Source organism: Streptococcus sp. LMAG:39 (genome assembly GCF_008680485.1).
GTDB classification, from domain to species: Bacteria; Bacillota; Bacilli; order Lactobacillales; family Streptococcaceae; genus Streptococcus; species Streptococcus pasteurianus.
This window is the reverse complement of record NZ_NALE01000001.1, coordinates 57,672-173,014: the sequence shown is the minus strand read 5'-3', so window position 1 is coordinate 173,014 and position 115,343 is coordinate 57,672. Positions and strand designations below refer to the sequence as shown.

The following is a 115,343-nucleotide window of genomic DNA, read 5'->3' as shown; positions in this document are numbered from 1 at the left end:
ATACAACAGGTTTCCCCTCTACTTTAGCTAAGAGATTTGATATAAATCAATTTAAATATAGGCTAGTAGATGATACTAACAGATATAAAGACAAATGGCAACCGGTCTTTAAAGAAGCAAATTTATATAAGATTCACGGTTCGATAAATTGGATTAGTGGAGAAGATGGATTTTTATATCAGTCAAATTCTACAGTAACAGATGATGATGTCGTGGTTATTTATCCTACCATGTTGAAACACAAAGAGACAGCTCAGGCTCCCTATTCTGAATTATTTAGAGAATTTTCGAACTGTTTGCAAAAGAAAAATACAACTTTGATTGTTATGGGATATGGTTTTCCAGATGAGCACATTAATACAATTATTTCACAAAATTTAAAGAATCAAGATTTCAATCTAATAATTTTTGGAAATAAAAATGAAAGTAAGTTAAACGATTTTTATGAAGAATTTAAAAATAGAGATTTACATCTAATTGGTGGACAATTTGATAATAAAAGTGCTCACCACTTCAATGTGATATCGGAAGAATTCTTGAATTATCAGAAACAAGTTTTGAGTGATGTAGAAGAGGATAATAATGAATAGTATTGGAAAGGTCGTTAGTGTCTCTTATGATAGATTGATTTTTGAAGTGAGTGACTTTGAAAAATTAAATTATAATTTCAAAGGGCAAATTTATCTTGCTAAAGGTGTTATTGATTATGTAACAATAAAAAATCGTTTTGACGAAAGATTTATTTATCAGGTTGTAAAAGTTTCCGATAAAGAACTCCCATTATCGACTGATGAATCCGCAAAGTTTAGTTATTCAGGAAACTTTGAATGTGTTCCGATTGGTATGATAAAGAATAATTTTGTTGAGTTTAATTTAAAGAAGTATCCATTTTTGCAAGATAAAGTTTATTTAACAACTCTTGAAGAATTTAATATAATTTTCAATGAGGATAAACTCAAAAATAGTATTTCACTTGGCTTGATTGAAGAAAGATATATTGCTAAAATTGATCCTAATAAACTGTTGACACATCATGGTGCTATATTAGGTAACACAGGTTCAGGAAAGTCTACTACTGTACGTAAAATTATTTCAGAAATAAATAAGATGAACTCGGATAATTTAAGATTACATATTTTTGATGTTCATGACGAATATGGTCGACTACCAGATGTTGAAGTTATTAATGTCTTGGAAGACTATGGTATAAATATATTGAGTTTGGAACATCAAGATTGGTTGAACTTGGTTAAACCTTCAGAATTAGTTCAACTACCTGTTATTGAGATGGCTTTAAAAATTGCTAATTGTTTGTTGACAGAAACTATAGATGAATCTTGGTTGAAATGTTTCATAGCTTATAATCTTTATACTAATCAGCAAACTGATGCAGTGACGAAAAGGACTAAAATTATCGGTATTTTAAATGGTACAGGTATAGACACTTCAAAGTATAGTTCTCAGTTTGGGAACTTTTCTCCAGTAGATGAAAAAAAGTTTCTAGTTGATTTGCTAGAAGCTACAAACGGAGAAGTTGAGTATAGCTATTTAAGTCCCAAATTAGAAAAAGCAAACTATAAAGTTGATAGCTTTGAAAATTTACTTATGGCTTTAAATTATGTATTTCTTCTCGAAGAAAGTAAAGGCAATAGCCAAGCACGTGCATATTCAGGCACTCTTGAAACTCGAATAAAAAATATACAGACACGATATTCTAAACTTTTTGAAAACGAGGAAAAGTCTTTTGATTCAAATACAGTCGTATATTCGGTAGCTGAAATGGACGATGATTTACTTTTATTCTTTACAACCTACGTCTTAAAGAAAGAATTTTCTATGAATAAAAGTATAGCTCTAAGGCAAAGAGCGGTAAATGTATTTATTTTGGAGGAAGCACACCGTTATATATCGAAAATAAAAGAGAATAGCCAATTTCATGAAGTAGAAGTATTTAAGAAGATTGCACGAGAAGGGAGAAAGTTTGGGTGTTTCTTATTGCTATCTAGTCAGAGGCCTAGTGAACTTTCATCAACAGTTTTATCACAGTGTAACAACTATATTATTCATCGAATTAAAAATAATGTTGATTTAGAATATCTTCTACAAACAATCCCATACATAAATAAAAACCAATTATCTAGATTTTCTTATTTACCAACTGGAACAGCTTTTCTTGTGGGAGAGTTGTTCCCGATACCAGTTGAAGTAGAAGTTTTTGAAGAATCCTATTCAAATGCGACTACTACTCCACAAGTAATTTTTAGATGAGAAAATGTGATTTTACGAGAGAGCTTCGGCTCTCTTTTTTTACTAACCCTCATTTTTCATGTTGTGATACCTTTTCCAAATCACCTCTATTATCATAATATCATTCCTAAGAAAATCAATCCTTGATTTTTCACTGGGGGTTTGGGGGCGGAGCTACCAAGTTATCTTATCGTTAGCTGTCAAAACTGGAAAGTTCTGGTCAGCTGGCGATATGATTTTTGGGATATTGTGGACACAATATCTGAGCTCGCAAAGACCTGAAAGGAAGATAGTATGCAGGGCTGTGTCTAATACGAGGGCGGGGATATACCGATATTAAAGAATGAGGAGGATACAGGATGGGAAATCTAGTTAGAGAGATACGTAAGGAAGTCAATTTCTCAATAGAAGAGTATCAACAGATACAAAATTTTATGGAACAGGAGGGATATGAACAATTTTCCCCTTTTGCTAGAGGTAAATTATTGAAAATAGACCACCAATCATCTCAGCAGCTTGAAGAATGGATAAAATATTTACAGCACCAAAAAGTAGAACAGATTTACCGAGATGTATTTGAAATACTTGTTCTGGCAAAGTTGTCTCAATCCGTTACAATGGAACATCTTGAAATTATTTTGACTTGTGTCAAAGACTTGATGAAGGAGATTGAGATAACTATTCCATTAAGCCATTCATTCAAAGACAAGTACATGAGGTAAGCAATTATGGAAAATCGTTATCGAACCAATTTGAAAAAGGTGTATTTGAGTGATCAAGAATTAACTATCCTCAACAAAAATCTTGCTCAGAGTCAGTGTCCAAGCTTTTCTCATTATGCCAGAAAAACCTTACTCGATCCTGGTATGAATTTTATCACAATCGATACAAGAGGATTTCAAGACCTGATTTTTGAAATTCGTAGGATTGGAAATAATATAAACCAGATTGCACGTGCGGTAAATCAAAGCCATCTTTTAAGTCTTCAACAAGTAAAAGAATTGCAGCTCAGCATAGCTGAGTTAGAAAAACAGTTGCAACAAGATTTTGACATCAAGTGTCAACGATTGAGAGAATTCTATGGTTATCACTAAGCATTATGCTGTTCATGGGAAAAAATACCGACGTCAATTAATTAAGTATATTCTTGAACCTAAGAAAACCAGAAATTTATCGTTGATTTCAGATTTTGGAATGAGTAATTATCTTGATTTTCCAGACTATATGGAATTGGTAAAGATGTATCAAAACAATTTTCTTTCAAATGACCAACTCTACGATTCACGGTTTGATAGACAAGAGAAAAAGCAACAGAAAATACATGCTCATCATATTATTCAGTCTTTCTCACCTGAAGATAAATTAAGCCCAGAGGAAATCAATCGTATTGGCTATGAAACGATAAAAGAGTTGACAGGTGGTCGCTATAAATTCATTGTTGCCACTCATGTTGATCAGGACCATTGTCATAATCACATTATTATCAACTCAATCGACTGCCAATCTCAAAAAAAGTTGAAGTGGGACTACGCTCTTGAAAGAAATTTACAAATGATTTCGGATAGAATTTCTAAAGTAGCTGGTGCAAAAATTATTCCCCCTAAACGCTATTCTCATAGGGATTACGAGGTCTATCGTCGTTCTAATCACAAATACGAATTGAAACAGCGGTTATTTTTTCTAATGGAACATTCAATTGACTTCAATGATTTTATGCAAAAAGCAGAATACTTGAATGTCAAAATAGATTTCTCAAGGAAACATAGTCGATTTTTCATGACAGATAGAGATATGAAGCAAGTTATCCGAGGAGATAAGCTGAATAAGAGAGAACCCTATTCAAAAGAATTTTTCCAACATTACTTTGCTAAGAGAAATATTGAACAGAGTTTAGAATTTTTGTTGCCAAGATCCAACTCATTTGATGATTTAGTTGAGAAAGCTCGGTTACTGGGAATAGAATTGAAGAGCAAGATAAAAACGATAGATTTTGTTCTTACTGATGGAAAAAGCTGCATTTCCATTCCAAATAAGTCATTAAGTAAGAAAAATCTTTATGACACTACGTATTTTGAGACCTACTTCAAGGAACATGATTTGGTTGAAGTGCTTCAAAATAGTGAAGTAAAAACGGAATTTGAAAAATTTGAGATGCAACAGTATTCAGACGTATTGACTGTAGAAGAAATAACCGAAGCTTATGAAACGTATAAGACTAAGAGAGACGCTGTACATGAGTTTGAAGTTGAGATTGCTGAAGAGCAAGTTGAAAAGATGGTTTCAGAAGGGCTTTTCATTAAAGTTTGGATGGGGATTGGACAAGAAGGACTAATCTTCATTCCAAATCATCAACTAAATATCTTAGAACAAAAAAATAATAAACAGTATCAGGTGTTTATTCGAGAAACATCTTCTTATTTTATTTATCATAAAGATGACTCAGAAAAGAATCGATTTATGAAAGGAAGGGACTTGATTCGCCAACTAACGTTTGACAATAAGTCTTTACCTTATAAGAGACGAATAAGTCTGGTCAGCCTTCAACAAAAAATTGAAGAAATCAATTTATTGATGACACTGAACACTCAAAACAAATCCTTTCTAGAATTAAAAGATGAATTGGTTGGAGAAATCGCACAGTTAGATATTGAATTGACAAATCTTCAAGAAAAAACCGCCACCTTAAACAAGATGGCAGAAGTAGTTGTTAACCTACAAAGTGAGAATCAAGATACCAAGCAATTAGCTAAGTATGAATGTTCCAAGATGAATTTATCGCAGGATGTAACGATTGGACTTATTGAATTCGAAATTGCTCTTTTTCAAAATCAGATGGACAGCAAAATTGAAAAATATGAAAACCTAGTAATCAATTTGGAAACACTAATAAAGATGATATCTGGGCGACATAATTGCATTGACAAGAAAGAAAATACGAAATCTATTTGAATTGAGTTCATAGCTACAAAAATAAAAATCTATGTGGGGAAAAGCTGAGGAAATAAAATATAAAACAACTCATAAACTTATTTTAAGTTTTTGAGTTGTTTTTAGCTTTTTGTATCATAAACACCCCTTGCCCAATTAAGATAGTGAGCACACTTAGTCCAAGAGCGTAGGTCAAAAATAGTTTACTTTCATGGCTATCTGCTTGTCCAAACTGTTTTAACATCATAGTTTGGAGAAAGAATAGTGCAAATAATGAATTAGTGAAACTTATCTGTTTACTAGATTTTTCTCGAGGAGATGGATTTTTTCTATAACGAAACAGACTAGAAAAAGAATTAATAAAATTGATGAATGTGATTAGTGCAGTAAGATAAACTAACAAAGGAAAAGCTGAATTAACCTTGTCCATCCCTTTTGTAACAAAATAGAATATTGATAAAAATACTCCTGATGAAAAGAGGATGAAAACTCCCACTCTGCCATAGTTATTCCAATCTTCTTCCTCGACTTCTTTACAGAAGCGTTTTCCAATTAAAAATTTGACACAGGCAAAAGTTAAATGATAAAAAGCAAATATCAAATACCAAACTGAATGATGAAGGTACCCCGAAATCAGGGATAATAATACATAGACAGCATTATAGAATGTCCCAATTAAAAGTGAGACACGGCTGGTCAAATATGTATTTTGAATAAGAGATACACTATTAACTAGTCTTCGAACAACTTGTACTAGTAGAAGTACGTCAATAACAGCAACTATGCCTGATAAAACACTAGCAAGAATGTTAAATAGACTTCTATCTGGAAGGATTTTAGTGATAACTAAAGCGCCAGAGATGAGCATACAAACATTGGCTAGTAAAAAGTACTGCCAATAATCTTTAACGAACTGTAACTGTTTATCAATTTTTTCCAAAATGATGCTCCTAAAATACAATTTCATGAATGATGCGAATAATGTCATCGACATCGTCTAAACAATCACTTAGCACCCAATCATTTATTATTGCTCGTAGACCGACTACGTAAAAGCGCGCAGTTAATTCTATTTGCCTAGAATCTTTTATGCCTTTGAATTTAAGTTTTTTTGAAAATGTCTTTTCCATGTGGTATGAAAACGTTTCTTCTTTTTTAAAATCCCGAGACCTTCCTAGATAGATACGATATAACTTTCTATGTTTTTTGATAAAGAGGAGATATGGCTTTAAATAATAAGTATCCAAAATACTATCTATATCTGAAGTTTGTTGTAGTTTCGTTTGCTCTAACTCATATTCCTCATCGAAAAGTCTAGAAATTCCTTGTAAAGCATCCTCTAAAAGTTCATATTGATGATTATAGTAGGAATAAAATGTTGAACGATGAACGCTAGCTTCTTTACAAATCTTGCTTACTGAAATTTGATCAAGTTCTTGTTGGTCTAATAATTTAATTAGGGCTTGTTGCAATCTTAATGGTGCTTTATTTTCCATAGTTCACTCCAAATTTTGATTAATTATAACAAAATCCAACACTTTTTTCAAAACTTGTCGTGTTGCCAGGTGTTACACTAGCGTATAATAGCTACCATAATCGAAAGGAGCTCACAATGACAAAATCACAAAACTTTTATCTAAAAGATACCATACAGAGCAAAAATATTTTTGTTGGAAAATATACCTACTTTGCTAAGGAGAATATTCATGAGGACTTTGAACGTGACTATGTTCTATATAACAAAGAAGGGCGATCAAATTTAATCATTGGAAATTTTACTAGTATTGCAAACGGAGTAGAATTTATTATGCCTTCAGCAAATCACTCTATGACATCCTTTTCAACCTATCCATTTATGTTAGTTAAAAACGAATGGGCTGATAAAACCAGTATGACTGTGAAGGATTTACCAGAAAAAGGAGATACTATAGTGGGCCATGATGTTTGGATTGGTCGAAATGCAACGATTTTACCTGGAGTGACTATCGGAAATGGTGCAGTTATTGGTAGTAATGCTGTTGTTTCGAAAGATGTTCCAGACTATGCGATTGTGGCAGGAAATCCTGTGCATATGATTCGCTATCGATTTCCTTCCGACACGATTACATTTCTAAACGAGCTAGAATGGTGGCACTTTTCTGATGCTCAATTAGATCAGGCAGTTCCATACCTAACTAATCTAAACCTAGAAAAATCAAAACAAGCCTTACTAAATATTAAAAACAATCAATAATTTCCTTTAATAAATACTATATCCGACACTTTTGCATCATCTTGTCGTTCTAATCTATTATTTAAAGAATTATACTATACATATCAAATAAAGAAAGCGAGTTTATCTCATGTTATCTATTGTTTTATCTGGTCTTTTCGGTCTTATCATGTCATCTGCTATTACCTTTGCTGCTTCAAAACTCAGCGATAAGGTAACCTTGGCACACTGGATTGTTAATCCTCTCCTAGGTGTTTTAGGAGCTATTGCTGCTAACTATCTTCTAGGTGGACAGTACGGACCCGTTATTTGGGGGCAAACCATCCTACCAATGCTTGCCGGTTCAATTGTCCTTCCAGGTGTTGGAAGTTGTACGATTAATTTCATTAATAAAAAACTCTAAGCAGGTTTCACCTGCTAACTCATGACAGAAAAAGATGTTCGGCTTATAATAAAGGTGAACAATACAAATCCGTGGTTTATAATAGGGCTTTGCCTAGCCTGTATAAAAAACTGGATGAATAAGAGTCATGAGTTAACTCGAATATGCCTTGAGCGTGAAAATAAAATTACAAGAAGCCTCTTATTCCATTGTTCAAAATGAGAATAGGAGGTTTTTCGTATGGAAGTCATGATTGAAACTTGTTGTGGCATCGATGTTCACCAAAAATCCATCGTTTGTTGTATCTTAGATGGTCCACTAGATAGCAATAAACCTAAGAAAATTCAGAAGAAATTTGGTACAACGACTGTAGCCCTTCAAAATGCTTTAACATGGTTAGAGGAAAACCATGTGACCCATGTTTTCTTTGAATCCACTGGTCAGTACTGGGTGCCACTCTTTAATATTCTCTCTGACTCTGATTTAACCTTGGTTCTAGCTAACCCTCAACACATCAAGAATGTGCCGGGTCGAAAAACAGACATGAAAGACGCTGAATGGATTGCTCAATTAGGGCGTTGTGGGCTCATTGCCCCCTCTTATATTCCAAGTCCAGAGGTTATGCAGTTACGTTTACTCACTCGTCGCCTACGTTCTTATAAGCAACGTCAAACACAAGTCAAAAACGAAATTCATAATCTCTTTCAACGGGCTAATATTAAACTTACCAGTTATCTTTCTGATATCTTCTCTAAGACAGGACAAGCCCTTTTAACGCTCTTTATTAACGGGGAAGTCATTGACTGTGATAGCGTTACTTCTTGTATTCATAGGCGTACCAAAGCAAGTCCTCAAGAATTAGTTGAGGCCATGAATGGGAAGTTATCACTGGAAGACCGCTTTCTCTTGAATCAGAGCTTAGAAGAGTATCGAATGTATCAAGAACTTATGGATAGATTGACTAGCGAAATTCAGACTTATATCTCAAAGGAGTTTCCCTGAAGAAAACAGATTACTTCAAACGATTCCTGGTGTGAGTGAAATCTGTGCAGCTACTGTTTTAGCTGAGATTGGACCAACTGTCGAAGCTTTGGAAACAGATGGGCACTTAGCTTCTTGGGCGGGAATTTGCCCTGGTTCGTATGAAAGTGCTGGGATTAAAAAATCCTCGCATATCAGGCAAGGAAATCACTATATCAAACAGGCACTGACCATGTCTGAGTTGATTGCGGCACACTCTAAAGACCCAGCTTTTTCATCCCTTTACAACCGAATTTCCCAAAGAGGAAGCAAGATGAAGGCTGTTATTGCTTGTGCTCATAAAATTCTCAGAATCATTTACAAATTACTCGCTACTCACCAGCCCTACCAAAAAGAAAAGGCGTTAGGACTGAGGCAACAATTCTAACACCAAAACTGAAAAATTTCAATTACAGTATAGCACAGGAAGTGATTTTTTGCGCTTTTTTACTGTATTTTTTTCAAATAAAATAAATATCAAAACTAAATAACATCAAAATATACTTGTGTTCAATTTTGAACCAAACAGTACTATCTTTTAAGTATTAGTTTGTTTTTTTTTGTGAGCACGAGTTTAATATGTTTAAGCATAATAGTTGCAAATTCAATATTATCTGATAAACTTGTTCTTGTATTTGATACATGAACAGAGAGGAGAATCTTATGATGGATACAAAATTTTCTGTTGCCCTTCACATTCTTACTATGATTAGTGAGAGCAAGGAAGTCCTCAGCTCACAAGCCTTAGCAGATAGTGTCGGCACCAATGCCAGCTACATTCGTAAGGTGATTGCACTCTTAAAAAATGCAGGGCTCATCACTTCGCAGCAGGGGCGATCAGGATACCAGTTAAGCAAGTCGCCAAAAGAGATGACTCTTTTGGAAATCTTTTTTGCGACACAGGAAGTAGAACATATCAATCTCTTTCAAATTCACCAAAATGCCAATCAGGCCTGTCCAGTTGGTCAGCACATTGAAAATGCCATGTCCCCTATTTTTTCCAAAGTTGAAGAACAACTTGAAAAAGAACTAGGGCAAGAAACCTTGGATAATGTCATTATCAATCTCTACCAATCAGCTAATCAAAAATGCATCTGACCAAGTGTCAGATTTTCTAAGAATAAACATTGACTTGTATCAGATACAAGTCTTCAAATAAAAGGAGTAAACCATGAAAGCAGCACAACACACATCTTATAACAAAAACAATATCGTACTTAACCTAACTGACATTGCTAAACCTCAAATCAAACCCAATCAAGTCCTTGTCAAAGTGACCGCGGCAGGTGTCAATCCTCTAGACAACATGATTTCTCGTGGAGATGTTAAGATGATTGTCCCTTACAAATTGCCACAAACAGCGGGCAATGAGGTCGTTGGCTTGGTTGAGGAGGTCGGCTCAAGTGTGACTAATTTTGCAGTTGGTGACCGTGTCTTTGGTCGTCTTCCCCTCGACAATATCGGTGCCTTTGCCGAGTATGTAGCAGTTGAGGCTACAGCCCTTGCCAAAGTTCCTGCCTATCTGACAGATGTGGAAGCAGCGGCCGTTCCCCTGACGGCCCTGACCATTATGCAGGCTCTTAACCTCATGGGTGCAGAAGCTGGCAAGACCATCTTCATCTCAGGCGGGACAGGCGGTGTCGGCGGTATGGCTATTCCCCTTGCTAAAGCCAAGGGCTTGACAGTCATTACCAATGGTGATGGAGCAAATGCAGAGCGGGTATTGGCGCTAGGGGCTGACCAGTTTATCGACTATAAGACAGAAGATTATACTAAAACCCTCTCCCAAATCGACTATGTCTTGGACACGCTTGGCGGTGTAGAAACTGAAAAACAAATGTCGATTATGAAAAAAGGCGGTCAGCTGGTTTCCCTCCGTGCCATGCCAAATGGCGACTTTGCTAAACGCATGAATCTGCCAAAATGGAAGCAAATCCTGCTTGGTTTGGTTGGTCGTAAGTTTGATAAAATGGCGGAAAGCTACGGCGTACACTATCATTTCATCTTCGTAGAAAGCAATGGGCAACAGCTACAAGAGGTGGCAGATATTTTCAGCAAGCTCGAAATCAAACCGTCAATCGACACCGTTTACCCATTTGAAGAAGTCAATGCAGCCTTGGACAAGGTCGCCAATGGTCGCTCACGTGGAAAAACTGTTCTCAGTTTTTAAAAATAGGAGTAGTTATGTCTTATATCACAAGCAAAAATCAATACATCACTGTCGCTGGCAACCAGATTGCCTATCGTGAACTAGGCAAGGGCAAGTCAAAATTTCCATTGGTCATGCTGGTTCACCTAGCCGCGACCTTGGACAACTGGGATCCAAAATTGCTGGATTTGCTGGCTGAAAAGCACCATGTGATTGTCCTAGACCTTCCTGGCGTAGGAGCTAGTCAGGGCAAGGTGGCTCCGACTATTCCAGGAATGGCTGAGCAGGCTGTTTCTATTATCAAAGCTTTGGGTCATGAGAAAATCAATTTGCTGGGTCTATCTATGGGTGGCTTTATTGCTCAAGAAATCGTTCGTCTGGATAGTCAGCTGGTTAACCGTTTGATTTTAGCAGGTACAGGTCCTCGTGGTGGTTTTGAAGTCGATAAGGTAACTGGAAAAACCTTCCGCTATATGCTGAAGGCTGGTTTGGAGCGTGTGGATCCAAAACGCTACATCTTCTACAATCATGATGAGGCAGGTCGTTTGGAGGCAGAAAAAGTCTTGGGTCGTATGGGGCAAAGAAGTTCTGCACATGCAGACAAGGACATGAATGTCCCAGGATTTTTGACACAGCTCAAAGCTATCAAACGCTGGGGAAGAGAGCCTCAAGATGATATGACCTTTATCACCCAACCAACTTTGATCGTCAATGGTGATAAGGATATGCAGGTTCCAACAGAAAATTCTTACACCATGCATGAGAAAATCAAAAATAGCCAACTGATCATCTATCCAAATGCAGGTCACGGCTCTATCTTCCAAAATGCAGAGGATTTTTCGAAAGCCTTACTAGCCTTTTTGGAGGAAAGCAATGCCTAAAACTATTTTAGTCACAGGATCGACAGACGGAATCGGCAAACACCTAGCCATGAAACTAGCTAGTGAAGGTCATGAAGTGATCTTGCACGGGCGAAATAGCGAAAAGCTCCGTGTAGCCCTCAGTGATATTCAACTAAAAACAGGAAATAAAAAGATTCACGCCTATCTGGCAGACTTTTCCAAGTTAGCAGATGTCTATCGTTTCAGCCAAGAAATTAAACAAGATTTTGAGCAGATTGATGTCTTGTTAAACAATGCGGGTGCTTACTTTGGAGATGCTCGCGTGGCAACGTCAGAAAATATCGAGATGACCTTTATGCTGTCTGTCCAAGTTCCTTATATCTTGACGACGGAGTTGCTGCCCTTGCTGGAAAAAGCACCATCAGGCAGGGTCATTCATACCTCTTCCTTCATGCACCATTTTGCACAAACCAGCGACTTGGATTTTGGTTTAGAGCAGAGCTATTCTGCAGCCAAGGCTTACAATAATGCCAAGCTATACACCATTTGGCTGGCCATTGCTCAGGCAGAGGCCTTAGAAAAGCAAGGTTCATCTGTGACCGTCAATGCCTACCATCCTGGCTTGATTGCGACAAATTTGGGCAATGATGGGGTCAAACGCAACCTGAGAAGTCGAATTCTTACCAGTCTGATGAAACCATTTTCCAAGGATTTGGACCAGGGGATTGAAACGGGTTACTACTTAAGCTTGTTACCAGAGGTGGCTGGAGTATCAGGTCGTTATTTTGCGGAGAAAAGGTTGGCTAAGGTCAGCTTAAAAGGATTTGATTTGGCAAAGAGCCAAGCCTTACTAGCCTATCTTGATAAGAAAATTCAAATATTCAAGGAGAGCTACGGTGACTAAGATTTTGTTAGAAAACCTCCAACTGCCCAATGGTCAGGTCTTAGACAATCGCTTTTTCAAATCCGCCATGAGCGAAACCATGGCAGATAGTCAGGGAGCTCCTTCAGGTGACCTGATTGCCTTATATGATTTTTGGGCCAAACAGGGAATGGGAGTCCTAGTGACAGGTAATGTCATGGTGGACGGCCGCTACCTTGGTGAGCCGGGCAATGTGGTCCTTGATGCAGACGAGCATCTGGCTCGATTTCGGAAATGGGCAGCCGTTGGGAAAAAGAACGGTGTGCCTATCTGGCTCCAGCTCAATCACCCTGGCAAACAGATGTATCGGTCGATCAATCAAACTCCGATTTCACCCAGTGCCATTCCGATTTCTGGAGGCTCAGCTTCGGCCTTTCGTCCACCGAGAGAAATGACTGTGTTTGACATCAAAGAAACCAGAGATAAATTTATTGCAGCAGGCCTTCGGGCAAAAGCAGCAGGATTTACAGGTGTACAGTTACACGCTGCACGTGGTTACTTGATCAATCAATTCCTCTCACCAGCAGATAATCAGCGGACGGACCGCTATGGTGGCAGTCTGGACAATCGTATGCGATTCTTGGTGGAAGTCTATCAAGGTCTGCGTGAAAAAGTGGGACCGGATTTTACCATCGCCTTGAAATTGAATGCTTCTGATTTTAAGGAAGAGGGCTTTGGTTTTGAAGATTGCAAGTATGTGGTGAAAACCATGTCGGACTTGGGTATCGACCTGATTGAAATTTCAGGTGGCAATTATGAGACACCTGTCTTTGGCAGTGAATATGAGAATGGTGCTGGATTTGTCACCTATGCCATTGCTCTAGCAGATTTGACTTCTGTTCCTATTGTTTCAACAGGCGGTTTCCGAAAAGTCACTCAGATGGAGGAGGCTATCAAGGATGGTGTGTCCATGATTGGCCTTGCCAGAGCCTTTGTCCTTCGTCCAAGTCTTGTCAATGATTACCGTCAAGTCGGTGATTTGCAACTGAGAACGCCTCGCCTGACAACAGGTCTTCCAAAACTGGATAAGGCTCTTGGTCCCATTATCGGTGTCAGTTATTACGAGGCCCAGATGAAGCGGTTAGCCAAGGAAAGAAGTGCTAAAATCAGTCACAATGCCTGGCCTTATCTTCTTCAGACCGTCAGAGCCCATGGCCTGTCTGCACTTAAACCGAGAAGAAAATAGCATAGACTATATAAGATGTGAGAGTCAATCTCAGATCTTTTTCTGTGCATTAGGATACGAAAAAACCAAGTCAGTTTTTGACTCGGTTGAATAGATAATGGTTAGGATTAAAGAACATTTTTTCCAACAATCAGTAATAATACAAACTATTCCACTCGGGATAATTCTAAGGTATAGGACTGAAAATCACTAGCTGCAAATGGAATATGAAGCCCAGAATGAACTAACTCAGCTCCTGAAAACTCTCTTCCAAATTGGTCAACATAGTTTGCATCTTGGTCGAGATAAGGAATCTTGAAAATAGCATGATGTTGGGAAACCTTGAAGACATTGTTGAAGGCAATGAATTGGTAATGAGATTTATCTTGGCTTTCAAAAAGCCAAGCTGTTTGATTGCTGGTAAAAGGGGATTTTAGGTGGTAGAAATTGCCGTATTTGACAAGGTGACGGGATTGCTTGTATTCGCTGATATGCTTTATTACTCGTTTCTCTTCTTCCTCAGAAAACTCAAGAAGATTTAGTTCATAACCCATATTGGTTGCGGACGCTAAATCCTGGCGAGTTTGAAGTGGAGTATGCCGCTGGGTTTGATGATTGGGAGTAACAGATACATGTCCTGTAATTTGATAAGGATGGAAGAGATAACTTGCTCCGTCTTGAATTGCTTGGCGGTCCAATCCATCTGTGTTATCGCTTGCCCAAGTCTGTGGGAAATAGTAGAGCATTCCGTAATCAAGTCGACCACCACCACTAGAACAATTTTCAATCAACAAGTCAGGAAAGCGTTTGGTAATACTGTCAATAATGCGATAGAGTCCTAGCATATAGCGATGGGCAAATTCCTTTGCACTGCCTAAAATAGTTATTTGACTTTCGTGTTCTACTAGATGTCTATTCATATCCCACTTGATATAATCAACTTGATAGGTTGAGATAAATTGCGATAGGCTGTCAATCAGCCAGTCCTGAACTTCTTTTTGGCTCACATCTAAACAATACTGATGACGACTATAGAGAGGAGCATGATTTTTTGAGCGGACAATCCAGTGAGGTTTTTCCTGAGCTAGGATACTTTGTTGAGAAATCATTTCTGGTTCAAACCAGATACCGAATTGCAAGCCTTGTTTATGACAAGCTTGAATGAGAGGGTGCAGGTCATCTGGAAATTTTTCCTTGTCAACCGTCCAATCACCGAGAGAAGAACGACTATTCTCTCTTCCAAGGAACCAACCATCGTCCAAAACGACAGCCTCGAATCCAAGTTGAGCAGCTTTGGAGATGAGTGATGACATCTTTTCATGATTGACATCGAAGTAAGTCATTTCCCAACTATTGACTAGGATTGGAGCATAGCGATTGGCGAATTGAGGTGGGACAAGATGGGCTCTCGTAAAGTGATGAAATACTTGCGACATTCCATTGAAACCAGAACGGCTATAAGCGAGGACGGCTTGAGGTGTTTGAAAACTATCATTTGGTTCGAGTTTCCAAGAGAAACTATCTGGATTTAGGCCAATTTGCAGGCGAACAAAGTCATACTGATTTCGCTCCACAGATTCAGCGTGTTCGCCACTATATATCAAGGTCATAGCTTTTACTTCCCCTGAGAAGTCATCTGTGTTGGCGTTTGAAATAGCAAGAAAAGGTGGGTACTGTGGACCACTAGCCCCTCTGCGTGTAGACAGAATGCTTCGTCCCGGCTGAATTACTTTCCTTTGCAATTGAAATTCAGCCTGATGTGAACCAGAAAAACTTGTTAGCACTTGATTATCGAAGGGAATATCAAAGGAAGCACTCATAAACTTATTGATTGTAACAGGATTTTTTCCTAGGTTAATTAGTTTGTAGGAACGGAGGATAATATCGTGCTGTTGAAAAACAGTGTAATAGTGTTCCAATATCAATTGGGCTTGTTCATCTACAAAAGTCACTTTCAAAGTTTGAGCAGGACTGTCCTGATTATTTCTAACGTGTGGCAATCCATCTAGCTCAGGTGTTCCCTCTATAATCTGATAGGATTGGAAATGAAAATGGACAATTTGAGAAAGATTAGCTAAAGTAACCTCAAGACTAGGTTCCATATAATCTCCCTGATACGGTAATGAAAACTCATGAGGATAGTATTCTAGTGATTCAGTTGGATTGTCAAAATCACTAAAGGCAGCAAATGTCTTTTTTTGATTCGGTGTCTGATTCCAAGCTTTAAAGTTGGAAATATGTGGACCCCAATAACGATGAAGTAAATGACTGTTCTGAAAGAGTTCGACAATATAAGTCATTCGGCTGTTTTGAATGTAGAAATAATTTGTTTTTGAATCAAATTGAATGTTTGTCATGCTGAAATTCCTTTCGATAATGGAGTGGGGAAAGTCCCGTTTCTTTTTTGAAAAATTTTGAGAAGGCTAGGCTATCTGAAAATCCGACCGATTGTGAAATATAGGAAACAGAGTCACGAGTTTCAAGAAGCAGTTCCTTAGCTTTTCGAATTCGTAAACTAGTCAGATAATTTTTGGGTGTCGTATTGGTTTCTTTTTTAAAAATAGTGGCGAGATAGTTGGGATGGACACCGACAAACTCTGCAACATCAGTCATTTGGATAGGGTCATGGTAGTGTAAATCCATAAAATGCCTAGCCAGTGTGGAAAGTTGCTGATTAGTGGACTGGTTCAAAATCCCGATTTCCTCTGTTAAGTCACCTAATAGGCTATACATCAGTCCGTTAATTTTTAGGAATGAACTAAAGGTATCACCTGAACTCTCAAGAATGGTTGCAATAATCTGTTCATATTGTTTGGCATTCCGACAATCATATACAAATCGGTGTCTTTCTGCGGCCTGATAAATAAAGTTTGACTTTATTCCTAAAAAACCAATCCAAGAATACCTCCAAGGTTCATCAGCATCGGCTGTGTACTTAAACCAATAACCTGCTGGAATAATAAATAGTTGATTAGCCTTTATGTCGTAGACTTTGTCTTCAATCTCAAAGGTTCCTTTTCCTTGACTGACAAAGGTAATAAGATGATAGTCACGACTTTTTAAACTATAGGAATAGTTTGGCAGACATTGCTCAATCCCGCCACTGTAGAGAATTAAGTCTGAGATATGTTTATTGCTAAAATCTGTAAATCGATCGGTGTATTGTTTGAGATAGTGTTCCATATTTACAGTATAGCGAAACAAGAAATAAAAAACCAGACGATATTAGATTTTTCCATAAATTGATTTAGGTTTTCTATATGAATGCTAAAACTAATTCGCTACAATATAGACAACAACTAGTTGAAAACGTTTTATATATTTAGGAGGTAATATTTGGAAAATCTATATAAAAACCATTATCACCTTGAACCTCCCAGAGGTTTGTTAAATGATCCAAATGGATTAACCTATTTTCAAGGAAACTATTTTGTATTCCACCAATGGAATCGATTTGACCTCAATCATAACTATAAGGAATGGGGGTTATTTACATCAAAGGATTTATTAAGATGGAAACATCAAGGGAGTGCCTTGCTTCCAGATTCTGATAAAGACTTGTCAGGAGTTTATTCAGGATCGGCTATCGTAATTGAAGATAAAATGCATCTATTTTACACTGGTAATAGTAAAATAGATGGGAGACGGCGTTCTCTTCAATGTCAAGCAATTAGTGAAGATGGTAAAACTTTTCAAAAAAGTAATTCCTTTATCATTACACCAGAAGAGTTTACTGAACACCATCGTGATCCGAAGATATGGTCTGACCAAAATGGTTACCATATGATTGTTGGCAGTCAGACTAAAAATGGACATGGTGCGATAGCCTATTATCAATCTATTGACTGTAAAGAGTGGGACTATCAAGGCATCTTCTATACTTCCGAGGACCTAGAACAAATGGCGGAATGTCCAGATTATTTTGAGCTTGATGGAGAGTCTCTGCTTCTGGTCTGTCCGCAAAAACGTAATTTGGAAAGTGATACAGATATTTCAAGTTATTCAGCCTATTATATGGGAAGTATTAGAGATAATGAGTTTTATCCTAAAACGGAAATTCAACCAATGGATGATGGATTTGATTTCTATGCCCCTCAAACATTTTTAGATCCCAAAGGGAGACGGCTGATGTGGGCTTGGATGAGTCGTATGAACTCTAAAGAGGAAGTTGCTTGCCCTACAAAAGACTTTGGTTATCTCCATTGTTTGACAATGCCTAGAGAATTAAGGGTGATAGATGGCAAGCTTTACCAACTGCCTCTCCAAGAAATTCTTGAAAGAAGAATAGTGATAGAATCGCTTGAAACCGTTCAATATGAATCAGAGGAGTTAGCTACTCAGTCTGTCATTGATATGACATGGAGCAATAGCCCTTCGAGCTTTGAACTTGCATTCTTTGACCAAAATGTGACTCTTGAATACAAAAATCAAGAATTGATCCTTTCAAGAATATCTTGGTCAGACAAACAGGTGCATACAAAAACAGTCCCACTAAAGGAACTGATGGCACTTCAAATTTTTATTGACAGCTCTGCTATGGAACTTTTCATAAACAAGGGGGAAACAGTTATGTCCTTACGCTATTTCTTTGAGCAAGAAAAACGTTCATGTGACATTCGTTCCTCGCATCAAATGAAGCTTTCCTATTCAAAATTAGAAAGTTGAGAAGAAAATGGATAATAAAACTACAGCAAAAGAAATATTAAAATATGTCGGTGGTGCAGAAAATGTAAAATCTGCTCAACATTGTGCAACTCGGTTACGCATCATTACTAAAAACCAAGATTTAGTAGATGTAAAAGCCATTGAAAATATGGATAAGGTAAAAGGTAGTTTTTATAATTCAGGGCAATATCAAATTATCCTTGGGACAGGACTTGTTGATAAAGTCTATGAAGAATTTATGCCTCTAATTGGACAAGCAATGACTGCTAAAGTTGACGATGAGTTAGCTGAACCAGAAAAACTGACCTTTAGACGAGCAATTCGTATATTTGGTGATGTCTTTGTGCCAATTATTCCTGTTCTGGTTGCCACAGGTTTATTTATGGGATTACGTGGGCTCTTGACACAGGAAGCAGTTCTTGGTGTTTTTGGATTGACACCAGCTGATGTACCAGTTCAATTAATTCAATTTACTCAAATTTTGACAGATACAGCTTTTGCATTTTTACCTGCACTTGTAGCTTGGTCTACATTCAATATCTTTGGTGGAACACCTATCCTTGGGATGGTATTGGGCTTGATGTTGGTTAACTCTATCTTGCCGAATGCTTATGCGGTGGGGGCAGGGGAAGCTGAGCCAATGATTTTCTTTGGATTTATTAAGGTTGTTGGTTATCAAGCATCTGTATTGCCTGCCTTTATGACTGCAGTCGTTACAACTAAGATTGAAAAATGGCTCAAGGAGACGATTCCAGATTCTCTTGATTTAATCTTACGTCCATTCTTGACACTTTTAAGTGGTTTGGTCTTAGGTTTGTTTATCATCGGACCCGTTTTCCATGAGATTGAAGTTTACGTTCTTGCAGCTGTAGAATTCTTGTTAACTTTACCATTTGGTCTTGGAGGCTTGATTTATGGTTCCTTTGGACAACTACTTGGTATTTTGGGAATCCATCATATTCTAAGCCTTCTTGAAATCAATATGCTTGCTAAAGAAGGATGGAACTTACTAAATCCTGTTGGGACATGTGGTAACGTTGCTCAAGCAGGAGCCGTTCTAGCAATTGCAATTAAGACAGTTTCAAACAAAATGAAACAGGTAGCATATCCATCTGCATTGTCGGCAGCTCTTGGGATTACTGAACCTGCTGTCTTTGGTGTTACATTACGCCTTGGAAAACCATTCATTATGTCAATGATTGGTGGTGGTATCGGAGGATTCTTCGCATCAATTTTCCAACTTAAAGCAACAGGATTGGGATTGACAGGTATTCCTGGAACTCTTCTGTACTTAAATGAACAATTACCACTTTATATCCTGACAAACTTGATTACATTTGCATCTGCATTTGCCCTAACTTGGATGTTTGGTTATAAAAAAGATGAAGTTCTGTAGAATATCGAGTAGCAAGTAAAGATACTATCAAACTGCTATAAAATTAATTTGAGTGCACTTCTCGATTTACTATTTTCGAGAAGTGCTTTGCATTCAGAAATGAATTGTCCAATTAGGACAATTTTTCAATATTTCCCGAGTCAACCTCTATACTTTTCCTTAGGAGAAAGATTGATGTACCGACGTTTAAGGGATTTGAGAGAAGATAATGATTTCACTCAAAAATACGTTGCCGAAAAACTTTCGTTTACTCACTCTGCTTATGCAAAAATTGAGAGAGGAGAACGTATTTTATCGGCAGATGTAATAATAAAACTTTCAAATCTATATAACGTCAGTACAGATTATTTGTTGGGGCAAACTGACTTTCCCCACCGAATAAAGAATAATTTAAAATAGTCCCTCCTGATTTGTTCATTGACAATTGAATAATTCTAGGTGGGACTTTATTTATTTGTTGAGCAATAGAATGTAATGCGCCAGGAAATGAGCGAAAATCATTTATTCAAAAATAGGATGGTGACCTATCTGCCATGACACAAATAATGATAATGATACTTCTGAGCGTTCAGGCTGCCATCGTAAAAGGACAGCGGGTGAAATTCCCATGATTGAACTAACCATTCAAATCCCATCTAGCGTGTAAAAAAACTTAGTGATTTGAAGGAGGAAAGTGTATGAGAACTGCTACATATAAAGATTTAATGAACTTAGGATTTCCTGAACATACCTCTAGAGACATTATTCGTGAAGCTAAAAGAATTGCTGTAAAAAAGTTTGAAGAAGCTCGCAAAGTTGACCATAATGCGGTACAATTAAGTAAATCGCCCTTTGACAATCGAAGACTAGGTATCGCACCAGCAGAAATTGTGGAACAATTAATAGGGATTCCACTATCTAAATAACATTTAGAAAGTGAGAATCCAAATGGCAACAAAAAGTAGTAAAAAATACAAAGGTGTTTATTGTGATAATAAGGGAAAGATATTTTATCAGATTGATCTTGGAATCGACCCAGTAACTGGCAAAAGGGTACAAAAGAAAGCTAGAAAAAATCAATATGGTAAAACCTTTGAAACAATGAAAGAAGCATATGACGAATTAGTTCGTATAAAATATGAATTTGCCAACAAAGTCAGTTTAGAAAATTACAATATGACTTTTGAAAACTATATGAACACAATTTATTTAAGAGCATATAAGCAAAAAGTTCAGTCTGTGACATATAAGACGGCTCTTCCTCATCATAAACTTTTTATTCAATATTTTGGTTCAAAGCTATTAAAAGCAATAACTCCTAGAGATTGCGAAGCTTTTAGATTGCATATCATAGAAAATTATTCTGAAAACTATGCGAAAAATTTATGGTCAAGGTTTAAAGCTTGTATGGGTTATGCAGAAAGACTTGGCTATATTTCAGATATGCCTTGTAAAGCATTAGATAATCCTAGAGGTAAGCATCCAGAAACTCCATTTTGGACCTATGCGGAGTTTCAGACATTTATCAAATCATTTGACTTAAATGATTATGAAGAATTACAACGATTTACTGCCATCTGGTTATATTATATGACAGGTGTACGAGTGAGTGAAGGTTTATCTTTATGTTGGGAGGATATTGATTTTGAAAATAAATTTCTAAAGGTACATACAACCTTGGAGAAAGATGAAAATGGAAATTGGTATCGTAAAGACCAAACAAAGACTCCAGCAGGTGAACGACTTATTGAATTGGATGATATAACTATTGAAGTACTTCAAGTTTGGCGAAAAAATCAGTTTGCAAATCAAGATACAGATTTTATCATTTCAAGATTTGGAGATCCTTTTTGTAAATCAACCATTTGTCGTATCATCAAACGTAGAGCGCAGCAAGTAGGAGTGCCTGTTATTACAGGGAAAGGTCTTAGACATAGTCATGCTTCATATCTGATAAATGTTTTGAAAAAAGATATTTTATATGTGGCAAGACGAATGGGGCATGCTGATAAATCAACAACTTTGAACACATATAGTCATTGGTTTAATGCTTTAGATAAAACAGTTTCTGAAGAAATCACACAAAATATTAAAAGTGCAGGATTGGATTCAATTTTATGCCAAAATTCCTGCCAAACTTCAAATTTATGAACTCAAACCCCTTGATACTGCACATTTAACAGGTTGTGCAATTGTTACTCTTAAATAATAGGGTGACTACTCAAGTAGGCTAATGAATCTTATTAAATCGCTATTCCTAGGAGTAGCGATTTTTTTGTGTTCAAAAAGGATCAAATTGTTTAGAATAAAAAAACAGACTCTATAGCAAACTAGATTTTGTATAGTTCTTTTTATCGATTTCTCCGCTATAAGCGAACCATGGAAGTGTGATGCTCATATAAACTTCCTTAGCATGCTCGTTGAATTGGTGAAAGAAAAAATGTAGTGTTGGTGTTTTATCAAGATATGCAATATTTCACGTTCTTGATGCTAAAAGTTCATTGATTCAGCCAATATATCCTGAAAATTATCCGTTTCGGTAAAATACTTTCTTTCAGTAAGGTAACGATTGATAATTTGTTCAAAATAGTGATTTAGCAATTCATTTTTATTAACAAAATATCGGTAAAATGTTCGTCTTGAAACGTCTGACAAATCAAGAACATCCTTAATTTTGATGTCCTCATAGCTTTCATTTTCTTGTTTTTATAGCTATATATTAATCTCATTCTATCACTCTAATCTAAAATATAGATAAAATAATGCCCACATAAAAATGTTTTTACAAAATGATAAGATAAGTATAAAATTTTAATCCAATTAAGCTTCGTTTTATCTAGTTTTGGTAAGTTTCTTCTGTAATGCGAAAAAATTTTAGATCCCTGCCCAATAATAGACAGTCTTTCTAAAATTATGATGAGATATGACAGGTTGAAGGAGCTGTGACGTATGCAAAATAATTCTTTTTATTACATGTCAGTCATCTATTTGATTATTTTCTTTGTGGCAATTATTTACAATATTGCCCATTTAAATATGGTATTTGTGTATTTATGGTCGGCGCTTTTTTTAGGAAATTTAGCTTTCTTAATATATAGTTTCGTTAAAAATCATAAGAAAAATAAATAGCAATAAGCTGATACCAATGCGATTATAGCAAGAAAGCCCTCTTTTTTTGAAAGGGGGCTTTTATGATATGTTAGCTAATACTTGCGATAAGGCTATCAGCAGTTGTTGTCGGCAAGATACGGATACGGTCTAATGATAATAAGCCGTCGCTAGCACTGGCAATACCTTCGTTGGTCGTTACGCCGAGTTTATAATTAAGGTTTGCTGCAATTTGAAGTGTTGTGTCAGAATAACGCCCAGCTGGATAGGCGATAGCGATAGTATCTTGATTAAGATTGGTATCGAGATAGTTTTTAGAATCCTCCATTTCAGAAGTCTGAGTTGCGTTATCACTAGCTGATAAGTCGGGATGTGTCACGGTGTGGTCTTGGAAAGACATGCCGTTTGCTTTCATTTCTAACATTTCATCAAGTGATAAATTTCCGCTATTTCCAACAGTGCTTGTAATGACATTGTTTGTTGCTTTTGCACCGTATTTTTGTAAGATAGGGTAAGCGTTGTCATAAAAATCCCAAAGACTATCATCAAACGTTAACCAAACAATTTTACTATTGTCGTTTGGAAGCACATTTTCGGTTAAAACTTTGTAGGCTTCTTCAGGTGTTAAAAAGTAGTAACCTTCTTCAGAAAGACGTTGAATATGGCTTTCAAATGTTGTCGGATCGACGATGAGATTAGCATTTGAAGCTTCTTCCGCAGCCATAACGTGGATAGCGTGATACATAAGAATGGGTACAGAGACATTTGAATCCTGTTTTACCCAGTTAACCTCGTTTTCATTGGTATTAGCAGAAGAGCTGTCGCTTGTCACCGTTGATGCAGAAGAAGTTGTGGTAGTATTTGTATGGCTAGCACTTGATGATGACACTTGTTCGGTTTTAGTTGTTGAAAAAATGAAGTTGTTCTCCTTTAAAGCTATAAAAAGAAAAACACTTGCGACAATACAGGCTATTAATAGAATAATATTTATAATAGCTAATGGCTTGTTGCTATGTTTTTGATGTTGACGACGTTTTTCCATAATATTTAACGATCTCCTCGCAAAAGTCTACTCCTATTGTACTATTTTTTTAAGACAAAGGGAACTGTTTACTGTAAATTATGGAAAGATTTTCAAAGGACGTTATTTTTCTGTAAATTCTGAATAATTTTATGGTATAATGTAGGAAATGTTTTTATTTGAGAGTGGGACAGAGATCAGTAGTTTCTTTGAAACTTGATTTTTCAATAAGTTTTAATTTCTTATTGTTGCCTAAAACAGTTCACTGAACTGTTTTATTCCCACTTCCGCACAGTTTGAGTAGGGTTGTAAAAGCTGATTTATCAGCGAATTAGAACCCACTCAACCACTGCGTCTTATTAATGATAACAAACATAAACAAATGAAATTGGGTACTTTAGTTCAATTTCTGTTCGAAATTTGCTTATTAAGGAGAAAAAGATGTCGATAAAAATTGCTTTACTCGGTTTTGGTACTGTTGCCAGTGGTGTTCCCTTCCTTTTGAAAGAAAATCCATCAAAAATTACTGAAGCAGCCCATGACACGATTGAAATCACTAAGGTTCTTGTCAAAGATGATGACGAAAGAAATCGTTTATTAGCTGCTGGAAATGATTATAATTTCGTTACAAATATTGATGACATTTTGAGTGATGATAGCATTGACATTGTTATTGAATTAATGGGACGTATTGAGCCTGCTCGTACATTTATTACAAAAGCACTTGAAGCAGGAAAGAATGTTGTTTCTGCCAATAAAGACTTGATTGCCACTCATGGTAAAGAATTAATTGAACTTGCTAAAGACAAGGGTGTTGCTTTCTATTATGAAGCAGCTGTCGCTGGTGGTATCCCAATTCTTCGTACACTTGCTAATTCGCTTACTTCTGATAAAGTTACACGTATTTTGGGTGTTCTTAATGGTACATCTAACTTTATGATGACTAAAATGGTTGACGAAGGTTGGACTTACGAAGATGCGCTTAAAACAGCTCAAGATCTTGGTTATGCTGAAAGTGACCCAACAAATGACGTCGAAGGTATCGATGCAGCCTATAAAGCTGTTATTTTAAGCCAATTTGGTTTTGGAATGACGATTGATTTTGATGATGTTGCACATAAGGGAATCACAACAATCACACCAGATGATGTTGCTGTCGCTCAAGAACTTGGCTATGTCATCAAATTGGTCGGAGATGTGCGTGAAGTTGAATCAGGTATTTCAGCAGAAGTTTCACCGACTTTCTTGCCAAAAGCACATCCACTTGCTAGTGTCAACGATGTTATGAATGCTGTTTTTGTGGAGTCAATCGGTATCGGGGAATCAATGTATTATGGACCTGGTGCTGGTCAAAAACCAACAGCAACGTCTGTAACTGCTGATATTATCCGTATTTGTCGTCGTATTAAAGACGGTAATGTTGGGAAACCATTTAATGAATTTGTTCGTGAAACAAAATTGGCAAATCCCGCTGATGTGAAGAGTCACTATTACTTTGCGATTAATACCCCCGATAAAAAAGGTCAATTGCTTCGTTTAGCTGAAATTTTCAATTCTGAAGATATTTCATTTGAACAAGTGCTTCAACAAAAAGCCAATGGTACACGTGCGCGTGTGGTTATCATCACACACTCAATGAGTAAAACACAGTTGGCTGATGTAACAGCTAAATTGGAAGCGGTAGAAGATTTCCAAGTGGTTAATACACTTAAAGTATTAGGCGAATAATAATAACTGATTAAGTGAAAGGAAAAGCTCAAGACTACTTTTGAGTATGATAATGATATGAAAATTACAGTACCAGCAACCTCTGCTAATGTTGGACCAGGCTTTGATTCGGTCGGCGTAGCGGTTTCTAAGTACTTAACGATTGAGATTTTAGAGCTTTCTGAAAGATGGGAGGTTTTACATGATTTGGGGGATGTTCCTAGTGACGAAACGAATCTTTTGATTACGACAGCTTTACAAGTGAAAGCTGACCTACAACCACATCGTATTAAAATGGTTTCAGATATCCCATTGGCACGAGGATTAGGGTCGTCTTCATCAGTTATTGTAGCTGGAATTGAGTTAGCTAATCAGCTGGCTCATTTACAGCTTTCAGCTGATGAAAAATTGGTGATTGCGACAAAAATTGAAGGGCATCCAGACAATGTTGCGCCAGCTATTTTTGGTAATCTTGTTATTTCATCTTATGTTAATGAAAAGGTCAATAGTGCCGTTGTTGCCTTTCCTGAAGCCTCTTTTGTGGCGTTCATTCCTAATTATGAATTAAAGACTAGCGATAGCCGCAATGTATTGCCAAATGAGTTTTCTTATAAGGAAGCCGTTGCTGCCTCATCAATTGCCAATGTAGCTATTGCAGCGCTTCTAACAGGTGATTTGGAAAAAGCTGGAAAAGCGATTGAAGCTGACCTTTTCCATGAACGTTTCCGCCAAAAATTAGTTAAAGAATTTGCACCGATTAAAGAAGTAGCTCACGAGGTTGGTGCCTACGCAACTTACTTATCTGGTGCAGGTCCAACGATTATGGTCTTGGCTCCAAAAGCAAAAGAAGCAGAGCTTGTTGAGTGTCTTGCAGCGCTTGCTTTGGATGGTGAAGTTGTCGCACTCCACGTTGATACTAAAGGAGTTTTTGTTGAAAAAGACTAATTTGGGGATTTTGTTTGGCTTAATAACCTATATTTTGTGGGGCTTTTTATCCCTTTATTGGAAATTACTTTCAGGTGTTAATTCATATAACACCTTTTCTTATCGCATTATTTTTACTGTTTTAACAATGTTGGTTTACATGGTTTTATCCAAAAATAAGGAGCGATACCGTGGTGAAATTCGCCAACTTATCAGTCATAAGCAAGAACTTGCTATGGCTGTTTTGGCAAGTTTTTTGATTGCATTGAATTGGTTAACTTATATCTTTGCAGTTAGTCACCAGCAGGCAACACAAGCTAGTTTTGGCTATTATATTATGCCCCTTGTGTCAATATTATTAGCATTAGTTTTCCTACATGAACGATTGACTCCATGGATGACTGCTGCGATTATCATTGCAGGCATTGGTGTGGGAATTTTAGCAATTAATACAGGGCAAGCGCCTCTTGTTTCGATACTGTTAGCAGTCACTTTTGCTTTGTATGGACTGGTTAAGAAAAATGTCAAGTTATCCAGTGACGTTGCCATGTTGATAGAAAGTAGTGTTGTCGCCCCTTTTGTGCTTATCTATTTGCTATTCTTTTCAAAAGAAAGTTTATTAGATTATAGCTTGCTAGAAAACGTGTTACTTTTAGCATCTGGCATTGTGACGGCGATTCCTTTGTTGCTGTTTGCAGAAGCGGTAAAACGTGCGCCGTTGAATATCATTGGGTTTATCCAATACATCAACCCCACAATTCAACTGGCAATAGCCGTGTTCGTTTTTCACGAAAAGGTAGGCAATGGAGAAGTTAGTGGTTTTATTTTCATCTGGATAGCGATTGCTATTTTTATCTTAGGACAGCTGATGTCGTTGCGGAAGAAAAGCAGGTAAAGACAAGGAGTTTGGATGCATAAAAAGACTGTGGTTGATTTCAAAGAATTGGGACACCAATTAATTTTTGAAAATCCAGTAAGAATATTAGCAACAAAGTTAATTGGTGATGTAGATGCTATTCTTAAGAAGGTAGTTCACAAGGATATTGTGTTGTTGGTTATGTCAGTTATGAGGCAGGAAAAGTATTTGAAAACAATTTTTCTGTAAAGACTTTTCCTCTTGATAACGAGATGAATATCACAATGCCACAAGTTTGGGAATCTAAGACGGATAAAGATGAATATGAGAAAGCTATCTCAGAAATTAGACAACAAATTCGTCAGGGAAATATTTATCAAGTTAATTATACTGTACAACTTCATAATAGAATTAATTCGAATCTTTTTGAGCTTTACAATCGGATAGTGATTGAACAAGGCGCCAAATATAATTAGTATATTGAACATGATGATTTTGCCATCTTATCAATGAGTCCAGAATTATTTTTTGAAAAAATGGTTCAAAATTGACAATACGTCCAATGAAAGCTACCATTGCTCGTGGGATTAATGATGCGCAAGATTTTAGAAATAAACATTGGTTAGCTAATGATAGTAAGAATCGCTCTGAAAATATGATGATTGTCAATCTTCTAAGAAATGATACGGGACGTATTTTAGGGTGATTTTATTGGAATGTGTTTGCCTCACGATGACAGAGCAATTTTTAACATTGCTATTAGAACAATTCAGGTAAAGGATGATCAAGCAATATACGGTGTTGGTGGGGGATTACTTGGGATAGTGAATGGGAAAGTGAGTACAGAGAAACACTGCTTTTTTGTATAAATCACAGCCCACATTCGATATTTTAACAGCTGCTAAGATGACACAAAAAAGGTAATTTTCCTTAAAGAGCATACAAAGCGTTTAAAAAAGTTCGGCTCGATTTTTGGGATGGCCTTTTTCTGAAACAGAATTTTTAGATAAAATTTCAAAATTGCTTAAGACATTAGATTTGTCTGATTATCGTCTAAGGGTATTACTTCATAAATCTGGTGAAGTGTCGATGTTGGAAGATTTGCCCTCAACGTTTTTACAGGCTAAATTGGTTCAAAGAGAAGAAGCGTGTGATTTCCCCTTTACCTATTTTAAAACAAGTTATCGCCCTCATATTCCTAATTCTGATAAGGAACAAGTTTTCATTTCTAGTGATGGCTATCCGCAAGAAACTTCAATAGGGAATATTATTTTAGAAATCAATGGGACTTATTATACTCTGATAGTTGAAGTTGGAATATTAGATGGTATGCATAGGAAGTATTTTATTTAACAAGGAGAAGTAACTGCACGCTATTTAGCAAAGACAGATTTGGAGAATGCTAACCATATTTTTCTGTGTGGTAATAGCGTTCGTGGGCTTTAATAAGATAGATATTATATAACCTCATTCTATTTTTTCAAGTTATTGAAGTCAAAATCATTATATATTGTTAAATAAAGCTGGATAAAATATCCTCTCTAGCGTAACAAATGATCTTCTGGTACCAAGTCATCTCGATTATAGTCTGGATTTTCGTTATGGAACATATCCTCACTTCTAGCTTGTTATTATCTCTGTTGTACTGCTCCATACAAAAAGCCCTTAGAAACTGTTGTTTCCAAGGGGAAGGGGCTTTGTCTTCAGTATGAAACTTTATTTAAAGAAAGTCTGACTATCAAGTTTTTTAGTGATTTCTTGTGCTATAATAGAAGTATTATTGTAAAGTCAAGACAGAAAGGGTAAAACATAGACCAAAAACTCATTGTGAAAAGATTTTGTTCGGAAATGACGGTTTTACTTTTCTTTATTTTATGAGTATTTTTGGTCGTATTGGGAAATTCACTAATGAATTATCAAGAAGCTTTAGATTGGATTCATAGCAAGTTAAAATTTGGAATTAAGCCTGGTTTGGAACGGATGGCTTGGATATTGGAAGAACTTGGGAATCCTCAGGAGAAGCTATCAGCTGTCCATATTGTCGGAACGAATGGTAAGGGGTCAGTGACTAGCTATTTACAGCATATTTTTTCACTAGCTGGTTATGAGGTCGGGACATTTACATCTCCTTACATTGTTAACTTTCGTGAACGTATTAGTTTAAACGATCAAATGATTTCAGAGACTGATTTTCTTGACTTGGTTGAGCGTGTTCGTCCAGTAGTGGAACGTTTGCCGCTTGAAACGACTTTAGAACCTGCGACAGAATTTGAAGTTGTCACGGTCTTGATGTTTGAATATTTTGGGCATATGCACCCTGTTGATATTGCTTTTATCGAGGCAGGTATGGGTGGACTTTATGATTCGACAAATGTTTTTAAAGCTTTAGCGGTTATTTGTCCTTCAATCGGTTTAGACCACCAGAATGTTTTAGGGCAGACTTATGCAGAAATTGCTGAGCAAAAAGCAGGTGTCCTGAAAGAACATGTTCCATTCATTTTTGCTAAGGAACGTGATGATGTTCATCGTGTTTTCCTCAAAAAAGCGCAAGCTTGCGGCAGCCAAACGTATGAATTTAAAAAGGATTTTTCGGTTAATGAAACTGAAAATAGCTTTGATTATCAAGGGCAAGAAAATATCGAGGATATTCGTTTAGCAATGCCAGGTAAACATCAGATTAGCAATGCTAGCCTTGCTATTACGGCTGCGTTGCTATTAAGTAAAACGTATCCAAAAGTCACCAAAGAAATTATCAAATCTGGCTTGGCACAGACACATTGGGTTGGGCGAACAGAGCTTATGTTTCCAAATGTGATGATTGACGGCGCACACAATAATGAAAGCGTTCAAGCTCTCGTTAATGTCATGCAGGCGTACAAGGATAAAAATTTGCACATTTTATTTGCAGCTATTGATACAAAGCCGATTGACTCGATGTTAGCATTGCTTAGTCAACTAGCGGAAGTTGATGTAACGACGTTTGAGTATCACAATTCGCTTGCTTTGGAAAATTACCCAGAACAGTATCATAAAGTTTCAGATTGGAAGGACTGGGTTAAGCACATCGATAGTGACAGTAAAGATGATTTTTACCTTATCACGGGGTCGCTCTATTTCATATCACAAGTACGTCCTGTGCTTTTGTCAAGACAGCAAAATTAAGCTATAATAGAAAAAATAAAAAAGATTGGAAGAGATAATGGCAAATCAAGAAAAACTCGAACTAGCAGTTTACCAACTTTTAGAAGCCTTGGGAGAAAATCCTGAGCGTGAAGGGTTATTGGATACCCCAAAACGTGTTGCTAAAATGTACCAAGAGATGTTTTCAGGCTTAAATGAAGACCCAAAAGATCAATTTACAGCTGTTTTTACAGAAAATCATGATGAAGTAGTTTTAGTTAAAGATATCCCATTTTATTCAATGTGTGAACATCATTTGGTTCCCTTTTATGGGAAAGCTCATGTTGCTTATTTGCCAAGTGATGGTCGTGTGACTGGTTTGAGTAAGTTAGCGCGTGCCGTTGAAGTGGCTAGTAAACGTCCGCAATTACAAGAACGTTTGACTGACCAAGTTGCTACTGCACTTGAAGAAGCTTTGCATCCTAAGGGCGTTTTTGTCATGCTTGAAGCAGAGCATATGTGTATGACAATGCGTGGCATCAAGAAACCTAGCAGCAAAACCGTAACAACCGTTGCAAAAGGGATTTTCAAAGAAAATCGTGAAGAACGAAATGAAATTCTATCATTGATTTTAGGAAAATAAGACCTTACTGACACGTTAGCATATAAGGGGAGACATTATGAAAATTGGAAAATATGAGATTGACGGAACGGCTTGTATCATGGGGATACTTAATGTGACCCCAGATTCTTTTTCTGACGGCGGTTCTTACACTTCTATTGAAAATGCCCTTGCTCAGGCTGAAAAAATGATTGCAGGAGGGGCTAAGATTATTGATGTTGGTGGTGAATCAACTCGTCCAGGCTATACTTTCGTTGAAGCCGAAGAAGAAATTAATCGTGTTGTTCCTGTTATCAGTGCGCTCAAAGAACGTTTTGATGTTTTGGTTAGTATTGATACATATAAGACTGAAACAGCACGGGCTGCCTTGGAAGCAGGTGCTGATATTTTAAACGACGTTTGGGCTGGTCTTTATGACGGAAAAATGCTGGCGCTGGCAGCTGAGAAAAATGTTCCTATCATTTTGATGCATAATCAAGAGGAAGAAAAATACGATAATATCACTAAAGAAGTTTGTGATTTTTTAACAGAACGTGCCCAAGCTGCTTTGGACGCAGGCGTTACGCTTGAAAATATTTGGATTGACCCAGGGTTTGGTTTTGCTAAAAACGAGGCACAAAATATCGAATTGCTAAAAGGATTAGATGCGGTTTGTAAGCTCGGTTATCCAGTTCTTTTTGGAATTTCACGTAAACGTACGGTTGATTATTTGCTTGGTGGGGGAACGTTAGCTGCCGAACGTGATATGGGAACAGCTGCTTTATCAGCTTGGGCTGTCGCAAAAGGTTGCCAAATTGTTCGTGTACATAACGTTGACGTTAATCGTGACATTGTTAAAGTGATTAGTCAACTGAGTTGAAAGGGGTAGGAGAGAAATTATCTTTGCCACTGGGTAGGGATTTTTCTTTTCTGATTGATTACTAATATGGATAAAATACATTTAAAAGGTTGCCGTTTTTATGGCTACCATGGGGCGTTCGCTGAAGAACAAACGCTTGGTCAGATTTTTGTCGTTGATTGCACCTTGTCTGTTGATTTACAAAAAGCATCACAGTCTGATGTGCTAGAAGATACTGTTCATTATGGACTGGTTTTTGAAACGATAAAAAGACAAGTTGAAGAAGAACGCTACGCTTTAATTGAACGTTTGGCAGGAGCAATTTGTCAAGATATTTTTGAACAATTTCCTCTAGTTCAAGCCATTAACATTAAGATTTTTAAAGAAAATCCGCCAATCAATGGGCATTATGATGTGGTTGGTATTGAGTTAGAACGGGAGCGCGCATGACAAAGGTTTATTTGAGCTTAGGAAGCAATATCGGCGATAAAAAAGCTTATTTACTGGCTGCGCTTGAACGCTTAGAACAATTAGCACAGACTTCTGTGACGTCGGTCTCTTCATTTTATGAGACAGCAGCATGGGGAAAGACAGACCAGGATGATTTTTTGAATAGTTGTTGTGAGCTCGAGACAGATTTGACGCCGCAAGAATTATTACTTGCTTGTCAAAACATCGAAAAAGAGCTGAAGCGTGTTAGGCATGAGCATTGGGGACCTCGTACCATTGATATCGACATTCTGTTGTATGGTAATGAGACGATTGCTACTGAAAATTTGAGCGTTCCGCACCCTTACATGACAGAACGGGCTTTTGTTTTGGTACCGTTAGAGGAAATCGCTCCGCAACTTCAACTTAATGGACAATCAATTTCATCTTATCTGGCGCATTTAAATGTCCAAGAGGTCCGAAAACTTCTGGTTTAACTATCGTCAAAAGCTGATTTTTTTGATATAATTAAGGTCGGCTTTATGCCGATTTTTTAGTAGTGAGTTCAAGTGATTTTAACAACAGGAGCCCACTATTTTATTAAAGAATTGTAGAGTTGGAAGAAATGTTAGAATTTTTAAATGAAGAATTAAAAGAAATCGATATTCGTGTTGACGAACCATTAAAAAAATACACCTATACGAAAGTTGGTGGTCCAGCGGATTATTTGGCTTTTCCGCGAAATCGTTACGAGTTAGCACGAATTGTTACATTTGCTAATAAAAATAATATTCCATGGATGGTGCTAGGAAATGCTAGTAACATCATTGTGCGTGATGGTGGTATCCGTGGCTTTGTTATCATGTTTGATAAACTTAACACCGTTACAGTCAATGGTTATGTGATTGAAGCAGAAGCAGGAGCTAATTTAATTGAAACGACACGCATTGCTAAATTCCATAGCTTGACAGGCTTTGAATTTGCTTGTGGTATCCCTGGTAGCGTTGGTGGCGCTGTGTTTATGAATGCTGGCGCTTATGGCGGTGAAATTTCACATATCTTGGTATCAGCGCAAGTGATTACCAAAGAAGGTGAAATCAAGACAATTGAAGCTCGTGATATGAAGTTTGGTTATCGTCATTCAGCTGTTCAAGATAGTGGTGATGTGGTCATTTCAGCAAAATTCGCCTTGAAACCAGGTGATTACGTTTTAATCGAACAAGAAATGGCACGTTTAACCCATTTGCGTGAGTTAAAACAACCTCTAGAATACCCGTCATGTGGTTCTGTTTTCAAACGTCCCGTTGGACATTTTGCTGGACAATTAATAAGTGAAGCAAATTTAAAAGGCCACCGTATTGGCGGTGTTGAAGTTAGCAAAAAACACGCTGGCTTTATGGTAAATGTGGCTGATGGTAATGCACAAGACTACGAAGACTTGATTGCCCATGTCATTGACACAGTTGAAAAGAATTCCGGCGTTCGTTTAGAACGTGAAGTCCGAATTATCGGCGAAAAGAAATGTTAAAGAAGCTCCAAGGAGGTTTTATGAGAATTGACTAATCCAATTATTGCGTTTAAAAACGTATCAAAAGTATTTGAAGATAACGGTACTGTTGTTTTAAAGGACATTAATTTTGAACTTGAAGAAGGGAAGTTTTATACCCTACTTGGTGCTTCAGGGTCAGGAAAATCAACGATTCTGAATATCATTGCTGGGCTTTTAGATGCGACGACAGGAGATGTTTACCTTGACGGTCAACGTATCAATGATATTCCTATTAGTAAACGTGATGTCCATACCGTTTTTCAAAATTATGCGCTTTTCCCACATATGAATGTTTTTGAAAACGTCGCTTTCCCTCTTAAATTAAAAAAAGTTGATAAAAAAGAAATCGAACGTCGTGTGGAAGAAGCTCTTAAAATGGTGCGTTTGGCTGGTTTTGAAAAACGTCCGATTCAGAAATTGTCTGGTGGTCAACGCCAACGTGTGGCGATTGCGCGTGCGATTATCAATGAACCGCGTGTCGTTTTACTTGACGAACCTTTATCAGCCTTAGATTTAAAGTTGCGGACAGAAATGCAATATGAGCTGCGCGAGCTGCAACAACGTTTAGGAATTACCTTTGTTTTTGTCACTCATGACCAAGAAGAAGCCTTGGCTATGTCAGATTGGATTTTTGTCATGAATGACGGTGAAATCGTGCAATCTGGGACACCTGTTGATATTTACGATGAACCAATTAACCACTTTGTGGCGACTTTCATTGGGGAATCAAATATTTTACCAGGAACAATGATTGAAGATTATTTGGTCGAGTTCAACGGCAAACGTTTTGAAGCCGTTGATGGCGGAATGCGTCCAAATGAAGCTGTTGAAGTGGTTATTCGTCCAGAAGATTTGCAAATCACTTTGCCAGAAGAAGGAAAATTACGTGTTAAAGTTGATACACAGCTTTTCCGTGGTGTTCACTATGAGATTATCGCTCATGACGAATTAGGAAACGAATGGATGATTCATTCAACTCGTAAGGCGATTGAGGGCGAAGTTATTGGGCTTGATTTTACGCCTGAAGATATCCATATCATGCGCCTTAACGAGACAGAAGAAGAATTTGATGCCCGTCTGGAAGAATATGTCGAAATGGAAGAACATGAAGATGGCTTGATTCATGCGATTGAGGAGGAGCGAAATGAAGAAAAACTCTAGTTTCTTCTCAATTCCTTATGTGCTATGGTTGCTTCTTTTTGTCATTGCCCCTGTAATTATGATTCTTTGGCAGTCCTTTTTCGACATTCAAGGTCATTTTACCCTTGATAATTATAAAACCTTTTTTAGTTCATGGACTTACATTCGCATGAGCTTCAATTCGATTTTATATGCTGCCATTATCACATTGGTGACCTTGCTTATCTCTTACCCAACAGCTTATTTTTTGACACGTTTGAAACATAAGCAACTTTTGTTGATGTTAGTTGTATTGCCGACATGGATTAACCTTTTGCTGAAAGCTTATGCTTTTATGGGAATTTTCGGGCAACAAGGTGGTGTCAATGCGTTTTTGAGCTTTGTTGGTATTGGACCTAAGCAAATTCTGTTCACAGATTTTTCCTTTATTTTTGTTGCCTCATATATTGAAATTCCGTTTATGATTTTGCCGATTTTCAATGCGCTTGATGATATTGATAATAATCTTATTAATGCTAGTCGAGATTTGGGGGCAAATGAATTACAGACCTTTGTCAAAGTTGTCTTTCCTTTATCGCTTAACGGCGTGAGAAGTGGTGTTCAGTCAGTATTTATCCCAAGTTTGAGCTTGTTCATGCTGACACGCTTGATTGGTGGTAATCGTGTGATTACTCTTGGTACAGCCATTGAGCAACATTTCTTGACAACACAGAATTGGGGTATGGGCTCAACCATTGGTGTGATTTTAATCATGGCAATGTTGGCTACGATGTGGGTGACTAAGGAGAGAAGAAAATGAAAAAATTTGCCAATCTTTATTTGACACTGGTCTTTATCATTCTCTATATTCCAATTGGTTATCTGATTTTTTACTCTTTTAATCAAGGCGGAGATATGAGTGGCTTTACTGGTTTTACCTTAGAACATTATTCGGCAATGTTTGCGGATAGTCGTTTGATGTTGATTCTCATTCAAACTTTCTTTTTGGCATTTTTGAGTTCCATTTTAGCAACAGCTATTGGGACATTTGGTGCGATTTTCATCTATCAAGCACGCCGAAAACATCAGCACGCCATTCTTTCACTGAATAATATTCTTATGGTGGCACCTGATGTGATGATTGGGGCAAGTTTCCTGATTCTCTTTACCCGTTTAGCAGAGCTATTTCATTTCAATCTTGGTTTTATGACGGTTTTGCTTAGTCATATTGCCTTTTCTATTCCAATTGTGGTGTTAATGGTTTTACCACGTTTGAAAGAAATGAATGACGACATGATTAACGCTGCTTATGATTTAGGAGCAACGCCTTGGCAAATGTTAAAAGAAGTCATGTTGCCATATTTGACGCCAGGAATTATTTCAGGTTTCTTCATGGCATTTACTTATTCATTGGATGATTTTGCAGTAACCTTTTTTGTAACAGGTAATGGTTTTTCAACCCTATCTGTCGAAATTTATTCACGAGCACGTCGCGGCATTTCTCTAGAAATCAACGCTCTTTCAACGATTGTTTTTATTTTTAGTATTTTACTGGTAATCGGTTATTACTTTATTTCACAAGATAAGGGGGATCGTGATGCGTAGATTATATTCTTTTGTATTGGGCGTGATTGCGGTCATACTTGTTTTGTTTGGTGTTTCTGTTTACATGCAAAAGACGATGAGTTCCACAAGTCAATCGAACAAACTGGTTATTTACAATTGGGGAGATTATATTGCCCCTGATTTGATTACAAAATTTACGGATGAGACAGGAATTGAAGTTCAGTATGAAACGTTTGATTCCAACGAATCGATGTACACCAAGATAAAACAAGGTGGAACGACTTATGATATCGCTGTGCCGTCAGATTATATGATTGATAAGATGAGAAAAGAAAATCTTCTTATCAAGTTAGATAAGTCAAAAATCACAGGCTTGGAAAATATCGGTGACGAATTTCTTGGGTTAAGCTTTGATGAAAACAACGATTATTCTATCCCATATTTCTGGGGAACATTGGGTATTGTGTATAATGACACCATGGTAGAAAATGCGCCAGAGCATTGGTCAGACCTCTGGAATTCGGAATACGCCAACGACATCATGCTTGTGGACGGAGCGCGTGAAGTTATGGGAATTGGGCTTGGAACGTTAGGGTATAGTCTCAATACCAAGTCATTGTCAGAATTAAATGCGGCTTCTCAGAAATTAGACGATTTAACTCCAAATATCAAAGCTATTGTCGGCGATGAAATGAAAGGGTACATGATTAATGGTGATGCTGCCATTGGAGTGACTTTCTCTGGCGAGGCTAGTGAAATGCTTGATTCTAACGAACACCTGCATTATGTCGTGCCTAGTGAGGGGTCAAATCTTTGGTTTGATAATTTGGTTATTCCAAAAACAGCCAAACATGTCGACGAAGCTTACGCTTTTATCAATTTCATGTTGAGGCCTGAAAATGCTGCGCAAAATGCGGAATACATTGGTTATTCGACACCAAATGATGCTGCCAAAGAATTATTACCAGATGATGTTAAAAATGACCAAGCCTTTTACCCTTCCGAAGATACCATTGAAAACCTTGAAGTTTATGATAATCTCGGACAAAAATGGCTAGGAATTTATAATGATCTCTATCTACAATTTAAAATGTATCGCAAATAAATAATTTTAGGAAGTTGAGACGAAGTGCTCATCTTCTTTTGATTTTACCTCGAAAAGTCATCTGAGTTTTGATAAAATAATAGGGACTAATATTTCAGGAAAATCGCAAACATCGTAAAAAGTTTGTTGCATCCAAGAAATTAAGGAGTTTTATATGGATAGTTATTATCGAGAATATGAATTTTCGCTTTCCTCTATTCTCAGTTTTGTTTGGCGAGGGATTGTGGTTGGCTGCGTGTCAGGTATCGTGGTTAGTCTTTTTCGCCTTTTGATTGGTTTCATTTCTGCCAAAGTTGTCAATTATTATGAATTATCACACGAACAGCCAAGTCTTTTAATTCTCATTTTGGGAATGACTTTGTTCATTGTTGTTGCCATTGGCTTTTTGATTAAATCCGATTCTGACATCAAAGGTTCTGGGATTCCTCATGTCGAAGGGGAATTGAAAGGATTGCTTCATCCAGATTGGTGGTCTGTTCTCTGGAAGAAATTTGTTGGTGGTGTCTTGGCGATTTCAATGGGATTTATGCTTGGGCGTGAAGGACCAAGTATTCAGTTGGGTGCCATGGCAGGAAAAGGTGTTGCCCAATCTTTAAAAGCAGAACGCATGGAGAAACGTGTTTTGATTGCGAGTGGTGCGGCAGCAGGCTTATCGGCAGCCTTCAACGCCCCGATTGCAGGTTTGCTTTTTGTTATTGAAGAAATCTATCATCAATTTTCACGTTTGGTTTGGATTACCGCTTTAGTCGCCAGTTTAGTTGCTAATTTTATTTCGCTTAATATTTTTGGTTTAACGCCAGTTCTTGATATGCCAGGAGATTTGGCGGTATTGCCATTGAAGCACTATTGGATTTTGCTGTTACTGGGTGCTTTTTTAGGTGTTATGGGATATATTTATGAAAAAACAACTTTGAAGGCAACTATCATTTACGACTTTCTAGGAAAAGTGTTTCATATTTCCAACTATTTTTACGGTATTTTTGCAGCTATCTTAATTTTGCCAATCGGCTATTTTTATCCGCAATTGCTAGGTGGTGGAAATGGCTTGATTACTTCATTATCGACAAGTCACCTGACTCTTATGATTGTTTTCATATACTTTATCATTCGCTTTGTGTGGAGTATGTTGAGTTACTCAAGTGGACTTCCTGGTGGGATTTTTCTTCCTATTTTGACTTTGGGAGCACTTTTAGGCTTTGGTTTTGGAATATTTTTTGAACAATTTGGTTTGTATTCTAGTCATTACTTGTCTTTATTTGTCGTTTTGGGAATGGCGGGATATTTTGGGGCTATTTCAAAAGCGCCACTGACAGCAATGTTTTTAGTAACTGAAATGGTTGGTGATTTCCGTCAATTGATGACGATTGCCGTGGTGACTTTGGTTGCATATATTGCAATGGATTTGTTAAAAGGTGAACCAATTTATGAAGCCTTACTTGCCAAACTTTCTGTTCCACAAGACAGAGAAGTCACCGAACCAACGTTGATTGAACTAACGGTTTCCGATAAAATTGCTGGAAGATACGTTAGAGACTTGACTCTTCCTAAAAATGTTCTCATTACAACTCAAATCCACGCTCAAAAATCAGAAGTTGTATCAGGTAGTACGCGTCTAAATGCAGGTGATACTATTTTTTTGGTTGTTAATGAACCGGAGATTGGGAAAATCAGGGAATTGTTAATGTGATTCAAGTGATAAAAGAATTTATGAATTCCCTTTCATTTTGCTAAAAGTTTTGGTACAATGAGATGAGGTGAGAGGGTTGTTACTGGTTAAGCAGGCAAAACCTAGTGTACATATGAAGATTGTGTTAAAGTGCAGTCCTTTTTGTGTACGTTAGTTTTGCCTTTTCTTTCCGAAATTTTTTGAGGAGTAATAAAAGATGAAAATTGATAAAGTCTATAATAACAATGTCGTTTTGGCTAAAGGAGATAACGAAGAGGAAATCATTGTTATGGGAAGAGGACTTGGTTTTCAAAAAAAGTCAGGTGACGAAATTGATTCTACTTTAGTTGAAAAAACTTTTGTTATGCAGGATAATGATATAGCTAATGAGTTGACGCGTGTCTATCTTGATTTATCACCAGCAGAAACCGAGGTTGTTTTTGATATTATTAAGCATGGACAAGAAGTTCTTAAAACGACTTTTGATACTGCTTTTTATATTTCATTAGCAGATCATTTGCATTATACACTTCAACGTACTCGTGAAAATATTACTATTCAAAATCCATTATCATGGGAAATTCGTAAATTTTTCCCAAAAGAGTATCAATTGGGTAGAGATGCTTTAAAAATTATTTGTGAAAAGTTAGGTGTTATTCTGCCTGATGATGAAATTTCCTCAATTGCTTTGCACTTTATCAACGCACAAAAAGATTCGGGAATGGTAGAGCAGAATTGTCAAATTTCAAAGATTGTCACAGATATTTTAGGAATCGTCCGTCTTTTTTATGGTAAGGTTGTCGATGAAGATTCGGTAAGTTATAATCGTTTTATTACCTATATTCAGTATTTTGCTCAACGTGTTGTTAATGGCGTTATTCAAGGAAAAAATGATAGTTTTTTATACGAACAAGTCAAATTAAACTATCCTGTTGCCTTTTCATGTTCTGAAAAAATTAAAAATTATATCGAAAGTAGTTATGATTTTCCAATGAGTCGTGATGAACAAGTTTATATCACCATTCACATTCAACGCTTGGAAACCAGTCATAATTAATAAAAATCATTAGATTTCTCTTCAAAGTGATTTGAGGAGAGATTTTTTTGCGAAAATTTTAAAATGAAAACATAGTGAAAAATGTTGTAAAATAGCTTTATAACAACAAAAATCAAAGAACTTGTTTTCATGAATTGTGAAAACGTTGTTTTGTTATAAAAAAAGTTTAAAAAAGCGCTTGCAAATTATGGAAGCGCATGCTATACTATGAATTGTTAAAAGGATTGTTACTGGTTGGCAGGCAAAACCTGAATGAATACAAGATAGTTTTAGCGTTACCGCAAGGGCGCAAGAAATTGTTTAGTATTTGTTTGGGTTTTTTTCTGTTATTTAAAGCCAAAAAAGAGAAAGGAGCCGTATATGGCTAAGAAAGACTATACAGAGTTAGCAAAAGATATTGTTGCTCACGTTGGTGGTAAAGATAATGTCGTTAATGTTCGTCATTGTGTTACGCGTTTGCGATTCGTTTTAAAAGATGAATCTAAGGCAGACGATGACTATCTTAAACAACGTGATGGTGTTGTTACTGTTGTAAAAGCAGGAGGACAGTATCAAGTTGTCATCGGAAACCATGTGCCAGACGTGTATGCAGCTGTCCTTGAAACTGGAGTTCCTGGTGTTGGTTCTCTTGATGTAGATGAAGGGGATGCTGGTGCAACAGGCAATCTCTTTGATCGCTTTATTGACTTAATATCAGGTATTTTCCAACCATTCTTAGGAGCTTTGGCAGCTGCTGGTATTATCAAAGGGATTGTTGCTATTATGGCAGCTTCTGGAATGGGTGTCGATAATAGTCCTTGGTATGTTATTTTAAATGCCGCTGGCGATGGTTTCTTCCAATTTTTACCAATTTTAATCGCTATCACAGCAGCTCGTAAGTTCAAAATGAATGAATTTACAGCCATTGCGATTGCTGCAGCTTTAGTTTATCCTGACATTGCTACTTCAGTATCAGGTTTAGCAGAGGCTGGTCTTAATAAAGTTTTTGGTATCCCGTTTGAGCTTCCATCATCAGGATCATATCTCTCAACTGTTATGCCAGCGATTTTAGCAATTTGGGTTGGATCACTTGTTGAAAAAACAGCTCGTAAAGTTACACCAGATGTGGTAAAACTATTTGTGGTACCATTTGTAACAATTCTCGTTACTGTACCTTTGACATTCTTGATAGTAGGACCGGCTGCCAATGTTTTAAGCGATTGGTTATCAGCAGCTTTCCAAGCCATTCTTGATTTTAGTCCAATTGTATATGGTTTTATTTTAGGAGCAGCATGGCAAGTATTGGTTATGTTTGGTCTTCACTGGGCACTAGTACCTCTTGCTATTTTAGATGTTGCAACTAATGGTGTTTCTGCTCTTCTAGTAGCAGCAGCTCTTCCAAACTTTACACAAACAGGTGTATTAGCAGCTATCATGTTGAAAACAAAAGAAGAAAAAGTCCGCACTATTGCTATGCCAGCATTCATTTCTTCAATTTTTGGGGTTACAGAACCAGCAATTTACGGTGTAACTCTTCCAATGCGTATTCCTTTCTATATTTCTTGTTTAGTTTCAGGATTTATTGGTTCAGCAACTATGATGCTTAATATTAAACAATATGCTGTAGGAGCTATGGGAATTTTCCAATATCCTGCAAATGTGGATCCCTCTACTGGTGATATGACAGGAATGTGGTGGCTAATTGCTTTGACAGTTATTGCAATTGTTGCTTCATTCATTATTCAAATGATTGCTCCGGTTCCTTACCTATATGGTGGTCCGAAAGATGAATCTGCCACAACTGATAAAAAAGTAGCAGAACCTGTTGCTAATTTAAAAGAATTAAAACAAGAAATTATTGCTAGCCCAATGATGGGAAATGTCGTTAAACTTGAAAATGTTCCTGATGAAGTTTTTGCTTCAGGAGCTATGGGTAAAGGTATTGCTATTGATCCAACAGATGGTACTGTTCTTGCACCAGCAAATGCTGAAGTGACACTTGTCTTCCCAACTGGTCACGCTATTGGTATGCGAACTGAAAATGGTGCCGAACTCTTGATTCACGTTGGTATGGATACGGTATCTCTAGAAGGTAAAGGGTTTAATACCTTAGTTCAAGTTGGTGATAAAGTTGAAGCAGGACAAAAGTTATTGGAATTTGATTTAGATACTATTCGCGAAGCAAACTTACCTGTTATTTCTCCGATCATTGTTACAAACTCAGCTGATTTTGATGACGTTTTAACGACACAAGAATCACATGTTAATACAGGAGATTATCTTCTTACAATAATGAAATAAAAGTTAGAATCGCCTAGCGAAAGCTAGGTGATTTTTTGTATGCTGAGGGACACTGTATATATGATAGAGAATAGTATTTAGGAAGTAGAGGGTAGAGAAATTAAACCTAATGATACTAAAGTTAATTTTTAATAATTTCTATTGGTGTCCATTCGCTGTTAAAGGATATGCACAGTTAAGTGATACTTTACTTGATTGAAAAGAAATAAATCTTGTTATTGTATTAAACTATTAAAAAATGATATTATTATATGTCATGTTAGTAAGCGCTTGCATTGTGTTTTATTAGATGGTATGATAATGTCGTGGTGGGGTTGTTACTATTAAATTAGGCAAAACCTAGTGATTATCAAAATAGGTGGGCTTGAGCATCGCTTTTTTTGATATTGCTAGGTTTTTCTTTTGATTTTATTAGGAAAGGAGATTGAGTATGATTAATTTCATATTGATAGAATAAGAATATTAGTTGGAATTATCAATTAATTCTAAAATGATAATTGTATATAACAACTATTGGTAGAAAATAGAGTTTTATTGAACGTGTATTCAACGGATAAAGGAGATTTGAATATGAAATGGAAGAAAATAGTAATTATTGGAATAACTAGTCTGTCTTTGGGAGCATGTAGCAATGTAACCAACAGTAATTTGAGTAATTCAGGCTTTAATGCTTCTGTTAAGCAAACTATTTCAGGTGGCGATATCAAGGGCCACCAAGATAAAGACAATGATGTTCTGGAATGGTTAGGAATCCCTTATGCTACAGCAAATCGATGGCAAGCGCCAGAGGAAGTTGAAGCGTGGTCGGATACTTTTGATGCGACAAAACCTGGTGAGCAGGATATTCAAGTATCTAACGGTAAAATTGTTGGTAGTGAAAGTGCTCTTAATCTTGATGTGGTTAGACCTGATTCAGATGAAGATAATCTTCCTGTCATTGTCTATATTCATGGAGGAAATAATCAAACAGGTAATGCACAGGAAATTAGGGGAAATACTCTTGTCAATGATATTAATGCTATTTATGTATCGGTTAATTATCGTTTAGGTGTTTTGGGATTTAACCCGTTAGCAGCTTTGAAAACTGGAAATGATGAAGAAAATTCTGGTAATTACAGTTTACTTGATATTGCGGCTGCTTTAGATTGGGTAAAAGAAAATATTGAAACCTTTGGTGGTGATAAGGATAATATTACTTTAGCTGGTTTTTCTGCAGGGGGGCGTGATGTTATGGCAACTTTAATTTCACCACTTTTTGCTGGAAAATATGATAAGGCTATTTCTTTTAGTGGAGGGATGACTCTGTCTGAGGAAACGGAGAGCCAGGAAATTTTTGCTGCTGCTATTTCACCGCTTGTGGTTGAAGATGGTATTAAAGCAACTGAAGAAGAAGCTAACACTTGGCTTTTAACAGCCAATAATGATGTAGAAAATTATCTTAGAGGTATTTCAGCAGAACGTTTAGCTGGACTGATGGGGAACGCTGCTATTCGTATGAAGGCTTTTCCACATCTCTATATTGACGGTACTGTTATCCCTAAATCTGGCTTTAAAACCAAAAGTTATAATGATGTCCCTTTAATGCTTGTCACTGGAACAGATGAATTTTCACTCTTTGCAGCTTCAGATGAGCGCTTTTCTAAAGATTTTACAAGTGGTCAACTATTTACAGATAAAGAAAAACTTGCTGAGTTTACCTACAGTAAAAAATATGGAGGACAACTTTATAGCCTAGCAAATGGTGTCGAAAGTGCTAAGACGATGTCAGATAATTATGACTCAGCTATTTATATCGCTGAAATTTCTTATGGTGATAATAGCAATGTAACACCAGATTTAGCAAAAACATTTGGCGCTTTCCATGGTATTTTTGAGCCAATGTTACAGACTCCATCGAATTATGCCAGTCTTATTGGAGATGCTTTTGAAACTGATGGTGCAGCAGCCATGTCGAAAGATTTCAAAGCTTATTTGAAAAATTTTCTGAACTCTGATGATCCAAATGGTAATGATTTAGCTAAATGGCAGCCTTGGACTAGTACTAATCAGATTCTATCGATTGATGCCACGCAGGATAAAGCAATTATTGAATCAAAGACTAATACAGCAACGGCAGAAGAAATTTTATCTAAAATGGAATCTGATACAAGCTTGACAGAAGAAACAAAAGAGGAATTGAATACAACAGTCCTTAATGGACGTTGGTTTAGTTCAATAATTGATAATAAATATGCTGTGAAGGAGTAGTAAGCCATGAATTGGAAGAAAATGCTTGTCTTTGGAATAGTAGGCTTATTTAGCTTAGGTCTGACAGCTTGTTCGACAAGTCCCTCTACAACATCAAGCGCAAAGAAAAATGTTACAAATAATCAGACTAGTTTAGAAAAATATAGAACAGTTATCACTACTGATGGTGAGGTCGATGATATGAATTCTATGATTCGTTATCTTTATTATTCTAATGAAATGGACCTTGCAGGTATTATACTGACAAGTTCAACTTTTCACTACAACAGTAAGTTTTACTATTCCAAAGGATACAAAATCTGGTGACACTTTCCATATCATCCTAGAAGTTCAAGATGATGGTTCGCATACACTTAAAGCTTATCAGCGTGTTGTTGTTACTGTGAAATAGGTTATAAAAAGAGTCTGGAATGAAAAAGAACCACTTATAATGGACAGTATAAAAAAGTTATATACTGTTCTTATAAGGAGGTTCTTTTCTCATGGCCAAAAAAGGAAGCAAGTTCACCAAATATTCACCCGAGTTCAAATTACAGGTAGTGGACTACCTAAGCGCAAAGAGCGGAGGGATGCCTTCTATTGTCAAAAAATATGGGTTAAAATCAGACAACCAGGTTCTAACTTGGACAAGAAAAATTAAAAGGTATGACTCCCTTAGAATTTAGGTAAGCGTACCTTCTAAAAAACTAACTTTTTTAACTGTCCATTTTATCTGAGGATTGACAGAACAGACTCTTTTTATAGATGAGGTCCAATATAATGCGCTTTTTTTAATTGTTTACGGTATTGGCTGGGTGTCAGTTCGTAATAGCGCTTGAATTGTCGATTGAAATTAGATAAGTTATTGAATCCAACAGCAGTAGCAATTTCTAAAATTGGGTCAGAAGTATTCATTAACAAATCACAGGCTTTATTCAGGCGAACCTGGATGATGAATTCTGTACAAGATGTACCAGCGTGTTGCTTAAAAACTGCCATAAAATGTGTTTTGCTGTAGCCCATAAATTGTGATAGAAAGTCAATTGAGAGATTTTTTTGATAGTTATTGTTAATATAATCAATCAATTCACGAATCTGCTCATTTTTACGATAAGTATCATCAGTATTCTTACGTAAAACATAACGATGATAAAAAAGAAGATATAAAAATTCGTTTAGTTTTGATTTTAGGAGTAGTTCAAAATGGCGTCCCTCATTTTTAGAGAGTTCAAAAATAGTAAAGAGACATTCTTTTATATCTTCATACCCTTCCATATCTGGCTGAATTCGTGGAACAAATTTATAGAGACTGGTTTGTAAGGGCTGCAAATATCTCAGACTAACTTGGTCAACAGTAGAATGTCCAATCATATCTAGATGAAATCGAAAAGTATCGGTAACATGTTTTTGGTTTGCAAGTGGGTGAATTGAGTGCATTCCATTAGGTCGAATGAGGATAATATCACCTGCTTGACTATTGAAATAATCATAATCAATGTGAAAACGAGCAGAACCTTCATAAATATAATTGATTTCTATTTCTGGATGCCAATGAAAAAGGACATCAGGGCGTCCATGCTCAACGACAGTACTATAGTAGTCATATGGCAAGAGATGTTTGTTTTCATCTATTTTTATTTCTAGTAAATCAGTATTGTTTTTCATATATCAATCATCCCAATAATATTATAGTATCATTATATAATGTCATTATATCAAAAATAGTTCAAAAATGGAAACGGATACTTTAAAATTTTCCGAAAACTTTCTTTTTAACATCGTTGTAAAGTATCATAATTTGAAAGGATAATGTTAGCAGTATATTAAATAAAGCATTATAATTTAATGGAATCATAGCTAAGGCCTCTCAACTTTCAGCGATTGATAGCAGGGCTAGGCATGGTTTAGTGTGTTGATAAACACGACCTCTTATACCCTTACAAACTCCGCAAGACATCGTAATCTCCTTTGGTTTAAGCGGAGTTTTATTTTTTTGAGAAAAATATTACTATGTTATCAGAAAATTACATGAAATGCTTAATTTCTTTTAGCTATTTTGAGTGAAAAGTAGTAGAATGAGATAGTAAATAGTTATAAATAATAATTGTTCAAGGAGGAATAATTATGGATGAATTGAAAAAAGTTTTGTTAGCTGGTATTGGTTTGACTTCAATGACTTTAGAAAAGGCTGATACCTTTGTTAAAGAGTTGGTTGAAAAAGGTCGTTTAACTGTTGAAGAAGGAAAAGAACTACAGTCTGAACTAAAACGAAAAGGTGAAAGTGAAGCAAAAGAGTTATTTGACCAACTGGATGTCAAAACAAAATCTGTTCAATATGCTACAAAGGCAGATGTTTCCCGTCTGGAAGATAAATTGGATGCTCTTTTGAAGCAATCAGTATCAGACGATAAAGAGTAGGATGTTTTATGTCACATAAGCGCTTAAGGGAAATCATTAGAGTTTTTAGCTCAGTTGGTTTAATAACGCTAAAAGAAAAAAGAAAACCTATAGAAGATAAGTCAACACCACGTAAATTACGTTTAGCTTTTGAAAAATTAGGTCCTAGCTTTGTCAAAATTGGACAAATTCTTTCAACGAGAAGTGATTTATTTCCTGAGGCTTATATTAGAGAATTAAGCAAGCTGCAAAGTGATGTTCTTCCATTACCTCAAGATGTTGTCATGGAGGCAATTGCCGCAGAGTTGTCAGTACCTATTTCGGAAGTTTTTGCGGACATTTCTTCAGAGCCTTTGGCAAGTGGCTCGGTTGCTCAGACACATCGAGCTACTTTGCTTAATGGCAAAGAAGTTGTTATCAAGATTCAGCGACCGCATTTACCAGAAATTATCGAAGAAGATTTAGAATTGTTGATTGGCTTGTCGCGGCGCATTCCTAAGGCAATGTTGCCCATGGTTAATTTATCAGAGGTTTTGCAGCAGCTCAAGGACAGCTTGACGAAAGAAATCGATTTTCGTAACGAAGCGCAAGCAATGATTACTTTTGCTGAGTTAAATCAATCAATAAAATGCATCGCTATTCCAGAAGTTTTTGACGAATATACCACACCACGTATGGTTGTTGAGGAGTATATTTCAGGAATTCCTATCAATCATTATGAAGAATTGATTAAAGCTGGCTATGATTTGGAAGACATTGGCAAGAAACTGATGCTTAGCTTTATTAAGCAAGTTTTTAAAGATGGCTATTTTCACGGTGATCCGCATCCAGGAAATCTTTTGATTTCTGAAGGAAAAATTTATTTTATTGATTTTGGAATTATAGGGAATTTAGAAAATGGCATGCGCGTGGCGTTAAATGATATTCTTTACAGCTTTACGGCACAAGATGTCGAAGGGATGATGCAGGGCATTTTGTCTGTTACAAGTTTTGATACTTCAATAAATAAAACAGCGCTTAGCCAAGACGTTGAACGAATGCTGGCAAAATATTCTAGTTTGGATTTGGGAGTCTTGTCTATCACAGATTTATTGGAAGATTTGCTGGACGTTTTCGTCAAAAATGGCTTGAAGGCTTCGCCACAGATTACGATTCTAGAAAAAGCTGCGCTACAAATTGAAGGGATTTTCCGCGAATTAGCGCCAGAAGTTGACTTGATGACGCTTGCTAAAAATTATTTTCTAGAAAATATGGGACCTGATATGTTAAAACAGGCCCTGAACAAGGAAACATTATTGATTGAGCTCTTTTATCAATTGAAAAATGGGAAAAATATTCCGCGTCGGCTTAATCAGTTACTTGAACAGATGCTCAATGGTCGGATTTTAATCAATCATGATATTTATGATTATAAAAATCGTATTAAGACCGTCAGTCAAATAGCCAATCGCTTTGTTGTGAGCATTTTATTTCTGGCAGTTATGTTAACCGCAGCTTTGCTTAGTTTTAATGTCGCAATGCAAGAAATTTCCAAATGTCTTTTTGGTCTTGCTGCTCTTTTATTGGTATGGGAGCTTGTCTTGATGCTCAAACATAAATAAAGATGTTAAAAATTTCCTAATAGTTTAGGAAATTTTTTCTATTCTCGTTTTTGTAACCGCTTGCTATAATATTCTTGTATTAATCGAGGAGGTTATGTTATGTCTAAATTACCAGAAAACTTTTTATGGGGTGGCGCAGTTGCCGCTCATCAACTTGAAGGCGGTTGGCAAGAAGGCGGTAAAGGTCTAAGCGTTGCTGATGTGATGACCGCTGGGCGCCACGGTGTTGCACGTGAGATTACTGATGGTGTTATCGAAGGAAAATATTATCCAAACCATGAAGCGATTGATTTTTATCATCATTACAAGGAAGATATTGCCCTGTTTGCTGAAATGGGCTTTAAATGTTTCCGTACGTCGATTGCATGGACACGAATTTTTCCAAATGGTGATGAGTTAGAGCCGAATGAGGCAGGTTTGCAATTCTATGATGATTTGTTTGATGAATGTTTGAAATATGGCATTGAGCCAGTTGTGACCTTATCACACTTTGAGTTGCCTTTCCATTTGGTGAAAGAATACGGTGGTTTCACCAATCGTAAAGTGATTGATTTCTTTGTTCGTTTTGCCGAAACGTGTTTCCGTCGTTACAAAGACAAAGTTAAATATTGGATGACGTTTAATGAGATTAATAACCAAGCCAATTACCAAGAAGATTTTGCACCGTTTACGAATTCTGGGATTGTTTATAAAGAGGGTGATGACCGCGAAGCGATTATGTATCAAGCTGCGCATTATGAATTGGTAGCGTCAGCGCGTGCGGTTAAAATCGGTCATGAAATCAATCCTGATTTCCAAATTGGTTGTATGATTGCTATGTGTCCTATTTATCCAGCAACTTGCAATCCAAAAGACATTTTAATGGCTCAAAAAGCAATGGAAAAACGTTATTATTTCGCTGATGTTCATGTGCATGGCTATTATCCAAATCATATTTTGAAATATTGGCGACGTAAAGAAATCAAGGTTGATGTGACAGAAGAAGATTTGGCTGATTTGACGGATGGCACGGTTGATTATATCGGTTTTTCATATTATATGTCATTTGCGATTGATGCACACCGTGATAACAATCCACACTTTGATTATTTAGAAACAGAAGATTTGGTTCGAAATCCATATGTAAAAGCATCAGAATGGGATTGGCAAATTGATCCAGAAGGGCTACGTTACAGTTTGAACTGGTTTACGGATATGTATCATTTACCGCTCTTTATTGTTGAAAATGGTTTTGGTGCGATTGACCAAGTTGAGGCTGATGGTATGGTGCACGATGATTATCGCATTGCTTATCTTGGTGCTCATATCAAAGAAATGATTAAAGCTGTTGATGAGGACGGTGTTGACTTGATTGGCTACACACCTTGGGGTTGCATTGACCTTGTTTCAGCTGGTACGGGTGAAATGCGCAAGCGTTATGGCTTTATCTACGTTGATAAAGATGATGACGGTAATGGTACTTATAAACGCTCACCGAAGCTATCATTTAACTGGTATCAAAAAGTCATTGCTTCAAATGGTGAAGATATTTAATCGGTTTAGAACCTTTATGAGGCTGCAATCTCCTGCCTTATGGAGGTTTTTTGTTAGAGAAAAGGATAAAGTATGATTGGAATAATTGCTGCTTCATTAACCACACTGGGGTTTATTCCTCAAGTGATAAAGGTATTAAAAACGAAAGATACAGAATCAATTTCTTTGGGTATGTACAGCATGTCTGTGACGGGAATGTTACTTTGGCTAGCGCATGGTATTTCAATTTCTGATATTGCTTTAATTGCTGCCAATAGTATGTCAGCAACACTAGCAGGAACGATTCTGATTTGCAAACTGATTTATAAATAATTTTTTTAAAAATTCTCTGAAGTGCTGTTACATCTGCATTTTAGAGGATTTTTTGATTGAAAATTTGAAATGAATTATCCTATTTAATTGTCGTGAAATCCGTTGATAGTAAAGGTTTGATAGGGCTTCTAAAAAAAGAATATACTAATTGCGTAAAATAAAAAAATACCATATAAGGGAAACAGGAGGTGGAGATATGGTAGGCATTATTAGTGTTATTATTGCCGTTTTATTGATTACGGCAGTTGTCCAAGCTTTCCGCGCTAAGATTTGGGGAACCAAAACATTTGGGTATAATTATGTGATTACAATGACAAATGGTGGCAAGCTGCCAGATTTAAGCCAAAATACCAAGCTAAAAAATAATGTTAGAGTTGTTGGCAAATCTGAATATAGCTGTTCGGTGCAATCTAGGCTTAATGATACAGAGCTCAAGACGCTTTTGATGAAAGAATACCATTTGGATTCAACCGAGATTCATATTCAACCAGCACAATTATCAGGAGCTTTAGGGATGATTTAAGAAAAACAGATGAAAAAATCGTCTGTTTTTTTATTTTGTGTCAAATTCATTACGGAAAATTTATTCTATAAAGTTTATTTTTCCGTATCTATTGGATTTTTTTCCTTATTAAAGAGGAAAAAGAGCACATTTACTTTTTGTAAGCGTTTTTATAAAATAAATGTGTAAATAAAAAACAAAGGAGATTTACATTATGAGTAAAAAAGCTTTAATTATCTGTGCCGGTGGGATGTCATCATCAATGATTGCCAAAAAGACAATGACATTCCTTCAAGAACAAGGTGAAGACATTGAAATGGATGCAGTTGGTGTTCCAGAAGGGCAAAAACGCATCGAAGCTGATAAGTATGATTTATACCTTGTTAGCCCACAAACTAGAATGAATTTCAAACAATTAGCTGACGCGGCAGCGAAAACAAACAAACCGATTGTGCAAATCCCACCACAAGCTTATATTCCAATTCCAATGGGGATTGAGAAAATGGCTACTTTGGTGAAAGAAAATATCTAATTCAGATGTGTTATAATAGTTCTATCGTTGTTTGGAGGTACCTTTTTCTGTGTTAAATAAAAAAGAAAAGCAAATTATCCAATTTCTAATGAAAGATAAGGATACATTTGTGACGAGCAAAGAATTAGCAACACACTTGAAATGTTCGGACAGAACAATTAGAACTTACTATAAAACACTTGTTGAAAAATTAGATGATTATTCGGGTATCGATTTGATTTCCAAACAAGGTTATGGCTATAAGCTAGGTATTTCGGATGATGATGCTTATGCTGATTTTTTGGAAGAAAATCGTATCAATGATAACCATTTTGATTATCATAGTATTACGGATATCAATGATCGTTACAATTATCTACTAAACAAACTTCTATTTGAACAAAATGAAATTTATTTTGATGATTTAGTTGATGAGTTGTATGTTAGTCGATCAACGTTATCTAGTGATTTTAAAAAAATAAGACAAAAATTTAAACCATATCATTTAAAGATTGAAAGCAAGGCAAATAAGGGTGTCTATGTAACAGGGTTAGAACGCGATAAAAGACGGTTCATTATGGATTATTTTATTTCGTCTGGTTTTATGGATATGATGCATTCTTATGTTGATAATGAATTGCTTAATCAACGAATTTCTTTTGAAGAATTGACTATTATTGTACTTGATGAATGTCGAGAGGGTGGACTTAAGTTATCTGATTTTGTTATTCAAAATCTAGTTATTCATATCGCTTTAGCTATTCGTCGTATTACTGAAGGTTTTAAAATCAGTAGCTTAGAGGAAGACGAGTTAAATTTACGTGAGCTACCGGAGCGTCAGATTGCGGACAGTATTTTAAAACGCGTGTCTGTATCAACTAAAATTGATTTTCCAGTAGAAGAAGTAGATTACATCACCTTGCATTTGATATCAAAAAGTCACGGAAATGCACGTTGTATTTCTGAAAAGATGCAAGAGTCTATGCGTCAAGAGCTTATTGATGGCATTGGGAAAATAGATTCAGAGGTTAAAAATGATTTTCAGCTAATTGAGGGATTATTAGCGCACCTATCAACTATGTTAATTCGCTTAGAAGGTAAGGTAGTATTAGAAAATCCTTTAACAGTGGAAATTCAGAAAAACTACCCAGATATGTTTCAATTGGCTGAACAACTCGTTACCATCATGCCAACTTTTCAATCTTTTTCTTTGACGCCAAATGAAATTGCATATATTGCTCTACATTTTATGGCTGCTAAAGAACGCTACAAAGAGCAGCGAAAATACAATGTACTTGTCATTTGTGCAACAGGATACGGTAGCGCACAGATGTTGAAAAGTAGGATTGAAAATGAGTTGGGAAATCTGATTTTAATTGCAGATGTCATAGGTTACTATGAGATTAATGATGAAAAGTTGAAAGGCATTGATTTTATCATCTCATCCATTGATTTGTCAAATTTGATTTTCAATATTCCAGTCTTTACCGTATCAGTCTTTTTGACAGATGAAGAATTGCAAGATATTAAGCACGGTATTTCACATTTAGAGACATCAACGTCGTTACGAAAAATGGAAGACAAAACATCTGAATTTAGTGTGAGAGAAGTATTTGATGGTTATTTTTCAGAAGATTCTTTCTTTATTCTGTCCAATATTTCCAAAAATGAGTTATTAAAGAAACTAGTTAAGAGCATTTCTAAGAATGAAAATGAACAGTTTGAAAAACGTTTGCTTGATATGATAAAGCGACGTGAAGAAATGAGTTCCATTATCTTTGGTGACCGCATTGCAGTCCCACATCCGGTGAAAGCTGTTGGCTGTAAGCATCATTTTGCAGTTGCGCTTATCAAAGATGATTTATTCTGGGATGAGGAATACCCATCAGTCAAGATTGTCTTTTTAATGTCTATGTCTATTCATGAAAATGATGGATTGCCAGAGCTGACTTCTGCAATCGTTGATTTGGTAGATGAACCAGAACTTCAAAAACAAATGTTAGCCTGTCAATCATTTGAAGAATTTAGAACGCTATTTTTTAAAATAAAAGAAAGGTAAGGATTATATGAATCCAGAAGAGTTACAAGTTGCAGCATTTGAAATTATTTTAAATTCCGGTAATGCACGAACGATTGTTCATGAAGCTTTTGACGCTATGCGTGAAGGAAATTATGAACTAGCAGAACAGAAGTTACAGGAATCGAATGAAGAATTTTTGAAAGCTCATCAGGCACAAACCAATTTACTACAAGAGTACGCAGGTGGTAAAGAAGTTAAGGTTGAAATCATTATGGTTCATGCTCAAGATCATTTGATGACAACAATGACACTTCGAGAAGTTGCACTCGAAATGCTAGAGTTATATAAAAAAGTTAATTAGTTGAGAGGGGATAAGTATGGTAAGAGATACGAAAAATAGAGATTTAAAGCAAGAAATGACTTTGAAAAATAATTTGTTTTCTCGATACATGATTTTTAGGTATTCACTTGCCTTACTATTCTTTGCTAATATTTATTGGATAATGATTTTATCGTATCGTTTCAATTTCATTATAATCCTGCCAATTATAGAGTTATGTTTGCTTATAGGAGCAATAGCAGAACAATTTACCTTATATGGTAAAATGAAAGCAGTTTTAAAAGTGACCAAACTTGCTTTTCTAGGACAAATAGCTGTAAATGTTATTGCTATTATGTTAGTAATCTTACCACACCAATTTGGAAATGCATTTCCAATATTTAGCGATCATATGAGCGTTAAGCTACTTGTTATTACCTTACAGTTATTAGGATTGTTTATTAGCCGTTTAAATCTCAAACGGATTGAACAAGTGAAAAATAATACAGATAAATTTTATTATCGCTTTCAACAAGCTTTTGGAAAAGTCTTATAATGGCTTGTTATTTTAGAAGGAGTTTAATATGGAAGAACAAAAAGGATTCTTTGGCTTGCTAGATAAGTATTTAATGGGGCCAATGAGTGTCATTGCTCAATTTAAGGTTGTACGTGCTATTACAGCAGCTGGTATGGCAGCAGTACCATTTACGATTGTTGGATCAATGTTTTTGGTATTTTCTATTTTGCCACAAGCATTCTCATTCTGGCCTATTGTAGCTAATATTTTTTCGGCATCTTTTGATAAATTTACGGATCTTTATATGATTGCTTATTATGCAACTATGGGATCACTTTCATTGTACTTTGTCCTTGCTATGGCTTATGAGTTAACAAAAATTTATGCAGAGGAAGAAGATTTAAATCTAACTCCGCTAAATGGTGCTTTACTCGCTTTGTTTGCATTTATTATGACGGTACCTCAAATTATTTTTGAAGGCGGAGCAATGTCTGCGGTAACAAGCCTAAAGGAAGGTACAGTTGTAGCTGATGGTTGGGCTATGTCAAATGGGGTTACACGTTTTGGTACAACTGGTATTTTCACAGCAATTATTATGGCAGTTGTGACAGTATTGTTATATCGTATGTGTGTGAAACATAACTGGGTTATTAAAATGCCAGAATCAGTTCCAGAAGGTGTTTCACGAGGCTTTACAGCATTAATTCCTGGATTCGTTGTAGCCTTTACTGTTATCATTGTTAATGGTATTCTCGTTGCCTTCGGTACTGATATTTTCCAAGTTATTGCGATTCCGTTCGCATTTGTAGGTAATTTAACAAATACTTGGATTGGTTTAGTCATTATTTACTTACTAACACAAGCGCTTTGGATTGTGGGTATTCATGGGGCAAATATTATTTTTGCATTCGTTAGTCCGATTGCTTTGGCTAACATGGCAAGTAATGCTGCAGATGGAACACACTATATTGTAGCAGGTGAATTTTCTAACATGTTTGTTATTGCAGGTGGTTCTGGTGCAACTCTAGGTCTTTGTATCTGGTGCGCTTTCCGAGCACGTTCAACTCAATTAAGTGCTATTGGTAAGGCTTCTGTTGTTCCTGCTGTATTTAATATTAATGAACCTTTAATTTTTGGATTACCAATTATCTATAATCCTGCTTTGGCTATTCCATTTATGACAGCACCGATTGTTTCAATGAGTATTTACTATTTTGCAATGAAATTTAATTTGATTAATGCTGTTATTGCACAAGTTCCATGGCCAACTCCAGTTGGTATAGGTGCTTTTCTTGGTACAGCTGATGTCAAAGCAATTCCTGTAGCACTTCTTTGTGCGATTGCAGCCTTCCTAGTTTATTGGCCATTTGTTCGTTGTTATGATCAACAATTGTTAAAAGAAGAAGGAATTGAAGCGTAAAATGATAGAGTGGGGTCACCCACTCTTTTTTATCACAAATACCCTATATGATTACTTCAATATAGGGTATTTTTTGTTAATTCTCTGGGACGTCAGCAGATGCTGAGAAGTCGTGGAGTTCTTTGAATTCGGTGAGTTGTTTGCTGTATTTGTCGCGAAAGCACCAAGTGGGAGACGAAGATGAAAACAAGTTACTCTTCTTCTGCTTCATTTAGAATTTTAGAACTTGATGTTCGCTCAAACTCGATAAGTTGTGACGCGTGAATTCTTAATGCTAATCGATTTTCATAATTTTGAGCAAATACTCCTGAATAAAGTAAATCTAAGAGATATGTGATTGAAGCATCCGTAGAAAAAGTGCCGATTTTTGAATAAAGTTTTTCACGAGTTGCTAGACGTAAGATACAGTTTGTGAGATTAGTTGATTTATTTTCCCCAAGACTTGTCAGCAAGATAATAGGGATATGATGACGACGTAAAAGTTTCATGACACGTTGTAAGGAAAGTGTTTCACCAGAATAACTAATAACCAAAGCACAAGATTCTTTTGGTACTAAATAAGCATCAAAAAGAATTTCGCCATGTAACTGATGAACATGAACATCCTTTTGAATGCGTTTCATATTATGTTGAAATTCTTGTGCATTTAGAAGATTATTACTAGCAGCGAAAATATGTATACTTTTTGCTTGTTCTAGTAAATTGACTGCTTGTTCTAGTGTAGCATTGTCTAAAAGAGAAACGGTATCTAATATCGCTTCTTGTTTTAACTTAGCAATTCTATTGGCAATTGTAATTAAGTTATCTTGCTTAGAAAAAGGGAGATTAGCATCTACACTTTGGTTAAGTTTATCTAGGTAATATAACTCGGTTAGAAAAGCTTTTTTAAAATCAACCCATCCACTAAAGTCAAGTTTTTTAGCGATTCTGACTAAAGCTGATTTAGAAGAATATGTTGCTTTAGCAATATCTGCAGTACTCATTCCCTCAATCGACTGCTTTTCTGATAAGAGGTAGTTAACAATGTGGCGTTCATTTGTAGAGAAAGGAAATATTTCCATTTTTTCAATTAAAAACATAAGTCTCCTTTTAAAAATTGATACAGGTTGAAACGTTGTTTTAAAAAATCATAGTTAATAAACTCAAAAAATAAAACACTGTTCTAAAATGTCATTATTCTCACTATTTTATTATAGCAAATGTTAAACTAAAAACGTTAGAAGGGGGTGTAATTACTTGAAATATAATACTAAAAAAATTATTCAAAAGTATCATCGATATTTGGTAGCGACTTTAGGATATTTTTTAGCAGGTGTTCTGGTCCCTACTATTTGGTCGTATTTTGCCAGCCCTTTTGGTTATTTAGCAGGTTTTATAGCAGCTATTATTGCTATTTTTCCTTTGTGGTATATCGTTCACTATAAGGGAATGGTCAAGATCAATTGTGGAGATATTGGAGTTGATATGGGACTTGGTATTTCTACAGCAGTATTTATTCGCGATGCTATTGATTGTGGCTGGAATGGCGTTGCAAAAAGTTTTATGACAATGTTTCTTGTAACAATTGGGGCAATTTTAGCAGGATTTAGTGTTCATTATTTACAGGAGTTAAGGAGAAGAAAAAATGACAATTAGTCAAATGTTGTTGACAATGCTTGGAGGCTTTACTTTACCTTTTGTGATTTTATCCATTTGGGGAAGATTAGTTCTAAAGTGGAAAGCCTTTGGAGGATTTCTAGCTGCATTTATTATTATCGGACCAATTTGGTTACTTAACCATGGTATGGATCATTCTTTTATTACACAATCTGGAGATGTTTTTATTGACATGGGGCTAGCAACTGGTATTGGTGTTTATATTCACGGATTATTATCAGGTGGAAAAATCTATCAGTCGTGGGTTAATGTTATAGCTGCATTTGTAGGAGGCTCTTTAGCGGGGCTTGTGCTAAATATTATTTTTTGATAAAAAATAATTTTCTTGCATATATTTATTATTCTGTAAATCATTAGTTTTGTTTACTACTAGATACAATGATATTTAAAAGGAGTTTAATGATGACTTTTCCGAAAAATTTTCTTTGGGGTGGCGCTTTAGCTGCTCACCAATTTGAAGGCGGTGTTCTTGAAACCTCTAAAGGTTTAAGCGTGGCTGATGTCATGACAGCTGGTGCTCATGGTATACCACGTGTTATCACAAATGGGGTGATCGAAGGTAATTATTATCCTAATCATATTGGAATTGATTTTTATCATCGTTACAAGGAAGATATTGCACTTTTTGCAGCAATGGGCTTTAAATGCTTTAGAACAAGTATTGCTTGGTCTCGGATTTTTCCAACGGGATTTGAAACAGAACCTGAAGAAGAAGGATTACAGTTTTACGATGAGGTCTTTGATGAATTGTTGAAATACGGTATTGAACCAGTAATCACATTATCACATTTTGAAATGCCTTATGAATTGGCGAAGACAAACGGCGGTTTTATGAGTCGTGAAACAGTTAATCATTTTGTAAAGTTTGCAGAGGTATGTTTTAAACGATATAAGTCAAAAGTAAAGTACTGGATGACCTTTAATGAAATTAATAATCAAATGAATTATGCTAATGATATTTTTGGTTGGACAAATTCAGGAGTTCATTTTGGAGACTATAAGAATCCTGAAGAAGCAATGTATATTTGTGCACACCATACCTTGGTTGCTTCAGCATTGGCTGTAAAAATTGGCAAGGAAATCAATCCAGATTTTCAAATCGGAAATATGATTGCTATGGTACCGACTTATCCTTATTCTTCACGTCCAGAAGATGTACTTCTAGCACATCAAGCGATGCATGATAAATGGTTTTTCTGTGATGTGCAAGTACGTGGACATTATCCTGCTTACGTCCTCAAGATGTTTGAACGCAAAGGATTCAATATTCCTATTACTGAAGAAGATAAGCGAATCTTAGCTGAAGGGACTGTTAATTATATCGGATTCTCATATTATATGACTAACACCGTTGATTCAACTGCTAATCGTGATATTTCTAACGCTGTTGAGGCTTCAAATTCTCATACAGTTACTAATCCTTATATCAAAGAATCTGATTGGGGATGGGCAATTGATCCTGTTGGTCTTCGTTATGCGCTGAATATTTTTTATGAGCGTTATGAAAAGCCACTTTTTATTGTTGAAAATGGTTTTGGTGCTATCGATGTTAAGGAAAAAGATGGTTCAGTTCATGATCAATATCGTATAGATTATTTAAGTAGTCATATTAAGGAGATGGAAAAGGCTATTGATGAGGATGGTGTAGAACTTATAGGTTATACACCTTGGGGATGTATTGATTGTGTTTCATTTACAACAGGAGAAATGAAAAAACGTTATGGCTTTATTTATGTGGATCGAAATAATGACGGTTCAGGAACACTAAAACGTAGCAAAAAAGATTCTTTTGATTGGTATAAAAAAGTTATTTCTTCAAACGGTAAAGTACTTTAGAAAGTTAAGCCATAAGGAGAAAAGTTGACTATTGTCATATGGAGATTAGCAAATACAGATGAATCAATGGCAGACTATCTTATTTTAAAATTAATACCTCTCATGCCAATCAAGTAGTGTTTTAGAATATATTATAAAAAATGATAAGTTTTTTATGAATTATCATTTTTTCATATCATAGTATTAGTTTTTCTGATAATAAACAAGGATATTTTCAAGGAGATAGCATATAATGAATGTGGAAGGAGAGTATTATGACAATAAAAGTAATCGCAACAGATATGGATGGAACGTTTTTAACGGATGCTAAAACCTACGATAAAGTACTTTTTGAACATTTATTCGATAAATTTATGACTGATGATATTAAATTTGTCGCGGCAAGTGGCAATCAATATCGTCAAATTATTCAACAGTTTCCTAAGCACAAAGATCAGATGAGTTTTGTTGCTGAGAATGGCGGTCATATTATTGAAAATGGTAGAACGTTGCAAGAGGAGTTTGAGACTGTAGAAGCCGTTTCAGCCCTAGTAAACTATATTGAAAAGTACTACCCTGATACAGTAATTAACTTAGTTGGAAAAGAATTATCATACCTCCCTAAATCTACACCTGAAAAAATAAAAGAGTTGTTAAGCTATTATCTTCCTGTTTTAAAATATGTTGATAATCTTCATCCTATTCCAGATGATCGTTATTTTAAGGTAACTTTATTAGTTCGTGATGACTTAACTGCTAAAATTCAAACAGAAATTAATACAATTTTTGCTGATTATCAGTTAGCTGCAACTTCTAGCGGATTTGGCTGTATTGATGTAATCCCATCACATGTTCACAAGGGAACGGGGCTTGATTTTCTATTGAATCATTGGGGATATGGACCAGAAAATCTCATGGTATTTGGTGATGGAGGCAATGATATTGAAATGTTAAAATTAGCAAAGTATTCCTTTGCAATGGCAAATGCTCCGCAGGAAATTAAATCTATTGCTCATTATGAGGCGCCATCAAATCAAGAAAATGGTGTACTACAAATTTTATCAAATTATTTTTTAAAAGGTAACAAGTTATGATAAAGTTGATTGCAAGTGATATGGATGGAACATTTTTAAATCCTCAAGGTAGGTACGATAAAGAAAGATTTCAACAACTATTAGATCAACTAACTGAAAAAAATATTCCTTTTGTCGTGGCAAGTGGTAATCGCTTGGAAAGATTAACGACCATATTTTCAGATATATCTGGCAATATAGATTATGTGGCTGAAAATGGAGCGCTAGTCATTGATAAAGGCAGGGTTTTAGAACAAAAAGCTCTATCAGAACATCTTGTAGATGCTGTTATTGATTTTTTTGCAGATAAGCTAAGAACCTATCGTGTTATTTTATCAGGTATCAAGGCATCTTATGTTTTAGAAGGAACGATTTTTGAATCAGATACTTATTCAATTTCTCAAGATGAATTACATCAATTTTTTTCGACTCTCGTTTTTCTAGAAGATTTTGCAAAGCGCCCGAAAGACCAAATCGTTAAAATTACCATGATGATTGACTTAGATGAAATTGATGAGGTTACACTTCGTTTTAATCAAGAATTTCATGGTAACTTACGAGCTGTTTCAAGTGGTTTCGGTGCTGTAGATATTATTCAGACAGGAATTCATAAAGCTTGGGGGTTGCAAGTATTGATGACCAAATATGGTATTAAGTCTGAAGAAATTGCAGTTTTTGGTGATGGTGGAAATGATATTGAAATGCTAACGTTAGCAAAATATTCCTTTGCTGTAGCAAATGCTTCTCAGGAAGTCAAAAATGCAGCGCATAATATTATCCCGTCAAATGCTGAAAATGGTGTACTAACAGCTATTGAAAAAATCATTACGGGAGAAATTGGATGATAGAATTTCAAAAACTTTATCATAAAGCTGATGTGCAGGAGTACCGTCAGTTTATTTTAGTGGATCAACAGAATAAATTACGGGAAAAATATGCAGCCCTTAATAAAAGTGTTTCACATCCTAATATTCTATTTGTCGGTGATTCCATTACGGAATTCTTTCCGGTTCATGAATTACTAACGTCAACTGTGCGATTATATAATCGTGGGATTCATGGTATCACTAGTCAACAGCTTTTGAAGCACCTTGATAGTCAAGTGATTGATTTGAACCCCAATAGAGTGTTTCTTTTGATTGGCGCTAATGATTTAAAAACTCGTAGACCAGAAGAGGTTTATCAAACCATTCAAACAATCATTTTGGAGATTCATAATCAATTACCAGAAACAGATATTGTTTTAATGTCTGTCTTTCCAATAAATGAATCTCCCGAATTTATACGTACTCCAAGTCTTCGTACCAATCATAGCATTTCACAATTGAATGCTTATCTTAGTGAATTGACCAATGATAAGGTATATTGGCTTGATGTTCATGATTTGCTTTGTGATGAGTCTGGTCAATTAAAACGTGATTTGACACTTGATGGACTTCATTTGACAGTAGCGGGTTACCAAGTAGTTGCAGATATCATTAATCTATTCTTAATGTGATAGTATTAATTTATAAGATGATAATGCAAGATTACGCTTTCAAATAACAATATAATATTATTATACTTAATTGAAAGAAGGAAAACGATATATGACAAAAACATTTCCAAAAAACTTCCTTTGGGGAGGGGCTATTGCTGCTAACCAAGCCGAAGGTGCTTATAACGAGGACGGTCGTGGACTTGTTGCGACTGATGTGACAACAGGTGGTAGTGTGGATGCACCACGTTATATGACGTATATTGATAAAGATGGTAAACCTGGTAAAGTCTCAGCAATGGGACATAATGGTAAAATTCCAGAAGGTGCTAAGTATGCTGTACTTGACACTGAACATTACCCTAATCATGTAGCAGTTGATTTCTATCACCGTTATAAAGAAGACATTAAATTGTTTGCTGAAATGGGTTACTCAATTTTTCGTTTGTCTATTTCTTGGGCTCGTATTTTTCCAAACGGTGATGATAAGGAGCCTAATCAAGCTGGGTTAGATTTCTATCGTTCAGTTTTTGAAGAATGTCGTAAGTATAATATTGAACCTTTAGTTTCAATTTGGCATTTTGATACTCCACTTGCCTTGGAAGAAAACTATGGCGGTTGGAAAAATCGAAAACTCATTGATTTTTATGTTCGCTATTGTGAAGTGATTTTCAATGAATACAAAGGTTTAGTTAAATATTGGTTAACCTTCAATGAAATTAATAATACGACAATGTTCCTTGATATGTTTGGGGCAAAGGCAAGCGATGCCGACTACCAAGAAGGTTATCAAGTTCTACATAACCAATTCGTAGCGTCAGCCAAAGCAGTACAACTTGGGCATGCTATCAATCCTGATTTTATGATTGGTAACATGATTTGTGGTATCACATTCTATCCAGGTACTTGTGATCCGGTAGATATTCTAGCTAACGAACATAAATGGGAATCTGGTATTTATTATTGTGGGGATGTTCAAGTAAAAGGAAAATACGGTACTTATGCGAAACGTCTTTGGAAAGAACACAATGTTAACTTAGATATTACAGAAGAAGATCTTGAAGATTTGAAACGCGGCACAGTTGATATGTACACATTCTCATATTATATGTCAAACAATGTGACAACTCACGAAGGTGGTGAACAGGTATCTGGTAACTTCTCGGCAGGTGCTAAAAACCCTTATTTAACTTACTCTGATTGGGGCTGGGCACATGATCCAGTTGGTCTTCAATATTACCTTGAAAAGATTTATGATCGTTATGAAGTTCCATTAATGGTTGTTGAAAACGGTCTTGGTGCCTTTGATACGGTTGAAGAAGATGGGTCAATTCACGATGATTATCGTATTGATTACCACCGTGCTCATATTAATGCCATGGCAGATGCGATTGCTAATGGCGTTAACCTCATTGGTTACACAACTTGGGGGTGTATTGATATTGTTTCAGCAGGTACAGGTGAGATGCGTAAACGATATGGCTTTATCTATGTTGACATGGATGATGAAGGTAAAGGAACTCTTAATCGTACACCGAAAGATAGCTTTTATTGGTACAAGGAAGTTTTAGCTACCAATGGACAAAAAGCTATCGAAGAATCAACTCAAAATAGTTAATCGGTATAAAATATGTGAACTCCTGGAACTTCCGTCTTTTGGCGGAAGTTTTTTTAAAGTTGAAAGAAATAAAAGAATTGTTGTAATGTTTCTTTTATTACTATAAAGTGATAGTAAACTAATGAAATTATAGACAAATTTTATATAGTTGAATTTGGTTAAGTAATAGAAAAGCGCTTTATAAATTTTGTGCAGATGTTGCCCTTTCATTGATTGACTTTAGAGTGAATTCAGTAGTGTTTGAAGCGTTTTCTCTTTTTTGTAATTCATGATATAATGAGTTAATGTTTTAGTGAATGGTGAGGAGTAATAGACTTATGATAAAAATGATCGCAGTTGATATGGATGGAACTTTTTTAGATGAAAATGGGCGATATGACATTGAGCGATTTGAAAAAATACTTGAAGAATTAGAAAAACGTGAGATTTTATTTGTCGTGGCAACTGGTAATCAGATTTCGCGGATGCGTCATATTTTTGGTGAGCAATCAGATAGATTGGCTTACGTTGTCGGCAATGGCAGTCACGTTATTGTGAAAAATGAGACCAAGATTTTAAAAAATCTGAGTGAGAAGCAGTTGGAGCATTTGTTTGCTTACTATGAACATCATTTTGATGACTATCATGTTGTTGTTTCATCGCCAGAGCATTCTTATATGACCAAAGGGGCTTTTTCATGCGATAACTTAGCAGATAAAGCCAGTTTGGATTACTATAATAACAGTTTTCCGAATGTGATTTTACTTGATAATATGTCTGAAATGCCACAAGAAGCCATTAATAAGATAACCATGAAGGTTCCAATGTCAGCAGAAGAAAAGGTAACCAACGATTTTAGGCGTGAATTTCCTGACTTGGTGCCAATGGCAAGCGGTTTTGGAGCGCTTGATGTTGTCCTACCAAATATTGATAAAGCTTGGGGATTAAAGCAAATCATGACACTTTTTGACATTAGCCCAGATGAACTTATGGCATTTGGCGATGGAGATAACGACCTAGCCATGTTATCTTTGGCTTATCATTCTTATGCTATGGAAAATGCGACAGAGCGCGTGAAAGAAACAGCCAGATTTATTGCACCAGCTAATACCAAATCAGGCGTTTTCCAAGTTATCGAAGCGTATTTAAAGGAAAATTAAAGTATTTTAATACCAAAATTCTTGAGATAATTAATCTTAAGAATTTTTTGAACTTATCTTTTGATAAAAAAAGTCTCAAGATATAAAATATAAACCGTAGATAAAAAATATCCAAAGAATGGAGCATGTGATGACAACAATTGTATTATTAGGTGGAAATGGTTATATCGGTCGGAATGTCACTAAAAATTGGCTAAAAAAAGACTTAAGTGCTGAATTTTACGTTTTATCGCGTTCTGGAAAAAATGAATTGAAGGATTCGCGTATTAAAAATATAGCTGTTGACGTCACATCTGTGGGAGCAGTTGAAGCAGTATTGCCAGAAAAAATTGATTATATTATCGATTTTATTGGACGACCAGAAAAAGATGTTGACCTATTTAAAAAAGTTAATAATTTACCTGCTCAAGTTATGCTTAGGGTTGCTGAAAAACATCGTGTGAAAGCAATGGGGTTTATTGGTGGTGTTCTCGGTCCGAAATCGTTTGTAAATGGGAAGAAGCTGATTATTGAATCTTTGGAAAAATCAGATATTCCATTAGCAGTGGTTGAGCCAACGATTGTCTATGGGAATGGACGAGCTGATACTTTAGCCAAAATGGTTCCTATTTTGAAAGTGGTGGGTGTTTTAGTAAAGATGCTAAAACCTGTCCATGTTGACGATGTCGCTAATGAGTTAATAACACAACTAATCAAGAGGTCATAATGAAATTAAATAAAAGCTTTGAGCAAGCCGTTTATGTGCTAACGATGTTAGCTTTACAAGAAAATCATACACCAGTTAAAAGTCGTGTTCTTAGTGATATTTTAGAAGTGTCGGATTCTTATTTGAAAAAAATCCTTGTTAAATTAACAAGAGCAGGTCTCATTCAATCAAATGCTAGTAAAGTTGGTGGGTATCAGTTAGCCCAATCTGTGACAACTATCACACTTAAAGACGTCTTTTTTGCTCTTGATTTACAAGCTAATGTTATCGAATTCAAACATATGGCTCATCACATCTATGATGATACAAGTCACGTCAAGCAAGTTGAAAATAAGGTTCAACAAACATTGGAAAAAGGACTTTTTGCATTCTATCACGAGTTGGATACATTGACAATTGCTGATTTACTCCAAGAAGAAGCCTATGAGAATGGTGCTATTAATTGGAGCAACAGAGTAAAAAATCATCTCAATAAATAGCTATCCTGCAGTTAAACATTCTCTCTTATTTCTGAAAAGCACCGTAGGGTGTTTTTTTCATATCCGACACTTTCTTTAAAAGTTGTTGTGTTAAAAGGCGCTAAAAATTTCTATACTAGGATTATCAAAGGAAAGGAGTTCTTGGATATGTCAATCACAGAAAAAAATGAAAAAATTGCCGAAAAAGTTGTTGCCACTCATAAAATCATTGAAAAAACAGTTGTCGGTGCTTACAAAGCCTCAGAAACTGGCGCTGTCAATGGATTCAATAAAGTTTCAGGCAAATTCATTGAAAAATTCTTTACAAAAGATGGTGAAAGTGTCGAAGAGGCTAAAAAACGTTTAGCAGCATCAGCTGAAAGATCAAAAACACGTTCAAAAGACATTAACGAAAAAGCTAAATCTCATAAATATTAAATCGTTTTGGTAAATAGAAAGGACAAAACATGAAAAAATCAGATTTTATCACACTTATTACCTATACAGTTAGCACTTTAGTCTTGGCTCTTGGGATGTGCATGTTTACACTTCCTGATTGGCACTTGCAAAATATCGGCTTGCCAGTTGCTATCGTTGGTCTCCTGCTCGAAGTGATTTCTTGGGTGATTCAACGTCGCTTGGCTGGCAAAGGAGCCCCAAACGTCAATCCAAAACTAGTTGGAAAAGTAGTCTATTCCGTTGTTGCTGCGCTTGTTTTCGGTGGTGGTTTTGCCTTGATTAGCTCAGGAAATTTTGTTATAGGATTCGTTTTAAGTCTAGTTGGTCTGGTACTACTTATCGGTATTATTCCAGTTGTTGTCGGTTTGAAAAATTAAGAAAATAAATTAGCTGAGACAAGTGCTCAGCTAATTTATTTGTCTTCATTTGGAATACAAGTTTGAATGATTTCTGAAATAAATGAAATATCGTCAGAACAATCATTAGAAATCCAACCTCGGATAACTTGAGTAATACCTGCTAAGAAGAAGCTAGCCATATACGTCATTTTGACCTTATCTGTAACACCATGCGCATAATAAGACGGTTTAAAAATGTGGTTAACTAACCGATCAAAGCGTTCTTTATGATGAAAATCATGTTCGTGTTCGAGATAAATTTTATAAATGCGTTGATGATTCTTCACAAAAGTTAAATAGGGAATTAGATAGGCATCGTCTATAAAACGCGTCTCATCTGTCATGTTAAAATCATCTTGATATTCTTCGAATTCAGCAATAAAAAGAGAAGTCAAGTAATCATAAGCATCTTCCAATAGTTCGTACTGATTGCTGTAGTAGCTATAGAAAGTGGAACGATTTACAGCGGCTTGCCGGCAAATTTTGCTAACAGTGATATGATCAAATGTCTCATTATCCAATAACAAAATAAGAGTTTGTTGAAGTTTGAGTTTTGCTGCTTGATGTCCAGCCATACACGCCTCCTTATCCTATCTTATTTTATCATAATAAAACCTAAGCTTGCTGTAGCTTAGGATAATTTTTATTTCTTGGCAAAATAACGTTTTGTTTCATGGATAATGACAGGTGAGAGTGCCAGGAGGGCAATCAAGTTTGGTAAAGCCATAAGCCCATTAACGATATCAGCGATAACCCAAATCAATTCTAATTTGAGGAAACCTCCGAGGGCAACCATGACAACGAAGATGCTACGGTAAAGTTTGATGCGTTTTGTTCCGAAAAGGAATTCAAAACAACGTTCGCCGTAATAAGACCAACCAAGAATTGTGGTAAAGGCGAATAAAACAAGACAAAAAGTAAGAGCAAGCGCTCCATATATACCAAAAACTGATGAAAAAGCAGCTTGTGTCAGTGGAGCTCCTTCAAGACCAGAGGCAGTCCATTTTCCGGTAACAATGACAGAAAGTCCAGTTAAAGTACAAATGATGATTGTATCAATAAAAGTTCCTGTCATTGAGATTAGCCCTTGTTCAACTGGTTCTTCTGTTTTAGCAGCAGCAGCGGCTATAGGTGCTGATCCTAATCCAGATTCATTAGAGAAGACACCACGAGCAATCCCTTTTTGAATTGCCTCTTTAACAACTGAACCCGTAAACCCACCAATAGCTGCTGTACCAGTAAAAGCTCCAGAAAAAATTTCACTGAATGCAGGTATAATCTGATTAGCGTGACCAAAAATAACAGCGAGTGTGGCAATAATATAAATAATAGCCATGAAAGGTACGACTTTTTCAGCTACTTTAGAAATAGATTGAATACCACCAAAAATGATGATAGCAACAAGAACGGCAATGACAACACTTACGATTTGTGGTGCCAAACCAAAAGAATTTTCAAGTGATGATGTAATTGAGTTTACTTGTGAGAATGTCCCAATACCAAAGTAAGCAACCAAAACTCCAGCAACTGCAAAGAAAGCAGCTAAAGGTTTCCAACGTTTACCCATACCATTGATGATGTAATACATTGGACCACCAGAAATTTCACCATTATCATCTTTAGTACGGTATTTAATAGCAAGAAGCCCTTCAGAATATTTTGTAGCCATTCCAAAAAAAGCAGCTACCCACATCCAAAAGAGAGCTCCAGGTCCACCAGCTTTAATCGCTGTAGCTACCCCAACGATATTTCCTGTTCCGATAGTGGCTGCAAGTGCGGTAGCGAGTGCAGCAAAGCTTGAGATATCTCCTTGTCCTTTATCATCAGTAAAGATTAATTTAAAAGCTTTAGGTAGTTTGATGATTTGGAGAAGCCCAAGACGAACAGTTAAGTAAACACCAGTCCCAACGAGTAAGATTAAAAGCGGTGCTCCCCAGACAATATCATCAAGTGAAGTAAAAAAGTCTAACATAAAAAGAAATAGTCTCCCCATTTTAAATATAGCGCCAAAGATGCCAATAGAAATAGAAAAAGAGTTATCTAAAAAAGATAACTCCTGAAAAGTGATAAGAAGACTTAGCAAGCCTAATGCTCGCCTGTGAATCTATTCTTATCTTCTGTCCTTTTGCCTGAGAGTTTGGGTTGACAAAGTCAACCTTGCCCCTTCGGCGCCTAATCTAGATAACCCAATTAGCATCAGTAGGTAATACAAAGTCCTTAAAAACACTACTGACTCTAGTGGAAATTCTAGCTGTCATCAAAGCATTTGATAACAAGGTCTCTCCAGAAGTCCGTCCGTCACCCAGTCCTGTCTATGACACCTGAGAGCGTAACTCCTTCGGCGAAAGGCAAGCTTTCTTCTCCTGAATGACATCATTCGGTTTGCTATTAATTTGTTTACTATATTAAAGCAAAATCCGAACTTTGTCAATAGTATTTTTTGTAATGTTTGGGAAAAGTGCTATTTTATGCAATAATAAAGGAATAATTTGCAACAAATATTAATAATCTTGTCAATGTCATCTGACGTGATATTGACATAATTAACAATAAAATCCTTGTCAGACTATGTATTTTGGCAACGATAATAGCGCGATAATGGTGTCATCTACAATCATGTTTTTTAGCCAATTGGCAAACTGTTTGTTCAGATAGCTCACTTTGAATATGCAAGATGAAATGCAAGTCTGATTCTTGTCCTTTACTGGGAGAAAGAATGACCAGCTTATTTTGACAATTATTGAGGATTTGGCAGACTAATTTTGACCAAGTGGCAACGGGAAGTATTTCAGACTTATTTCTTAAAAATTTGCCAAACAAAGTGAAACCAGCCAACACTATTTTCCAAAAAATGGTACAATAGATAAGCATTATTTTATATGACTAATTAATCTAGAGAGGAATAAAACTCGGATAATTTGCTTATTTAGCGAAATAGTGACATCCGTGGTATTTTACGATGAATCCTTTACTAAATGGTATGAATGACAAGCAGGCAGAGGCTGTTAAGACAACGGACGGTCCGCTTTTAATCATGGCGGGAGCTGGTTCTGGTAAGACACGTGTTTTAACGCATCGTATTGCTTACTTAATTGATGAAAAATTTGTAAATCCTTGGAATATCCTTGCGATTACCTTTACGAATAAAGCGGCGCGTGAAATGCGTGAACGTGCTATGGCGTTAAATCCTGCGACGGCTGATACGTTGATTGCAACTTTCCATAGCATGTGTGTGCGAATTTTGCGTCGTGATGCTGACCACATTGGCTATAATCGCAATTTTACGATTGTTGACCCAGGTGAGCAGCGCACGCTCATGAAACGTATTTTAAAAAATCTGAATCTCGACCCTAAGAAATGGAATGAACGTGCGATTCTTGGGACGATTTCAAATGCCAAAAATGATTTGCTTGATGAGGTAGCTTATGAAAATCAAGCAAGTGACATGTACACGCAAATTGTTGCCAAATGTTATAAGGCTTATCAAGAAGAATTGCGCCGCAGCGAAGCAATGGATTTTGATGACCTTATCATGTTAACGCTTCGTTTGTTTGACCAAAATCCTGATGTTTTGGCTTATTACCAACAACGCTACCAATACATTCATGTAGATGAGTATCAAGATACTAACCATGCGCAATATCAATTGGTGAAACTTTTGGCGTCTCGTTTTAAGAATATCTGCGTTGTTGGTGATGCTGACCAATCCATTTATGGTTGGCGTGGTGCAGATATGCAAAATATCCTTGATTTTGAAAAGGATTATCCAGAAGCAAAAGTTGTTCTATTGGAAGAAAATTATCGTTCAACCAAGAAAATCTTGCAAGCAGCAAACGCGGTGATTAATAACAATCGCAATCGTCGTCCAAAAAAATTGTGGACGCAAAATGCTGACGGTGAGCAGATTGTCTATTACCGTGCGCGTGATGAACGTGAAGAAGCAGTCTTTGTCGCTTCTACGATTGACAATATTGTCCGCGAAGAAGGCAAGAACTTCAAAGATTTTGCAGTTCTATACCGTACCAATGCGCAATCACGTACCATTGAAGAAGCTTTGTTAAAATCAAACATTCCTTATACAATGGTTGGTGGAACAAAATTTTACAGCCGTAAGGAAATTCGTGATGTGATTTCATACCTCAATGTGATTGCAAATACTGCGGATAATATCAGTTATGAACGTATCGTCAACGAACCAAAACGTGGCGTTGGTCCTGGTACCCTTGAAAAAATTCGTGATTTTGCCAATATGCAAAACATGAGTTTGTTAGATGCATCTGCTAATATCATGCTTTCTGGCGTAAAAGGAAAAGCAGCACAAGCGGTTTGGGATTTGGCGAATCTGCTCATGAAATTTCGTGATGACTTAGACCAGATGACTGTTACAGAATTGGTCGAAGCTGTTCTTGACAAAACTGGTTACCTTGATGCCCTTCGTGTGCAAAATACCCTTGAAAGCCAAGCGCGTATTGAAAATATCGAAGAATTCTTGACTGTAACTAAGAATTTTGATGATAATCAAGAAGATGCCCCAGAAGATGAATCTGGTATTGACAAACTAAGTCGTTTCTTAAATGATTTGGCTTTGATTGCTGATACCGATGACGGTGATGCGGAAACTGCAGAAGTGACCTTGATGACTTTGCACGCTGCCAAGGGGTTGGAATTTCCAATTGTTTTCTTGATTGGTATGGAAGAAGGCGTCTTTCCACTTTCTCGTGCCGCCGAGGACCAAGATGAATTAGAAGAAGAACGCCGTTTGGCTTACGTTGGGATTACACGTGCAGAGCAATTGCTTTTTGTAACCAATGCTAACACACGTACTTTGTTTGGTAAGACAAGCTATAACCGTCCGTCACGTTTTATTCGTGAAATTGATGACGAATTATTGCAATACCAAGGTTTAGCGCGTCCAGCTAATTCATCATTTGGTGTTCGATATAGCAATAGTAGTGATGAGCAATTGACTTTCGGACAAGGCATGAGCTTACAGCAAGCTCTTCAAGCACGTAAAGCAAAAGTTCAACCAACATCAAGTCGTGGAGCGCAGCCATTTTCAAAAGCTGGCAAAGCTGTTCCAGTTGGTCAATCAGCTAGCGCTTCAAAAGAAGCGGTCGATTGGCAAATTGGTGACATTGCTCACCATAAAAAATGGGGTGATGGTACCGTTCTAGCCGTTACAGGAAGTGGAAAAACACAAGAACTTAAAATCAATTTCCCAGAAATTGGGCTTAAAAAACTACTAGCCAGCGTCGCACCGATTGAGAAGAAATAAACAAGTATAAATCAAAAGGAATCTGAGACAAAACTCAGGTTTCTTTTTAGCAAGATTTTTAATCAGTATTAATTGTTTTGCTCGGTGTTGAGAATCTAAAGATAATGACTGTTACAATAAGAAATGTAAGCCAAGTGAATGTGATGTTCCACGAAGATAAGCTGCTAAATAAAACGGTTCCGACAGGAAGTGACAAGGTGAATAAAAAAGACAAGAAATTATTCGTCTGTGCTAAGGTATTAGCAGGAAGTTTGCTTAGTAATAGAGAATTAATTTTAGGATTAACTTTTCCCACCAGATAACTCGCGAATGCTAGTAGCAGCACACCGAAAATTAACGGTAGGTGAATGAGGTTAGACAGACCAACGAGAAAGAAAATAACGGCATTAATTTTTAGCAACTCCCTAACTGATTTCTTAGAAAAGTAATCGTGTGGCGTTAAGCTTCCTATCAGAATACCTCCAACTAAGATAAACTCAATAAGAAGTAGCGCTTGGCTGTAAGAAAGGTGACCGATTTTGGAAGTCAGTAGCCAAATATTATAAATGGCATTAAGTGAGCCACCAAGCATATTTAAGCAAAGAATTGACAGAAGCAGCCGACTAAAATCTGCTGTACTAGCTTCATTGAAAATCAGCATCACATTATGGTATAAAGCTGAAAATTGCTCTTTTAATGACTGTTTTTTGTCATTGGGCAAGACATCATAATTGGCGTTATCTTTGATGAGTAATACCACTAGTGCTGATAGTAAAAATGATAGCGCATTAATGAGTGCGACAAGTGAAAAATTCTGCTGAGAAACCGTTAACAACCAGATGCCTAAGGCTTGTCCAGAAAAACTGCAGATGTAAGAGATGAATTGTGTAAAGGAATAGGCTTCGATTAAATCTTCTTGGCGAACGTATTTCTGAATAATGGGCATCCGCAGACCATTTGAAAAGTCACTTAGCATATCACTAAGAATGTTAAACAGACAAATAAAAGAAAAAGCAAGCAGACTAGGCTCAGTGATTATGAAAGCTAAGAGTGTAAAAATAATTGCTTGAATGAAACCTGTGATAACAATCCATTTCTTTTTAGCTTGAGTTTGGTCAGCTTTTATTCCAATCCAAATGGTAAAGAGTGTCGGAACGACCATTGTCACATTAGCAATACTCAACATAATTTTCGAATGAAAAACGGTAGCAGCATAGACGACAAAAACAATATTGTACAAGGAGGAGCCGATAGTATTTAGAAAACGAGAAACGGTCAAAAGGTGGTAAATTTTATTTTTAAAAAATAATCTCATGATTTTGTCTCCTTAATTGATTTTGAAACATTATAATATGATTATCTTTTAAGGTAATAAAATGTTGAATATATTCAAATAGATTTGATTATAGTAAAGATGAATAGTTCTTAAATTTAACCATTAACAGCTAAGACAAATATAAAAAAACAGTCTAGTGGACTGTTTTTTCACGAGCCTGAAAACGGGAAAGCGAGTTAGGTCCAGAGGACTGTTTTTTTTGTACTTATAAATGAATCAAATCTCTATTTGTGAACGTTGAGCATGAAAATAAAATTTTTCTCAAAATAAGCACTTTGAATATATTCCAAAAATATACCTAATCGTCATTGCCTTTAATGGCGTCTTGCATGCCAGAAGTGTAATAGTCAGCAGCTGAATGACATTCTAAAATCCGTAAAACGTGGATAGCCTCTTCCATTTGCTTCTTACCAGCTTGCTGCTGCCCTTGTTTGTAGCTAAATAACCCCTTTGCCCATAGATAAACAATACGATAATAAGCTTCGCTTTCTTGGTAAAAATGCTTTTGAATTTGTTTGTCGAAGTAATTAGCATTGATAAAATCATTTTCATCAATACATAGCAGAAACCCATTGAGCAACATGTTATGAATGATTTTTCGATTTTCTTTGATTTCTCCTAAAAAATCAGTCTTTCGAAGGCATTCTCTAGCGTACATGGTAAACAAATCAGGAGTTAATAAGGTAGAGCAAATAGAAAGTAATGTCAGCTCATAATTGCCCCAAATTTCAGTATCAAAAAGGTAATTATAAAGAAAAGTTTCCTCTTTTGCTGTCAGTTCAACACTCTCATCAAAGGCTTTCAAATGTGCTTTAACGATTAGCGCATATATCATTCCTGTCTCTTGATCTTGCTGTTTTTTAAGTTCACTTTCATACAATTTTTGTAAACCAGCACTATCAAATTTTTCCTCACAAGCATAGATTTTCTCTTGTAATTCTACTAAGTCGCTTTTTAAAAATCCTCTAGTCAGATAAAGAAATTCATTGATTTCAATGTGAGTATTTTCAAGTGCTATAAATAATTTTTGAGCAGAAAGGTCATTCTTTCCGCTTTCAAATTTTGAGAGCATTGAAGGAGAGAATTGCCCACCAGAGGCTTTAGCTAGTGAGATATGTCTAGCTTCTCTTAATTCTTTGAAGGTCTGACCTAAATATTTCATATTTTACCCCATTTTAAAAGTTCTTTTGTACAAATTATACCCTTTTTTTATCAATTGACAACTTGCTGGGCAGATTTTCCTTTATCTAAAATTTTCTGAAAATTGTTGTGCTTTCAAGGTGAATGTGTTATAGTTAATTTTGTAATTAAATAAAGACATTTGGGGTGCGTAAAAGCTGAGATTATACCCATTGAACCTGATGCAGTTAGAACTGACGAAGGGAAATGTGTGAGTAACAACGTTTTTTTGTTGTGCTAAAAATCGATAGAAAAAATACTTTAGTATTGCAATACCAAAGGGATTATTCTGCAGTTTTTCAAGATAAAAATGACTCCATTTGAAGTTTTCAAGTGGTGTTTTTTATGCTTGTTTTAACTGAGTTTTTGGCTGCCTATTTGTCAGTAAAGGAAGACAAATGACATTTAATCGTGTTCATCGTTTAACGGTTTTAGCCATTATGGTTGCTTTAGATGTCCTGTTGACACCACTTTTTCGGGTTGAGGGAATGGCATTTATGTCTAGCGTCGTCAATATCATTGCAGGAACATTTATGACACCGTTGTATGCAGCTACTATGGCATTGATTGTTGCGGTGATTCGTATTTTGACACAAGCAGGAGTAGCAAGTGTGGCACCGTTAGCCATCTTAGGTACGGTTCCTGGGGCGGTTTTAGCTGCTTATTTTTACCGCTTAACCAAGAAATCAATCATGTCGTGGGTGGGGGAGTTTCTCGGCACTGGTATTATTGGCTCGATTCTCTCTGCACCCGTTATGAACTGGTATTGGACAATAACAGCTAATGGTGATAATGAGCTCTTGGCAAAAGCTTCCGCAGCACAATCTTTATTTCTTTTTATGCCAAGATTTATTTGTGCCACGCTTATCGGTGGTGCGCTTGGATTGAGATACTCTGCTTATTTTGTTAATTTAGAACATTTATATTTAAAGCCAAGTAAAAAATTAGGAGAAAAATAATGACCAGTAAAGCTAAGATGTTTGATGGTTATGCTAATGCATATGACCAATGGTTTATGAAAAATGAAAATGTTTTTGCCAGTGAATTAAAGTTATTGCACCGTATGCTTGAACCGTTGGAAAAGAAAATGATACTTTCGATTGGTTGTGGTAGTGGGCTTTTTGAATCTGCCTTGAAAAGAGAATATGGTATTCATGTCCAATATGGTGTTGCACCGTCAACGGATATGGCAAAAATCGCCCGCAAAAGAGGAATGACTGTTTTTATCGGTGATGCTGAGACAAGCGAATTAGCGGAAAATAGCTATGATGTGATTTATCTAAATGGTTGTTCAAGTTATATCAAAAATTTGTCAGCAGCTTATCAGAATTGTCACCGTGCTTTGAAAAAAGGTAGGCATTTGATTTTACTTGATGTTCCTGTTGAAAGTGCGTATGGCATTTTGTACAAATTTGCGGCGCATGTTGGGTCATATGAGAAAGAATTATTTGAACAAATCGCACCAACTTTCCCTTATCCAATCGAACTTGTCAGCTCTGCCATTTTCCATTCACCACTTGAGAAAGAAAATATCTTGCGTGAGGATCTAGGAATGACAAATATCCGTTATTTCCAAACATTGACAGCGCAGCCGATTTACACAAATGATTTTGTGGAAGAACCAATTGAAGGGTATGACAAGGGTGGTTATGTGGCACTTGTCGCTGAAAAATAAATAATGAAAACGATAATCTTTTTTGACCTTGATGGAGTGATTTTTGATTCCTATGGATTGTGGGATAAGGCTGTTGAGGACTTTTTGAGTACGGTGAATTTGACTTATACCACAGAAATGAAGCAGAAGTTGTGGCAATTAAATATGCTAGAGGCAGAACATTATTTGAGAGAACTTTTTGGCAAGCAAGGGCGAGCTTATCAACCAGAAATTTTAAAAGCGATTTTGCTTCAATTATACGAAACGGTCGATATTATGGAAAATGCGAAGTGCGTTTTAGCAGATTTGGTTAGGCGTGGTTGCAAGCTTTATGCAGTGACTTCTAATTATTATGATTTGGCTGAAATTGGCTTGAAATCACAGCAGTTGTTGCCGTATTTTACGACCTTATATTCGTGTTTAAGTATGGGATATGCTGATAAAGAGCAGGCGTTTTTTCAGGAAATTCTCGAACAAGAGCGCCTGAATGCTAATCAGATTATTTATGTTGAGGATAGTCTTGCAAATCTCAAAAAAGCTAGAAAACTTGGTGTGACAGGGATTTATCTAGCAAATTCTGATAACCCGCAAGCTGGTCAAAATGACACATTTGTAACGATTGATTCACTAGATGAATTGGCAAAAATAGTAAAGGAAATAAACAATGATTGTAAATGAATTAAAAAAACGTAGTGAGATTTTTATTGAGAAAATTGTAGAATATGACTTTATTCAAGGCATGATTACGGAAAAACTACCAGCTGAGGCAATTTGTCATTATCTGAAAGCTGATTCTGTGTATTTGGATAAATTTGCTGATATTTATGCGCAGCTTTTTGCAAAAATTACAGACAAAGCTAGTAAAGAATTTTTCTTAGGGCAAATTGATTTTATTTTTAAACATGAGGTGGGAGCACATCATTTTTTGGCTCAAGTAGTGGGACGAGATTATGAGGAAATTATTGCCGATAGAGCTTGGTATCCTAGTGCTGACCATTATATCAAACACATGTATTATCAGCTAAATCGTGATAATCTTGTCTATATTTTGGCTGCCATGCTGCCCTGCCCATGGATTTATCAGCAGGTTGCCAAACGAGTGCTAGCAAGTGGCAAGATTTCTGATGATAATCCGTTTAAAAATTGGCTTGATTTTTACGGTCAAGAGGGTGTGGTAGATGCTTGTTTGACGGTTTATTTTGATTTAGTAGCGAAATACAGTGAACGCTTGTCCGCAGATGAACAAAAAGAAGTGATTCGTGTGTTCTTGGAAAGTTGTCAGCATGAACGTCAATTCTTTCAAATGGCAGTTGAGCAGGAAGAATGGCCAGAGGAGGTAAGAAATGTCTAAATTACAAGTAGCGTTAACGATTGCAGGAACTGACCCTAGTGGTGGTGCAGGAATTATGGCAGATTTGAAAAGTTTTCAAGCGCGTGGGGTCTATGGTATGGCTGTTGTTACCAGCGTTGTGGCACAAAATACCCAAGGTGTGCAAGCCATTTGTAACCTTGACCAGTCGATACTTGATGCTCAGTTAAAAAGTGTGTTTTCCGATATTCCTCCACATGCTATTAAAACAGGTATGTTAGCCGAAGTTGAAACCATTGAACGTGTCAGTCAGTATTTGAATACTATTGATTGTCCTTACGTTCTAGACCCCGTTATGATGGCGACGAGTGGTGACCGTCTGATTAGTTTAGAAGCTGTGCAGGCGCTCAAAGAAAAATTGCTGCCGCTTGCTACCATTATCACGCCAAATCTACCAGAAGCAGAGGTGCTTTACGGACAAGAATTAAAAGATGAAGCAGCGATTTTACAAGCAGGAAAAGCTATTCAAGCTGACTATGGCGTGAAAAACGTCGTTATCAAGGGTGGTCATTTAGAAAATGAAGCCAAAGACTTTCTTTTCCTAGAAAATGGTCAAGTCGTGACATTTTCATCTGAACGTATCCCTACCAAACACACACACGGAACGGGTTGTACCTATGCTGCGGTCATTACTGCTGAATTAGCCAAAGGACAGTCAGTAGAAAAAGCTGTGACAACTGCTAAACATTTCATTACAGAAGCTATCAAGACGGCGCCAGAATTGGGACACGGCAACGGACCAGTTAATCATGTGATCTACAAAGGAGATTAGATGACTTATTTAGATGATTTGAGACAAAACCACCCTTTGACAATCTGTTTAACCAATCAAGTAGTCAAAAATTTCACGGCTAATGGGCTGTTATCGTTAGGTGCTTCCCCTGCCATGAGTGAGTACCAGGCAGATTTGGAAGATTTTTTGCCGCAGGCTAATGGTCTGTTGGTTAATATCGGCACGCTTAATGACAGAAGCTGGCAATTGTACAAGGAGGCTTTGGATATTGCAGAAAAACATGATATTCCTACGGTTTTAGACCCTGTGGCTGCTGGCGCTGGTAAATTTCGTCAACAAGTAGCACTTGACTTGATTGAACACCACCGAATGTCACTTTTGCGAGGAAATGCTGGAGAAATTGCTGCGCTAATTGGTGAAAGAGTGGCTAGTAAGGGGGTTGATTCTGCACAAGTTGATGACGTTGGAAAACTTGCTTTGCGAGCCAATCAGATTTTGCAACTCCCTATCGTTATTACTGGAGAAACGGACGCCATTGCTGTTAATGAGAAAGTTTTATTATTACACAATGGTAGTTCACTTATGCCATTAGTGACTGGAACAGGTTGTCTTTTAGGTGCAGTGTTAGCAGCATTTATCGGGCTGGCTAAAGAAAAGGATTTATTAGCTTGTTTGGAAGAAGCATTATCAGCTTATAATATCGCAGGTGAATTGGCGGAGAAGAAGCTTAGCGAACCATTGCCAGGAAGTTTTCAAATTGCATTTTTAGATGCTCTCCATCAGGTGACAAACACGGACATAGAGCGATTGAAAAAAGTTGAGGTCTATCATGGATAAAGAAATCTTACAAGTTTATTTTATTTGTGGCACAGCAAATTGTCCTGAAGGAAAATTTTTAGAGATTTTGGAAGCTGCTTTTAAATCAGGGGTGACGTGTTTTCAATTTCGTGAAAAAGGTGCTAATGCTCTAAAAGGTGACGAAAAAGTGGTCTTAGCTAGAAAAGTTAAGGAACTTTGTCGTAAATATCAGATACCTTTGATTATCAATGATGATGTGGATTTAGCGCTAGAACTTGATGCGGACGGCATTCACTTAGGGCAAGATGATTTGCCGATTACCAAAGCGCGCCAGCTTTTTCCAAATAAAATCATCGGCTTGTCTGTCGGCTCGACCATAGAATACCAACAATCGGCTGTTGGATTGGTTGATTATATTGGCGTAGGACCGATTTTTCCAACCTCATCTAAAAATGATGCAGGTGAGGTGATTGGCTTAAAAGGTTTAAATGACGTTAGAGATTATGATAAAGAAATTCCAATCGTGGCGATAGGTGGTATTACTTTTGGCGATGTGGCAGCCATAAAACAATCTGGTGCAGACGGTGTGGCGGTCATATCCGCCATTGCACAGTCCAAACAAGTAGAAGTTGATACCCAGAGGCTTAGTAGTTGCTTTGACTAAAATTTATAGTTTAAAATTATACCCAGTCTTTTTAATAAATATTAGTCAAAATTAATAAAAGAGTCTAAAAGGTATGTATATTTTAAAAATTTTAGATTGGAGTTTCCCATGACACGAAAATATAATTTTGAAAAGTTACAATTACACGCTGGTCAAGCTGTTGCCAATGCTGGCGGAAAGCGCCAGCAAGAATATTATGTGTTAGAACAAGGCATATATCAAGTTGAGGTCTTGGCTAACTTGGATAAGTTACTACCAACGGGTGCTCTCATTTCAATTGCTTATCCGAATTGGACAGAAGCGACAGGTTCACCAGTCCGAGCAATTGCCTATGTTTTTGAAAATGATGTTACTGACTAAACTTGCGTTTTGAAATCATGTGATACGCACCAAGCTGATTAAATTCAACGGCAAGTTTAGAGAGAATTACAGGTCTTACAATTTCCAAACAAATCGTTCGTTAAAAATAGTAAAATTGGTTACAATAGGGAAAACAATGAATTGTGGGTTGACCTTTGGCAAGATAGTATTTTCTATTTATTGAGCCATGGCAAACTGCTCCTTTTCTAATGGAGGATTTACTTATGACAACATTTCTTGGAAAGCCTGTAACTTTAGTCGGGCAACAATTGCAAATTGGGGAAACAGCGCCAGATTTCACCCTAACGACAACTGATTTGGCACAAAAAAGCTTATCAGATTTTGCTGGTAAGAAGAAAGTTATCAGCGTTATTCCGTCAATTGATACAGGAATCTGTTCGACACAAACTCGGACATTTAACAAAGAATTATCAGATATGGAAGATACCGTTGTTATCACTGTTTCAGCCGATTTGCCATTTGCGCAAGCACGTTGGTGTGGCGTAGAAGGCTTGGAGCGCGCAGTAATGATGTCCGACTACTATGACAATACATTCGGAAAAACCTATGGGCTTTTGATGAAAGAATGGCATCTGTTAGCGCGTGCCGTATTGATTTTAGATGAGGATAATAAGCTTGTTTACGCTGAATACCTTGAAAACGTCAATTCCGAACCAAACTATCAAGCCGCCATTGAGGCCGTAAAAGCATTATAAATGTCAAAAACTCACTTAAATAACTAAGTGAGTTTTTATGTTTTTAAATCATTTTGTCTAATGCAGCAACTTTAAGAATAATATCTGTGATTTCATCGGTACTTTCTTTTCCTCCATTTGCAATCCAAAATGAAATGATACTTTCGATACTAGATAAATATACTTCTAGAGCATATTGGTAAGGAATGTCATAGTAAGTAGTAATTGCATCTTTGAAATCAGGGACAGTTAAAAGAAATTCATAGACGAAATCTTTAAGTGTCTTAGGAAAGTTAACATAAGATGATTTTGAGATAGCAGATATGAATTCAAAGTTTTGTTTAGCATAAGTTAAAGTTTGACGGAGAACAGATCGAGTATCTGTGTAAATCGTTTCGTCGTTCAAAATGTTAAATAAATCATCCAATGTATCATGTTTGAGTTGACACATCATATCATATTTGTCAACGTAGTGAAGATAGAAAGTACCGCGGTTTATTCCTGCCGTTCGTGTTAAATCAGATACGGTAATTTCCTCGAAATTCTTTTCTAAAAGTAATTTTGCCAATGCTTGTTTGAGGTAATTTTCAGTTTCAGTATGACGTTTTTTCATAATGTGTAAAATCCTTTTATTAATTTCTTAAATGAACAGAATGTCTATTTTTGTCCTTGTTTAATCTCTGTGCAAATTATATAATAAACTTCGAATTTAATCAACATGTTGTTTAAATAAGAATTTGAAGAGGTGATTGTATGGCTTACATTGAAATGAAGCATTCTTATAAACGTTATCAAACTGGTGATACAGAGATTATTGCTAATAATGATATTAATTTTGCGATTGAAAAAGGTGAATTGGTTATTATTTTAGGGTCGTCTGGTGCAGGAAAATCAACTGTCCTTAATATCTTGGGCGGCATGGACAATAACGACGAGGGACAAGTGATTATTGATGGTGTTGATATTGCTAATTACAGTCAAAAGGAGTTGACAACCTATCGTCGAAATGATGTTGGTTTTGTTTTTCAATTTTACAATTTAGTTCCAAATTTAACCGCCAAAGAAAATGTTGAATTGGCTTCGGAAATCGTTGCAGATGCTAGAGATGCTGAGCAAACCTTGATTGATGTCGGACTAGGAAAACGTCTGAATAATTTCCCTGCGCAGCTGTCTGGTGGTGAACAACAACGTGTTTCCATTGCGCGTGCAGTCGCTAAAAATCCTAAATTATTGCTGTGTGATGAACCGACTGGAGCGCTCGATTATCAAACAGGAAAGCAAGTGTTGAAGATTTTACAAGATATGTCTCGTCAAAAAGGCTCAACGGTTATTATCGTGACACACAATTCTGCCCTTGCGCCAATTGCTGACCGTGTCATCCATATGCACGATGCCAAGGTGAGCAGTATTGAGCTAAATGAACACCCACAAGATATTGAAACGTTAGAATATTGAGGTGGAGAAGATGGCGAAAAAGACTTATTGGAAAGATATCCGAAAATCATTTGGCAGTTCAAAGGGACGTTTTTTATCCATTATGCTTTTGATGATGTTGGGTGCGTTTGCTTTCGTTGGTTTGAAAGTAACTGGACCTGACATGCAGGCAACTGCTAGCCAATATTTGAAAAAACATAATACAATGGACTTGTCTGTCATTGCAAGTTACGGCTTTAGTGATGATGACAAAGAAGAACTAGATAGTATTAAAAATGCCGATGTTGAATATGGTTATCTGACAGATGTTACCGTTAAGAATACCGATGATGCTATTCGTGTATTTTCAAAAAGCACAAGCATTTCTACCTACGAACTTGTATCAGGAAGGTTTCCAAAATCATCTGATGAAATTGCGCTTGCCTCAACGATGAAAGATGATTATAAAGTCGGCAATACGATTAGCTTTACGCAATCAGATGAGGATGGAATTTTAAAAAATACTACCTATAAAGTCGTTGGTTTTGTGAATTCATCTGAAATTTTGTCAACGACAAGCTTGGGTTCTTCGACGGCTGGTGACGGTTCTTTGTCAAATTATGCTGTCGTTACAGAATCGGCTTTTGACACAGATACTTACACGATTGCTCGCATTCGTTACGACAATTTAAAAACGTTAAATCCATTTTCAGAAAGTTATAAGCAAAAAGTTGCAGATAAGCAAGATGAATTAGATGATTTACTCTCTGATAATGCTGAGCAACGTTTGGCAAGTCTAAAATCAGATGCACAAGCAGAAGTAGATGCTAATCAGGAAAAGGTTGATAGCGCTAAAGCGCAATTGGCTGCGCAGGAGTCGGCTCTTGCTAGTTTGTCTGCTGAACAACAAGCTGCCGCACAAAGTTCAATTGACCAAGCACAAGCTGAAATTACAGAGAGCGAAAGCGAAATTCAAGAAGCGCAAGCTAAAATTGATGCCATGACAGAGCCGATTTATACGTCATACACACGCTCGACATTACCAGGGGGAGAAGGTTATCAGACTTATGAATCTAGTACGTCAAGTATTAGCAGCATTGGGAATATCTTTCCTGTCGTGCTTTATGTCGTCGCTGCGCTGGTGACATTTACCACAATGACCCGTTTTGTTGATGAAGAACGTACCAATTCTGGAATTCTCAAGGCGCTTGGTTATAGGAATTCTGACGTTATTAAGAAATTTGTTATTTATGGTTTCGTTGCCAGCATGATTGGAACTGTTCTTGGAATAGTTGCTGGGCACTATTTGTTATCACGCATTATCGCACAGATTGTAACCAGTGATACGACACTTGGTGAGACTCATCTTTATTTCTATTGGAACTACACAGCGATTGCCCTAGTCTTAGCCTTGATTAGTGCGGTTTTACCTGCCTTTCTCATTGCCAAAAATGAACTAAGTGAAAAACCAGCACAGCTGTTGCTACCTAAGCCACCTATCAAAGGTTCTAAAATTTTCTTGGAACGTATTGGAGTTATCTGGCGTCGTTTATCATTCACGCATAAAGTTACTGCGCGCAATATCTTCCGTTACAAGCAACGAATGTTGATGACGATTTTTGGGGTTGCTGGTTCGGTCGCTCTGCTTTTTGCAGGACTTGGGATTCGCTCATCCTTAGGAAATGTTATCGAAAATCAGTTCACTAATTTAATGCCGTATGACATGATTGTCGTTAAAAACGATGATAACAGCAGTAGTGAAAATCAAGAAGTCAAAGATTTCATGGATTCAAATAAAGTATCGCAATACCAAAGTATCTATTTTATGACTTTATCAGAAACAATTTCAGGTTTAAGCGATAAACAGACCGTATCAATTATGGTCAGCAGCGGTGATGATTTTGGTGATTTTATTCATTTGAAAGATGCTTCGAGTGGCGATAGTCTGACCTTATCTGATGATGGTATTATCATATCAGAAAAATTAGCTTCGCTTTATCATGTGGAGGCTGGCGACAGTTTTACATTGAAAGACAGTGATGGTAAAAAGCATACCGTGAAAGTCGCTGCAGTAGCTGAAATGAATGTCGGGCATTATCTCTTTATGTCACAGAAAGTTTATCAAAAGATTTTCGGAGAAACACCTGATGATAATGCTTACTTGGTAACGTTGAAAAATGATTCTAGCAGTAATATTGAAAAGCTCTCAACGAAATTACTTGCCATGTCTGGTGTTTCAGCTGTTAGCCAAAATTCATCGCTAGTTAAAACGGTTAAATCTGTCGTTGCCTCTTTAAACGGTGCCATGACAATCTTAATCGTGGTCTCTATCTTGCTTGCCGTGGTTATTCTCTATAATTTGACGAATATCAATGTTGCAGAGCGGATTCGTGAACTTTCAACTATTAAGGTTCTTGGTTTCTATGACAAAGAAGTGACAATGTACATTTATCGTGAAACAATCAGCCTATCCTTAATTGGTATCATTGTCGGCTTAATTGGCGGGAAATACCTTCACCAAGTGATTATGGGAATGATTGGTTCGGATAATATTATGTTTGGCACAGCTGTTGGTTGGGATGTTTACGCTATACCAATTGCTGTTATTGTCATCATTCTATTAGCATTAGGTTGGCTCGTTAACCATATCCTAAAAACAGTTGATATGCTAGAAGCGTTGAAATCAGTAGATTAGTACTAAACAGGCTTTTGCCTGTTTTTTCTTTGTAAAATTTGTGAATAATTTATTAATTCTAAAGCGTTTTTATGGTATAATGACGAACATATGGTTAAAAATCATATGATGATGAGCTGAGGACTTTTTAAGATTGGGCGACAAACGTCAGATAAATAGTCCTCCTAATTTCTTAATGTCCGAGTGGCTCTGTTTATCAGAAAGGAGCTGTTATGGCTGAGAATCAACAAAAGCGTATATCGCGCGAACGGCGGAAGAGGTTGCTTCGTCGCTTGAAGTCAGAAGTCGGTCCGCATAAACGCGATCTTTATATCGCGGCAGTCTTGTCGTGGATACAATTCTTAATGCGTATTCTCTCATTTTTCCTGATTGCGAAAAGTGTAGAGCACTTATATAAAGGTGAGGAAATCTCACTCATTACTCTTATTTGCCAGCTATTGATACTAAGCGCTATCGGTTTTGCCGTATCCTTGCTAGCTAAAAATTATCAAGGAACAGCTTCACAATATGCTCGTAATCATTTAAAAGGAGCTTTTTTTGAAGCGTTTCAAAATCATGGCGGTGAATTTGACGACAAGGACTTTTCTGTTGCTGATATCATGAATGTGGCATCGCAAGGGATTGACACCTTAGACACTTATTTCAACCACTACTTAACAATTTCGTTAAGAGCTTACTTTAACTGTGCAACGGTTCTATTATTAGTTGCGTTTATCTATCCTATTGGAGGCCTGATTTTTCTAGTCAGCCTACCGTTTATTCCTGTGTCTATTATTTTGATGCAAAAGCGTTCTAAAAAGATTATGAACCATTATTGGGCGACTTATATGGACGTTGGTAATCTTTTTATGGATGATTTAAAGGGAATGAATACTCTTTACACCTATGATGTTGACGAACGCTATGCAAAGACATTTGTTGAAAAAGCGGAAGAATTTCGTCGATCAACCATGGAATTGTTGAAATTTCAATTGCAATCTGTTGGTTATATGGACGGTGTCATGTACATTGGTGTCGGGGTTTCAGGATTTGCAGCAGCCGTTTCACTATCACACAGTCATCTTTCATTGTTTAGTTTGATTTTCTTCGTTCTCATTGCAACCGAATTTTTTGCACCAATTCGTGAAATGGGCTATGGTATGCACTTGGTAATGATGAATACTAAAATGGCTGACCGCATTTACACTTTTTTAGATAGCGCAGCGGTAGATGATTCTCAAGAGAACAAAGCATCGCTACCAACTGATATTAAAGAAATTCGTTTTGATAATGTCAGCTTTTCGTATGACAATACTAAGATTTTATCGAACTTGTCATTTACAATTCCTAAAGGGAAAATTTTTGCTGTCGCTGGTGAAAGTGGTCGTGGGAAGACGACTATTGCGAAACTTCTTCAAAAGCAATTATCGGTGTCAGAAGGAAAGATTTTCTTTGGTCAGCAAGATTTAGTGGATGTTAATTTAGATGCTGTCAAAGAAAGTGTGATGTACGTATCACCAGAATCATATCTATTTAATGGAACAATCTATGAGAATCTTGCTCTAGCGACAGATATGTCTCAGGCGCAGTTGCTGACTTGGTTGAATCAACGTCACCTCATGACTTTCTTACAAGACTTACCAGAAGGATTGCAAACTGTAGTCGGAGAGAATGGAAATCTTTTGTCACCAGGTCAACGTCAACAAATTATTTGTGCTCGTGCTCTCCTTGCTAAACGCCCTATCTATATTTTTGATGAAATGACATCAAGTATTGATAGTGAAAACGAGCAATTGCTTTATGACTACATTAAATTAACTGCTCAGAATGCCATTGTTTTGGTTATCTCACATAAAATGAAGCAAGTTTTACAAGCAGAGCAAGTTCTTTTTATTGATAGCAAGCGCACCATTTCACTTGGGCGACCAGAAGCATTATTAACAACTAATGCGGAATTTAAAAAACTCGTGTCAACTCAAGAAGAATTGGAGGCGATTTTACATGGCTAGTAAAGAATTATCAACAAAAACACTTGTTAAACGTCTTGCAAATTTGGTTGAAGGCTTATGGCTACAATATGTTTTAGCAGTTGGCGGAGCTGTTTTGGGATTTTTGATGACCATTCTTATTCCAAGTTTAGTCATTCGGCTAGCTTGGCAAGCTTTAGAAGGTCAGGCACCGCACTTTTCTTTTGTGGTTATCTTGTTTGCCTTGGGGCTCATGCGGGGTATTTTACGCTACATTGAGCACTTTTTTGGGCATTATGTCGCCTTTAAAACACTTTACGATTTTAGATGCATGGTTTTTGCAAAACTACGTCGTTTAGCACCAACAAAATTGGATCAACAAGATAGCGGAAACATGCTAAAAATGATTGGTGAAGATATTGAAGCCATGGAAGTTTTCTTTGCTCACACCCTTCCACCAGTAATGACAGCCAGTCTAGTAACGATTATTTTAGCGGTTTATTACTGGTCAGTTTCACCTGTGATTGCTGTGATTAGTTTATTGGTTTATGCGATTTTAGCGATTTTCCTACCACGAGCACAAGCACGACAGTTACAACCATTATTGCAGAAGCAGTCACAAACACGCAAAGCTTATATGTCTCATTTTTCGGATAGTTTGCATGGCATGAAAGAATTGCTGCAGTTTGGGCAAATTAAATCAGACTTGGAACACTTAAATAAAGAAAGCGAATCGGTTAATGCGCGTGAAAAAGAGGTGGCACAAGCACAGCACCTGCAAGCAAGTCTATCATTTCTAGTAATTGGATTAGCTATCATGCTAGTAGCAGTTTTGGCTATCTCACAAGCAAACCAAGGACAAATTTCTCTTGTTTCTGCAACAACAATTATTGTTGTCTTTTCAACATCATTTGCGCCATATTTGGAATTGAGTCGCCTGCCACTTGGCTTTAAACGGGCGATGACAGCAGCTCGTCAAGTTTTTGAACTATTAGATGAGAAAGAATTTGATAAATCAGGTCAAACCTTTGATGAAACAATAGATAGTATTGTCTTGGAAGATGTTTCGTTTGCGTATGAGAATCGTAATCAAAGCATTTTTAATCACCTGTCAGTTGCCTTTGAAAATCATAAAATCATTGGTTTAGTTGGACAATCTGGTTCTGGTAAATCCACTCTGATGAAGCTTGTCATGAGATGGTATGATAATACTAAAGGACAAATTTTAGTGAATCATAAGCCACTTTCAACTCTGGCAGCACGTGATATTCAAAATCGTATTGCCTATATTCCACAAATTCCTCAAGTATTCAGCCAAAGTATTCGTGAGAATTTGACGCTTGGCAATCCAGATATTACAGATGACATGATTTTAGAAACGGCAGCAAAATGTCGCATTAAAGACAAGATTTTGTCAACTAAGGATGGGTTAGATACGCTCTTAAACAGCGAGCAAACGCTATTTTCAGCAGGTGAATTACAACGTTTAGAGTTGACACGAGCTTTACTAAAAGATGCTGATTGTTACATTTTTGATGAACCAACAAGTAACCTCGATTCACTTAACGAGGCAGCATTTTTACAAGTTGTTCGTGAACATTGTAAAGGTTATGTTTTCCTTATTTCTCATCGTTTGAGTACAGTAGCAGCTAGCGATGTTATTTACAAAGTTGAAAATGAAAACTTGACCCAGATATAACATATGAATGTGTGTTGGTATTTTAATACTAGATTTAAAAATTCTATCTTAAAACGAGACAGCTTATATAGATTGGAGTTATTTTGAAAACTAAAGATATTATTACAACAGGAATTTATACAGCACTTTATTTTGTTTTTCTATGTTTAGGAACATTATTATCTGTTTTCTTAGCGTATAGTGCAAATATGAAATATGCGCCAGCTTTCATTGCTTTATTGGCAGGAACAGTTTACATGCTCTTAATTGCTAAAACAAAGAAATTTGGTTGTTTAATACTAATGTCAGCTGTTATTTCCGTTTTCTTCTTTATGTCAGGACATTTCGCTTTTTCATTTCTTCCAAATTTAATTAGCGGTATTTTAGCGGATATCATTGCAAAATTTGGTAAATATAAAAATAAACTTTACAATTTGATTTCTTATATTGTCTTTTCATTCGGAAACTTAGGTCCTGTCATTATGATGTGGGTTGTTCGAGACACTTATATTGAACATTTGGTTGCGATTGGAAAAGACACGAGTTACATCAATGAAGTAATGGTTAATTCTGATTTTTCAAACGTTGCTTGGCTTTCTTTAACTATCATTATCGGTGGTTTACTTGGCGGTTTATTTGGACAATATATGCTGAAAAAACACTTTAATAAAGCTGGTATGGTAGAGTAATGAATGCAGTTACTATTGATGTTCGTACTAAAATAATCTTACTTTTTTTTACCAATATTTTACTGTTGCTTCATATTTCTGATGGCTATGAATGCCTTTTAATGATTGGCTTAGGGCTATTGTTTTTTCTGGAAGGTGACCGAAAAAGAGCGCTATATTATGTTATTTCGTTCTTAGCATTGATTATTTTAGAAGATTATTTATTATCGCCAGAGTATGTGACGTCTTATATTGCTTTGTTTCTAGTTGGTGGACGTAGATTTTTACCTTGTTTTATGATTGGTGGTAGTATTTTAAAAGGTTCGGTGCATGAATTTATCGTCGCTATGCGTACATGGCATATGCCAGAAGGGCTTTTAATTGCTATTGCCGTCATGATGCGCTTTTTACCAACGATAAAAGAGCATTACCGAATGATTTATGATAGCCTAAAAATCAGAGGAATTTTTACGAGTCGTTGGATGATTATTCGTCATCCACTGATGTTTTTTGAATATATTTTAGTGCCTTTGCTGATGAATGCTACTCGTATCGCACAAGATTTGACAATCGCTAGTATGACAAAAGGTGTTGCTAGTCAAAAAAGAAAAACGTCCTACATGACTTATCGATTTGGCTTAGTGGATTATGCTGCCTATGGCTTTATGGTTATTTTCGTATTAGCTCTCATAACGGGGGTGACATTGTGATGATTTCCGTTAAAAATCTTAAATTCACTTATTTGAATAGTAAGAAATTAAGTCTGAAAATCGATTCTCTCCAAGTTGCTAAGGGGGAATGTTTGGTGCTCTGTGGAAAAAGCGGTAGTGGTAAGACAACCTTTGCAAGATTATTGAATGGTTTAGTACCCGAATACTATCAAGGTAAATTAGAAGGAGACATTCAAGTTGTTGGCATGCAACCAGGGCAAAATTCTGTCGAAGAAATGTCGCAAAAAATCGCCTCTGTATTTCAAAATCCTGCCACACAGTTTTTCCACCGCAAAGTTGAACACGAGCTAGTTTTTCCTTGTGAAAACCAAGGGATTGCTCAAGCTGACATCCAAAGCCGTCTAAAGCAAATAACCGACTTATTTAATCTTGAACAGTTGTTGAATTATGATTTACTAAACGCTTCAGGTGGGGAGCAGCAGCGTGTTGCCATTGCGACAGCTAACATGCAAAATCCTCAACTTTTGATACTAGATGAGCCTAGTGCCAATTTAGACCAAACAAGCGTTGAAAGGTTAAAATCACATCTTAAAGCTTTAAAAGCACTCGGAGTGACGATTGTGATAGCTGAGCACCGTCTAGATTTCTTAAAAGATTTAGGTGATACCTATCTGTACTTTGAAAATGGTGAGGTGACTCATACTTGGTCACGTAAGGAGTGGCTAGCCCTAAGCGAAGATAACCGACATCAGCTTGGTTTACGCAGTGGCGAAAACCTTTCTTTTGCTAGTCAAACATTACCAGAAGTGCCTGCTCAAAATGACCTTCGGGTACACGAGCTTACGCTGACAGCAGGGAAAAAATCTTTGGGGGCTATAAGTCATTTAGCTTTTCCAGTTGGGAAAATAATAGCTATTCTTGGGCAAAATGGTCTTGGAAAATCGAGTTTTGCAAAGCTTCTTTCTGGTTTAAATAAATCAAATGGCATTATTTCTCTTGCGGGACGTCCCCTTTCAGAAAAAGAACGTCTTAAAGAGACAGCTTACGTTATGCAAGAAATCTCCCTTCAACTCTTTTCAGATAGTGTTAAAAAAGAGTTGCTTCTTGGTAATCAGCAGAAAAAGGATTATCAAAAAATTGCTGATAATTTAGGTTTGCAAGACTTGTTACAACGCCATCCGCTATCTTTATCAGGCGGTGAACAACAACGTGTTCTTATTGGAAATGCTTTGCTATCGGATAAGAAAATTTTTATCTTTGATGAGCCAACAAGCGGTCTTGATTACGAGCATATGTTAGCTGTTGGGAAACTTTTGCAAGAGTTAAAAGCAGCAGGAAAAATCGTTCTTGTTATCACACACGATAAAGAATTAGTCACGACTGTTTGTGACTATCAACTAGATTTTGCAAAATATATTTCGAATGAATAAGATAGTGGCAAATAAAGTCACTAATAGAGGCTTGGGGTCAATGGTTTTGTAGAAAAAGATTCCTCTGCAAATTTTGGTTTCTTGTTGTTAATCTAATTAAAAACGGTCTAGGGATAGACCGTTTTACTTGTCAAAAAATAGTTTTAGTATTATAATACTAAAATATAAAGGAGATAGCTATGAACGGACTTGTTGAAAATTACAAATCAAATAAGATTGCTAAGATTCCTTTAAAGGAGATTACAGAACATTTTAAAGGTAAGGCAGTTTCAAAATTAGGAGATGGTGGCAATATTTCTGTAATTAATTTAAGCGACATGGACGACACGGGGATTGACTATGTTCATTTAAAGAAAATTGATTGTGATGAAAAAAGTGTCTCACGTTATCTGTTGCAAGAAGGAGATGTGTTAATCGCTTCTAAAGGTACAGTGAAAAAAATTGCTGTTTTTGCTGAACAAGACGAACCAGTAATTGCTTCGGCTAACATTACTGTTTTACGTCCTACCAGCGATATTTCAGGTGGTTATATCAGACTGTTTTTGGCATCTGATTTAGGACAAGCACTACTGGATGAGACAAATACTGGTAAGAATGTGATGAATTTAAATACTCAAAAAATTATCAGTATTGAAATACCAAAGATTCCTGTTATTCGCCAAGCTTACTTAATTCAAGGATACGAACAAGGTTTGAAAGACTATAAACGTAAACTAGCCAGAGCAAAACAAGAATGGCAACGTATTCGTAGCGAGGTTGAAAAAAACTTATTTTAATATAGGTATAAGTAAAAGAAGCTAATCGAGCTTCTTTTTTGCTATAATGGTGATATTAGAAAATTCAAGTGAGGAATTTATGAATAATATTAAATGCCCGCATTGCGGAACTGTTTTTACAATCAATGAGACAGAGTATAGTCAGCTTTTAGCACAAGTCCGTAGCAATGAATTTGACAAAGAAATCCACGACCGTCTTGAAAAAGAAAAGGCTTTGCTAGAAGAAAAATCAAAAAACGATTTGCAGACCCAAGCTAGCGCGAAAGATAAAGAAATCAGCGAGCTAACCACGCAGCTAGAACAGCTAAAACAGACACTAGCCTTAGAAAACCAACGCCTTCTAAGTCAAAAAGAGCAAGAAATCGCTGAGTTGAAAGTACAATTGGAAAACTTAACTTCCGTAAAAGACCTTGAATTGACACAAGCGTTGACCGAAAAAGATAAGGAATTGTCAGATTTATCCGCTCAAATCGAGCAGTTAAAACAATCTTTTACCTTAGAAAATCAGCAAGCTCTTAGTAAAAAAGAAACAGAAATCACAGAACTTAAAGCACAATTAGAAAATTTATCTTCCGTAAAAGAGCTAGAACTAAGTCAAGCGTTATCTAAGAAAGATAAGGAATTGGTTGAGGTTCAAAATCAACTGGAACGTTTATCACTTGAAAACAAAAACAGTCTAGTTGAAGCCGTTGCGGCTGTTGAAAAAGAACGTGATGATGCCAAATCAAAATTAGCTCTTCAAGAAAAAGAAGCAGAATTATCCTTAGCTTCTGTCAAGAGTGACTATGAAGCGCAACTAAAAGCGGCTAACGAGCAGGTGGAATTTTACAAAAATTTCAAAGCGCAACAATCTACAAAAGCTATCGGAGAAAGTTTAGAAGTCTATGCTGAAACGGAGTTTAATAAGGTTCGGGCTTACGCTTTTCCAAATGCCACTTTCGGTAAAGACAATGAAGTATCAAGTCGTGGTTCAAAAGGGGATTTCATTTATCGTGAAACGGACGAAAATGGTATTGAAATACTATCCATCATGTTTGAGATGAAAAATGAAGCTGATGAAACAAAAGCGAAGCACAAAAATAGAGATTTCTATAAAGAATTAGACAAAGACCGTCGCGAGAAAAATTGTGAGTATGCCGTTTTAGTAACCATGCTAGAAGCAGACAATGATTACTTTAATACTGGTATTGTTGACGTTAGTCATGAGTATGAAAAAATGTACGTTGTCCGTCCGCAACTATTCATTCAGTTGATTGGTATTTTGCGAAATGCTGCGCTCAACTCACTCAAATACAAGCAAGAGTTAGCTTTGGTACGTGAACAAAATATTGATATCACACACTTTGAAGATGACCTTGAAACCTTCAAAAACGCTTTTGCTAAGAACTATACTTCAGCAAGTAATAACTTCAAAAAAGCCATTGATGAAATTGATAAATCAATCCGCCGCATGGAAGAAGTTAAGCGTTTCTTGACAACTAGTGAAAATCAGCTCCGCCTTGCTAACAATAAATTAGACGATGTTTCCGTCAAAAAATTAACACGAAAAAATCCAACCATGCGTGCCAAATTTGAAGCATTAAAAGAAGAATAGGATCTTTCAATGTGGTGTTGTTTCTTTTCCTGAAATGTGTGAGGACTGAAAATGATTATTAGACCTGCTCAACTATTAGATATTGAAAAGTTATCCCCTCTTTATGCTGAACTTGGCTATCCTGTCAAGGAAGCTGAATTGGTTAGACGATTAAAAACAGTTCTTTCTCATCCTGATTACCATCTTTTAGTCGCGGTTGATGACAATGAAATCATTGGGATGATTGGTTATGCTAAAATGTTATTTTTTGAAAATGAAGGTGCCTACTATCGTATTCTTATTCTGGCAGTATTACAAAACTATCGCCGTAAGGGTGTTGCGACAGCCTTGATAGATACTGTCAAAAATTGTGCACTATCTGAAAATATTCACGCTTTAGCGCTAAATAGTGGGGATACTTTAGAACGACAAATAGCTCATCGTTTTTATGAAAATTATGGTTTCAAGCAAGCTAGTCGTGGCTATTCTCTCTATCTAAAATAATGTTAATTTGTCAGTAGATTCAAAATTATTGTCACTTTTCTGATGTGTTATAATAAAGCTATCAAATATTGAGGTAATTATTATGAACAATATTATAGATTTATCAAAACCAGTCGCTGAGACGATTAAGGAACACCCAGAAGTGAAGGAGATTTTGGTAGATTTGGGGTTTAAGCCATTGTCAAAACCTGCCATGCTAAACACAGTTGGGAAAGTAACGTCTCTAAAAGCTGGTGCAAAGTTAGCTAATATTTCACTTGAAAAAGTTCAACGAACACTTGAATTAAATGGTTATGAGGTGATTGGAGGCAGTTATGACTGAAAATCGTATTGAAATACTAAAAGATATTCTGTTACGTTTGCATCATGGTGCTGATGCTAAGTCTGTTCAAGAGGATTTTGACCAGCATTTTACAGGTGTGTCAGCCTTGGAAATCTCAATGATGGAACATGAGCTAATGGGAACTGATACTGGCATTACTTTTGAGGATGTCATGAGCTTGTGCAATGTCCATGCTAATCTTTTTAAAGGTGCTATCTCAGATGTTGATGTGCCAGATGCGGAGCAAGAAGGGCATCCAGTCTATGTTTTTAAACAAGAAAATCTTGCTTTGCGTGCTGCCATGTTACGCATTCGTCGTATTATCGAAAATTATGAAAAAGCTGAAAACGAGGAATTTCATCCAGATTTGATTCGTGGATTGAAGCATCAGATGAGTCTTTTAGGGCAATTCCAGAATCATTATAATCGTAAAGAAAACCTCTTTTTCCCAGTGATGGAACGATATGGGCATGATGCACCGCCAAAAGTCATGTGGAGTGTTGATGATAACATTAGAGCACTTTTTGAAAAAGCGCAAACTGCTGTGGAGCAGTTACCTGACCTAACAATCGAGGAAATTTCTTCAGCCTTTGAAGCATTCGCAAAAGAATTCGAGGAAATGATTTTCAAGGAAGAAGCTATTCTCTTAATGATTTTACTAGAAACGTTAACTCAAGACGATTGGCTTGCGATTGCCGAAGAAAGTGATGCTTATGGTTATGCGATTATTAAACCAACAACTAAATGGCAGCCTCATCGTGAAAATTTTGAGGATACAAAACAAGACCTTGCGCATTCAACAAACCAAACAGAAGATAGTCAAGAAAATTCAACAACTGATAATCAATTGATCAAAGTCATTGATACGCCAGAATGGCAGTTCACTATTAGCTTTACACCTAAAAAGGAAAGTCAAAGTTTTGACCGTACGAGTCAACAATCATTTGGTAACGGTTACCTATCCGTTGAGCAAGCTAATCTTATTCTCAATCATTTACCATTAGAAATCACTTTCGTCAATAAAGATGATATTTTCCAATATTACAACGATAGTAAAGCACCAGATGAAATGATTTTTAAACGGACACCAAGTCAGATTGGACGCCATGTTGAGCTTTGTCATCCACCAAAAGTTTTAGATAAAGTCAAGAAAATTTTTACGCTTTTGCGCTCTGGTGAACGAGATAAAGTTGTGATGTGGTTCAAGTCAGAAAAACTCGGTAAATTTGTTCATGTCACCTACGCTGCTGTTCGTGATGAAAATGGTGAATTTCAAGGCGTCTTAGAATACGTTCAAGAAATTCAAGATTTCTTTGAGTTAGGTAGCGATAACAATCGCAACATTTAAACAGAATAGATAAGAATATAGCTAAAACTCTCATAATGGTGTTTTAGCTTGTCTTTTGTTAGTAAAAAAAGTTATAATAAAGGTTATGATTAACGGAATTATTAATTTAAAAAAAGAAGCAGGAATGACGAGTCACGACGCAGTCTTTAAGCTTCGAAAAATATTGCATGAAAAGAAAATTGGTCACGGAGGAACGCTAGACCCTGACGTTGTTGGAGTTCTGCCAATTGCTGTCGGTAAAGCAACACGTGTGATTGAATACATGACAGAAGCTGGCAAGATTTATCGTGGGCAGATTTGTCTAGGGTATTCGACAACAACGGAAGATGCTAGTGGTGAACGTCTTGAGACAACGCCAGTTAGTGATGTAGCAGTAGAAGAAGTTGACTTGGCTTTGAGAAGTTTTATCGGCGAAATCACTCAAATTCCTCCTATGTACTCAGCAGTTAAAGTCAATGGCAAACGATTATATGAATATGCTCGCGCTGGTCAAACAGTTGAGCGACCTGAACGCCATGTGACAATCTATGATTTCAAACGCACTAGCCCGTTAGAATTTAAAGATGATTGTTGTTATTTTGATTTTGAAGTGGCTTGTAGTAAAGGAACTTACATTCGTACGTTGTCAGTTGATTTAGGAAAAAAACTTGGCTACGCTAGTCATATGTCGTATTTGGAACGCGAAGCTTCAGCTGGTTTACGACTAGAAAACGCCTTAACTTTGGCAGAAATCGCTGACAAGGTAGCTTTGGAAGAATTTTCATTTCTTCTTCCTGTCGAATACGGCGTTATGGATTTACCACGTGTTGATTTGACCGAAGACCAAAAAATAGAGATTTCTTTTGGACGAAAAATTGCTTTAGATAGAAAAGATGGACAACTTGCGGGATTTTATGAGGATAAGTTGGTGGCAATTCTTGAGCCGAGAGATGACCTTTACAAACCGCATAAAGTATTTATCTGATTTAGAATGGAAAAAATGGAAATTCAACGAATAAAAGATTACAAAGACATAACAAATGCCAAAGATAGTGTGTTAGTATTAGGATACTTTGATGGGCTTCATCGAGGACACAAGGCATTATTTGATAAAGCAAAAGAGATTGCTAAACGTGATAATTTAGCACTAACTGTCCTAACGTTTAATGAGTCTCCACGTCTTGCTCTATCACATTTTACGCCTGATTTATTGCTTAGTTTAACCTCGCCTGAAAAGCGCTATGAGAAGTTTGCGGAATATGGTGTTGATTATCTGTATTTGATTGATTTTACGTCAACTTTTTCAAAACTCTCTGCAAAAAACTTTTTAGAAAACTACATCAAACAGTTGCGTGCCAAGATAATTGTTGTCGGATTTGATTATAAATTCGGACACGACCGTAAAGATGCTACTGATTTAGCGCAACAATTCAACGGTGACGTTGTCGTTGTGCCAGAAGTTCAAGATAATGGTGAAAAAATTAGTTCAACACGGATTCGTCAGTTGATTTTTGATGGCAATATTAAAGAAGTTAATCGTTTATTAGGTTACAATTTTAGTACGCGTGGTATTGTCGTACATGGTGATGCGCGTGGGCGAACTATTGGTTTTCCAACGGCTAACCTAGCGCCGATTGATAACGTTTTTCTACCTGGAGACGGCGTTTATGTTTCCGATGTTATTGTCAACGGAAAATCTTATCGTGCCATGACAAGTGTTGGCAAAAATATCACCTTTGGTGGTACTGAATTACGTCTGGAAGCCAATATTTTTGATTTCAAAGATGAGATTTATGGTGAGACAGTTGAAATAATCTGGTTAGATAAAATCCGTGATATGGTAAAATTTGCAGGCGCTGATGAATTGATTGAACAATTGAAATCTGATAAGGAAGTTGCTGCAAATTGGAAAAAAGATAGCCAAGTTCCTTAAAATTTTGTATAATAAAAGCAACAGTATGGGAGAGGTGGGTATATGATTACTTTATTTTTGTCACCAAGTTGTACGAGCTGCCGAAAAGCTCGCGCTTGGTTAAACGAACACGACGTGAAATTTCAAGAGCATAATATTATCACCAGTCCTCTCAGTCGTGAAGAATTAATGTCGATTTTGGCATTTACCGAGAATGGAACAGAAGATATTATTTCAACACGTTCTAAAGTTTTCCAAAAATTAGATGTTGATGTTGATGAATTATCTGTTTCAAACTTGATTGATTTGATTTCAAAAAATCCAGGATTATTGCGTCGTCCGATTATTTTAGATAACAAGCGAATGCAAATCGGATTTAACGAAGACGAGATTCGTGCCTTTCTGCCACGAGACTATCGTAAACAAGAATTGCGTCAAGCAACCATAAAAGCAGAAATTGAAGGATAGAAAGGAATAACTCAAACTAGTTTCTGATGGCCTTGCTAGACTAGTGCACTGCAAAGTTGTCAGAAAGCAAAAAGTGAGATTGCTTTTTGTTAGTTTAATAACTTGATGATTCAAGTTATTTGAGAGTTTTTGGTATCTTAAGATGAAAAATTACAGCTATCCTCTTGATTTGTCTTGGAGCACTGAAGAAATTGCCTCAGTGCTTCATTTTTTGAATCAAGTTGAAGCCGCTTATGAAACAAAGGTTTCTGTAAAAGATATCTTGGACAGCTATGCTATTTTTAAAACCATTGTGAAGAGTAAGGCGCAAGAAAAGCAAATTGATCGTGAATTTGAAAGAAACAGTGGTTATTCAACTTATCAAGCTGTAAAAGCCGCAAAAGCTAAGGAGAAAGGATATATTTCTCTTGGAAAATAAGTTTACATTTGCTAAAGCTTTAATTCATGCTGCGGGGGATTTTATCAAAAATAATATGGTTCAGGATCTGCAGATTGAAGAAAAAACGCGTTTTGATGATTTGGTGACAAATCTCGATAAGGCAACTCAGGAATTATTAATTACTAAGATTAAGCAAGCTTATCCTAATGACAATATTATGGCCGAAGAAAATAATATTCATCACCCTATTTCAGACGGCAATGTTTGGGTATTAGATCCGATTGACGGTACGGTTAATTTTGTTGTTCAAGGGGCTAATTTTGCGGTAATGATTGCTTATTACGAAAATGGCAAAGGGCAGTTTGGTTTGATTTATGATGTTGCTAACGACATCTTGTATAGCGGTGGTGGACAATTTGACGTTTATGCCAACGACAAACGACTTACACCTTACCAAGATGTGGCGCTTAAACGAACTTTAATTGGCTGCAATGCTAGTATGTTTTCATGCAATTATTGTGGGATTCGTGACCTTGTTGACCAGACGCTAGGTGTTCGTGTTTATGGCGGAGCTGGTCTTAGTATGGCGTATGTTATGACAGGGCAATTGTTAGCTTATTTCTCATATATTCAACCATGGGATTATGCTGCGGCAAAAATCATGGGAGAGAAATTAGGCTATGTTTTGTTAACGCTTGACGGAAAAGAGCCAGATTTTGCAACGCGCCAGAAAGTGATGTTTGTTCCTAAGCAGAAACTATCAACGATTCAAACTTATTTGGATTAATACAGAAAGGATTGTCAATGACTGACGGAAAATGCCGCGCATGGTACGAAGGTGACCATATTTTAGAAGAATACCATGATAACGAATGGTGTAAGGTGGCACATGACGACCAGTTTCAATTTGAAATGCTTTGCCTAGAAGGGGCAAGTGTTGGCTTGTCATGGAAAACAATCATGCACAAACGTGAAAACTATCGCCGTGCTTTTCATGATTTCGACATTGACACCTGCGCTAAAATGTCAGATGACGAATTGGAACAATTATTGTCAAATTCGGGCTTGATTCGCAACCGAAATAAGATTTTTAGTGTTCGAAAGAACGCTCAAATTGTGCAAGAGATTCAAAAAGAATTCGGCTCTTTTGATGCCTATCTTTGGAGTTTTATAGACGGCAAGCAGATTGATAATAAGTGGAAAACGCCAGAAGATGTGCCGACGGTGTCTGATTTATCAGAGAGACTAAGTAGAGACATGAAAAAACGTGGCATTGGATTTGTCGGACCCGTTATTACCTACTCATTCCTCCAAGCTGTTGGTATTGTTAATGACCATCTCGTTAATTGTGATTATCGATAGTATAACCTAGTGAAATCACTAGGTTTTTTTGGTACTTTTTGCTACAATGAAATAAATTCACAGAAATGATTTTGATGAGATAAATAATTATTAATTTTATAAAGGAGACTTTTTATGATAGATTGGCTGATGACACAAAACGTTGTTTTGTTAGCCTTGTTAGCAGGATTATTTACATGGGGATGTACCATTCTTGGTTCTGCTGGTGTTTTTTTCTTTACAAAAGTTAGTCGTAAATTGCTTGATGTGATGATGGGGTTTGCTGCTGGAGTTATGATTGCTGCTTCTTTTTGGTCCTTGTTAGCGCCAGCTATTGATTACGCACAAGCAGACTATGGTAAACTTGCTTGGTTACCAACAGCGATTGGTTTTCTGTTGGGTGGTTTTAGTTTACGCTTAATTGACGCCCTTGTTCCACATTTGCACTTGGGAAAAGATGTTTCAGAGGCAGAAGGGATTCAACCGAAGAAAAAATTGTCTAAAACAGCGTTGCTCTTTTTAGCCATTACGATTCATAATTTTCCAGAAGGTTTAGCTGTAGGTGTTACTTTTGGAGCGTTAGCATTTGGCAATATGACGAATGCTGCTCTTATCGGAGCAATTGGACTTGCGATTGGTATTGGGTTACAAAATATTCCTGAGGGGGCGGCGCTTTCCATTCCAATTCGTGCTGACGGTAGTTCACGTTGGCATGCTTTCTTTATGGGAGCAATGTCTGCGATTGTAGAACCTATCGGTGCTGTTTTAGGAGCAGCTCTTGTTATTGTCATGCTACAAATCATCCCATATGCTCTTGCCTTTGCGGCTGGTGCTATGATTTTTGTTGTTGTCGAAGAACTTATTCCAGAGTCGCAAAACAACGGTAATACCGATATTGCCACACTTGGACTTATGATTGGTTTTGTCATTATGATGGTGATGGACGTTGCCTTGGGATAATGTAGTCGTGGAACGCTAAGTTTATTTTGATTACCCCTAGCGGACATTCGCTAGGGGCTTACTGATTTTTTGTATATTATTTGGAAATGTTTTCAAAATGTAATAAAATAAAGAAAAAGACTAGAAAAGGATATTTTATGGCAATTACAGTTAATTTGTATTACAAAGGTACTAATGGCAACGCTAAAAAATTCATGGAAGAAATGGAAAAATCAGGCACGGCAGCAGCAATTCGAGCTGAAAAAGGAAATTTGAGATATGATTATTTCTTTCCAGCAAATGATCTTGAAACGGTTTTGTTAATTGACAGTTGGGAAAATCAGGAAGCCATTGATGTGCATCATGCTTCACCGATGATGACCACTCTAGCTGAACTTCGAGAAAAATACGACTTACACATGACCGTAGAACGTTACGTGTCTGATGATAGCAAAGTCGATAGTGAATTTATCCGAAAATAATGACATGTGATAAGAGGATTGGGCAAAATCAATCTTCTTTTTGATTTTCGAATCAGAAAGTTGAGAAATTTATTCGTATGAGATATGATAAGGGTAATATTTTTGGAGGTATTGTTATGACAACATTTGCAGATTATTTTACACCTATTTCAGCCAAGGAGGCTAATGCACAACTTCAAACTGCGGATAATTTTATTCTTTTTATCGGACGTCCGACTTGTCCATATTGTCGCCGTTTTGAGCCAAAACTAACGCAAGTGGCGAAAGATAATCAATTAACTGTTCATTTCTTAAATAGTGAAAATCAAGATTCAGACACGCAAGAGCTTCGCACAACTTATGATGTTCCAACAGTTCCAGGGCTTTTGGTAGCCAAATCAGGTCATGTGAAAGTGGTCTGCGATTCATCGTTATCAGAAGAAGCTATTTTAGATTTTATAACGCATTGATTAGGAGACTGTATGGAAGTAAAACAATATGATTACATTGTTATCGGTGGTGGCTCTGGCGGAATTGCTTCAGCTAATCGTGCCGCTATGCACGGCGCAAAAGTCATTCTTTTTGAAGCAAAGGAAGTCGGTGGAACTTGTGTCAATCTAGGATGTGTTCCTAAAAAAGTCATGTGGTACGGCGCACAGGTAGCTGAAACGTTAAATACCTACGCTAGTGAATACGGTTTTCAAGTTGGTCAAACTTCTTTTGATTTTAAAACTCTGAAAGCCAATCGTGAAGCCTATATTGATCGTATTCATGCTTCTTACGAACGCGGTTTTGATAATAATGGTGTTGAGCGTGTCTATGATTATGCGACCTTCGTTGACGCACATACTGTTGAAGTGGCAGGAGCGTATTACACAGCGCCGCATATTTTAATTGCTACTGGTGGTCATGCACTTTATCCCGATATTCCTGGGGCGCAATACGGTATAACATCGGACGGATTTTTTGAGTTAGATGATGTGCCAAAACGTACTGCGGTAGTCGGTGCAGGGTATATTGCCATGGAAGTAGCTGGTGTCTTGCATGCACTCGGTTCAAAAACGCACCTTTTTGTTCGCCGTGAGCGTCCTCTACGAACTTTTGATAAGGAAATCATTGATACTTTGGTGGATGCTATGGCTGAAAATGGTCCAACGTTGCACACTTTTTCGATTCCTAAAGAAGTTATCAAGAATGATGATGATAGTTTGACATTGGTTCTGGAAAATGGTGAGACTTATACAGTTGACACGCTTATTTGGGCAATTGGTCGTAAGGCAAATGTTACTGGGTTTGGTCTTGAAAAGACGGGTGTAGAACTTAATGATAAAGGATTTATCAAAACTGATGACTACGAAAACACATCAGTTGACGGCATTTACGCTCTTGGTGATGTCAATGGTAAATTGGAATTAACACCAGTCGCTGTCAAGGCGGGTCGTCAGCTGTCAGAGCGTCTTTTCAATGACAAACCAAATGCTAAAATGGATTATAAAGATGTAGCGACTGTTATTTTTAGTCACCCAGCAATTGGTTCAATCGGCTATTCAGAAGAAAAAGCCATTGCAGAGTTTGGCGAAGAACAAATCAAAATCTATCGTTCAAGTTTCACACCAATGTACACAGCTTTAGGCAGTCATCGTCAACCAAGTAAGATGAAGCTAGTTACTCTTGGAAAAGATGAAAAAATCATTGGCTTGCATGGAATCGGCTATGGCGTCGATGAAATGATTCAAGGCTTCTCAGTTGCTATCAAAATGGGCGCTACCAAGGAAGATTTTGATAATACGGTAGCCATTCACCCAACAGGAGCAGAGGAATTTGTGACGATGAGATAGTTTTGATGTAGGAAAGTATTGTAATACCATGATTAGAGCTTGAGACGTAATTGTTTCAAGCTTTTTAGTATGTTAATGATTGGTATGTAATTTCTTTTATGCAATTTTGAAATTAAATCGTTATGTTATCGAATGAAAAATAAAAATTTCTCAGAGTTCACCTAAATAAGGAGCACGTTCCAAAATGTATTTAGGAGGATTATGATGAAAGGAAATCATTACCAGAATTTTATCGTCACTTTGGTGATTGGGATTATTTTTTAGCCGACGGTGTAGTGATTGCTATTGTTAATTACAGAAATAATACTGTCACAGCTTTATTGACAAAAAATCAAGTTTTTAACGGTGAAAACACATCTGCAGACAGTGGAGCAATGGTTGTGGTTAATGTGTATGGCATTTACGGAGAGCTAATTGCGAATATAGACAGACACAACACGGTTATTTGATTAATTACCTATGATAATAGTTATATCGGAGTGGAGGCAAAAGAAGATAATTAGCAAATTGCGGCTCTAATTTCAAAAGGGAGTTATTTTAGTCAACACCCATAGCCTATGGTCCCTTTACTAGCATGGATTTAAATGATGTTCAACAACTTTATCATTATGTTATTAAAATCAAGCGGACTTTCATTACAATTGAACGAAATTCAATACCTATCGGTATTACAGAAAATAAAAAGCAGAAAAGCATTTCAATTAAAAATATTGGAAAATGATTGACAACGAACTTCAACTGATGTTCGAATATGTTGCACAGTATTTCCCCGAAATCAAATCGGGCAAGAATTAGTTTTTCACAACTTAATCAAGTTAATATGGTAGTAGTTTAATACTAAATAAGACAGTAAAGCTAAGGTTTGTTGCCTTAGCTTTTTTATTAAAAAAGCCGTGCGATAGTTGTAATTGGTATGTTAAATTGTTATCATATAAGTATGTTATTACCTGAAAAATTTATTGAAAAATATCGTAATATTTTTGGAGATGAAGCAGATGATTTTTTAGCGTCATTTGACCAAGAGGCTATCTCAGGATTTCGTGTGAATCCTCTAAAAAATACTCAACAGACATTTGATAACCCAATTCCTAACACACCATGGGGGTATTATGGCAAGGTTTCTGGCAAGTCTCCAGAACATGTTTCAGGGCTTGTTTATTCGCAGGAACCAGCCGCACAAATGGTTGCTCAAGTTGCAGCGCCACAGGAAAATATGCGCGTACTTGATTTGGCAGCAGCACCAGGTGGCAAATCGACACATTTACTTAGCTATATGAATAATACTGGCGTCTTAGTCAGTAATGAAATTTCTAGCAAGCGTAGTAAAGTTCTAGTAGAAAATATTGAACGTTTTGGGGCTCGAAATGTCGTTGTTACTAATGAAAGTTCACAAAAACTTTCCAAAGTATTTAAAGACTACTTTGACCTTATCGTTTTTGACGGACCGTGTTCAGGTGAGGGAATGTTTCGTAAAGACTCCTCGGCCACGCAATATTGGCATGAAGACTATCCTGCGGAATGTGCGGTGCTTCAAAAAGAAATTTTAGAAGAAGCCATGAAAATGTTAGCCATTGGTGGAACACTTGTTTATTCAACATGCACTTGGTCACCAGAAGAAAATGAAGGAGTGGTTAAGTGGCTTTTGGACAAGTATGATTATCTGGAACTTGTTGATATCGAAAAAATAAATGGCATGGTGGAAGGAATAGACATGCCACAAGTTGCGCGCATGTGCCCACATCATTTTAAAGGAGAGGGGCAATTCGTTGCAAAATTACGTGATACAAGAATGCCAGAAGCACGTTCTGTTAAGCCTGTAAAATCTAACCTTACCAAAGTTCAATTAAAACTTTGGCAAGATTTCGCAAAACAACATATCAAAGTTGGTTTAACAGGAATCTTACAAACTTTTGGAGATAATCTTTACCTATTGCCGGAAGGTCTGCCAGATTTAGGAAAACTAAAAATCGCACGTAATGGACTTCATCTGGGTATCTTTAAGAAAAATCGATTTGAACCTTCATTTGCTTTAGGACTTGCATTATCACCTGATGACGTAGAACAGTTTGTGAAAATTGATATAGAACAGTTTAGGGTTTATGTATCTGGAAATATTGTCAAATTGGAAGAACCGATTCAAAACGGCTGGTATCTGGTGGTGATAAATGGCAATGGCATGGGCTTTGCCAAAATTACTGGAAATATTCTGAAAAATCACTTCCCTAAGCGACTGCGTTTTTATTCCTAAACTGTTACAGATACAATTTATGTTAAATGGGGAGAAAAGCACTTTGCAAATGCCTATTCGATATGGTACTATTTTCTTTGTGAGGTATTTGTAACACTTCATGTAAATTACTTTTTATTTTCAAGATTAAGTAGGAATCACAAATGAAAAAAATGAAAAAACTTAGCTTTTTACTGCTAATTACTTTAGTTTCTATCATTTTGTCAGGTTGTTCTAGTTGGATTGATAAAGGTCAATCAATTACCAGCGTTGGTTCAACAGCGCTTCAGCCTCTTGTTGAAGCTGCAGCTGATGAATTTGGAACAGCTAATATTGGAAAAACAGTTAATGTTCAAGGTGGAGGATCTGGTACAGGACTTTCCCAAGTTCAATCAGGAGCAGTCCAAATTGGGAATAGCGATGTTTTTGCTGAAGAAAAAGACGGTATCGATGCTGACCAATTGGTTGACCATCAAGTAGCAGTAGCCGGACTTGCTGTTATTATTAACGATAATGTCAAAATTAATGATTTAACGACAGAACAGCTTCGAAAGATTTTTACAGGTGAAATTACAAACTGGAAAGAAGTTGGCGGTCAAGATTTAAAAATTTCAGTTATCAACCGTGCAGCGAGTTCAGGATCACGCGCAACATTTGATGGTGTTATTATGAACGGTGAGTCAGCCGTGCAAAGTCAAGAGCAGGATTCAAATGGTATGGTAAAATCTATCGTATCACAGACTCCAGGTGCAATTTCATATCTTGCTTTTGCCTATGTTGATGATTCTGTAAAGACAATCAGTCTAAATGGCTATGAACCAACTGCTGAAAATGTAACAACAAATAATTGGCCACTTTGGTCATATGAACATATGTACACTAAAGGTGAACCGACAGGCTTGACAAAAGAATTTTTGGATTATGTCATGAGTGATGAAGTTCAAAAAGGCATTGTTGAACAAATGGGTTATATTTCAGTTAATGATATGCAAGTTACTAAGTCAGCTGATGGCACAGTAACTGAAAAATAAGGAGACGTTATGAGAAATCAAGAACTTGAGAAACAATTAACCTCACCTTCAAAAAATTCTCGATTAGAAAAATTCGGGAAAGGATTAACTCTTTTCTGTTTGGTACTAATTGTTTTTATCGTTGCAATGATTTTAATTTTCGTTGCACAAAAAGGGTTGTCTACTTTCTTTGTTGATGGTGTCAATCCGCTAACATTCCTTTTTGGAAGTAAATGGGATCCAAGTTCAGGCTCTTTTGGAGCTCTACCAATGATTTTGGGTTCATTTACTGTAACAATTCTATCTGCTTTAATTGCAACTCCGATTGCTATTGGAGCAGCGGTATTTATGACAGAAGTATCACCAAAATATGGTGCTAAGATTTTACAACCAGCTATCGAATTATTAACAGGAATTCCTTCTGTTGTTTATGGTTTTATTGGTCTGCAAGTTATCGTACCATTTGTTCGTTCGATTTTTGGTGGGACAGGTTTTGGTATTTTATCAGGTGTCTGTGTACTTTTCGTCATGATTTTACCAACAGTTACCTTTATGACAGTGGATAGTTTGAAAGCAGTTCCAAGACATTATAAAGAAGCCAGTCTTGCTATGGGGGCTACTCGTTGGCAAACCATTTGGCGTGTTATTTTAAACGCAGCTAGACCTGGTATTTTTACAGCTATTATTTTTGGTATGGCTCGTGCTTTTGGTGAAGCACTTGCCATTCAAATGGTTGTTGGAAATTCAGCCGTTGTTCCAAACTCATTAACAACACCAGCAGCGACCCTAACGTCCGTTTTGACAATGGGAATTGGTAACACTGTTATGGGGACTGTTCAAAATAATGTTCTTTGGTCACTAGCTTTAGTCTTGCTTATTATGAGTTTAGGTTTTAACATGCTCGTGAAGTTTATTACAAGAGAAAGAAAGAGAAATTATGCACGCTAAAAAAATTGATAAATTAGCAACAGGAATTCTCTATACCATCGCTGGAATTATTGTTGCAATTTTGGCTTCTTTGTTACTTTATATTTTATTAAAAGGGTTACCACACGTTAACTGGTCTTTCTTGACAGGAAAATCATCATCTTATCAAGCTGGCGGTGGTATTGGTATTCAACTGTACAATTCTCTTTTTCTTTTAGTGATTACATTGATTATTTCAATTCCGCTATCAATGGGAGCAGGAATTTATTTATCTGAATACGCTAAAAAAGGGCGTTTTACAAATTTCATTAGAACTTGTATTGAAATCCTATCATCTCTCCCATCAGTTGTTGTTGGATTGTTTGGTTATCTTATTTTTGTTGTTCAATTTCAATATGGTTTCTCAATTATCTCTGGTGCCCTTGCCTTAACCGTATTTAATCTGCCACAAATGACACGTAATGTTGAAGATGGTCTTCGTAATGTTCACCATACGCAACGTGAAGCAGGGCTTGCGCTTGGTTTATCACGTTGGGAAACAGTTGTTCACGTTGTTGTGCCAGAAGCTTTACCAAGTATTGTTACTGGTATTGTGCTTGCTTCAGGACGTATCTTTGGTGAAGCAGCTGCGCTCATTTACACAGCGGGGCAATCTGCGCCAGCTCTTGATTGGTCAAATTGGAACCCACTTAGTGTGACAAGTCCTATTTCTATTTTCCGACAAGCTGAAACATTGGCCGTTCATATTTGGAAAGTTAACAGTGAAGGAACTATTCCAGATGCAACACAGGTTTCCCAAGGCAGTGCTGCAGTATTATTGGTGTTCATCCTTATTTTCAACTTATCAGCTCGTTATATTGGTAAGAAGCTTCATGCGAAGTTAACGTCTGCAAACTAAAGGAGAAGAGATGACAGAATATAATTGGAATGAAAGACATATTATTACTTTTCCAGAAGAAAAACTCGCCCTAACAACAAAAAATTTACATGTTTATTATGGTCAAAAAGAGGCGATTAAAGGAATTGACATGCAGTTCGAAAAGAATAAAATTACTGCACTTATCGGTCCGTCTGGTTGTGGCAAATCAACATTTCTTCGCAGTTTGAATCGAATGAATGATACCATTGATATTGCCAAAGTAACGGGTGAAATTTTATATGAAGGTATCGATGTTAATGCTAAAAATATCAATGTTTATGAAATGCGTAAACACATCGGTATGGTTTTCCAACGCCCCAATCCTTTTGCTAAGTCAATCTATAAGAATATTACATTTGCTTACGAACGTGCAGGTTTTAAGGATAAACAATTCTTAGACGAAATTGTCGAAACCTCTTTAAAGCAGGCTGCACTCTGGGATCAAGTGAAAGATGATTTACATAAATCTGCCTTTACACTTTCCGGTGGTCAGCAACAACGTTTATGTATTGCGAGGGCAATTGCTGTTAAGCCTAACATTCTTTTGATGGATGAACCCGCCTCTGCACTTGATCCAGTTGCCACAATGCAATTAGAAGATACAATGTTTGAATTGAAGAAAAATTATACGATTATCATCGTAACCCATAATATGCAACAAGCTGCTCGTGCTAGTGATTACACAGCTTTCTTCTATTTGGGAGACTTGATTGAGTATGATAAAACTAACAACATTTTTCAAAATGCTAAGCTACAATCTACTAGTGACTATGTATCTGGACATTTCGGTTAGAAAGGGAAGCGATGACAGAACCTATTTTAAAAGTAAGTGATTTATCCGTTTATTATAACAAGAAAAAGGCTTTAAATAATGTGTCTATGGATTTCTATCCTAATGAAATAACGGCTTTAATTGGTCCCTCTGGTTCAGGAAAATCTACACTTTTACGTTCAATTAATCGTATGGGGGACCTTAATCCTGAGGTAACTTTGACGGGTGCAATTGCCTATAACGGTCATAATATTTATAGTCCAAGAACGGATACTGTGGAGTTACGTAAAGAAATTGGTATGGTTTTTCAACAACCTAATCCATTTCCTATGTCAATCTATGAGAATGTTGTCTATGGTTTACGTTTGAAAGGAATTAAAGATAAAGAAATTCTAGATGAGGCTGTAGAGAGGTCGCTTATCGGTGCTTCCATCTGGAAGGAAGTCAAAGATAGGCTCCACGATTCTGCTCTTGGTTTATCTGGTGGTCAGCAACAACGTGTATGTGTAGCACGTGTTTTAGCTACAAGTCCTAAAATTATTTTATTAGATGAACCAACATCAGCGCTTGATCCGATTTCAGCAGGTAAAATAGAAGATACACTTTATGATTTGAAAGATAAGTACACTATGCTTATTGTAACACGATCAATGCAACAAGCATCACGCATCTCAGATCGAACAGGTTTTTTCCTTGATGGTGATCTTATTGAATATGGAAAAACACATGAAATGTTCATGGAACCTAAGTGCAAAGAGACAGAAGATTATATTACAGGAAAGTTTGGCTAAGTTTTAGTAGCCTGAGAAAGGAGATGATATTATGTTGAGATCAAAATTTGATGAGGAACTAGAAAAATTACACAATCAATTTTATGCTATGGGAACTGAAGTTCTTTCGCAGATTAATAAGACTGTTCGAGCATTTATTAGTCATGATCGCGAGTTAGCTAAAGAAGTTATTGAAGGAGATGAAGTAGTTAATAATTTTGAGACAAAATTAGAAAAAAAATCACTTGAAATTATTGCACTACAGCAACCTGTATCTCAAGATTTGCGTACAGTTATTACAGTTTTGAAAGCTTCAAGTGACGTTGAACGTATGGCTGATCACGCAGCTTCAATTGCTAAGGCTACAATTCGCGTTAAAGGTGAGGAGCGTTTACCAGAGGTTGAAGCAGAAATCAAAAAAATGGGTAAAGCCGTCCGCAGTATGGTAGAAGAAGCCTTAGATGTATATATTACAGGCGATGAAGAACGTGCTTATGAAGTAGCTGCATTAGATGAAGTTGTTGACAACTACTTCCGTGATATTCAAAATATGGCTGTCGAGTCAATTCGTCACCAACCTGATGCTGTTTTTGCAGGAAAAGAATATTTTCAAGTTATCACTTATTTAGAACGTATTGGTGACTACGCTCGTAATATCTGTGAATGGGTTGTTTATCTTAAAACTGGAAAAATTATTGAATTATAAGAAAAAATAAACAAAAAGGAGGTGAACCTTCTTTTTGTTTATTTGTAAAAACTGACAGATATTTAGGATTGTGGTATAATGATATGGTTCGATGGTACTTAAGCATCATTAATTTTAAGATATGAGTATTATTGCTATCAAGTATTATCAGAATTAATTACACGATTCAATGATATGGGGAAATGGTTGCTAATCCTCATTCCTACATTCTAAAGGAGTTATATGAAAACTGTAGAACATTTTATTGAAAAGTTTATTCCTGAAAATTATAATATTTTTCTTGATATTAACCGTCAAGAAAAGACTTTTTCAGGTAATGTAGCTATTAGTGGTGAGGCTTTAGATAATGTTATTTCGTTTCACCAAAAAAATTTAATCATTGCTTCTGTCTTATTAGACAATCAAAGTTTGGGATTTACTATTGATAACAACAACGAAGCTGTTCATGTTGAATTACCAGAAACAGGTATAATGACACTTGTTATTGAGTTTTCTGGTAAGATTACAGATAATATGACAGGTATCTATCCATCATATTACACTGTAAATGATGAAAAAAAAGAAGTTATAGCGACACAATTTGAAAGTCATTTTGCTAGAGAGGCTTTTCCTTGTGTGGATGAACCAGAAGCGAAAGCTACTTTTGATTTAAGTATTAAATTTGATCAAACAGAAGGTGAAATTGTCCTTTCAAACATGCCAGAAGTAGACACAGAACGTCGTAAGGAAACAGGTCTGTGGACTTTTGATACAACGCCTCGTATGTCATCATATCTTCTCGCATTTGCTCTTGGGGATTTGCAAGGTAAAACTGCAAAAACTAAAAATGGCACGGAGGTTGGTGTTTTCTCAACAAAGGCACACGTTCTTAAATCATTAGACTTTGCTTTAGATATTGCTGTTCGTGTCATTGATTTTTACGAAGAATATTATGGTGTTAAGTATCCAATCCCACTTTCATACCATATTGCTCTGCCTGATTTCTCAGCTGGCGCTATGGAAAATTGGGGATTGGTTACTTATCGTGAAGTTTACCTTTTAGTTGACGATAATTCTACTGTTAAGAGTCGTCAAAACGTAGCGCTTGTCATTGCTCATGAACTGGCTCACCAATGGTTTGGTAACCTTGTGACAATGAAATGGTGGGATGATTTATGGCTAAATGAATCATTCGCCAATATGATGGAATACGTTTCTGTTGATGTTATTGAGCCATCATGGAATATTTTTGAAGATTTTCAAACAGCAGGTCTGCCACTAGCACTTCAGCGTGATGCAACTGATGGTGTCCAATCGGTGCATGTTGAAGTTAAGCATCCTGATGAAATCAATACTTTGTTTGACCCAGCCATTGTTTATGCTAAAGGAAGTCGCTTGATGCACATGCTTCGTCGTTGGCTTGGTGATGACGATTTTCGTGCTGGCTTAAAAATTTATTTCAAAAAACACCAATATGGCAATACTATTGGTCGTGACCTTTGGGATGCGTTATCAGAAGCATCTGGAAAAGATGTTGCAGTCTTTATGGATGCTTGGTTAGAACAACCTGGTTATCCTGTTGTGACAGCAGAAGTTGTTGATGACACACTTGTTCTTAGTCAAAAACAATTCTTCATTGGGGAAGCTGTTGATAAAAATCGTATTTGGCCAATTCCACTTAATAGTAATTGGCAAGGACTTCCAGAGACGTTGACTGAAGCCCGTCTTGAAATTCCAAATTACAGCCAATTGGCGATGCAAAACGAAGGAGCTCTTCGTCTCAATACAGAAAATACTGCTCACTACATCACAAATTATAAAGGCGAATTATTGAATGCTGTTCTTGAACAATTGATTGAACTTGATACTGTTTCAAAACTTCAAGTCATCCAAGAACGCCGTTTGCTTGCCGAAAGTGGTGAGATTTCATATGCAGAACTTGTTCCGTTATTGACAAAACTTGCTGATGAAACTTCTTATTTGGTAGCGGAAGCTATTTCACAAGTTGTTGAAGGTTTGGATGTTTTCTTGACAGAAGGAAGCCAAGCTCAAGCACAATTTAAAGCCTTGGTTAGCCACCTCATGCAAAAGAATTACGACCGCCTTGGCTTTGAACCACAAGCAGATGAATCTGACGAAGATGAAATGGTTCGTCAAAATACGATTTCATTGATGTTGTACGCAGACAACGAAGATGCTGTGACAAAAGCGGAAACTATTTTCCATCAATACAAAGATAATATCGAAGCTATTCCAGCTTCAATCCGTCTATCAGTTTTGGCAAATCAAATTAAGCACGCTGAAACAGAAGAACTTGTTTCTCTGTATTTTAATACTTATGTGAAGACTAATGATGGTAATTTCCGTCGTCAGTTAGCTTCTGCTTTATCAAATACAAAATCAGAAGCCACAATTGAACGTATCTTAAGCACTTTGAAGAACAAAGATATCGTGAAACCACAAGACTTAGCAATGAGTTGGTACCGCCCATTCCTTGAAAAAGATTTTGCACAAGGAGCATTCTGGACTTGGGCACGTGAAAACTGGTCTTGGATTCAATCAGCTCTTGGTGGTGACATGAGTTTTGATAAATTTGTTATTTACCCTGCCAATTCATTCAAAACAGCTGAACGTCTTGCAGAGTACAAGGCTTTCTTTGAACCACAACTTGGTGATATGGCAATCAGCCGCAATATTGCAATGGGAATCAAAGAAATCTCTGCTCGCCTCGATTTGATTAGTACAAGTAAGGTAGCTGTTGAAGAAGCGCTTGCAGAAGTTAAATAGAAGCGACATCTGAGTATTTCTCAGATGTTTTTCTTGAATTTTGTTTATGTAATGACAGTATTTTAGATAATCTTAAGTTATATTAGATATGCTTTTTATCAAGAATTGCTATTGAAATTATAAAATCTATGGTAAATTTTAGACCAAAGCTGTAAGTCATGATATAATGATATAAATATGAGGAGTGTGCGTATGATTAAAATATTATTAGTAGAAGACGATTTGAGTTTATCTAATTCCATTTTTGATTTTTTAGACGATTTTGCTGATGTAATGCAAGTGTTTGATGGCGAGGAAGGTTTGTATGAAGCAGAGAGTGGTGTATATGACCTTATTCTACTTGACCTAATGTTACCTGAGAAAGATGGCTTCCAGGTTCTAAAAGAATTACGAGAAAAGTCTGTATCAACACCTGTACTTATTATGACTGCGAAAGAAAGCCTCGACGATAAAGGACATGGATTTGAGTTGGGAGCTGATGATTATTTAACTAAACCCTTTTACCTTGAGGAATTAAAAATGCGTATCCAAGCTCTTTTGAAACGTTCTGGTAAGTTTAGTGATAATAATTTGTCTTATGGAGAGCTAACTGTTACTACTTCTACTAATACAACAACTATTAATGGTAAAGAAGTGGAAATGCTTGGTAAAGAATTTGACTTGTTGGTTTATTTCTTACAAAATCAAAATGTTATTTTACCAAAATCACAAATTTTTGATCGTATTTGGGGCTTTGATAGTGATACAACGATTTCGGTTGTTGAGGTTTACGTTTCAAAAATTCGAAAAAAACTTAAAGGCACTACTTTTGCTAAAAACCTTCAGACCCTACGGAGTGTAGGTTATATTCTGAAAAATGCTGAATAAATTACAGAAAAAATTATCATCAGGGACATTTTCACATTTCTTTCATTTCTTTGCTGTCTTTACAGGGATTTTTGTCATCATGACAGTGATTATTTTGCAGATTATGCGTTATGGACTTTATTCCTCTGTTGATACGAGTTTGCAAAATGCAGCAGACAATGCTGATGATTATGTCGCGCGAACTATGGAACGTAGTGATACTTTGCAATCGGACGATTCTTCTACGGACGCTTTTTCAGGAGGAACAGGTAGTTCTGGGAAAGCGAAACCTAGTACCGGCGGAGTTGGTCTAAGCAACGTTAGCGTTCTTCTTTATGATGAAGACGGTAAAATTTTAAATGCTTTGGATGCTTTTGTTCAATTTGGAACCTTATCGACAACTTTTGATGAAGATAGTGTCGGTGAAATCAAAGAACAGAAGATTACGACCATTTTTGGTCAAACCGAGAAATATCATGTGTTGGCTGTAAAAGTGAGTAGTAGCGAGTATCCTAGTATAAAATACGCTACTTTCCTTGTTAGTGTTCGTCAGTTAGATGAAGCTAACGAACGATACGTGACAATTACGATTACTGTTATGGTTATTTTCTGGATTATTTCGGTCGTAGCAAGTGTTTATCTTGCCAATTGGACAAGAAAACCAATTATGGAAAGCTATGAAAAACAAAAATCCTTTGTCGAAAATGCTAGTCATGAGTTGCGTACACCGCTTGCTGTTTTGCAGAATCGTTTAGAAAGTCTCTTTAGGCGACCTGATGCTACAATTTTGGACAATAGTGAAAGTATTGCTGCCAGTCTAGACGAAGTTCGAAATATGCGAATTCTGACCACAAATCTGTTAAATTTAGCACGTCGTGACGATGGTTTGAAAGTTGAGTTAGAGGATATTCAACCAGCAACTTTCAATGAAATCTTTGAAAATTACGATATGATTGCTGAAGAAAATGGCAAGACGTTTATCGGAC

At 36.5% G+C, this 115,343-nt stretch carries 118 protein-coding genes, 2 pseudogenes and 2 riboswitches (2 of these 122 cut by a window edge); of the genes and pseudogenes, 107 read left to right on the top strand and 13 right to left on the bottom strand.

Annotation, left to right across the window (positions count from 1 at the left end; all coding sequences use genetic code 11):
• From CCC20_RS00865 to CCC20_RS00845, 5 genes are all read left to right on the top strand, one after another.
• On the top strand, positions 1-590 hold the 3' end of the coding sequence (locus tag CCC20_RS00865) for an SIR2 family protein (RefSeq protein ID WP_285394273.1). Its footprint begins 697 nt before the window's first position; the window shows 590 of its 1,287 coding nt (coding positions 698-1,287); its start codon lies off the left edge, out of view; its stop codon occupies positions 588-590.
• A complete protein-coding gene (locus tag CCC20_RS00860; protein ID WP_285394274.1) occupies positions 583-2,268 on the top strand; it encodes an ATP-binding protein in 1,686 nt (561 codons plus the stop codon). The genes CCC20_RS00865 and CCC20_RS00860 overlap by 8 nt, the downstream gene beginning before the upstream one ends.
• Positions 2,269-2,606: 338 nt before the next feature.
• Positions 2,607-2,969 (top strand): SAG1252 family conjugative relaxosome accessory protein, encoded by a 363-nt coding sequence (locus CCC20_RS00855; protein WP_285394275.1) that lies wholly within the window; start codon positions 2,607-2,609, stop codon positions 2,967-2,969.
• A gap of 6 nt (positions 2,970-2,975) precedes the next feature.
• Positions 2,976-3,341, top strand: coding sequence for a plasmid mobilization relaxosome protein MobC (gene mobC / locus CCC20_RS00850; RefSeq protein WP_285394276.1), 366 nt, complete (start codon positions 2,976-2,978; stop codon positions 3,339-3,341).
• Positions 3,328-5,196, top strand: coding sequence for an SAG1250 family conjugative relaxase (locus tag CCC20_RS00845; protein ID WP_285394277.1), 1,869 nt, complete (start codon positions 3,328-3,330; stop codon positions 5,194-5,196). Before mobC ends, CCC20_RS00845 begins: the two co-directional genes overlap by 14 nt.
• Positions 5,197-5,278: 82 nt before the next feature.
• Here CCC20_RS00845 and CCC20_RS00840 read toward each other — a convergent pair whose 3' ends face one another.
• Together CCC20_RS00840 and CCC20_RS00835 are read right to left on the bottom strand one after the other, a co-directional pair.
• Positions 5,279-6,115, bottom strand: a complete 837-nt coding sequence (locus tag CCC20_RS00840) for a beta-carotene 15,15'-monooxygenase (protein ID WP_285394278.1) — start codon at positions 6,113-6,115, stop codon at positions 5,279-5,281.
• A 10-nt stretch (positions 6,116-6,125) separates the two neighbouring features.
• Complete coding sequence (locus CCC20_RS00835; RefSeq protein WP_285394279.1) at positions 6,126-6,671, bottom strand: TetR/AcrR family transcriptional regulator; 546 nt, start codon at positions 6,669-6,671, stop codon at positions 6,126-6,128.
• Positions 6,672-6,787: 116 nt separating this feature from the next.
• Between CCC20_RS00835 and CCC20_RS00830 the strand changes: the two genes are divergently transcribed.
• From CCC20_RS00830 to CCC20_RS00790, 9 genes are all read left to right on the top strand, one after another.
• Complete coding sequence (locus CCC20_RS00830; protein ID WP_287178395.1) at positions 6,788-7,408, top strand: CatB-related O-acetyltransferase; 621 nt, start codon at positions 6,788-6,790, stop codon at positions 7,406-7,408.
• Positions 7,409-7,517: 109 nt separating this feature from the next.
• Entirely contained in the window at positions 7,518-7,790 is a 273-nt protein-coding gene (locus CCC20_RS00825) for a hypothetical protein (RefSeq protein ID WP_285394281.1), read from the top strand.
• 219 nt (positions 7,791-8,009) lie between these two features.
• A complete protein-coding gene (locus CCC20_RS00820) occupies positions 8,010-8,771 on the top strand; it encodes an IS110 family RNA-guided transposase (protein ID WP_285394282.1) in 762 nt (253 codons plus the stop codon).
• A complete protein-coding gene (locus CCC20_RS00815; RefSeq protein ID WP_285394536.1) occupies positions 8,749-9,177 on the top strand; it encodes a transposase in 429 nt (142 codons plus the stop codon). Before CCC20_RS00820 ends, CCC20_RS00815 begins: the two co-directional genes overlap by 23 nt.
• 278 nt (positions 9,178-9,455) lie before the next feature.
• Positions 9,456-9,887: an Rrf2 family transcriptional regulator gene (locus CCC20_RS00810; RefSeq protein ID WP_285394537.1), complete on the top strand. Its 432-nt coding sequence runs from the start codon at positions 9,456-9,458 to the stop codon at positions 9,885-9,887.
• Positions 9,888-9,960: 73 nt separating this feature from the next.
• Complete coding sequence (locus CCC20_RS00805) at positions 9,961-10,959, top strand: NADP-dependent oxidoreductase (protein ID WP_285394283.1); 999 nt, start codon at positions 9,961-9,963, stop codon at positions 10,957-10,959.
• Between the two features lie 14 nt (positions 10,960-10,973).
• On the top strand, positions 10,974-11,819 hold the full coding sequence (locus CCC20_RS00800) for an alpha/beta fold hydrolase (protein WP_285394284.1): 846 nt from the start codon (positions 10,974-10,976) through the stop codon (positions 11,817-11,819).
• Positions 11,812-12,684, top strand: a complete 873-nt coding sequence (locus CCC20_RS00795) for an SDR family NAD(P)-dependent oxidoreductase (protein WP_287178387.1) — start codon at positions 11,812-11,814, stop codon at positions 12,682-12,684. Before CCC20_RS00800 ends, CCC20_RS00795 begins: the two co-directional genes overlap by 8 nt.
• Positions 12,677-13,888: an NADH:flavin oxidoreductase/NADH oxidase family protein gene (locus CCC20_RS00790; protein ID WP_285394285.1), complete on the top strand. Its 1,212-nt coding sequence runs from the start codon at positions 12,677-12,679 to the stop codon at positions 13,886-13,888. The genes CCC20_RS00795 and CCC20_RS00790 overlap by 8 nt, the downstream gene beginning before the upstream one ends.
• A gap of 146 nt (positions 13,889-14,034) precedes the next feature.
• Here CCC20_RS00790 and CCC20_RS00785 read toward each other — a convergent pair whose 3' ends face one another.
• Together CCC20_RS00785 and CCC20_RS00780 are read right to left on the bottom strand one after the other, a co-directional pair.
• On the bottom strand, positions 14,035-16,224 hold the full coding sequence (locus CCC20_RS00785) for an alpha-galactosidase (RefSeq protein ID WP_285394286.1): 2,190 nt from the start codon (positions 16,222-16,224) through the stop codon (positions 14,035-14,037).
• Entirely contained in the window at positions 16,205-17,050 is an 846-nt protein-coding gene (locus tag CCC20_RS00780; protein ID WP_285394287.1) for an AraC family transcriptional regulator, read from the bottom strand. Before CCC20_RS00780 ends, CCC20_RS00785 begins: the two co-directional genes overlap by 20 nt.
• A 153-nt stretch (positions 17,051-17,203) precedes the next feature.
• On the opposite strand from CCC20_RS00780, the gene CCC20_RS00775 reads away from it, so the two are divergent.
• The 5 genes from CCC20_RS00775 to CCC20_RS00755 all read left to right on the top strand — a co-directional run bounded on the left by CCC20_RS00775 (position 17,204) and on the right by CCC20_RS00755 (position 22,058).
• The gene (locus CCC20_RS00775; protein ID WP_285394288.1) at positions 17,204-18,532 is read left to right on the top strand and encodes a glycoside hydrolase family 32 protein; all 1,329 of its coding nucleotides are present in this window, start codon (positions 17,204-17,206) and stop codon (positions 18,530-18,532) included.
• Positions 18,533-18,539: 7 nt separating this feature from the next.
• Positions 18,540-19,928: a PTS transporter subunit EIIC gene (locus CCC20_RS00770; RefSeq protein ID WP_285394290.1), complete on the top strand. Its 1,389-nt coding sequence runs from the start codon at positions 18,540-18,542 to the stop codon at positions 19,926-19,928.
• Positions 19,929-20,102: 174 nt separating this feature from the next.
• On the top strand, positions 20,103-20,327 hold the full coding sequence (locus CCC20_RS00765) for a helix-turn-helix domain-containing protein (protein ID WP_024381006.1): 225 nt from the start codon (positions 20,103-20,105) through the stop codon (positions 20,325-20,327).
• Positions 20,328-20,605: 278 nt separating this feature from the next.
• Positions 20,606-20,833, top strand: a complete 228-nt coding sequence (locus tag CCC20_RS00760; RefSeq protein ID WP_001258320.1) for a DUF3173 family protein — start codon at positions 20,606-20,608, stop codon at positions 20,831-20,833.
• 22 nt (positions 20,834-20,855) lie between these two features.
• Positions 20,856-22,058 carry a tyrosine-type recombinase/integrase gene (locus CCC20_RS00755; protein WP_285394299.1) on the top strand — a complete coding sequence of 401 codons (1,203 nt, stop codon included), beginning with the start codon at positions 20,856-20,858 and terminating at the stop codon, positions 22,056-22,058.
• Positions 22,059-22,397: 339 nt separating this feature from the next.
• Here the strand turns inward: CCC20_RS00755 and CCC20_RS00750 are convergent, their stop codons facing one another.
• A complete protein-coding gene (locus CCC20_RS00750) occupies positions 22,398-22,562 on the bottom strand; it encodes a TetR/AcrR family transcriptional regulator (protein ID WP_231729927.1) in 165 nt (54 codons plus the stop codon).
• 544 nt (positions 22,563-23,106) lie between these two features.
• The gene (locus tag CCC20_RS00745; RefSeq protein ID WP_003065091.1) at positions 23,107-24,057 is read right to left on the bottom strand and encodes a polysaccharide deacetylase family protein; all 951 of its coding nucleotides are present in this window, start codon (positions 24,055-24,057) and stop codon (positions 23,107-23,109) included.
• A 420-nt stretch (positions 24,058-24,477) separates the two neighbouring features.
• Here CCC20_RS00745 and CCC20_RS00740 point away from each other — a divergent pair, with 420 nt between their 5' ends.
• From CCC20_RS00740 to CCC20_RS00630, 24 genes and pseudogenes are all read left to right on the top strand, one after another.
• On the top strand, positions 24,478-25,764 hold the full coding sequence (locus tag CCC20_RS00740) for a homoserine dehydrogenase (protein ID WP_048791462.1): 1,287 nt from the start codon (positions 24,478-24,480) through the stop codon (positions 25,762-25,764).
• 57 nt (positions 25,765-25,821) lie between these two features.
• Positions 25,822-26,688, top strand: coding sequence for a homoserine kinase (gene thrB, locus CCC20_RS00735; RefSeq protein ID WP_048791461.1), 867 nt, complete (start codon positions 25,822-25,824; stop codon positions 26,686-26,688).
• Positions 26,675-27,562, top strand: a complete 888-nt coding sequence (rarD, locus tag CCC20_RS00730) for an EamA family transporter RarD (protein WP_048791460.1) — start codon at positions 26,675-26,677, stop codon at positions 27,560-27,562. Before thrB ends, rarD begins: the two co-directional genes overlap by 14 nt.
• A 15-nt stretch (positions 27,563-27,577) precedes the next feature.
• Complete coding sequence (locus CCC20_RS00725; RefSeq protein WP_003065075.1) at positions 27,578-27,772, top strand: hypothetical protein; 195 nt, start codon at positions 27,578-27,580, stop codon at positions 27,770-27,772.
• A gap of 35 nt (positions 27,773-27,807) precedes the next feature.
• Positions 27,808-27,999, top strand: coding sequence for a chorismate-binding protein (locus CCC20_RS00720; RefSeq protein ID WP_260844518.1), 192 nt, complete (start codon positions 27,808-27,810; stop codon positions 27,997-27,999).
• 71 nt (positions 28,000-28,070) lie between these two features.
• Positions 28,071-28,229: a chorismate-binding protein gene (locus CCC20_RS00715; RefSeq protein WP_253066431.1), complete on the top strand. Its 159-nt coding sequence runs from the start codon at positions 28,071-28,073 to the stop codon at positions 28,227-28,229.
• A gap of 266 nt (positions 28,230-28,495) precedes the next feature.
• Entirely contained in the window at positions 28,496-28,876 is a 381-nt protein-coding gene (locus tag CCC20_RS00710) for an aminotransferase class IV (RefSeq protein ID WP_231729926.1), read from the top strand.
• A 555-nt stretch (positions 28,877-29,431) separates the two neighbouring features.
• Positions 29,432-30,685, top strand: coding sequence for a bifunctional folylpolyglutamate synthase/dihydrofolate synthase (locus tag CCC20_RS00705; RefSeq protein ID WP_003065062.1), 1,254 nt, complete (start codon positions 29,432-29,434; stop codon positions 30,683-30,685).
• 37 nt (positions 30,686-30,722) lie between these two features.
• Complete coding sequence (gene folE, locus CCC20_RS00700; protein ID WP_003065060.1) at positions 30,723-31,286, top strand: GTP cyclohydrolase I FolE; 564 nt, start codon at positions 30,723-30,725, stop codon at positions 31,284-31,286.
• A gap of 37 nt (positions 31,287-31,323) precedes the next feature.
• Positions 31,324-32,124, top strand: coding sequence for a dihydropteroate synthase (folP, locus tag CCC20_RS00695; protein WP_013851895.1), 801 nt, complete (start codon positions 31,324-31,326; stop codon positions 32,122-32,124).
• A gap of 66 nt (positions 32,125-32,190) precedes the next feature.
• Positions 32,191-32,553 (top strand): dihydroneopterin aldolase, encoded by a 363-nt coding sequence (folB, locus tag CCC20_RS00690; RefSeq protein ID WP_003065055.1) that lies wholly within the window; start codon positions 32,191-32,193, stop codon positions 32,551-32,553.
• Entirely contained in the window at positions 32,550-33,029 is a 480-nt protein-coding gene (gene folK / locus CCC20_RS00685; protein ID WP_003065053.1) for a 2-amino-4-hydroxy-6-hydroxymethyldihydropteridine diphosphokinase, read from the top strand. Before folB ends, folK begins: the two co-directional genes overlap by 4 nt.
• A gap of 128 nt (positions 33,030-33,157) precedes the next feature.
• Entirely contained in the window at positions 33,158-34,060 is a 903-nt protein-coding gene (gene murB / locus CCC20_RS00680) for a UDP-N-acetylmuramate dehydrogenase (protein WP_003065052.1), read from the top strand.
• A 27-nt stretch (positions 34,061-34,087) separates the two neighbouring features.
• Positions 34,088-35,242, top strand: a complete 1,155-nt coding sequence (locus CCC20_RS00675; protein WP_003065050.1) for an ABC transporter ATP-binding protein — start codon at positions 34,088-34,090, stop codon at positions 35,240-35,242.
• Positions 35,226-36,020: an ABC transporter permease gene (locus tag CCC20_RS00670; RefSeq protein ID WP_003065048.1), complete on the top strand. Its 795-nt coding sequence runs from the start codon at positions 35,226-35,228 to the stop codon at positions 36,018-36,020. The genes CCC20_RS00675 and CCC20_RS00670 overlap by 17 nt, the downstream gene beginning before the upstream one ends.
• On the top strand, positions 36,017-36,805 hold the full coding sequence (locus CCC20_RS00665) for an ABC transporter permease (protein WP_003065045.1): 789 nt from the start codon (positions 36,017-36,019) through the stop codon (positions 36,803-36,805). The genes CCC20_RS00670 and CCC20_RS00665 overlap by 4 nt, the downstream gene beginning before the upstream one ends.
• Positions 36,798-37,871 carry an ABC transporter substrate-binding protein gene (locus CCC20_RS00660; protein ID WP_003065044.1) on the top strand — a complete coding sequence of 358 codons (1,074 nt, stop codon included), beginning with the start codon at positions 36,798-36,800 and terminating at the stop codon, positions 37,869-37,871. Before CCC20_RS00665 ends, CCC20_RS00660 begins: the two co-directional genes overlap by 8 nt.
• Positions 37,872-38,025: 154 nt before the next feature.
• Positions 38,026-39,558: a ClC family H(+)/Cl(-) exchange transporter gene (locus tag CCC20_RS00655; protein WP_003065042.1), complete on the top strand. Its 1,533-nt coding sequence runs from the start codon at positions 38,026-38,028 to the stop codon at positions 39,556-39,558.
• 196 nt (positions 39,559-39,754) lie between these two features.
• Complete coding sequence (gene licT, locus CCC20_RS00650) at positions 39,755-40,594, top strand: BglG family transcription antiterminator LicT (RefSeq protein WP_287178306.1); 840 nt, start codon at positions 39,755-39,757, stop codon at positions 40,592-40,594.
• A 360-nt stretch (positions 40,595-40,954) separates the two neighbouring features.
• Positions 40,955-42,874 (top strand): beta-glucoside-specific PTS transporter subunit IIABC, encoded by a 1,920-nt coding sequence (locus CCC20_RS00645; RefSeq protein WP_111718233.1) that lies wholly within the window; start codon positions 40,955-40,957, stop codon positions 42,872-42,874.
• Positions 42,875-43,444: 570 nt separating this feature from the next.
• Complete coding sequence (locus tag CCC20_RS00640) at positions 43,445-45,121, top strand: carboxylesterase family protein (protein ID WP_013851892.1); 1,677 nt, start codon at positions 43,445-43,447, stop codon at positions 45,119-45,121.
• Between the two features lie 6 nt (positions 45,122-45,127).
• A complete protein-coding gene (locus CCC20_RS00635) occupies positions 45,128-45,427 on the top strand; it encodes a nucleoside hydrolase-like domain-containing protein (RefSeq protein ID WP_003065030.1) in 300 nt (99 codons plus the stop codon).
• Entirely contained in the window at positions 45,402-45,512 is a 111-nt protein-coding gene (locus CCC20_RS11380) for a hypothetical protein (protein ID WP_353733550.1), read from the top strand. Before CCC20_RS00635 ends, CCC20_RS11380 begins: the two co-directional genes overlap by 26 nt.
• Before the next feature lie 91 nt (positions 45,513-45,603).
• A pseudogene (locus tag CCC20_RS00630) lies at positions 45,604-45,777 on the top strand (transposase); the annotation flags it as partial.
• 82 nt (positions 45,778-45,859) lie between these two features.
• On the opposite strand, the gene CCC20_RS00625 reads toward CCC20_RS00630, so the two are convergent.
• Positions 45,860-46,765 (bottom strand): helix-turn-helix domain-containing protein, encoded by a 906-nt coding sequence (locus CCC20_RS00625; protein WP_069788941.1) that lies wholly within the window; start codon positions 46,763-46,765, stop codon positions 45,860-45,862.
• Between the two features lie 459 nt (positions 46,766-47,224).
• Here CCC20_RS00625 and CCC20_RS00620 point away from each other — a divergent pair, with 459 nt between their 5' ends.
• From CCC20_RS00620 to celB, 10 genes are all read left to right on the top strand, one after another.
• Positions 47,225-47,518, top strand: a complete 294-nt coding sequence (locus CCC20_RS00620; RefSeq protein WP_069788942.1) for a phasin family protein — start codon at positions 47,225-47,227, stop codon at positions 47,516-47,518.
• An 8-nt stretch (positions 47,519-47,526) separates the two neighbouring features.
• Positions 47,527-49,098: an ABC1 kinase family protein gene (locus CCC20_RS00615; protein WP_003065024.1), complete on the top strand. Its 1,572-nt coding sequence runs from the start codon at positions 47,527-47,529 to the stop codon at positions 49,096-49,098.
• Positions 49,099-49,197: 99 nt separating this feature from the next.
• Positions 49,198-50,631 (top strand): 6-phospho-beta-glucosidase, encoded by a 1,434-nt coding sequence (locus CCC20_RS00610; protein WP_003065022.1) that lies wholly within the window; start codon positions 49,198-49,200, stop codon positions 50,629-50,631.
• Positions 50,632-50,703: 72 nt separating this feature from the next.
• Positions 50,704-50,943 (top strand): SemiSWEET transporter, encoded by a 240-nt coding sequence (locus tag CCC20_RS00605; RefSeq protein ID WP_003065019.1) that lies wholly within the window; start codon positions 50,704-50,706, stop codon positions 50,941-50,943.
• 196 nt (positions 50,944-51,139) lie between these two features.
• Positions 51,140-51,466 (top strand): hypothetical protein, encoded by a 327-nt coding sequence (locus CCC20_RS00600; RefSeq protein ID WP_041973458.1) that lies wholly within the window; start codon positions 51,140-51,142, stop codon positions 51,464-51,466.
• A 193-nt stretch (positions 51,467-51,659) separates the two neighbouring features.
• Positions 51,660-51,977 carry a PTS cellobiose transporter subunit IIB gene (locus tag CCC20_RS00595; protein ID WP_003065015.1) on the top strand — a complete coding sequence of 106 codons (318 nt, stop codon included), beginning with the start codon at positions 51,660-51,662 and terminating at the stop codon, positions 51,975-51,977.
• Positions 51,978-52,026: 49 nt separating this feature from the next.
• Positions 52,027-54,015 carry a BglG family transcription antiterminator gene (locus CCC20_RS00590; protein ID WP_069788943.1) on the top strand — a complete coding sequence of 663 codons (1,989 nt, stop codon included), beginning with the start codon at positions 52,027-52,029 and terminating at the stop codon, positions 54,013-54,015.
• Between the two features lie 7 nt (positions 54,016-54,022).
• Positions 54,023-54,337, top strand: coding sequence for a PTS cellobiose transporter subunit IIA (locus CCC20_RS00585; protein WP_003065011.1), 315 nt, complete (start codon positions 54,023-54,025; stop codon positions 54,335-54,337).
• A gap of 16 nt (positions 54,338-54,353) precedes the next feature.
• A complete protein-coding gene (locus CCC20_RS00580) occupies positions 54,354-54,851 on the top strand; it encodes a hypothetical protein (protein WP_003065009.1) in 498 nt (165 codons plus the stop codon).
• Between the two features lie 28 nt (positions 54,852-54,879).
• Positions 54,880-56,232: a PTS cellobiose transporter subunit IIC gene (gene celB / locus CCC20_RS00575; RefSeq protein WP_287178277.1), complete on the top strand. Its 1,353-nt coding sequence runs from the start codon at positions 54,880-54,882 to the stop codon at positions 56,230-56,232.
• A 191-nt stretch (positions 56,233-56,423) separates the two neighbouring features.
• On the opposite strand, the gene CCC20_RS00570 is transcribed toward celB, so the two are convergent.
• Complete coding sequence (locus CCC20_RS00570) at positions 56,424-57,311, bottom strand: MurR/RpiR family transcriptional regulator (RefSeq protein WP_003065005.1); 888 nt, start codon at positions 57,309-57,311, stop codon at positions 56,424-56,426.
• Positions 57,312-57,468: 157 nt separating this feature from the next.
• Between CCC20_RS00570 and CCC20_RS00565 the strand changes: the two genes are divergently transcribed.
• The 12 genes from CCC20_RS00565 (at position 57,469) to CCC20_RS00510 (ending at position 67,010) form a co-directional block, all read left to right on the top strand.
• Positions 57,469-57,867, top strand: coding sequence for a Lin0368 family putative glycerol transporter subunit (locus CCC20_RS00565; protein ID WP_117567082.1), 399 nt, complete (start codon positions 57,469-57,471; stop codon positions 57,865-57,867).
• The gene (locus CCC20_RS00560; RefSeq protein ID WP_117567084.1) at positions 57,857-58,198 is read left to right on the top strand and encodes a Lin0368 family putative glycerol transporter subunit; all 342 of its coding nucleotides are present in this window, start codon (positions 57,857-57,859) and stop codon (positions 58,196-58,198) included. The genes CCC20_RS00565 and CCC20_RS00560 overlap by 11 nt, the downstream gene beginning before the upstream one ends.
• A gap of 92 nt (positions 58,199-58,290) precedes the next feature.
• The gene (locus CCC20_RS00555) at positions 58,291-59,724 is read left to right on the top strand and encodes a 6-phospho-beta-glucosidase (RefSeq protein WP_117567086.1); all 1,434 of its coding nucleotides are present in this window, start codon (positions 58,291-58,293) and stop codon (positions 59,722-59,724) included.
• Positions 59,725-59,978: 254 nt separating this feature from the next.
• Positions 59,979-60,797 (top strand): Cof-type HAD-IIB family hydrolase, encoded by an 819-nt coding sequence (locus tag CCC20_RS00550; protein WP_043910407.1) that lies wholly within the window; start codon positions 59,979-59,981, stop codon positions 60,795-60,797.
• The gene (locus CCC20_RS00545) at positions 60,794-61,621 is read left to right on the top strand and encodes a Cof-type HAD-IIB family hydrolase (protein WP_117575199.1); all 828 of its coding nucleotides are present in this window, start codon (positions 60,794-60,796) and stop codon (positions 61,619-61,621) included. The genes CCC20_RS00550 and CCC20_RS00545 overlap by 4 nt, the downstream gene beginning before the upstream one ends.
• Positions 61,618-62,274, top strand: coding sequence for a GDSL-type esterase/lipase family protein (locus tag CCC20_RS00540; RefSeq protein WP_003064992.1), 657 nt, complete (start codon positions 61,618-61,620; stop codon positions 62,272-62,274). The genes CCC20_RS00545 and CCC20_RS00540 overlap by 4 nt, the downstream gene beginning before the upstream one ends.
• A 91-nt stretch (positions 62,275-62,365) precedes the next feature.
• Entirely contained in the window at positions 62,366-63,871 is a 1,506-nt protein-coding gene (locus CCC20_RS00535) for a glycoside hydrolase family 1 protein (RefSeq protein WP_003064990.1), read from the top strand.
• A 317-nt stretch (positions 63,872-64,188) separates the two neighbouring features.
• Positions 64,189-65,010, top strand: a complete 822-nt coding sequence (locus tag CCC20_RS00530; RefSeq protein WP_048791440.1) for a Cof-type HAD-IIB family hydrolase — start codon at positions 64,189-64,191, stop codon at positions 65,008-65,010.
• Between the two features lie 130 nt (positions 65,011-65,140).
• Positions 65,141-65,716 (top strand): NAD-dependent epimerase/dehydratase family protein, encoded by a 576-nt coding sequence (locus CCC20_RS00525; RefSeq protein WP_041973451.1) that lies wholly within the window; start codon positions 65,141-65,143, stop codon positions 65,714-65,716.
• Entirely contained in the window at positions 65,716-66,195 is a 480-nt protein-coding gene (locus CCC20_RS00520) for an RrF2 family transcriptional regulator (protein WP_003064985.1), read from the top strand. Before CCC20_RS00525 ends, CCC20_RS00520 begins: the two co-directional genes overlap by 1 nt.
• 147 nt (positions 66,196-66,342) lie before the next feature.
• Positions 66,343-66,612, top strand: coding sequence for a hypothetical protein (locus tag CCC20_RS00515; protein ID WP_041973448.1), 270 nt, complete (start codon positions 66,343-66,345; stop codon positions 66,610-66,612).
• 29 nt (positions 66,613-66,641) lie between these two features.
• Positions 66,642-67,010, top strand: coding sequence for a hypothetical protein (locus tag CCC20_RS00510; protein ID WP_003064981.1), 369 nt, complete (start codon positions 66,642-66,644; stop codon positions 67,008-67,010).
• A 35-nt stretch (positions 67,011-67,045) separates the two neighbouring features.
• Here CCC20_RS00510 and CCC20_RS00505 read toward each other — a convergent pair whose 3' ends face one another.
• On the bottom strand, positions 67,046-67,606 hold the full coding sequence (locus tag CCC20_RS00505; RefSeq protein ID WP_003064979.1) for a TetR/AcrR family transcriptional regulator: 561 nt from the start codon (positions 67,604-67,606) through the stop codon (positions 67,046-67,048).
• A gap of 68 nt (positions 67,607-67,674) precedes the next feature.
• Entirely contained in the window at positions 67,675-69,003 is a 1,329-nt protein-coding gene (locus CCC20_RS00500) for an alanine/glycine:cation symporter family protein (RefSeq protein ID WP_041973445.1), read from the bottom strand.
• 135 nt (positions 69,004-69,138) lie between these two features.
• Positions 69,139-69,328, bottom strand: a riboswitch (glycine riboswitch).
• 662 nt (positions 69,329-69,990) lie between these two features.
• Between CCC20_RS00500 and pcrA the strand changes: the two genes are divergently transcribed.
• The gene (gene pcrA, locus CCC20_RS00495; protein WP_003064973.1) at positions 69,991-72,306 is read left to right on the top strand and encodes a DNA helicase PcrA; all 2,316 of its coding nucleotides are present in this window, start codon (positions 69,991-69,993) and stop codon (positions 72,304-72,306) included.
• A 58-nt stretch (positions 72,307-72,364) separates the two neighbouring features.
• Here the strand turns inward: pcrA and CCC20_RS00490 are convergent, their stop codons facing one another.
• Positions 72,365-73,600 (bottom strand): MFS transporter, encoded by a 1,236-nt coding sequence (locus CCC20_RS00490; protein WP_069788945.1) that lies wholly within the window; start codon positions 73,598-73,600, stop codon positions 72,365-72,367.
• Positions 73,601-73,919: 319 nt separating this feature from the next.
• Positions 73,920-74,783: an Rgg/GadR/MutR family transcriptional regulator gene (locus tag CCC20_RS00485; RefSeq protein WP_003064970.1), complete on the bottom strand. Its 864-nt coding sequence runs from the start codon at positions 74,781-74,783 to the stop codon at positions 73,920-73,922.
• A gap of 150 nt (positions 74,784-74,933) precedes the next feature.
• Positions 74,934-75,023, top strand: a riboswitch (TPP riboswitch).
• Between the two features lie 175 nt (positions 75,024-75,198).
• Between CCC20_RS00485 and thiW the strand changes: the two genes are divergently transcribed.
• The 9 genes and pseudogenes from thiW to tpx all read left to right on the top strand — a co-directional run bounded on the left by thiW (position 75,199) and on the right by tpx (position 81,094).
• Positions 75,199-75,759, top strand: coding sequence for an energy coupling factor transporter S component ThiW (gene thiW / locus CCC20_RS00480; RefSeq protein ID WP_287178188.1), 561 nt, complete (start codon positions 75,199-75,201; stop codon positions 75,757-75,759).
• Positions 75,759-76,475 (top strand): class I SAM-dependent methyltransferase, encoded by a 717-nt coding sequence (locus CCC20_RS00475; protein WP_003064966.1) that lies wholly within the window; start codon positions 75,759-75,761, stop codon positions 76,473-76,475. The genes thiW and CCC20_RS00475 overlap by 1 nt, the downstream gene beginning before the upstream one ends.
• 3 nt (positions 76,476-76,478) lie before the next feature.
• Entirely contained in the window at positions 76,479-77,132 is a 654-nt protein-coding gene (locus CCC20_RS00470; RefSeq protein ID WP_287178183.1) for an HAD family hydrolase, read from the top strand.
• Positions 77,119-77,805 carry a thiaminase II gene (gene tenA, locus CCC20_RS00465; RefSeq protein WP_003064961.1) on the top strand — a complete coding sequence of 229 codons (687 nt, stop codon included), beginning with the start codon at positions 77,119-77,121 and terminating at the stop codon, positions 77,803-77,805. The genes CCC20_RS00470 and tenA overlap by 14 nt, the downstream gene beginning before the upstream one ends.
• Positions 77,798-78,595, top strand: coding sequence for a bifunctional hydroxymethylpyrimidine kinase/phosphomethylpyrimidine kinase (thiD, locus tag CCC20_RS00460; protein ID WP_003064960.1), 798 nt, complete (start codon positions 77,798-77,800; stop codon positions 78,593-78,595). Before tenA ends, thiD begins: the two co-directional genes overlap by 8 nt.
• The gene (gene thiM, locus CCC20_RS00455; RefSeq protein ID WP_013851877.1) at positions 78,596-79,393 is read left to right on the top strand and encodes a hydroxyethylthiazole kinase; all 798 of its coding nucleotides are present in this window, start codon (positions 78,596-78,598) and stop codon (positions 79,391-79,393) included. It abuts the gene before it with no gap.
• Positions 79,386-80,018 carry a thiamine phosphate synthase gene (thiE, locus tag CCC20_RS00450; RefSeq protein WP_003064956.1) on the top strand — a complete coding sequence of 211 codons (633 nt, stop codon included), beginning with the start codon at positions 79,386-79,388 and terminating at the stop codon, positions 80,016-80,018. The genes thiM and thiE overlap by 8 nt, the downstream gene beginning before the upstream one ends.
• Positions 80,019-80,165: 147 nt before the next feature.
• Positions 80,166-80,378 (top strand): annotated as a pseudogene (locus CCC20_RS00445) (cyclase family protein); the annotation flags it as partial.
• 224 nt (positions 80,379-80,602) lie between these two features.
• Complete coding sequence (gene tpx / locus CCC20_RS00440; RefSeq protein ID WP_013643137.1) at positions 80,603-81,094, top strand: thiol peroxidase; 492 nt, start codon at positions 80,603-80,605, stop codon at positions 81,092-81,094.
• 43 nt (positions 81,095-81,137) lie between these two features.
• On the opposite strand, the gene CCC20_RS00435 is transcribed toward tpx, so the two are convergent.
• A complete protein-coding gene (locus CCC20_RS00435; protein ID WP_013851875.1) occupies positions 81,138-81,686 on the bottom strand; it encodes a TetR/AcrR family transcriptional regulator in 549 nt (182 codons plus the stop codon).
• Between the two features lie 140 nt (positions 81,687-81,826).
• Between CCC20_RS00435 and CCC20_RS00430 the strand changes: the two genes are divergently transcribed.
• From CCC20_RS00430 to CCC20_RS00275, 32 genes are all read left to right on the top strand, one after another.
• Positions 81,827-82,528 carry an ABC transporter ATP-binding protein gene (locus CCC20_RS00430; protein ID WP_003064946.1) on the top strand — a complete coding sequence of 234 codons (702 nt, stop codon included), beginning with the start codon at positions 81,827-81,829 and terminating at the stop codon, positions 82,526-82,528.
• 10 nt (positions 82,529-82,538) lie between these two features.
• Entirely contained in the window at positions 82,539-85,181 is a 2,643-nt protein-coding gene (locus CCC20_RS00425; protein WP_247909177.1) for an FtsX-like permease family protein, read from the top strand.
• A 212-nt stretch (positions 85,182-85,393) separates the two neighbouring features.
• A complete protein-coding gene (locus CCC20_RS00420) occupies positions 85,394-87,169 on the top strand; it encodes an ABC transporter ATP-binding protein/permease (protein ID WP_013851873.1) in 1,776 nt (591 codons plus the stop codon).
• A complete protein-coding gene (locus CCC20_RS00415) occupies positions 87,162-88,826 on the top strand; it encodes an ABC transporter ATP-binding protein (protein ID WP_013851872.1) in 1,665 nt (554 codons plus the stop codon). Before CCC20_RS00420 ends, CCC20_RS00415 begins: the two co-directional genes overlap by 8 nt.
• An 83-nt stretch (positions 88,827-88,909) precedes the next feature.
• Positions 88,910-89,494: an MptD family putative ECF transporter S component gene (locus CCC20_RS00410; protein WP_003064929.1), complete on the top strand. Its 585-nt coding sequence runs from the start codon at positions 88,910-88,912 to the stop codon at positions 89,492-89,494.
• On the top strand, positions 89,494-90,183 hold the full coding sequence (locus tag CCC20_RS00405; RefSeq protein WP_013851871.1) for an energy-coupling factor transporter transmembrane component T: 690 nt from the start codon (positions 89,494-89,496) through the stop codon (positions 90,181-90,183). The genes CCC20_RS00410 and CCC20_RS00405 overlap by 1 nt, the downstream gene beginning before the upstream one ends.
• Positions 90,183-91,574 carry an ABC transporter ATP-binding protein gene (locus tag CCC20_RS00400; protein ID WP_013851870.1) on the top strand — a complete coding sequence of 464 codons (1,392 nt, stop codon included), beginning with the start codon at positions 90,183-90,185 and terminating at the stop codon, positions 91,572-91,574. Before CCC20_RS00405 ends, CCC20_RS00400 begins: the two co-directional genes overlap by 1 nt.
• 179 nt (positions 91,575-91,753) lie before the next feature.
• Positions 91,754-92,350: a restriction endonuclease subunit S domain-containing protein gene (locus CCC20_RS00395; protein ID WP_003064926.1), complete on the top strand. Its 597-nt coding sequence runs from the start codon at positions 91,754-91,756 to the stop codon at positions 92,348-92,350.
• Positions 92,351-92,429: 79 nt separating this feature from the next.
• The gene (locus CCC20_RS00390; protein ID WP_111718230.1) at positions 92,430-93,944 is read left to right on the top strand and encodes a DUF2130 domain-containing protein; all 1,515 of its coding nucleotides are present in this window, start codon (positions 92,430-92,432) and stop codon (positions 93,942-93,944) included.
• A 51-nt stretch (positions 93,945-93,995) separates the two neighbouring features.
• Positions 93,996-94,427 carry a GNAT family N-acetyltransferase gene (locus tag CCC20_RS00385; RefSeq protein WP_003064922.1) on the top strand — a complete coding sequence of 144 codons (432 nt, stop codon included), beginning with the start codon at positions 93,996-93,998 and terminating at the stop codon, positions 94,425-94,427.
• 82 nt (positions 94,428-94,509) lie between these two features.
• Positions 94,510-94,749, top strand: a complete 240-nt coding sequence (locus CCC20_RS00380) for a DUF1858 domain-containing protein (RefSeq protein WP_058692289.1) — start codon at positions 94,510-94,512, stop codon at positions 94,747-94,749.
• A complete protein-coding gene (locus tag CCC20_RS00375) occupies positions 94,742-96,097 on the top strand; it encodes a DUF438 domain-containing protein (protein ID WP_270329753.1) in 1,356 nt (451 codons plus the stop codon). The genes CCC20_RS00380 and CCC20_RS00375 overlap by 8 nt, the downstream gene beginning before the upstream one ends.
• Positions 96,098-96,182: 85 nt before the next feature.
• Positions 96,183-97,061 (top strand): tRNA pseudouridine(55) synthase TruB, encoded by an 879-nt coding sequence (gene truB / locus CCC20_RS00370; RefSeq protein WP_111718228.1) that lies wholly within the window; start codon positions 96,183-96,185, stop codon positions 97,059-97,061.
• Positions 97,062-97,076: 15 nt separating this feature from the next.
• Positions 97,077-98,009: a bifunctional riboflavin kinase/FAD synthetase gene (locus CCC20_RS00365; protein WP_287178122.1), complete on the top strand. Its 933-nt coding sequence runs from the start codon at positions 97,077-97,079 to the stop codon at positions 98,007-98,009.
• 42 nt (positions 98,010-98,051) lie between these two features.
• Positions 98,052-98,456 (top strand): Spx/MgsR family RNA polymerase-binding regulatory protein, encoded by a 405-nt coding sequence (locus CCC20_RS00360; RefSeq protein ID WP_003064911.1) that lies wholly within the window; start codon positions 98,052-98,054, stop codon positions 98,454-98,456.
• Positions 98,457-98,598: 142 nt separating this feature from the next.
• Positions 98,599-98,874 carry a UPF0223 family protein gene (locus CCC20_RS00355; RefSeq protein ID WP_009854263.1) on the top strand — a complete coding sequence of 92 codons (276 nt, stop codon included), beginning with the start codon at positions 98,599-98,601 and terminating at the stop codon, positions 98,872-98,874.
• Positions 98,864-99,622, top strand: coding sequence for an inositol monophosphatase family protein (locus CCC20_RS00350; RefSeq protein WP_003064907.1), 759 nt, complete (start codon positions 98,864-98,866; stop codon positions 99,620-99,622). The genes CCC20_RS00355 and CCC20_RS00350 overlap by 11 nt, the downstream gene beginning before the upstream one ends.
• A 17-nt stretch (positions 99,623-99,639) precedes the next feature.
• On the top strand, positions 99,640-100,197 hold the full coding sequence (locus CCC20_RS00345) for a DNA-3-methyladenine glycosylase I (protein ID WP_013851863.1): 558 nt from the start codon (positions 99,640-99,642) through the stop codon (positions 100,195-100,197).
• Between the two features lie 114 nt (positions 100,198-100,311).
• Positions 100,312-101,136: a ZIP family metal transporter gene (locus CCC20_RS00340; RefSeq protein ID WP_069788957.1), complete on the top strand. Its 825-nt coding sequence runs from the start codon at positions 100,312-100,314 to the stop codon at positions 101,134-101,136.
• A gap of 137 nt (positions 101,137-101,273) precedes the next feature.
• On the top strand, positions 101,274-101,597 hold the full coding sequence (locus CCC20_RS00335) for a putative quinol monooxygenase (protein WP_013851862.1): 324 nt from the start codon (positions 101,274-101,276) through the stop codon (positions 101,595-101,597).
• A gap of 116 nt (positions 101,598-101,713) precedes the next feature.
• A complete protein-coding gene (locus CCC20_RS00330) occupies positions 101,714-102,046 on the top strand; it encodes a DUF6568 family protein (protein WP_039695217.1) in 333 nt (110 codons plus the stop codon).
• A gap of 12 nt (positions 102,047-102,058) precedes the next feature.
• Positions 102,059-103,414 (top strand): glutathione-disulfide reductase, encoded by a 1,356-nt coding sequence (gorA, locus tag CCC20_RS00325; protein ID WP_069788958.1) that lies wholly within the window; start codon positions 102,059-102,061, stop codon positions 103,412-103,414.
• A 937-nt stretch (positions 103,415-104,351) separates the two neighbouring features.
• Positions 104,352-105,662, top strand: a complete 1,311-nt coding sequence (locus tag CCC20_RS00320; protein ID WP_058692291.1) for an RsmF rRNA methyltransferase first C-terminal domain-containing protein — start codon at positions 104,352-104,354, stop codon at positions 105,660-105,662.
• 143 nt (positions 105,663-105,805) lie between these two features.
• Positions 105,806-106,672 carry a phosphate ABC transporter substrate-binding protein PstS gene (locus CCC20_RS00315; RefSeq protein ID WP_013851858.1) on the top strand — a complete coding sequence of 289 codons (867 nt, stop codon included), beginning with the start codon at positions 105,806-105,808 and terminating at the stop codon, positions 106,670-106,672.
• Between the two features lie 9 nt (positions 106,673-106,681).
• Complete coding sequence (pstC, locus tag CCC20_RS00310) at positions 106,682-107,599, top strand: phosphate ABC transporter permease subunit PstC (protein ID WP_003064892.1); 918 nt, start codon at positions 106,682-106,684, stop codon at positions 107,597-107,599.
• Positions 107,589-108,476 carry a phosphate ABC transporter permease PstA gene (pstA, locus tag CCC20_RS00305; protein ID WP_013851856.1) on the top strand — a complete coding sequence of 296 codons (888 nt, stop codon included), beginning with the start codon at positions 107,589-107,591 and terminating at the stop codon, positions 108,474-108,476. Before pstC ends, pstA begins: the two co-directional genes overlap by 11 nt.
• Positions 108,477-108,486: 10 nt before the next feature.
• A complete protein-coding gene (gene pstB, locus CCC20_RS00300) occupies positions 108,487-109,290 on the top strand; it encodes a phosphate ABC transporter ATP-binding protein PstB (RefSeq protein WP_003064889.1) in 804 nt (267 codons plus the stop codon).
• A gap of 11 nt (positions 109,291-109,301) precedes the next feature.
• A complete protein-coding gene (gene pstB, locus CCC20_RS00295) occupies positions 109,302-110,060 on the top strand; it encodes a phosphate ABC transporter ATP-binding protein PstB (protein ID WP_003064887.1) in 759 nt (252 codons plus the stop codon).
• A gap of 31 nt (positions 110,061-110,091) precedes the next feature.
• A complete protein-coding gene (phoU, locus tag CCC20_RS00290) occupies positions 110,092-110,745 on the top strand; it encodes a phosphate signaling complex protein PhoU (protein WP_003064885.1) in 654 nt (217 codons plus the stop codon).
• Positions 110,746-110,967: 222 nt separating this feature from the next.
• Positions 110,968-113,511 carry a M1 family metallopeptidase gene (locus CCC20_RS00285; RefSeq protein ID WP_058692292.1) on the top strand — a complete coding sequence of 848 codons (2,544 nt, stop codon included), beginning with the start codon at positions 110,968-110,970 and terminating at the stop codon, positions 113,509-113,511.
• Positions 113,512-113,703: 192 nt separating this feature from the next.
• Positions 113,704-114,378: a response regulator transcription factor gene (locus CCC20_RS00280; protein ID WP_013851854.1), complete on the top strand. Its 675-nt coding sequence runs from the start codon at positions 113,704-113,706 to the stop codon at positions 114,376-114,378.
• Positions 114,368-115,343: the 5' portion of a sensor histidine kinase gene (locus CCC20_RS00275; RefSeq protein ID WP_003064880.1), read on the top strand. 365 nt of this gene lie beyond the right edge of the window; the window shows 976 of its 1,341 coding nt (coding positions 1-976); its start codon is at positions 114,368-114,370; the stop codon falls past the right edge of the window. The genes CCC20_RS00280 and CCC20_RS00275 overlap by 11 nt, the downstream gene beginning before the upstream one ends.

What these genes read in the sequence shown, in the direction of transcription:
- CCC20_RS00860 (WP_285394274.1), top strand. Translation starts at nt 583, where the DNA reads ATGAATAGTATTGGAAAGGTCGTTAGTGTCTCTTATGATAGATTGATT.
- CCC20_RS00855 (WP_285394275.1), top strand. Translation starts at nt 2,607, where the DNA reads ATGGGAAATCTAGTTAGAGAGATACGTAAGGAAGTCAATTTCTCAATA.
- mobC (WP_285394276.1), top strand. Translation starts at nt 2,976, where the DNA reads ATGGAAAATCGTTATCGAACCAATTTGAAAAAGGTGTATTTGAGTGAT.
- CCC20_RS00845 (WP_285394277.1), top strand. Translation starts at nt 3,328, where the DNA reads ATGGTTATCACTAAGCATTATGCTGTTCATGGGAAAAAATACCGACGT.
- CCC20_RS00835 (WP_285394279.1), bottom strand. Translation starts at nt 6,671, where the DNA reads ATGGAAAATAAAGCACCATTAAGATTGCAACAAGCCCTAATTAAATTA.
- CCC20_RS00830 (WP_287178395.1), top strand. Translation starts at nt 6,788, where the DNA reads ATGACAAAATCACAAAACTTTTATCTAAAAGATACCATACAGAGCAAA.
- CCC20_RS00825 (WP_285394281.1), top strand. Translation starts at nt 7,518, where the DNA reads ATGTTATCTATTGTTTTATCTGGTCTTTTCGGTCTTATCATGTCATCT.
- CCC20_RS00820 (WP_285394282.1), top strand. Translation starts at nt 8,010, where the DNA reads ATGGAAGTCATGATTGAAACTTGTTGTGGCATCGATGTTCACCAAAAA.
- CCC20_RS00810 (WP_285394537.1), top strand. Translation starts at nt 9,456, where the DNA reads ATGGATACAAAATTTTCTGTTGCCCTTCACATTCTTACTATGATTAGT.
- CCC20_RS00805 (WP_285394283.1), top strand. Translation starts at nt 9,961, where the DNA reads ATGAAAGCAGCACAACACACATCTTATAACAAAAACAATATCGTACTT.
- CCC20_RS00800 (WP_285394284.1), top strand. Translation starts at nt 10,974, where the DNA reads ATGTCTTATATCACAAGCAAAAATCAATACATCACTGTCGCTGGCAAC.
- CCC20_RS00795 (WP_287178387.1), top strand. Translation starts at nt 11,812, where the DNA reads ATGCCTAAAACTATTTTAGTCACAGGATCGACAGACGGAATCGGCAAA.
- CCC20_RS00785 (WP_285394286.1), bottom strand. Translation starts at nt 16,224, where the DNA reads ATGACAAACATTCAATTTGATTCAAAAACAAATTATTTCTACATTCAA.
- CCC20_RS00780 (WP_285394287.1), bottom strand. Translation starts at nt 17,050, where the DNA reads ATGGAACACTATCTCAAACAATACACCGATCGATTTACAGATTTTAGC.
- CCC20_RS00770 (WP_285394290.1), top strand. Translation starts at nt 18,540, where the DNA reads ATGGATAATAAAACTACAGCAAAAGAAATATTAAAATATGTCGGTGGT.
- CCC20_RS00765 (WP_024381006.1), top strand. Translation starts at nt 20,103, where the DNA reads ATGTACCGACGTTTAAGGGATTTGAGAGAAGATAATGATTTCACTCAA.
- CCC20_RS00760 (WP_001258320.1), top strand. Translation starts at nt 20,606, where the DNA reads ATGAGAACTGCTACATATAAAGATTTAATGAACTTAGGATTTCCTGAA.
- CCC20_RS00755 (WP_285394299.1), top strand. Translation starts at nt 20,856, where the DNA reads ATGGCAACAAAAAGTAGTAAAAAATACAAAGGTGTTTATTGTGATAAT.
- CCC20_RS00745 (WP_003065091.1), bottom strand. Translation starts at nt 24,057, where the DNA reads ATGGAAAAACGTCGTCAACATCAAAAACATAGCAACAAGCCATTAGCT.
- CCC20_RS00740 (WP_048791462.1), top strand. Translation starts at nt 24,478, where the DNA reads ATGTCGATAAAAATTGCTTTACTCGGTTTTGGTACTGTTGCCAGTGGT.
- thrB (WP_048791461.1), top strand. Translation starts at nt 25,822, where the DNA reads ATGAAAATTACAGTACCAGCAACCTCTGCTAATGTTGGACCAGGCTTT.
- CCC20_RS00725 (WP_003065075.1), top strand. Translation starts at nt 27,578, where the DNA reads ATGCATAAAAAGACTGTGGTTGATTTCAAAGAATTGGGACACCAATTA.
- CCC20_RS00720 (WP_260844518.1), top strand. Translation starts at nt 27,808, where the DNA reads ATGCCACAAGTTTGGGAATCTAAGACGGATAAAGATGAATATGAGAAA.
- CCC20_RS00705 (WP_003065062.1), top strand. Translation starts at nt 29,432, where the DNA reads ATGAATTATCAAGAAGCTTTAGATTGGATTCATAGCAAGTTAAAATTT.
- folE (WP_003065060.1), top strand. Translation starts at nt 30,723, where the DNA reads ATGGCAAATCAAGAAAAACTCGAACTAGCAGTTTACCAACTTTTAGAA.
- folP (WP_013851895.1), top strand. Translation starts at nt 31,324, where the DNA reads ATGAAAATTGGAAAATATGAGATTGACGGAACGGCTTGTATCATGGGG.
- folB (WP_003065055.1), top strand. Translation starts at nt 32,191, where the DNA reads ATGGATAAAATACATTTAAAAGGTTGCCGTTTTTATGGCTACCATGGG.
- folK (WP_003065053.1), top strand. Translation starts at nt 32,550, where the DNA reads ATGACAAAGGTTTATTTGAGCTTAGGAAGCAATATCGGCGATAAAAAA.
- murB (WP_003065052.1), top strand. Translation starts at nt 33,158, where the DNA reads ATGTTAGAATTTTTAAATGAAGAATTAAAAGAAATCGATATTCGTGTT.
- CCC20_RS00670 (WP_003065048.1), top strand. Translation starts at nt 35,226, where the DNA reads ATGAAGAAAAACTCTAGTTTCTTCTCAATTCCTTATGTGCTATGGTTG.
- CCC20_RS00665 (WP_003065045.1), top strand. Translation starts at nt 36,017, where the DNA reads ATGAAAAAATTTGCCAATCTTTATTTGACACTGGTCTTTATCATTCTC.
- CCC20_RS00660 (WP_003065044.1), top strand. Translation starts at nt 36,798, where the DNA reads ATGCGTAGATTATATTCTTTTGTATTGGGCGTGATTGCGGTCATACTT.
- CCC20_RS00655 (WP_003065042.1), top strand. Translation starts at nt 38,026, where the DNA reads ATGGATAGTTATTATCGAGAATATGAATTTTCGCTTTCCTCTATTCTC.
- licT (WP_287178306.1), top strand. Translation starts at nt 39,755, where the DNA reads ATGAAAATTGATAAAGTCTATAATAACAATGTCGTTTTGGCTAAAGGA.
- CCC20_RS00645 (WP_111718233.1), top strand. Translation starts at nt 40,955, where the DNA reads ATGGCTAAGAAAGACTATACAGAGTTAGCAAAAGATATTGTTGCTCAC.
- CCC20_RS00640 (WP_013851892.1), top strand. Translation starts at nt 43,445, where the DNA reads ATGAAATGGAAGAAAATAGTAATTATTGGAATAACTAGTCTGTCTTTG.
- CCC20_RS00635 (WP_003065030.1), top strand. Translation starts at nt 45,128, where the DNA reads ATGAATTGGAAGAAAATGCTTGTCTTTGGAATAGTAGGCTTATTTAGC.
- CCC20_RS00625 (WP_069788941.1), bottom strand. Translation starts at nt 46,765, where the DNA reads ATGAAAAACAATACTGATTTACTAGAAATAAAAATAGATGAAAACAAA.
- CCC20_RS00620 (WP_069788942.1), top strand. Translation starts at nt 47,225, where the DNA reads ATGGATGAATTGAAAAAAGTTTTGTTAGCTGGTATTGGTTTGACTTCA.
- CCC20_RS00615 (WP_003065024.1), top strand. Translation starts at nt 47,527, where the DNA reads ATGTCACATAAGCGCTTAAGGGAAATCATTAGAGTTTTTAGCTCAGTT.
- CCC20_RS00610 (WP_003065022.1), top strand. Translation starts at nt 49,198, where the DNA reads ATGTCTAAATTACCAGAAAACTTTTTATGGGGTGGCGCAGTTGCCGCT.
- CCC20_RS00605 (WP_003065019.1), top strand. Translation starts at nt 50,704, where the DNA reads ATGATTGGAATAATTGCTGCTTCATTAACCACACTGGGGTTTATTCCT.
- CCC20_RS00600 (WP_041973458.1), top strand. Translation starts at nt 51,140, where the DNA reads ATGGTAGGCATTATTAGTGTTATTATTGCCGTTTTATTGATTACGGCA.
- CCC20_RS00595 (WP_003065015.1), top strand. Translation starts at nt 51,660, where the DNA reads ATGAGTAAAAAAGCTTTAATTATCTGTGCCGGTGGGATGTCATCATCA.
- CCC20_RS00585 (WP_003065011.1), top strand. Translation starts at nt 54,023, where the DNA reads ATGAATCCAGAAGAGTTACAAGTTGCAGCATTTGAAATTATTTTAAAT.
- CCC20_RS00580 (WP_003065009.1), top strand. Translation starts at nt 54,354, where the DNA reads ATGGTAAGAGATACGAAAAATAGAGATTTAAAGCAAGAAATGACTTTG.
- celB (WP_287178277.1), top strand. Translation starts at nt 54,880, where the DNA reads ATGGAAGAACAAAAAGGATTCTTTGGCTTGCTAGATAAGTATTTAATG.
- CCC20_RS00570 (WP_003065005.1), bottom strand. Translation starts at nt 57,311, where the DNA reads ATGTTTTTAATTGAAAAAATGGAAATATTTCCTTTCTCTACAAATGAA.
- CCC20_RS00560 (WP_117567084.1), top strand. Translation starts at nt 57,857, where the DNA reads ATGACAATTAGTCAAATGTTGTTGACAATGCTTGGAGGCTTTACTTTA.
- CCC20_RS00555 (WP_117567086.1), top strand. Translation starts at nt 58,291, where the DNA reads ATGACTTTTCCGAAAAATTTTCTTTGGGGTGGCGCTTTAGCTGCTCAC.
- CCC20_RS00550 (WP_043910407.1), top strand. Translation starts at nt 59,979, where the DNA reads ATGACAATAAAAGTAATCGCAACAGATATGGATGGAACGTTTTTAACG.
- CCC20_RS00545 (WP_117575199.1), top strand. Translation starts at nt 60,794, where the DNA reads ATGATAAAGTTGATTGCAAGTGATATGGATGGAACATTTTTAAATCCT.
- CCC20_RS00540 (WP_003064992.1), top strand. Translation starts at nt 61,618, where the DNA reads ATGATAGAATTTCAAAAACTTTATCATAAAGCTGATGTGCAGGAGTAC.
- CCC20_RS00535 (WP_003064990.1), top strand. Translation starts at nt 62,366, where the DNA reads ATGACAAAAACATTTCCAAAAAACTTCCTTTGGGGAGGGGCTATTGCT.
- CCC20_RS00530 (WP_048791440.1), top strand. Translation starts at nt 64,189, where the DNA reads ATGATAAAAATGATCGCAGTTGATATGGATGGAACTTTTTTAGATGAA.
- CCC20_RS00525 (WP_041973451.1), top strand. Translation starts at nt 65,141, where the DNA reads ATGACAACAATTGTATTATTAGGTGGAAATGGTTATATCGGTCGGAAT.
- CCC20_RS00520 (WP_003064985.1), top strand. Translation starts at nt 65,716, where the DNA reads ATGAAATTAAATAAAAGCTTTGAGCAAGCCGTTTATGTGCTAACGATG.
- CCC20_RS00515 (WP_041973448.1), top strand. Translation starts at nt 66,343, where the DNA reads ATGTCAATCACAGAAAAAAATGAAAAAATTGCCGAAAAAGTTGTTGCC.
- CCC20_RS00510 (WP_003064981.1), top strand. Translation starts at nt 66,642, where the DNA reads ATGAAAAAATCAGATTTTATCACACTTATTACCTATACAGTTAGCACT.
- CCC20_RS00505 (WP_003064979.1), bottom strand. Translation starts at nt 67,606, where the DNA reads ATGGCTGGACATCAAGCAGCAAAACTCAAACTTCAACAAACTCTTATT.
- CCC20_RS00500 (WP_041973445.1), bottom strand. Translation starts at nt 69,003, where the DNA reads ATGTTAGACTTTTTTACTTCACTTGATGATATTGTCTGGGGAGCACCG.
- pcrA (WP_003064973.1), top strand. Translation starts at nt 69,991, where the DNA reads ATGAATCCTTTACTAAATGGTATGAATGACAAGCAGGCAGAGGCTGTT.
- CCC20_RS00490 (WP_069788945.1), bottom strand. Translation starts at nt 73,600, where the DNA reads ATGAGATTATTTTTTAAAAATAAAATTTACCACCTTTTGACCGTTTCT.
- CCC20_RS00485 (WP_003064970.1), bottom strand. Translation starts at nt 74,783, where the DNA reads ATGAAATATTTAGGTCAGACCTTCAAAGAATTAAGAGAAGCTAGACAT.
- thiW (WP_287178188.1), top strand. Translation starts at nt 75,199, where the DNA reads ATGACATTTAATCGTGTTCATCGTTTAACGGTTTTAGCCATTATGGTT.
- CCC20_RS00475 (WP_003064966.1), top strand. Translation starts at nt 75,759, where the DNA reads ATGACCAGTAAAGCTAAGATGTTTGATGGTTATGCTAATGCATATGAC.
- CCC20_RS00470 (WP_287178183.1), top strand. Translation starts at nt 76,479, where the DNA reads ATGAAAACGATAATCTTTTTTGACCTTGATGGAGTGATTTTTGATTCC.
- tenA (WP_003064961.1), top strand. Translation starts at nt 77,119, where the DNA reads ATGATTGTAAATGAATTAAAAAAACGTAGTGAGATTTTTATTGAGAAA.
- thiD (WP_003064960.1), top strand. Translation starts at nt 77,798, where the DNA reads ATGTCTAAATTACAAGTAGCGTTAACGATTGCAGGAACTGACCCTAGT.
- thiM (WP_013851877.1), top strand. Translation starts at nt 78,596, where the DNA reads ATGACTTATTTAGATGATTTGAGACAAAACCACCCTTTGACAATCTGT.
- thiE (WP_003064956.1), top strand. Translation starts at nt 79,386, where the DNA reads ATGGATAAAGAAATCTTACAAGTTTATTTTATTTGTGGCACAGCAAAT.
- tpx (WP_013643137.1), top strand. Translation starts at nt 80,603, where the DNA reads ATGACAACATTTCTTGGAAAGCCTGTAACTTTAGTCGGGCAACAATTG.
- CCC20_RS00435 (WP_013851875.1), bottom strand. Translation starts at nt 81,686, where the DNA reads ATGAAAAAACGTCATACTGAAACTGAAAATTACCTCAAACAAGCATTG.
- CCC20_RS00430 (WP_003064946.1), top strand. Translation starts at nt 81,827, where the DNA reads ATGGCTTACATTGAAATGAAGCATTCTTATAAACGTTATCAAACTGGT.
- CCC20_RS00425 (WP_247909177.1), top strand. Translation starts at nt 82,539, where the DNA reads ATGGCGAAAAAGACTTATTGGAAAGATATCCGAAAATCATTTGGCAGT.
- CCC20_RS00420 (WP_013851873.1), top strand. Translation starts at nt 85,394, where the DNA reads ATGGCTGAGAATCAACAAAAGCGTATATCGCGCGAACGGCGGAAGAGG.
- CCC20_RS00415 (WP_013851872.1), top strand. Translation starts at nt 87,162, where the DNA reads ATGGCTAGTAAAGAATTATCAACAAAAACACTTGTTAAACGTCTTGCA.
- CCC20_RS00405 (WP_013851871.1), top strand. Translation starts at nt 89,494, where the DNA reads ATGAATGCAGTTACTATTGATGTTCGTACTAAAATAATCTTACTTTTT.
- CCC20_RS00400 (WP_013851870.1), top strand. Translation starts at nt 90,183, where the DNA reads ATGATTTCCGTTAAAAATCTTAAATTCACTTATTTGAATAGTAAGAAA.
- CCC20_RS00395 (WP_003064926.1), top strand. Translation starts at nt 91,754, where the DNA reads ATGAACGGACTTGTTGAAAATTACAAATCAAATAAGATTGCTAAGATT.
- CCC20_RS00390 (WP_111718230.1), top strand. Translation starts at nt 92,430, where the DNA reads ATGAATAATATTAAATGCCCGCATTGCGGAACTGTTTTTACAATCAAT.
- CCC20_RS00385 (WP_003064922.1), top strand. Translation starts at nt 93,996, where the DNA reads ATGATTATTAGACCTGCTCAACTATTAGATATTGAAAAGTTATCCCCT.
- CCC20_RS00380 (WP_058692289.1), top strand. Translation starts at nt 94,510, where the DNA reads ATGAACAATATTATAGATTTATCAAAACCAGTCGCTGAGACGATTAAG.
- CCC20_RS00375 (WP_270329753.1), top strand. Translation starts at nt 94,742, where the DNA reads ATGACTGAAAATCGTATTGAAATACTAAAAGATATTCTGTTACGTTTG.
- truB (WP_111718228.1), top strand. Translation starts at nt 96,183, where the DNA reads ATGATTAACGGAATTATTAATTTAAAAAAAGAAGCAGGAATGACGAGT.
- CCC20_RS00365 (WP_287178122.1), top strand. Translation starts at nt 97,077, where the DNA reads ATGGAAATTCAACGAATAAAAGATTACAAAGACATAACAAATGCCAAA.
- CCC20_RS00360 (WP_003064911.1), top strand. Translation starts at nt 98,052, where the DNA reads ATGATTACTTTATTTTTGTCACCAAGTTGTACGAGCTGCCGAAAAGCT.
- CCC20_RS00355 (WP_009854263.1), top strand. Translation starts at nt 98,599, where the DNA reads ATGAAAAATTACAGCTATCCTCTTGATTTGTCTTGGAGCACTGAAGAA.
- CCC20_RS00345 (WP_013851863.1), top strand. Translation starts at nt 99,640, where the DNA reads ATGACTGACGGAAAATGCCGCGCATGGTACGAAGGTGACCATATTTTA.
- CCC20_RS00340 (WP_069788957.1), top strand. Translation starts at nt 100,312, where the DNA reads ATGATAGATTGGCTGATGACACAAAACGTTGTTTTGTTAGCCTTGTTA.
- CCC20_RS00335 (WP_013851862.1), top strand. Translation starts at nt 101,274, where the DNA reads ATGGCAATTACAGTTAATTTGTATTACAAAGGTACTAATGGCAACGCT.
- CCC20_RS00330 (WP_039695217.1), top strand. Translation starts at nt 101,714, where the DNA reads ATGACAACATTTGCAGATTATTTTACACCTATTTCAGCCAAGGAGGCT.
- gorA (WP_069788958.1), top strand. Translation starts at nt 102,059, where the DNA reads ATGGAAGTAAAACAATATGATTACATTGTTATCGGTGGTGGCTCTGGC.
- CCC20_RS00320 (WP_058692291.1), top strand. Translation starts at nt 104,352, where the DNA reads ATGTTATTACCTGAAAAATTTATTGAAAAATATCGTAATATTTTTGGA.
- CCC20_RS00315 (WP_013851858.1), top strand. Translation starts at nt 105,806, where the DNA reads ATGAAAAAAATGAAAAAACTTAGCTTTTTACTGCTAATTACTTTAGTT.
- pstC (WP_003064892.1), top strand. Translation starts at nt 106,682, where the DNA reads ATGAGAAATCAAGAACTTGAGAAACAATTAACCTCACCTTCAAAAAAT.
- pstA (WP_013851856.1), top strand. Translation starts at nt 107,589, where the DNA reads ATGCACGCTAAAAAAATTGATAAATTAGCAACAGGAATTCTCTATACC.
- pstB (WP_003064889.1), top strand. Translation starts at nt 108,487, where the DNA reads ATGACAGAATATAATTGGAATGAAAGACATATTATTACTTTTCCAGAA.
- pstB (WP_003064887.1), top strand. Translation starts at nt 109,302, where the DNA reads ATGACAGAACCTATTTTAAAAGTAAGTGATTTATCCGTTTATTATAAC.
- phoU (WP_003064885.1), top strand. Translation starts at nt 110,092, where the DNA reads ATGTTGAGATCAAAATTTGATGAGGAACTAGAAAAATTACACAATCAA.
- CCC20_RS00285 (WP_058692292.1), top strand. Translation starts at nt 110,968, where the DNA reads ATGAAAACTGTAGAACATTTTATTGAAAAGTTTATTCCTGAAAATTAT.
- CCC20_RS00280 (WP_013851854.1), top strand. Translation starts at nt 113,704, where the DNA reads ATGATTAAAATATTATTAGTAGAAGACGATTTGAGTTTATCTAATTCC.